We start from the raw sequence: 115,343 nt of genomic DNA, 5'->3' as shown, positions 1-115,343 counted from the left end.
TTTCAACTCTATAATCAAATTGGCAACCAAAGCTGTCCAACCGGTTTGGTGAGAAGCTCCTAGTCCTTTACCTGAATCACCATCAAAAAACTCATAAAAGAAATGCTCATTCTTAAAATGCTCATTTTTGGTAAACATCTTATTTGCATCCTCTGAATGGTATTGATATTTACCGTCTTTATTAGGTTGAAATAATTTTATCAGCCTTTTTGAAAGCTCATTGGCAATTTCATTTAAATTTAATTTAGTGCCAGAACCTGTCGGAAATTCATAAACATATTTATCGCCATAGAACAAGAAATATTTTCTTAGCGATTGAATAATCATATAATTCAACGGCATCCAAATAGGTCCACGCCAGTTAGAGTTACCCCCGAACATATTTGAACGACTCTCACCAGATTCATATTGAATTTGGTGATGCCCTTTATGTTGAAATACAAAAGGGTGTTCTTCATGGTATTTTGACAGAGAACGAATTCCATAATCGGATAGAAATTCATCCTCATCTAATAAACGTTCAAGCAATTTCTCTAACCTAAATCCCCGCATTATCGAAAACAGGTAATTACCATCAGTATTGAATTCTTCAATATTGGAAACCAGTGAAGCTAGATCCGGTCGTGTTCGTACAATATCAGCTGCCCTTTGTTTAAAATGTTTTAATTCTTCAAATAAATCTTTATGAATAATCTCTACTGCAAACAATGGTATAATACCTACTAACGAACGTACTTTCAAACGATCTGTCGTGCCATTTGACATTTCAACTACATCGTAGTAAAAATTATCCTCATCGTCCCACAATGAAATTTCCTTCTGACCTATATGGTGCATAGCCCAAGCAATATTCAAAAAATGCTTGAAAAATTTCGCAACGCTATCTTCATATATAGGGTTGATTTTAGCCAACTCTATGGTCATTCGAAACATATTCAAGGTAAACATGGCCATCCAGCTTGTAGCATCTGCTTGCTGCATACGTGTTATACCCTCTGGCATATGATTACGGTCGAAAACGCCGATATTATCAAGTCCTAAGAATCCACCTTCAAAAAGGTTCGTTCCACTTTTATCTTTTTGGTTGACCCACCACGTAAAGTTTACAAGCAACTTTTGATATGCTTTTTCTAAAAATATGGTATCCCCTTTTCCTGTACGTAGCTTGTCTTTTTCATAAACATTCCAAACTGCCCAGGAATGCACTGGCGGATTTACATCACTGAAATTCCATTCGTATGCAGGTATTTGCCCGTTAGGGTGCATGTAGCCTTCCCGCAAAACCAAAAGCAATTGTTCTTTTGCAAAATAAGGGTCTATCTCTACAAAAGAAGCCATATGAAATGCAAGATCCCAAGCCGCATACCATGGGTATTCCCACTTGTCTGGCATTGAAATAACATGGCGATTCGTAAGGTGCTTCCAATGTATATTACGTGAATCGGCACGATAAGGTTTAGCCTCGTCTGGCCCACCGAACAGCCATTTATGAACATCATAGTAATAGAACTGCTTTGTCCACAACAAACCAGAAAAAGCTTTTTTAGCTATTTCTTGCTGGTCTTTTGGTAAATCTTTCTCTAATATATTACCATAAAACTCTTCACATTCTTCAATTCTTTTATCAAAAATAGCATCGTAAGTACTCCAAGGGTCAGCTAATTTCTTTTTGCTCAGTCGAACTTTAATTGTCTTTTCCTCACCCGCCTTAAGACGTAATTTATGCCAAATCGCAAGTTTAGAACCTTTCTTGGCAGGATTAACGGTATCTAATCCATTAACTACGTGATCATTGATGCCATCTTTCACATAATCTACTTCGTTAGGAACATCATAAATACGTTTATTATTGGTCTCATTCTCACAGAATAGTTGTTCGCCTCCTTCGTGGTAAAAATAATATCTGCCATTTCTGGTACTTCTACTTTGTATTGAAGAAGTCGAAATAGATTTCATTTCTGGACGATCAAAACGGTCATTATGCTTCCAAAAATTTCTAAACCAAAGGTGTGGCAATACGTGAATATTAGCTACTCTTGGCCCTCTGTTAATTACAGTTACTTTCATCAGAATATCACCAATATCTTCTTTGGCATACTCTATAAAACAATCGAAATACGTATTGTTGGCAAAGGCTTTGGTATCCAGCAATTCATATTCAGAATCTTCTCTACCCCTTTCCTTATTCTTCTTAAGTATTTCGGCATAGGGGAATTTTTTTTGCGGGTACTTATATAAATACTTGGCATACGAATGTGTTGGGGTAGAAACTTGATGAAAATAAAGTTCCTTTACGTCTTCACCATGATTACCCTCGTCATTAGTTAACCCGAACAAACGTTCTTTTAAGATTGGATCTTTACCGTTCCAAAAGGCAGGTGCCAAACAAAGTATTTCCCTTGAATCGCAAAAACCACCAATACCTTCTTCTCCCCATCTATAGGCATTACTACGGGCTTTGTCATGATCGACAAAATCCCAAGCATGACCATTTTCACTATAATCTTCTCTTACGGTTCCCCATTGTCTTTCTGCCAAATACGGGCCCCATCTCTTCCAATTTTTATAATTATCCTCAACAGCTAGTCTTTCTTCCTCAGCATTTTTATGGATCATACAGTCTTTAATAAATTATATCTTTTACCCTTTTTCAATATCGATTCCTGTAAACGATTATGTTTTAGGAACTTAAAAAGTTGGCCAAATTATTATTTCTTGTCGGAAATAACAATAAAAATACCACTTGTTACAACATTTGATTGACTAACGCTCTAAGCAAATGAATAGTATTGCCTAATCGCTAGAAATAAGATTAATAAATTATAAACTTTTGAAAATTTAACGGTAATTCTATTAAACCAGCAACAGTATACGATTATAAAAACCCTTATAAAATAACATTTTGTTATAATTATAATTCGCTTATACCTTCGAATAATGTAACACAAGCTTTGACTTCAGGTGTTTATCCATAAACTATTATAAAATTGATGTAATTACGATAGATATTAACGGTATTCTTTACCTTTTTTATTCTTGATAAAATCTTATATTTAAGCTATGATTTTATCGAAAAGACTTTTAATTCTTCTGTGCATTTGCATGATGAATCTATCATATTCACAAGAAGAAAAATCTCCAAACTTTATTCAAACTATTGGGGGTTCAGAATTAGTAATTGACATGGTGGGCATACCTTCTGGAAGCTTTTCTATGGGAAGTGCTACATCCGAAGAAAAAAGAGGTGATGATGAAGGTCCCACGCACACTGTAAAATTAAATTCGTTTTGGATATCCAAATATGAAATAACGTGGGAACTCTACAATCTATTCGTGAATAGAGCAATAGACAATATTGAAACCAACAATAAAGCCAGTGATTTAGATATTGAGATTGATGCAATTTCGGGCGCAACTATACCCTATGTTGATATGAGCTTGGGTATGGGAACGAGTAAAGGTTTACCTGTAGGCAATGTAACACATTATGCAGCCTCTCAATTTTGCAAATGGCTATCGGCAAAAACCGGACATTTTTACCGTCTACCCACTGAAGCGGAATGGGAATACAGTGCTCGTGCTGGCACAAATACCGCTTACCACTTCGGAGATGACCCAAATATGCTTGAGGAATATGCTTGGTCTTATGAGAATAGTGAAGACACGTATCACCCAGTTGGACAAAAAAAACCGAACGCATGGGGATTATATGATATGCACGGTAATGTGGCAGAATGGACATTAGACCAATACCTTCCAAAAGGATATGAAGCTAGAAGCACAACGACTGAATCACCCTTAGCCATAGCCCAAGAAACCTATCCGCGTTCCGTGCGTGGTGGTTCTTATTATGATGATGCCGAGTATTTAAGAAGTGCAGCCCGCTTAGGTTCTAATGAGAATTGGAAAATGAGAGATCCTCAATTTCCAAAGAGCAAATGGTGGAATACCGATGCACCTTTTGTCGGCTTTAGAATCGTAAGAGACCCAACGGTACCAAAAGAAACTGAAATCAACAACTATTGGGGCGAATAGTCCCCTACAACATTTAAAACCAATGAACATGAAGAACTCAAACAACAAAACCAATGTAAAATCGGAAAACTCACGCCGAGACTTCTGTAAAAACACAGCCCTCGTTGGTGCAGGAATGTTATTACCGGGATTAGAAATGAGTGCCATGGCAAACGTTTTTAATGACAAGAAATTAAAAATCGCAGTTGTAGGATGTGGTGGCCGTGGTAGTGGTGCAGCCAACCAAGCTCTAAAGGCAGATGAAAATGTAGAATTGGTCGCAATGGCCGATGCCTTTCAAGACCAATTAGATAAAAGTCTTCTGAATTTGCAAAAAGAATTTGAAGGCACTAAAAAAGTAAACGTAAAAGATGCTCATAAATATGTTGGGCTCGATGCTTATAAAAAAGCAATAGACCAAGCCGATGTAGTTATTTTAGCTACTCCACCAGGTTTTAGACCTTATCATTTTGAATATGCCATTAATGCCGGAAAACATGTATTTATGGAAAAACCAGTAGCTACAGACGCCCCTGGTATTCGTAAGGTTTTAGAAATGGCAAAAATTGCCAAAGAGAAAAAACTAAATGTAGTTGTAGGACTACAACGCCATTACCAAAATAATTATATCGCTATTGCAGATAGAATTAAGCAAGGTGATGTAGGTAAAATAGTATCAGGACAAGTGTATTGGAATAGTGCAGGCGTTTGGGTACGACCAAGAAAAGAAGGCCAATCAGAATTAGAATATCAAATGAGAAATTGGTACTACTTCAATTGGTTATGCGGGGATCATATTTTAGAACAACATATTCATAATATAGATGTTGCCAACTGGTTTATTGGCGAATATCCGATTTCTGCACAAGGCATGGGTGGCAGATTAGTACGAACAGGAAAAGACCATGGCGAGATTTTTGACCATCACTTTGTGGAATTTACCTACCCAAGCGGTGCCGTAATTGCAAGCCAATGTCGTCACCAACCAGGTACTTGGTCTAAAGTTGGCGAAAACTTTCAAGGAACCAAAGGGAGTATTGATATGAACGATGCCGGTGCAGCCAGTATTATTGGTTTAGACGGAGAAAAAATATTCGATTACCGTAATCGTAACGACCCTAATCCTTATCAAGTAGAGCACAACAGATTGTTTGCTTCTATTCGTAATAATGAGGTTATAAGTGATGCCGAAAACGGCGCTATGAGTACCATGACAGCTATAATGGGACGTATGGCAACCTATTCTGGAAAAGTAATTACGTGGGAAGATGCTATGGCTTCTGAAAAATTATTGATGCCCAGCGAACTTACTTGGGATTCTACACCACCAAGTGTACCTGGCCCAGATGGTATGTATCCGATTCCAACCCCTGGTGTTACCAATGTTTTGAGTTAGGAAAACTATTTACTTATTTATTTTAGTGACAGCTATCTTGATAGCTGTCACTTTTTATTTTCTTCAAAATTAAAAATGTCATGTAATTGCCATGATGTTCATTTTCAACATATTGCTATTCAACTGTACTTATTCTTTCCAATTTTTGAGTTGGTCGAGATATAAATATGATTCCACAAATTTTCGATGTTCGAGACTAGTCATTTTTTCTACTAAATTCAATGCCGTAATGTAGCTAACTAGATTTCCGTTCGAAGAACTAAATTTCCCATCTTCTACAAAAGATATTTTAGCATCATCTTGAACCTTTAAGTTCGGATAATCCTCCTGTAATTGTTCGCCACCACCGATCCAGGTCACGATTTTGTGTCCATCAGCAATTCCGGATTTTCCGATTAGTTGCGCTCCTGCACAGTTGCTTACTATATATTCTGTTTCCTTATTTTTCTCTCGTATAAAATTCACGATTTTGTCATTGTGAACTTGAGCGTACATATCGTATGCGCTTGGTACAAACAGCGCTGTCAATTTTGGGCAGTTATCAAACGTATAATCAGGAACAAATCTCATTCCCTCTTCTGTAGTAATAGGGTTTTCTGTTTCTGCAATTGTGATTACATTGAAAAGCTGTTTACCATCTTCAGTCGGTTTTGCAAATACATCAGATGTTGCTATCACCTCGCTTTGCAAAACTCCATTATACATTAAAAGTCCGATTGTCGGTAATTCAGTTTTGAAAGGTTTCAGATGCTTTGTCAGCGTGTCTCTTTTCTTGTCGGTGTCAGAGATTGCTTGATTTTCGGTTTTAGTTTTTGACTTGTCGAAATCACAACTAATAATTAAGAGACCTATTATACAGAATATGAGTGTGTTTTTCATTTTAAATTATTTTATCACAAATGTATATACTCATGAAAAACTTAATCAAGATTAAGAAAGAAATTGTATATTTTTCACTTCAGTTCTTTGTTTGCAACTAGCTTTATTTAATTCAAATATTTAATCATTCTAATCATTCCTTTTAATTCTTCTTTAAAATATGGAATGTCCAAAATCGTTTTACTATGAAATTTAAAGCCTAGTTTTTCATAAAATGCAATTGCATTTTCATTTGTGTCAATTACACATAAAATGATACTTTCTTTTCCTATATTTTTCGTCTTCTGAATTATATCGGTTAAAGCCATTTTTCCAATTCCCATTCCTATACATTCAGGTAGAACATATATTTTCTCTAATTCCACAGAATTATCAATAAAGTCAGTAGACGAATGAATTTTAGTTTTTATAAATCCAACTTGTTTTTCTTGATGTTCAATAAAATAGTATTCAGTATTAGTATCAGTCAAATCTAAAGCAAGTCTTTTGTCGCTGAATTCGTTGTCTAAATACCATTCTAATCCGCCGTCATTCCAATGATTATGAAAATTCAAAGAATATGCATCAATGCAAATCTTTTTTAATTTTATAATATCTTCTAAAAAGGCTTTTCTTAACTCCATATTTTAATTTGAGTTCGATCTTCCGATTATTGCTAAGCGTCGTTGGTTGTTAGACTTTACATATTAAGCTTTTCCATTTCGTATAAATCTAGGCCTTCGCCCCAATAATTTTTTTCTATTCGAGTATTACTGTAACCAAATTTTTCAAAAAACTTATAGGCTAATTGAGAGGTCGTTACTATGAATTTTTCGACTCTTTTATCTTTACTCAATACATTTAAACAGTAATCCACAGATTGTTTTCCGAGTCCTTGCCCTGAATAATTTGGGTCAAAAAAAACCCAAGTGATTCGTCCAGATTTATCCTCTTCATTTACATAATATCCAGTACCACCTACAATTGTATTATCCACTTCAACAGTTAAATAGGTTTCTGCTTTTTGCTCTAGATATTCTTCAAAATCTTTTATTTCATTTTTATCAAAAGATTTTGGAACGTTAAGATTAAATACTTTTAGTAAATGCTCTTTATCAGTTTGTTTGTATGGTCTAATCATAATTAATAATAGTGTATTGTTAAACCTCTTGCTCCGTTTCATTCAAATAGTAACTTGTTAAAAGAAAGTGTTGTTTTAATAGCCGTGATAGATGGTTTTTCTAAGTTCGAATATGCGACACAGCTTTATTCGCTCGAGTATTTCTTTAATACTCTAATAATTTCATTTTCGTCATCTTGTATTTCTGCAGTGTCTGTAGTATTCCCAAATAGAATGTAGCCTATTAAATTTTCTTTATCAAAATATGCATAAGTAGAAGTTCCTGCGTGTTCACCACTATGGCCAATAGATTTAGAATCTACTTCCCAAAATATTCCTGATTCAAATTCTGCGTTAATTTGTTGAGTCATCATTTCTTTGTAACTCTCCGCATTTAAAATGTTAGTTTTTCCAGAATATCCACTGATCATTGTTGATAGATAATTACCAAAATCAATAACATTCGTAGTAAAACTACCATCAGGATATGTAATGTCATGCATTTCGGGCATAGGAATGTCATTTGCATATAGTGTTGATACATCCTTGAATTTTGAATCTTCAAAAACCCAATTAGAACTTGTCATTTTTAAAGGTTTTGTGATGTGATTTTTAATGAAATAGCTATACTTTTCTCCAGACACTCGTTCAATAATATGCGCAGTAATGGTTGTATTGTTATTGGTATAATGATATTTAGTTCCAGTAGGTTCTAATAAAAAATGTCTCTTTTTATACCAATTTCCTTGTGAGCTATAAATATTTTCAATAAAATCTATCATCGGAATATCTTTGTTGTCTTCACATTTTCTACACCAATTATTTGAAAGATATTTTTTAGTTTTTTTTGGTAAACTATAAAAGTCTTTAACAATCATTGTCTTTGAATAATTACGGGAATCCTTCAAGCCAGAAGAGTGAGTAGCAAGATTTCTAATAGTTATTTTGCTACTTGGAAAATAAGGATTGACAATTTTAAATGGTAAGTATTTATTTATGTCATCATCAAGATTTAGTAATCCCATTTCTTGTGCTTTCATTAAAGCAACACCTGATAATGTTTTAGAAATAGAAGCTATTGACTGTACCGTATTTTTTGTGTAAAGTATCTTTTTTTCTTTGTTAGAATAGCCAAAACCTTTTGCGTATAATATTCTATTTTGATTAACAATTGCGACTGAAAATCCGACAATTGAATTTTTGTTAGATAATTCAGTTAATTCCTTTGTTAGTGAATCAGTCAGAAACTTTTCATTCGTTTGAGCAATCGTGATGTTTGTAAAAAGTAAGAATGTCCAAATAAATAATTTCATTTTAATGATATGTTCAGTTAATTGCCAATAGTCTGGTATAAGTTTAATGCATGGTTTTAACACAGAATTCAGCAAATACAAACCGAATTGAAAATCCATTAAGTTTTTTTTGTAAACAGGCTCTTTCCAAGCAATTACACCAAATGAGTTAAGAAATTTGGCAAAGAGCCTACTCTCCTAACTCGGTTATCTTTTTCTCGTATAAGTTTTTAGTTAGTTTTTTTCATTGCCTCAATTGAAAGGTTTATTGAATTATCCAAAACTTTTTTAAGTACATCACATTGTTCAGATTCAGTTAAGGTTGTCAAATAAGCTTTTATTATTGCATTAATTACTAAACTTGGATTGTCACGAAATATATAGTGTGTACTGCCATAAGCAGGAATATTCAAGACATTAGATTTAGAATCGCCCATTTTTTTGTGAAGTTCAACCCATCGATTGGTGTAATATTCGGAAACATCGGAAAACGGATTCTCCGAGTAAATATTTAGAATTGGAGTTTTAGAAGGATATTCAATGTCTTTCATTATTTTGACAGTTTCCTTATAATTTTTAACTAAATAGTACATTCCTAAATCATTAGGGTAATCTTCTTTAAGAACAGGTTTTTTATGATAAACTTCAAGTAATTTTTTATTCCAAAATGTATTGGTTGCAGCGTCGACCAAAACTATTGATTTGACCAGATTCGGATGTCTTGATACATATAGAGAATTATAAAAAGCTCCATAAGAATGAGATACTAAGATTATACCCTTGTTATAGCCTAGAATTTCTAAACTTTTTTCAAGCTCTTTGATTCCGTTAAGGATACCAAATTTTGAATCTTCATTTAATTTTGGATTAACTTCACTTTTTCCAAATCCTGATCTATCATATGTAATCAATGTAGTTCCAGTTACTTTATAAGTTTTTTCTAAAATATCGTTCCAAACTGAACCGTCATTGCCTGAACCTGATTCAAAAAGAATTGGTATACCACTGCCTTCTATTATATTAAAGTGCATTTTGTATCCTCCGACATCAACTAAAGTATCTTTACTTTGAGCACTTAGGGTTTCAAACAAAATGAAAACGATTAATAGAATAGAATACGAGTATTTCATTTTTTTATCATTGTTTATAACACATAGATATATGCAATTGTGCTCTTAATTAAGAAAGGTACAATTTTAAGCTAAAACAAATAGTCATAGGCAATTCCAAAGAAAAGGCTAATTGAACATGAAATATATTAAACCATTTTCATTTGGCTTGATATCTATTTTTATCATTAATCATTTAAGGCAATTATTATACCTGAAAACTAGAATAAACATGTTTAGTTAAACAACTAAAACATCTAATACTTGTAATGAACACTACAAGTATTAGATGTTCCATAAAATAGTGATTATACCAAATGAGTTAAGAAATTTGGCAAAGAGCCTACTCTCCTAACTCGGTTATCTTTTTCTCGTATAATTTTTTACTCTCTACCACCGCTACATTCAATTCTTGCATAATACCATCTACGCGACCTTCTATGCTTTTCATTTGGTCGTTAATATTATCAAATGAATTAAGGGCTGCAGCTACTTCTAATGCTTTTACTACCTCTACGGCATCGCCATGCAATAATTTTAGTTTGTCTATTGCCTTTGAAGTATTGGTAAGGGTACCATTGTATTTTGTACGTGCTTTTTCAATAGCCCCTAAGAGTGTTTTTTTACTTTTTTCGTCACTTAGGCTATTAGTCTGCTTTTCCATTGCAGTAAACAGATTTGAAGCTTTTTCCTTTAAGTCGTCGTACTCCTTATTCAAGTTTTTTACGCGACGGTCTACTTTCTCCCAATCACCATATACTTTAGCAAATTCTTTATCCTCATTTTTAGTATCCTCCAAAGCACTTTTTAAAGCATTTAAAGATTCTAGACCTTTGTTCACATTTTTATTGGCGGTCTCTTTCTTATTCTCAAAAGCGTTTACTTGAGATTTAAATTTATCTTTTAAACGAATAAGGTCTTCAGGGCTTTTATCTTTCCAACAAGAAGTTAGTGTAAGCGCAATTAGGGCAACAAATAGTGTTCTTTTAAACATGTAATATCATCTTTAGTTAATGGTGCGGTAAAGATACATATTCTAAGAAGCTTTGAATTTTGAAGTGAAATTGCTGGTAATTTTAGCTGTAATTCACAAGAATATCCACCACTTTTTTTAAGTCAGATGCTACAATTTCAGTTTTTGGTGCCAATGGATAGTTTTGCTGTCCCGGTCTACTGATAAATGCTGCTCTCCACCCTGCCCAAAGAGCACCGGCAACATCCCAACCATGGGCTGCGATTAGCATACATTCCTCTGATTGTATTCCCATTTTCTTGGCTCCCCAAGCGTAAGTATCTGTAAACGGTTTAAATTTTCCCGTTTCTTCAACACTTAAGAGTTCATCAAAATATTCGGTTAAGCCAGCACTTTCAAATTGCTTTTTAAGTCCGTCTTTAGATGAGTTGGTAAAAGCTACCAATTTGTATCCGGAATTTCTTAATTCCTTTAATGCCTCTTTTACTTCTGGGTGTGCTGGTAAATTTCCCATAGACTCAGAAATAATAGTACGAGCTTCATTTTCAGTAATGGTAATATCTTGATTAGCCGCTACCATTTGTAATGCAGCAGCACCAATATGTCCAAATGGTTTGTATTGACCACTCGCAGAAGTTACTAATGAATACTGTAGCATGGTCGTGAACCAAAGTGGAAGCAAATCTTCCCTACCACCTAATGCTTTACCTACCTGTTTTTTAACTACGGTAAGGTCTAAAAGCGTTTCGTTTACATCAAAGAACAACACTTTAGGGCGAATTTTATTTGAAACTTTATCTTCCCGAGTATTGTTCATAGCAGTATTCTTTTTTTTATTTTTAAAATATGTTATTTATATCCTTTTACTAAAGATATAAGAAACTACCAATGAAACCAAAGCAATGACAGCTGCCATTTGCTCCCCATCACTTACCATAATATGAGCAAAAAATGCTAATGTAACTGCAAAGAAAAATGCAGAATAAGCCCACTCTTTTACGATGTGAAATTTAGGATTCCAAATAGCGAACAAACCAACCAACTTTACCGTAGCATATGGGTAAATTAGATATGTTGGGTAGCCTAATTTTACGAAAGCCGTTTTAATATATTCATGATTAAAAAAGTACATACCTGCCGAAAACAGTATTACTAATGTAAAAATACCTGTGAAAATGTAATAAATGATTTTATTCTTATTCATGATTATAACTATTGGTGGCTAAATTGATTTCGACTACTTTCTTCTATAGCTTATTTAAAGCATTTAGTATTTCTGATGCCTCTGCCCTTTCTCTATAATCAGCGTCTAAAAAGGCATATGTTATAACTGCATCTGTATTGATAACATACGTCGCCGCTAAAGGTAATTCATTACTTTCATCACCATTCTTTTCATGTAAACCAAAGCCTGCTTCATAAATGGAAGCTACGTCATCTGTTAGCGTAAATACCACTCCATATTCTTTACCAATGGTATTACCCACATCACTTAAAACAGTAAATTCTAAATTGTTTTTCTCTGAAGTACTTAGCGAGTTATCAGGTAATTCAGGTGTTAAAGCCAATAATGTGGCTCCAGCATTTTTAAATTCAGGAAGTTTTTCTTGTAAATAGTGTAGGGTGATATTACAATATGGACACCAACCACCTCGGTACCAAGTAAGTACTACTGGTCCTTTTTCAAGTTCACTTAACAAAGAAACAGGTTCATTTAATGCGTTCTTCAAAGTGAAGTTGGGCGCTTTGTCCCCAACATTCAACGCATGCTCAAGTATACCTGAGTTTGCCACACTTGTAATACCATCTGCATAAATCCGCTTTTTCTCTTCAGTAAATTTTGATGCACCTTCTTGACGCTTTGCATCTAATAATACATTTAACTCGCCTTTTTTATTGTTTGAATCCATGACGTCTAATTTTAAAATTCCTATTCAGAAATCAACTCAGAAAGCACTTGTTTTAATGTATCTACGGGTTGTGCCCCGGTTATCGCACTTTTCATATTAAACACAATGGTGGGCACAGAATTTACGCCCATATTTTTCCATTTCCCTTGTTTATTTCTGACTTCGTATCGCGCTTCTTCATTATCTAGTTTTGACAGTGCTTCTTCAGCATTTAAACCAACATCTAGCAAAGCTTGTTTTAAAATAGCCTTATCAGAAACATCTTTACGCTCACTAAAAAAAGAAGACATCAATCGCATGTTCAAATCGGTTTGCTTTCCAAATTCTTTCGCATATTCTAATAAAACATGTGCATCAAAGGTGTTTACCATTCTCATATCCTCAAAATAGTCGAATTTAAAACCTAATTCTTCTCCAATATCCGTCATACGTTGTTGTGAATCTTTCTGTTGCTCAATGGTAGAACCGTATTTTTCTGTTATATGTTCCGTAACGTTTTGGCCTTGTGGCAGCATATGCGGATTTAACTCAAAAGGTTGCCATTCAATCTCTACTTGGTCATCTAACCCTAGTTCTGAAATGGCTTTTTCTAAGCGTTTGTATCCAATTATACACCAAGGGCATACTACATCAGATACAATATCTATTTTTAATTTCTTAGTCATTTTTTCCAATTATACATTCAATTGAACTTTTCTATCAGTGCCTTTTTACTTACACCATGCAATACTATCAACTATGTACTTATCATAGTTGTGTTCAAAAATATTTCTTCGTTAAGTTCATCTTTATCAGGTCTGTTTTTCGGTAACATATTAAGAACCATTGAGTTTACTATTCTACTCTTACTCAAGTCTTGTTTTACAATAACAGCCTTATGGTATATACCTAAGGTTTAAAGAGATGACTTTGGGTTGCTATTATTTATTAAAACAATAGAATATCTATCATTAAAATTTGATTTTAATTTTGTAGTATAAGGCGCTAGTAATGACTCGTCCTCTTTAAATATCGGAGTGAAATTTTCAAGATAATCTTTTGGTGCAGTGTTGCTTTCATTCGCATATCTATAATAGTCTGCTATATGCAACTCACTTTCTATTTCACTTGGTTCATATCCCAACATTAAAAAAGATTGGTCCCCGGCATTATCTACGTGAAAAGGTGTGCTCACTTGCTGATCAAAACGCACCAACCAATGATAGCTTAATTTTTTGTCAAATTCAACAGTAGTAAACTTTGATAATTCTTTCTTTAGATCGACCATTATAGATCTAAATTGATAGGGAGTTAAATTTTTACCTAAATCAAAACGTATAAAACCAGCTTCCTTCGTATCGGTCCTAAAAACTTTATTGGTGCAATACCGAGCTATCTTTTTTAAATTGATGTCTTGTATTTCCATGCTAATTTAATCAGTTCAGTATACACTGGTAAATTTAAATAATCTCACTAATTTGTACGGTCGGATGAGTGTTCGTAAAATTTGGAAGATCCGTCAAAATCTTTTCTGAATTTGCTCCAAAAGACATCTTAAATGATTCCATAGAGTCAAAAATTAGGTTAGCAATAACTAAAAATGGTGCCGGTTCATCTGGACTACCTCCTGCAATACCAAAATTAATATCGGATGAAACAATGGAATCACCCAACAATTCCTTTAATAATTGACCATGTTGATTTACATAGTAGTCCTTATCGAACGTTAAATCTGCACTATTCGGATACATTACAGTTAATTTTATCATTGTATATACTTTTATGTGATTATTAATAGAATAACAGATACCCCAATACAAATAGGGCATCTGCATGTTATTTTAAATTTATATTTCTGCCAGAATTTGACGAATCATTTGATTGGTGAACCCCCATTCATTATCATACCACGTCATCACTTTCAACAAATCGCCATCAACTACTCTTGTCATTCCTAAATCAACGGTCGATGCATGCGGATTCTTTACAATATCCGATGAAACCAATGGCTCATCTGTAGTAGACAAAACATTTTTATATCTTTTGGTAGCCGCTTCTTCCCTGAAAATTGCGTTTACCTCCTCAATAGTAACATCGCGTTCCATGACAAAAGTTAAGTCTGACATAGACCCAACCGGAATTGGTACACGTAACGCAACACCATCAAACTTACCAGCAAATTCTGGTAACGCTTTAGTAGTAGCAATTGCAGCACCTGTCGTGGTAGGAACTATATTCGCTGCACCGGCACGACCCATTCTCATGTTTTTTTGTGAAGGTGCATCAACAATTCCTTGAGATGCGGTATAGGCATGTACAGTTGTCATAATGGCTTTCTTAATACCAATTCTACGACCTAAAACTTCTACTACCGGACTAATATTATTGGTAGTACAACTAGCACAAGAAAATATATTGGTCGCTCCATCTTTTGTATTTACACCATGAACCACCGTTGGGATATCTTCACTCTTTGTAGGTGCAGAAATAATTACAGATTTTGCGCCTGCCTTAATGTGTTTTTTAGCATCTTCGCTCTTGGTAAAGAAACCGGTACTTTCAATAACGACATCAATTTTGTGTTCTGCCCAAGGCAAATCCTCAGGATTACGTTGCGAGTTGTATTGAATTTTTTTACCATCTATGATAAGGTTGTTTTCATCATGTGAAACTTCCTTTTCATAAATACCATAGACTGAATCATACTTAAGTAAATAAGCAATATTCTCTATAGATACGATATCGTTTACTGCTACTAATTCTAATTCTGGAGTATCTAAAATTACTTTTAAAGAAGCGCGACCAATACGCCCCATTCCGTTTATTGCTATTTTTTTCATTTTGATGTATTTAGTTTATTAAAATTAAATAACCTTCTGCCTTAAAGACAGAAGGCTACAATCAATCACTCAATCAACATATGGTTTCGGGGGAAAACTGAAACCTCAATTATTTAGACCATGCAAACTTTTCAAAAGCTGCATCGACAGGTGTATGCGCAATATGGTTTGTATAGTTACTGATTACTTTTTGAGATAATCCTAAGATGATTTCCAATACTTGTTGCTCACCATAACCAGCTGCATAAAAAGTATCTAAATCTTCTTGAGTTACATTACCACGGTTACGAACTATAGTTAAAGTCATAGTTCTTAGTGCTTCTAATTTTGCATCTGCTAATGGAGTTTCATTACGCAATGCTTCTGTAATAGCGTCATCTACCTTCATCATTTTTGCTATACCTGTATGTGCTGGTACACAGTAATGGCATGCATGCTCAACATTGATTGCTTGCCATACCACAGTTAACTCTTCTTCGTTAAAAGAAGTCTCTGTAAATAACTGATGTAGTGTTTGATACGCTTCTAATAATTTTGGCGATGCTGCCAATACTCCATGAAGACCAGGAATCATCCCGTATGCCTTGTTTGAACTTTCTAATAATCCCTTGCTACCTTCTGTTGCAGATTCTATGTCGTGTACTTTTAAAGTTGTCATAATCTATTTTATTTATTAATTATTATATTTATGTTAAATCTAAGCAACTGCTTAGTTATTATTCAAAAAAAATGCTAAAGGTGTAAAAATGTAATCTTAATAATGCCTTTTAATTGTTCCTCTTTAAATACTTTTGATGAAATTGACAGACCTAAAAGAGCGTTCATTAAATAGTCAGCCTGTGCTTCTATTTCTTTTACATCCCTTGAGTCGTCTTGTTTTAGATTCCTTACAAATAGTTCTCTAATAGTTGAAGAAAAACGTTTCAATGCCGCCATAATAACCGGACTCGAATCTTCTTTAATTTCGTTTACCGTATTGGTAACCAAACATCCTTTAAAAATTGGACCTTCTCTAGAAAAATCTAGAAAATCAAAAAAATAATCTTTAATACCTTCAACTCCATTATTAGATTTTTCTAAGGCATTGGTGATGGCTTTGATTTGAGTATTATAAAGCTTAATACTTTCTAAGAATACACCTTCTTTATTTTTAAAGCTGGCATAAATAGAGAACTGGTTAATACCCATTTCTTTCTCCAACATACGAACCGATGTACTTTCATAGCCATTACGCCAGAACAAGCGCATGGCCTTATCTATGACTTCAGTTTCGTTATATTGTTTTTTACGTGCCATTATTTCTAATTACAGCACAAAACTAAGCAAGTGCTTTGATATAAAAAAACTTTTAACTTTTTCTTAAAAGAATATTACAACTTAATTGAAATCTTCATAGGATAATGCAATATCCACCGTAGTAATTGTTTTAGAATTGGTGGCTGAAATAGTTTTCGCAGCATATCTAAGGGGACTACTATCTTCAATATGAAAACTAATTGAACTTGGTTGATTTTTATCTAACCACACCGCTCTTTCTGTAGCAATTTTCAATGATGGATGCTTTTCAATGTTACCACCGGAAAATTGTGTAAAAATCAAAATGGATTCCTCAAAAACATCCGTAGTTGTAATTTTTAAATTTACCGGATAAAGCTGTAATGCACCAAGGTTTAGTTCTTCTGTAGCTCCTATATTCTCATCCTTTACTACCTCCCTTATACTAGTAAAAGATATATCCTCTTTTAAAGAAATATGTAAATCATAAATCGTTCCCTTACCAGAGGTCTCAAAAGTAATTTTATAATTACCCTCACTATCTGTAATAGTAGAATCTAAATACCCCTTAAAATTATATCTCGTACTTGAAAAGGTACCTTGTCGAATACTTTCACCAATTTTTATTTTAATATTCTTAATTGGTATTTCATTTATAGTATCGTAAACTCGACCAAAAACTGTCGTCTCAATACCTGCTTCAAGAGGTTCTTCCTCGCAACTACATAATACCGACAATAAAACAAGCAATAATAATAGTTTTTTCACGCAGTAAATTATTTATTTAAATTCTACCCCTTTCTAATAATTTTATCAATATTACCGGCTAAATACATATGGTCACTAGCGGAGTTTTTGCGAAGTACATTCGTCATTAATACAACCATATACCTGCAATTATCTGGATGCTCAACAATGATAACAGAATTCATGAAATTGGTGACATTGCCCATATATTTACCACAAGCCTCACCTTTACTTCTATCGCATTTATATAATGAACCAGATTTAAAATACACTGCTGCTTCTTTTAAAGCAGGTGATTGTGCGTAGCGTATTCTACGATCGGTCATATACATTAATCGCTTCATTTCTAAACTAGAAGCTTCATCTACCACCTTACCTTGCTCTAACTGAACCAAAAATTTCATTAATCCTTGCGGAGAGCCAATACTACCGCCTTTATCACCAACATATGTATTTGCCCCTCTGGTGAAGAAACTTCCCAGTCGCCATTCATCACTTTTAATTCCTAAATCACGTAATGGTAAATTCACTACATCATTACTTAAATCTGTCAATTCCTTTTTTGGAGTTTCTTTAAAATAAGTATCGGTTTCTTCTTGGGTTAAATCAGGGTATTTTTCGCCAAAAGCTGCCATTAAAAGCACTTCTCTCCAAACAATACTTGCTGCGCCATTATTACTAACCGAGAGCATATGATCCGTCCATTCGTACAGCGTAAATAAATCATTCGCGATTACTTGGCGCTTCACCAATGTATTTTTTTCAATATTATAAATAGGAATGGTGTGCTCATCAGTCAAACCCCACACGCCTGCTTTAACAGATTTATTCTTTAAAAGCTCGGTTCTTAATTCAAACGAATCTGGATAAATCTTGGCCAACTGCGTAAAGAGTCCGTTGAGAACAGCCAATTTACCAACACTGCCTGGTTGATAGCCTGACGTTTCATTACGCTCAGCATATCGTACATTTTCAGGATCTGATATATCTAATACCGTTAACGAATAACTTTTATCTAAACCACGAAAAAGCGCACTGATTTCTTTCTGAAAATCCTCGTTCACCTGCATTAAACCCATGGCACTATCATTCTTTCTAGACAGTAAATTCAACTGAATTTCACTGTAAGATTTTAATGCGCCAGCAGGTAAAACTGTGGCATCTTTTATCTCACCGCTTTTTATTAACTCTAAACGCTTTAAACGTTTTATACCTGTACGCTCGTAACCGTCAATTGGATAGTATGTATATGTTGTAAATGCGGAAGCAGAAAAAACTACAACCAGTAACACTAAAATTTTCTTCATTATAATTTTGTACTTAAAGAGATTTCTTTCTCCGTGTTAATTTTGGGGGTAATCGACTCTAAGTATCCAGAACTTAGGGCTTTTTTATTTTCAACAAATGGGCGTATTTGAAACAACCATAATTTATCATCTTTAAAACCAAGTTCTACATCATAAGCACCTTCATAATCTGAATTGGTCGCTTCAGACAAAGTCGTACGAATAGTGTTTGCCAAAATTTTAATTTCATTTAAATTTTTCTCGTTAACCACCCTATTTTGAAAAGTGGCAACTTTCTTGCCGGTACCACCTGTTGTAGGCAAGGTATTATACTTAGCCTCACGTGCTGGTGCCAATAAACGATATCCACCAGCATCATAAATAGTATAGGTTTCTGCCGATTGTCCATCTACGGCGCCACCTGCCCCCCTACTAAATGCCACAGTTAAATCTTTTTCATTTCCAGAATTGATTCCCTTTGAAATTAAAACTCCGGAATAATCAACATCTACACTTGGTATCACCAAAATTGAAGGAAATACGTTCTCAGGATTCAACAAATACTTTTGACGCCATTTAAAGCTACGCTCCGTATATGGTGAAGCCCATACCTCTTTCACTCCATTTAAAATTTTCTCTTTATCCAATACATTAAATAAAGTCAGGTTTAGTCCCGCGCCTGTAAACTCTTTCAAATCCTCCATATTTGTATCACTACGCAAGAAGACCGGAATCTGACCAAAATCTGACCCAAGAACAGTTTTAAACTTCGTTTCTAACTGCTCCATGAAATCAGCCTTTAAAGGCATTTTCTTTATTGCAGTTCTTAAAGTTTCTAATTGTCGTAATTGATAATTCTCAACTTCTGGTTCAGAAACTCCGGTAGTTATCATCCGCTCTGCTTCTACGAACATGGCATTTAAATACGCCCAATACGAAGTATTTTGACCCGGCATTTGCTGGTCCATATGGTCTCTGAAAATTCCGAACGGAATCACCAACCCTTCTACAACCTGATCGGGAAACATTTTTTTCAACTGCCCCAAATTTGCTGCTTTTGGTCCGCATAATGCTCCCGAATCGCTCGCATCAACATCACGCATATTAAGAACATCGGTATTTTTCAATTGAATTTTTTCAATAGGCACTTCAATCTTATCTGTATTTCGTTCTTTCTTCACAAATAGACCGCGCTCTTGGTCGGTCATTTTCGATTCAGGTTTAATAATCACATTTCCTTTGTTAGATACCGCATAGAAAACACGATCACCGTCATACTTCTTTAAACTTTGTAGATTCGCGTCTGACAACGCTGCATTTGGTATTCCCAAATTACGCGCCAATAGCTGCACATGAGATACCATATTCCCTTCTGCCACCGTGGCAATACCTGCAATAGGTTTTAAATCGGATGGAGAACGTTGAAAAATATAAATCTTATCAGATGACACTTCAATATCTTCCGATGAACCATCAACCACCACTAATTCACCAAAAGCATACCCAGGATTCAATCCTCTAAACGTACTTTGATTTGAAATATCCATCACCATATTCGTCAGGGCGGATTCTTTCGCTATAAAATCACCCAATTCACCAACGCTCTTACCCAAATGCAAGGCAACAGAACCTCTAATTCTATCATCGATAAAGGCATATGATTTTGGTTCGAACGTGGTATACGCATCAACCACCTCTTGATAATTAGCTTTTACCATGGCAGCACTCCACTCTACAGCTGCTCTTGCAGTTTCTAAAACCTGAGTTAATTCTGCCAAGCTCAATTGGTCTTGACCAAACTTACTCAACGCACCAGATATTTGTTCCCATTCCCACAACTCCAAATAACCTGCACCAACCGATGCGGTTGTTAAGGCACATATTTTTTCTAATTGTCCGCTAACCGTTGTTGGTTCCCAATTTGGTGCATTTTGAAATAACAGTTCTTCTAATTTTAAAGAAATATCTAATAATTGCAAACGAGCCATCGGTCGTTTCTCAGCTACTAATCCTTCTCGTATATCTAAAAGTAATTGCGCTGTTTCATTAACAGAATATGAAGGTGTTTCATTGCCAGTTTTCCCTTGAACAAATGCCTGTACTTTATCACCTAAAGTCGTGCCTTTTACTAATTTCGACTTATTCAATAACGATTGAACATCAACTGGCTTAAAAAAAGTTTGCATGGTAGCTACCAGACCATCTAGTTTTTTATTTAAATCAGTAGTCAATAACTTCTGATTCTTAGCCTTAAAATCTATTACTTTTTGAATATCAGAAATTTCAGGCTGACTATGAATCTTGGTTCTCAAATCCATAAAAGCAACGTAATTATCAGAAATAACCTTCGATTCGCTACGCATTAACTGCGCTACATTATCATCTCCGTTATGTGGAATATCTTTTAAGGATTGTCTTATGAAGTAAAAATTATCAGTAATTACTGCATCTTTTGCTAATATCCACTTATAAAATTCAATACCCCAAGCTTCCTCATCCTCTACTTGTACTGAACCTCTATAAAACTGTCCTTTTTGATTCACCCAACCGTTATCGATTAGACGTAAATATTTATCTAACTGAAATTGCTTTAAACGTGAATGGTTGAAATCAGCATCCCATATTTCATCATTATTTGAATAGGCTAAAATTTGACCTAAAAAAATATGATTGCTAATACCTAAGGCAACTACTTCATCTTTATATCTAGCATGTTGTACGCCAGGCCCTATGTTATCAGGACAAGGGTCTTTTGGTTGCCGTACACTGCCATCGGCACAAAACCAACGAATATCTTTATAAGGTCCGCGTATGTCATTCTTATACTTCTCAACTAATGTCTCGATTTTATCGGAAGTCATCGGTGATTGTGAATAAGCAATATTGACCGCAGTAAATAAAGCGACGAATAGAATACTATAAAGGGAATATATCTTACTGTTTTTCAATTGAATGGTATTGAATTATTCGTCAAAGGTAGTATCAAATTAAATTATAATCCTATGTTGAAGTAATTTATTTTAAATCAGTAAATCAAAAATACCATACTGACTTACAGCGACTTAAGAATATAAAAATCTTTCATAATAAAATGATAAAAAAAATCGTTATTCAATTATTTAGATTTCATTTGTAACAACTTTTAAGTACGATTCTCGGACTAGAAAAAGAACAAAAAAAAATCTAAACTATAACTAATAAGCAAAAAAATGAAATCAATTTTAATCGTATTATTCGTAGCTATCTCCTCTCTAACAACCACATACGGCCAAGACACCGACAAAATGAGCGGAACATATGAAGGATACATAGATGGTATGTATGTTTTTACCGATAAAGACGGATATAAAGCAGAGTTCACCAACGTAACAAACGACGTAAGCGCAAAGTATGATTTAACTAGTCAAAAATTTGTTAGCATGCAATTTATCATCACGTTCACTGTAGATACAGAATTAGACGAAGAAGATGAAGATATACAGGTAAGTACCATTATAGATTTGGTTATGCCAGAATAAGTAATTAAAAAGGACCTAAGGTCCTTTTTTTTATACCTAAATTTTATTCAAGTTTACTTAAATACAACCCTCAATAAAAACCCACTTCAAAGAGCCGATTCTTTTTCGTTTCTTTGTATTCCTTAAGAAAAATAAAATGACTTTACTTGGTATTGATGTAGGCGGTTCTGGAATTAAAGGAGCGTTAGTTGATTCAGAAACAGGAGAAATGATTTCTGAGCGCTTTAGAATACCGACTCCTATACCTCGAACACCAGAAGCAATGACCGATGTTATTGCTAAAATTGTAGCACACTTCGATTACAAAGGTAAAGTTGGTTGTGGTTTTCCAACGATCATTAAAAATGGCACTTGCAAAGCTACTGGCAATCTAGACCCTAGCTGGTTAGGCGTGAATGTTGAGGGTTTATTAGAAAAGAAAACAGGCCTTGATTTTACCGTTATTAATGATGCAGATGCCGCGGGTTACGCTACGATGAACTACGGTATCGGAAAAGGTGAGAAGGGCCTTGTTGTTATGATAACCATTGGAACCGGTTTAGGTAGTGGCGCCTTTTTAGATGGTAGGTTGATTCCAAACTTTGAGTTAGGTCAAATACCTTATAAGAAATACAGTAAAATTGAATCGTGGGCAGCCGGGTCTGCAAAGGACAAAGAAAAACTTTCCTATAAAAAATGGGGTAAACGATTCAATACTTTTTTAGAATACGTTGAATTAATAATATCGCCAGACCTTATTATTTTAGGTGGTGGTGCATCAAAAGATTTTAACGAGTTTAAATCACAAATTAATATTGAAACTAAAGTAATTGCCGCAGAATTACAAAACCACGCTGGTATAATAGGTGCGGCAGTTGCTTCTCTATATAAGGCCAAGAAGGCATAGATAGAAATACACAAGTTATAGTATATAAAAAAATCCCAAAGTTGCCTTTGGGATTTTTTTATTTTTATAATTGCCTTATTTATTCATTTAGAATTTTGGCATCCGAAGGAACATCAAAAAAGTCTTTTGGTAGATTGTTTTCGAAAGAAACATCAGAAACATCTATTTGAGTTATATGCTCTCCAGGTTTTTCGTTTTTCGTTAACCAATGCGTTTTATAACTCGTCGGAAACAGAATACCATTTACAGTATGCTCCCCTACAACTTCCATAAACTTTTCTGGTGCATGCCCTCCATCTTTAAAGTACTCTGGATAAGAAACGATATACCGAATAGCAGCCAGTTTATGTGAATCTTTACTGAAGTATAAAATATAATAATCATCGGGTGCATCACCTGTACCAGCATCGAAGGTTACTTTGACCACATCTTGTTTTTGCTCTTTATAAGTCTTTTCAGAAAGCAACTCTAAATTCACTCCTTCACCATTCAGCACAAAAGGTTGTCCGTAAAAGTATAAAGGCGTCAATGCCCAAAATTTAGTATCATAAGCAAAGTCGGTACTATCTTTTGCTTTTACCCAAGCTTGTTCGCCAGTCCACCCAAAATGTGCAGTACTATCCGTTGCACTTGTGTGCACAGCTCTATTACTCCAAGTATCTACAGTTTGGTAGCTATCTCTAGGTGTTTTACCATTTAATGGCTGATAATTAAATCGAAAAGAGATTGGTCCGTTTGCATACCACTTTGCTAAGCCACCATGAGCTTCCATCGCATTCCAAACTATTTTACCAGCTTCAGAAGCACCCAGTTTTTCCTTAGCTTTGTTTACCCTAGCATCTACCCATGATTTAGGAATTGAAATAACATTAGTTTCTACTACTTCCTTGTCAACTAAATCTTGATCAGCTTTGGGAGTTTCTTTACACGATAAAATAAATGCGAATAGTACTAAAACTGAAAATTTGTAATGTAATCTCATAGTTATATGCCGTTAAGTTGGTTATCTAATGTAAATCATATGGCCTTGTGATCTAAACTAGTTGTTTTTAGCTCATCATATTTTTGAGCCACCCATTTATCAAATTCCGCGGGAGCTTCAAAATTCAAGCTATTTTCTTTAAGTCGCTCCTCACCTCCAAAAATTACTTGAATTTCCTTATTCAATAAACCTTGTATTGAACGTTCGGCAACATATTCTGGAGAATCCATTTTTATTCCCTTAAATTTCTGCATCATATCGGTATCAGTAGCCGTAGGAAAAGAGCAAGTTACAGAAATATTAAAAGGAGCCAATTCTCTACGCATAGAATCTGAAAACTGACGAATAGCAGCTTTTGTACTACCATAAACTGCATAAAAAGGCATCCCAATTAACCCTAACCCAGATGAGATATTCAAAATAGCCCCCTCTTCAGATGATTTTAAAAGAGGAATACAATATTTGGTCAATAAAAGTACAGCTGTAAGGTTAATTGCTACCTGATCATATACATCTTCATCTTGAATATCCTCTAAAGGACCTGCAGAAACAATACCTGCATTATTGATTAAGATATCTATATACCCCCATTTATCCTCTATCTGTGCAACAGCTTCACGTAAAACCTCAATATTAGCAATATCACCATTGATTCTTAGAAATTTTACATTTTCAAATTCTTGTGATAATTGTTTCAAGTTTTGCTTATCACGGGCGATTACAGCTATTTTGCTAACACCACCTTTAATAAGTTCTTGAATCATACATTTTCCAATACCTCTAGTACCGCCAGTAATGAGTACATTTTTTCCTTCTAGTTGCATAATTTTATACGTTTGAGTTGAGTTTAATTGAACTTTAAATTAGATATAATTCAAACTCAAAACGAAGAAAAATTGCGTTAGCTTAAATTATTAAGGAAGTAGGAAAATGTAACCTCATATTTTACGTAATTCTTAGTCAATACCCCTTAATTAATAGCATATGAGACTACTAATCGACGTTTAAATTTATTTTACAGCTTTACATTATCAACCAAAACTAGAAAAGCCACCTTAAAAAGGTGGCTTTTCTAAAAAAAAATATTCAAATAAAATCTCTTTTATAAAAGACTTTAATACTTATGCTATTTTATTTCTCTTACGTTCATTCTCCGTTAGATATATTTTACGTAGACGCAAATGTTTTGGAGTAACCTCAACATACTCATCTTTCTGAATATATTCTAAAGCTTCTTCTAATGAAAACTTAATTGCAGGTACAATCTTTGCCTTATCATCCGCTCCTGAAGAACGTACGTTAGACATCTTTTTTGTTTTTGTAATATTCACAGTCATATCATCACCACGAGAATTCTCGCCGATTACCTGACCTTCGTAAATATCTTCACCTGGATCAACGAAAAACTTACCACGATCCTGTAATTTATCGATAGAATAAGGAATTGCTTTTCCTCTTTCCATAGAAACTAATGAACCATTTTGACGTTGAGGAATATCACCTTTCATTGGTTGATATTCTAAAAAGCGGTGCGCCATAATAGCCTCACCAGCCGTTGCTGTCAATAATTGGTTACGAAGACCGATAATACCACGTGATGGAATTTGGAACTCGCATAACATACGATTACCTTTTGCTTCCATTTTGGTCATTTCACCTTTACGAATAGATACCATTTCAACTGCTCTACCAGAAACTTCTTCTGGTAAATCGATTGTTAAATGCTCGATAGGCTCACATTTAACACCGTCAATCTCTTTTATAATTACCTGTGGTTGTCCAATTTGCATTTCATATCCTTCACGTCTCATTGTTTCAATAAGTACAGAAAGGTGTAATACCCCACGACCAAATACCAAAAACTTATCAGCACTATCAGTTGGGTTAACACGTAAGGCAAGGTTTTTTTCCAACTCCTTAGCCAAACGATCCTTAATATGTCTTGAGGTTACGAATTTACCATCCTGTCCAAAAAACGGACTATCATTAATAGTAAACAACATACTCATTGTAGGTTCATCAATAGCAATAGTCTTTAATGCTTCAGGATTTTCTAAATCAGCAACAGTATCACCAATTTCAAATCCTTCAACACCTACTAATGCACAAATATCACCAGTTTCAACTTCTTGTACTTTCTTACGACCTAAACCTTCAAAAAGATATAATTCTTTAATTTTTGATTTTACAATAGAACCATCACGTTTTACCAAAGAAATTTGTTGCCCTTCTTTTAAGGTTCCTCTTTGCAATCTACCAATAGCAATTCTACCAGTAAATGAAGAGAAATCTAAAGATGTAATCAACATTTGAGTATTTCCTTCTTTCGGCTCGAATGTAGGTATATGCTCAATAACCATATCTAAAAGAGGCTCGATATTGTCAGTTTCATTTCTCCAATCCTCACTCATCCAATTATTCTTTGCAGAACCATAAACAGTAGGAAAATCTAACTGCCATTCTTCAGCACCTAGCTCGAACATTAAATCGAAAACTTTTTCATGTACTTCTTCTGGAGTACAGTTTTCTTTATCAACCTTATTAATAACCAAACAAGGCTTCAAACCTAAGTCGATTGCTTTCTGTAGTACAAAACGAGTTTGTGGCATTGGTCCTTCAAAAGCATCTACCAATAACAAGACACCGTCTGCCATGTTCAATACACGTTCAACTTCACCACCGAAATCGGCGTGACCAGGTGTATCTATAATATTTATCTTAGTGTCCTTATATATAACGGAAACGTTTTTGGAAGTAATGGTAATACCACGCTCTCGTTCCAAATCGTTATTATCCAATATTAAATCGCCTGTATTCTCGTTCTCTCGGAACAAGCTACAGTGGTACATTATTTTGTCTACCAAGGTGGTTTTACCGTGGTCAACATGCGCAATGATCGCAATATTTTTCGTAGTGGACATAAGGTCTATTTTAAGCGTGCAAAGATACTTCAATTTTTAATAGCTACACTTAATCTTAAGTATTTTTTATCTTATTGATTTTGAGAGGGTTTACTAAAGCAATACCTACTTTTTTCTACCACCTATCACCCAACCTAATCTTACATCAATTAAAATTCCGGGAGTTGTATCAAACTCATTGACAAAAATTCCTGGCCCAAAAGAAATACCCCAGTAAAAACCTTTAGGTCTAGTGCGCTGAATACCATAGACAATAACGAGATTATAATAGTAGTCTGAAGCATATTCTAAATCTCCAATAATGGGTTGACCAAATTGAAACTGATTTAAAAACCCAAGATAGTTTCCTGAATTTCCTGAAATATTCTTACCTTTTCTTAAGCGCCTTTCCATATTATTAAAGTACCTAAATTCTGCACCTAGCCCAGGATAAAGTCCAAAATTGGTTTCCCTATCAGACCCTCCATTAAGCGCAAAGCCTAAAAATCCTTCAAAATTCAACGTAGTTATAGCTCCAACTCCCAATTCGTAAGACATACCTGGTGCTAAGGCATTAAGTTTAAAAAGACCGGCTTCTACTTGTTTATTATTTTGTGAAGAAAGGGTAATGGCTGAGCATAAAAGAACAGCAAAAATTACGGTTTTTCTCATGGTAAAGTTTGATTTTTTTTATTTTAAATAAATATCAAGAATCAGGCCCAATTAATCAAAAATTGGTTTTCTAGATTTTCGTTTGGTAGCCACCCAACCAAAAGTAAAGTTGAGCAGAGGACCATAACCTGATGGTACTCCGTCGCCACGGTAGTAACCCGCACCTAATTCTGCATTAAAATTAAATCCGTTTTCATAAGTCCTTTGAATCCCATAGGTGACTCCGTAAACACCAAGATTAAAATCATCCGGACCTTCAATATTTGTAGATAATCGAAGCTGGGAGAAGAAAATGCTCCGAGCTGCTGCAATGTAATTTCCGGAATTACCAGCAACATTTTTGTTCATGGCAATCCTTCTATTAAAATTATGATAATACCTTACCCTAGTATGCAGGGTTAAACCTACCGCATACCCTTCCTTATAGGTGGCGTAACCAAGTCCTAATCCAACGGAGGTACTTACATTCTTAAAAAGTCCCAACTCATAACTGATACCCGGACTAAACAAATCGAATTTGAATTGATGCCGTTCTAGATGAACGATTCCTGAACCTTTCTCTGTTATTCCATTGATTTGAGAATAACCAAAATGAACAATGAATAGGAGAACAATTAGTGTGATTTTCTTCATGTGATTAGATTAAAGTTGCATTTAAAACTAATCGTTTAAAAAAACGTAACCATTTGATTTAAAGAAATATTATGAATTTAATATAGTATTATCGACCTACACACCATCGTTTTTCACTTACAATCCAACCAATACTTAAATTGGCAACCGGATAAATAGCACTATCAAATTGCCCCATGTAATATGCCGCACCTACATCAACAGAAAAATTGAATCCGGAATCAAAACTTCGTTGCAAACCAGTAACTACACCAGCATAACCAAAAGCACCCTTTACTATTTCATTCTCTATAGTTCGTATACCTGGAAAAAAAACAGCAGCAGCAGGCGCCACATAATTTGCCGAATTACCATAAATCTGTTTTCTATTTCGTTGCCGTTTTTCGAAGTTATAGTAATAACGATATTGACCAGCAACAGCAGGTAGAAATGCCAATTCTTCATATACATCTGGCAGTAACGGATCTAAAGCGACTTGCAAGCCTGCCTTAACATCAAAAGTAGTATTGGTGCCTAATGCCATCTCATATTCAAACCCAGGATTCATTAGGTTAATTTTCACCTGCCGTAATTCACAATTTTTACCAAACTGAGCATTGGCTTGAAAAACAAGTATGAATAGCAAAAATAGAACTGAACGATATTTAAAATACATTATTGATTTGGGTTTTGGACAATCTTATCCTTATAGAACAGCTAGCTTCTGAAAATAGTATCTTTGCTCAAAAATATTCGACGAATGAACCTATCCTTAATACCCCAAATAAAACATACTGATAGTAACAACTTCTTTCTGCTTTCAGGCCCTTGCGCGATAGAAGGTGAAGATATGGCGCTACGTATTGCAGAACACATTGTAACGGTAACTAATGATTTAAAAATACCCTATGTATTTAAGGGAAGTTTTAAAAAAGCGAACCGTAGCCGGTTAGATTCTTTTACCGGTATTGGGGATGAAAAGGCATTGAAAATATTAAGGAAAGTATCTGAAACATTCCAAATTCCGACAGTAACGGATATTCATACAGAACAAGATGCAACAATGGCTGCTGAATATGTAGATATTCTTCAAATTCCTGCTTTTTTGGCTCGCCAAACTGATTTATTAGTCGCTGCTGCCGAAACCGGAAAAACTGTCAACATCAAAAAAGGACAATTTATGAGTCCCGAAAGCATGAAACATGCTGTAAATAAAATTACAGAAACGGGGAATGAGCAGGCAATGATTACCGATCGTGGTACCATGTTCGGGTATCAAGATATGATAGTTGATTTTAGAGGTGTCCCTACCATGAAACAATATGCGCCAGTTGTATTAGATGTTACACATTCATTACAACAACCTAATCAATCGTCAGGTGTTACAGGTGGTAGACCAGCATTAATTGGCACTATGGCACGCGCAGGAATCGCTGCAGGCGTTGACGGACTATTCATTGAAACCCATTTCGATTGCGCCAATGCAAAGAGTGATGGAGCCAATATGCTAGACCTAGGTTTATTGAAAAAATTATTGACCGATTTGGTAGCGCTTAGAACTGTAGTAAATCAGTTTTAACCTAAGTCTTTTCGCTTATAGAATCCGTTTTGGCGAACTGCATAAGCATCTTTTAGCACATCAGTTAAAATGTGGTTATCTATCTCTTTTAAAGTAGTGTACCGTAACGAACGTACTACTTTTCGATTTTCGGAAATGAGTACGTTTAAATGTTTTGTAAGGTGTGCAGAATTCCAAAAGGCGAGATCAACAAACTGCTTTTTATGTGATGCATTCAAGTAGCAAATAGGCGATTTACCAATATAGAAACAAGGAATATTCCATTTATACTTTAACTCCGCCTCAGGCAACGTAGACTCAACCATCATTTGTAAATGCATGAGTATGCTCCTGTAAGGTTCTGGTTGGTTTATAATATAATTTTCTGCAGGTTTCATAAATGAAGAATGATTAAATGAATTACCATTAATACGATTAGGATTACTTCGAATAATTTCAAATATATAATTTTGCGTTTTTAAAATGATTTAATGTTCAAAAAAATAACGTTTGTTTTTAGCTTAATTAGTATAGTATTATGCAATCTACAGAGTCTTGCTCAAAATAATGGAGAAGAGGATTGGATGGTTAAAAATAGTAAAAGCCTGTCTGAACTTTGGGAACTAGGCGACGAACATAACAGAGGAACCTTTATAATTACCTCTTACAAACCTATCTATATTACCCCTGCAAAGTATTCATCGAATACCAATGAATCTCCACAGGCTGAAAATTCGAGTAAAACTTTAGATGGCCCACTAAATTTAAATGCTGTAGAAGCAAAATTTCAAATTAGTCTTAAAACTAAACTTTTCCATAATATGCTTAATGGCCATATGGATTTATGGATGGGCTATTCACAAACAGCCTACTGGCAAATATATAATACAGAACGCTCAAGACCATTTAGAGAATTAAATTACCAACCAGAAATAATAGCCAATTTCCCTATTGAATTTAAGTTTTTAGGGTTTAAAGCTAAAATGGTAGGAGCCTCTATAATTCATGAGTCAAACGGACAATCTGACCCTATTTCTAGAAGTTGGAACCGTATTGCGTTTCATGCCGGTTTTGAACGTAATAATTGGCAGGTGACACTAAAACCATGGATTCGTATCGGTAGTAAAATAGACGACAATGAAAATATTTCGGACTATATAGGAAGAGGCGAAGCAGATATCACTTATGACTGGAGAAGACAACGGTTCAGGGCCATCGCCAAACATTCTTTAAATTATGGTGACAAAAGCAGGGGAAGCATACAATTAAATTGGTCATTTCCTATTTTTGAAAACTTCAATGGTCACTTACAATTATTTGAAGGGTATGGTGAAACTCTTATCGATTATAATCACAGGCAAACTACTTTTGGAGTTGGTGTGTCATTGATAAATTAACCATAATTTAATATAGCCAATTAAATGAATATCCGTTGATATAAGTTGATTTTCATACATTTGGATAAATGTCTTTTGTATGAGAACTCAACTTCACTTTTTACTTATTTTACTGGTAACAACATTTGTTACCGCGCAAGAACACGAACATCAAAGTTCACGACCACTTTCTTTTCCAGACATTCCTGGGTATAAAAGTTTAAAGACAGATTTGCACATTCACACCGTTTTTTCTGATGGGTATGTTTGGCCTAATATTCGAGTGATGGAAGCCTTACGCGACAATTTAGATGCTATCTCCCTTACCGAACATTTAGAGTATCAACCTCATCTAGATGATATTCCACACCCAGACAGAAATAGGTCTTATATAATTGCGCTGGAAGAGGCTAAAGAACATGACTTACTAATTGTTCACGGTTCTGAAATTACTAGAAGTGCACCCATGGGACATAATAATGCTGTCTTTATAAAAGATGCAAATCCGATTCTTCAAGATAAAGCAGAAGATGCTTTTGCAGAAGCCAAAAAACAAGGAGCGTTTGTATTTTGGAACCACCCAGCATGGCATAATCAAGCACCACAGGGCAACCCAATTCTTAGCGACTTTCAAAAAGAACGCATTAAAAAAGGAGAGCTACATGGTATAGAGGTTATTAATTCAGTGGATTATGCGCAAGAATCGTTGGCATTGGCTTTAGAACATAATTTAACCATCATGGGTACTAGCGACATTCACGGACTTATTGATTGGGATTATACGGAAAAAGGAAATAATAGACCTATCACCTTGGTTTTTGCAAAAGAACGAAGTATTTCCAGTATGCAAGAAGCACTTTTTGCGGGTAGAACGGTTGCAGTTTACAATGACTTATTAATAGGCAAAGCGGAATTTTTAGTACCCCTTTTACAAGCTAGTATTGTTGTAGAAAAAGTTAGTTATGCCAAAAACACTCAGGTTCTTGAATTGGAATTAAAGAATATAACTAGTAGTGATTTGCTTTTTCAAAACGAATCAGATTACTCTTTTTATGATAGTTCTCCTGTTTTTGAAATTGGCGCCGGAAAAACAAAAAAAATATCGATAAAAACGTTGGTTATAAAAGATGAAATCATCTTAAAATTGAAAGCCTTAGGATGTTTTACAGCGCCTAAAACACAGCCTATTATTCAATGGAATATTAAGACAAAATAGAATTCAACAACGGTTTTAACAACCCTAACCATATCAAAATGATTAGGGTAGCTTTCTTTAAATGATTACCTAGTTACACCTTACCATCTACATAATCTTGCAAGTACGCATAACGCTCAGTCAATTTTCCATTCTGTGTCATGCGTGCTCTTTGCAAAACTCCGTCTTTATCATCATTAAAAAACGCAGGAATTACATTTTTAATAAATGCTTCTCCAAAACCTTCACTGGCATCTCTTGGAAGCTCACAAGGTAAATTATCAACTGCCATTACAGCAATAGCATCTTTATCTTTAAAATCTGTTTCAGATTCAGATTGTGGATCATACCCATAAATAGGGTCTGCAATAGTAGAAGGTCGTATAGTTGTTGCTACAGGACCATCAATATCGCAACTTACATCTGCTACTACCCTTATTTTAAAATCAGGATGTTTGGCATCTTCCCTCGTAAAAAGATAGGGAGAACCTTGACCAAAAAAATGACCGGCAATGTAAAAATCGGTCACCTTTGCAAATCGAAAAAAGTTAGACTTATATTCTGTAGGGTTAGCAAAGAAATCGGCTTTATTACCGCGAACTCCATCTTTTCTTTTATTGTATTCCCCTGCATCTATTTGGCAATAGACCGGTTCATTAAATGTTTCTTCAAGATACTCAGCAATAGTTACACGTCGCATACCCATACCATCCAACATTTCCCTAGCGCCATTACCTACTCTACCCCTACCGGTTAAAAGCACTTTTATACTTGGTAATCGAAGTTTTTTAAGCTCTGCGATTAACGCCTCTTGGTCGGCTAAATCATTAGCTTTTGGCAAATTGAACAATCCGAATTTGAGTCCGTAAGCTCTAAAACCATTGTAAGCGCCAACAATTCCGGCATACCTGCCAAATGCAACCACACGTTGTTCTTGCTTATTGGTAATGACTTCGTGGTCATAAAGCTCAATATTCTTATCTAAAACTGCCAGAAGCAAATCTCTATTATAAGGTTGCTTTTTAATAGTATGTGAAAAGAAAAAATATTTTTTGTTTGGAATAAGTGCATCGATAGGTACTTCTTTTACCCCTAAAAGCACATCGCAGTCGGTCATTTCATCGGCTACGATGACATCTAGTTTAGCATACATATCATCTGAATACGCACGAATTGGAGATGGTTCTACAATTATTTCTGCTTTCGAAAATGTTTTCAAGACTTTTTGACAGGCCTTTGGAGATAGTACTACACGCTTATCTGGCGGATTCTTGCGTTCTCTGATGATTCCGAACTTCATATATGGTTTGGTATAAATATTGCACTAAATTATACAATTAGAAACACTTCGGCTTTGGTCGTAATAAAAATTATAGGGGTTCGTAAACTTTTGTTAGCTTTGCTGCCCGCGTTAAGGATATAGGCGAGTACCGTGTACTGCCGAAAGCCTGACCTTTTTGCAAAAAAGGGAACGCACAAAATAAAGAGTACTAAGTTCATTTACATATTGGGGCCGACCGGTTTTGACAGCGAGACTAGTTGGAATGTAAGCATGCCGAGCGCTGAGAAACAGCTCGTAAATATCATTTTTCACACTTTTAATTGGCGAAAATAATTACGCTCTTGCCGCTTAATCCGAATTACAGTAGGATTTAGCCTCGTCCCTACTAGGTAGGGAAGCGAGATGTTCCTGAATAGCCCTTGTTGATGGCGATTCTTATAGGAGCACCAGAAAAGTCAACATAAGGATACCTGCTCGCTTTGGCAGTATCACAAAAACCTTAAGAAGATAAGTGTGTATTGGGCGGTTTCTGGTCAGGTACACATCGAAAATTAATCAGATACTACGCATGTAGAAAGCATTTTAATTACTTGTTTGGACGAGGGTTCGACTCCCTCCGGCTCCACTTTTTGACTACCAAGTCAACCCAAAAACCCTGTAATCGTATGATTTACAGGGTTTTTCATTTTTAGTGATATTGTTTGATATCAAATAATAGCATATAAAAAGTCACCTATTCGGTGAGTAAAATTTTAAGCGAAAAGTACTCACCGATTTCGCTGTAACTATTTGATTATATGTTAAATATAAAAATTTATTTTTAGTCTTTTTGTATCTTTATCGGTGTTAAAAAGTCACCAAAAATGAACACTTCATTCTCACACCTATTTTACTTAAAAAGAGATAAAACCGAAAACGGCCTGAAAGTACCGCTATATCTTCGTTTAACTGTAAATGGAAAGCGAAGTGAATTAAGCATTTCACGCAAAGTTGACCCTCAAAGATGGGATGCTCGGACGAATAAAATGCGTGGGACGAGCGCCGAAGCGCGAGAATTAAATATCTATTTAGATAAGGTTCGGAGTCGTGTAAATAAAATGCACGAGAAATTAATTGATGCAAATCAGCCTTTTACTGCGCTCGACTTAAAAAACCTCTATATCGGCAAAAAGGAAAAACCGAAAATGCTCCTCGAAGTTTTTGATGAGCACAATAAACAGATGGAGAAACTAATCAATATTGAATTTGCCCTCGGAACCTATAAACGCTATTTTACTACCAGAAATCATATTTATGGTTATGTCCAGGAAGCCTACGGAAAAGAAGATATTCCAGTTAGGGATGTAAATCTGAAATTTATCCGTGGTTTCGAATATTTCTTAAAAGAGAAAAAAGCGTGTAACCATAATTCGGCTTTAAAGTATGTCAATAACTTTAAGAAAATCATTCGTATTGCCGTGGGCAATGAATGGATTACCAAAGATCCTTTCTACAATTACAAGATTAAGTTTAAAACAGTGGAGCGTGAATTTCTTTCGAAAGAAGAATTAGATTCTTTAGCGGAACGTGACATCCATTGGGATCGATTGGCTGTTGTTCGAGATATGTTTGTATTCTGTTGTTATACTGGACTTGCATACGTTGATATCCAAAAATTGAAATCCGATAATATCGTAACCGATATTGATGGAAATCTTTGCATCCAAGCCAAACGAACCAAAACAAAAACGAAACTAGTCATTCCCCTCCTCCCTCCTGCCGTTGCTATTTTGGAACGTTACGAAGATCATCCAAAAGTTTTAAATGGTGAATGTGTATTGCCTGTGTTAAGCAATCAGAAGTCCAATGCCTATCTGAAAGAAATAGCATTGCTCTGCGGTATCAAGAAGAACCTTACTACCCATTTAGCTCGGCATACATTTGCAACCACCGTAACTCTTACGAATGGAGTTCCTTTGGAAACTGTAGGCAAAATGTTAGGGCACAAAAATTTGCGAACAACTCAGCACTATGCAAAGATCGTAGACCGCAAAGTGAATGAAGATATGAAGCTATTGCAGGAAAAAATGGCTGCCGATAAGAAAAAAGAAGATAAAAAGAATCGGGAAAAGTAACGAGGTATTTTCTTCATAGAATATGAATTCATTTGCTTCCGTTTAACTGTCCCAAATATGATACAACTTCTGTACTACTCACGGGATACTACCGTACCATTTTTTGGTCTACTACCGTCCCATTATTGGACAAGCATTGGTATCTGTAAATAAACAATACCAAACATATAAAAACACAAAAGGGCTGGCAGCCAAATATTTTATTTTTTTAAAGAGTAGTCATAACCAATTTCTATTTGAAGGTTAATTAATTAAATCAATTTTAAAGTGGTTTTTAAAAACACCAATGAACTTTTATAGCTTTGCTAAACAAGTTGTCATTGTATTAAAAACACTCGCCTAAACACCCTTAAAATCAATATTTTGCAACGCGCACAAGGCTTCATAGCATTTGGTGTGCTTTAATTTAATTTGATATTTTCAATCTTCTTATTAAACTTCGCTTTCGTTTTTCAAATCAATACCGCTTTTTTCTCCAAAATGGTTCTTGACTTCTTTCTTAAACCGTTTCTTTTCTAATAGTAGCGGTTTCTTTTTAGGTTCGTCTACCATAAAAAGAGCTTGCAACATTGCCAATGTCGGTTTTGTCTGCGTTTTTTCGATGTCTTTTATAATGGCAATTAGTGTATTGATTCTTTTCTTAAACAAATTTTCAGTTGCCTTTAAATTTGGTTTCAAATCATCCTCTGGAGAAAGTCCGTTTTCATCAAAAAATTCCAACATCAAAAGCAATGTCATTGATTGCGATTTTGAAATCGACTTGCAGTATTTTTTGAATTTCTTCGCCACAGAGCTCTTAATGCTCAGGCTTTGAAATAGCTCTTTTTCATATCCTTTATCCATTTTTTAGTAAAAAATTTATTGATTTTACTGGGCTGTCGAGGTTTTTCCGTGAAAAATAAACTGAAACCGCCTAATCGAATTTATTTAAAATACTTAGAATCAGTATTTTACTAATATGTAACATCGCGCAGCGTGTTACCCTCTTGCTATTCGATTCCTTCATTTCATTTCAGGATCTTCATACTTTTCAACAAATGCTGAATAGCTTTATTAGCCAACTTTGATTCTGCTATTTTTTAACCTTTCAATGAAGTTAAATAATTTTAATTAACTAATAATCATAGAATTAAACTAATTTAATTATCCATTTTGGATGGTCTTATTTGATGTAATTTGATTTACTATTTCTTTTAAAACCACCTACTTATTATATCTTGAGCGTTTTCCTTTTTATTTGATATTGAATTCTATGTTGCCATATAATTACTGATTTCATTTATAGCAAAATAATACAGATTAGCATTCATTACAATTTTATTCACTTACTTCCCATAGCGCTCTCGCCGTTACCTTTTCGGTAACCCACACTAAAATTATGAACGAGTAAGAACTTATAAAAGAGAGCTTGTCCTGAATACTTTGCCCTTTCTCAGTATAAATTATGTCGAATGGGCGAGCGAACGATTATGCAGTTTGTCTCGGGCAGAATTTTAAACTTTGTGGAATAAAAGGTTGGAGTATCTTTTTGCTGGGCGAACGCTGTCGCTTTTTCTGCGACTGGGTTCAAGATAGTGTAGTGAACCGCTTTTCTCGGAATGTAGCTTTTCGCGAAATGCAGAGGAATGGGGTGGAACGGGATTATTTTTTCAAAACTTCAACCAATTTCACATTTAAATAAAGATTCTCTACTCCTACTTTCTGTGATTTTAGGATTCCAATTTTTTCAAGTTCAGTTAAATATTCGGCAGCGGTTTGTCGCTTTGCAATACCGCTATCCACTAAGTATTTTACTTTACAATAGGGCTGTTCAAATAACAATTCAATTAACTCTTTGGAATAGACGCGCGTGGGTAGATTTTCTTTTGCTATCAGAATAGTTTGTTGCATTAACTGGTTGATGGAGTTTATTTTATCTAAAGTATATTGAGCAGTTTCTTCTATACCCTTTAGCATAAAGAGAATCCAAGTTTCCCAAGCTGACCTTTCTGTAACATTTCTAAGATTTGTATAATAGTCATTTTTATTCTCAATGATGTATTTGCTTAAATAGAGAATTGGAGTATCTAAAAGTCCTTTCTCGACAATATACAGCATATTGATCACTCTCCCTGTTCTACCATTACCATCAAAGAAAGGATGGATGGCTTCAAATTGGTAATGCATTATAGCCAACTTAATAAGAGAATCGATATCATCTTCTGTATGAATAAAATCTTCAAGATTCTTTAATAGATTTCGAACTACAACTTCACCTTCCGGCGGGGTATATATCGTTTTATTATTGCTAGTTATAGTAGTTCCTGGTGCATTTCTTATACTAGAACCGTTTTCCTTTATCGTCTGTACAATCTTTATAAAAGAATTGGTTGACAGGGGTCTTTTATTCAAATCATTATAACCTTCCCAAAGCGCTTGGCGATACCTTAAAACTTCCTTGGTTTGTGCATCCGTTGAAGAAATATTAGAAGAGAACGCTTTGTATAGTGTATCCTGAGTCGTCACTATATTTTCAATTTCAGAACTGTCCTTCGCCTCTTGTAATGTAATGGCATTAACAAGCATTGACTGATTGGGAATTTCATCTGCTCGTCCTTTTAGCTCTGCCAGTATTTTGTTGGAAGCTATCGCCTGTTTTAGTATTATTTTCGTTTCTACCTCAACATTTGGGGGCAATAATGGGAGTTCATTATATGGTTTTTCAGGATTGTACATAATATCGACATTTAGAAGTAACTATGTCGACGGCAACGACACACTACAAATATATGTCGAAATATTTATATTTTATCGACATACTTTATAAAAATTATTTCATCACCAAACATCTAGAAAGTAATCATACCCGATTCGATACAGTTATATAGAAAAAATAAAGTTCAATAATTATTTTGAAGATAAAAGTTCTTCAATTATATCTTTTTTAAATTTACTCATAATTCGTTTATGGTAATTTTCTTTATCTATTTCAATTCCAAATATTAAGCGGTATTTTTCCTGGTCTGACATAGCCAGGTTTCCAAAAGTTTTCTCTAGAAGAATCTGTAAATAGTTTTCTGAATATTTGTAGCGTAAATCAAGTAAATCTCTCAATTCTTTATTTGAATGTCCTTGATAAATCATTTCTAAATTAAGTGCCTCAAAAGTATACTGAGGCTTAAAAGATGCGGTAAGGTTATTCTTAAAAATTATTTTGAAATCATTTGTGGATTTAAACAAATAACTAAATTTGTAAGAATCTGTCACATTTTTATCTACATATGGGTGCAAATGTCTTCCTAAATCCATTTCTACCGAAGATTTTATTCCGTTACAGGTTCCGCAGGAAGGAATCAAGTTATAAAATGAAAGAGCAAGTAAAGGGTAGTATGACTTTGCAAACCAATGGTCCATTTGTGGAACCATTCCTTTTCCTTTCTTTTTTTTATGAACGAAGATATATTCTCTATTACAATATGTACAAGTATGCTTATCTAAAAGTTCGGCAAGTTTGTAATTCCATTTTTTAGGCAAGAACCACTGACTTGTGTAACCAGAATCTACAAAAACCTTATAAGCTTCTGTTTTGAAATCATCTTCTGAATAATGTAATGCTAAATATTGATTTTTTAATTGTTGGTTAATTTGATAGAGTTTATGTGGTTTAGAAGAAATAATCTCATTCACTAAAACAGGTGAAAAAAGATTTCTAAAATCTTGATTGACACCACTTCTTATTTTCATAAGACTATCACAAGTATTGCAGTGCTGCTTTCCACAGTGAAAGCCTTTTGGTCGAGCATTAGTTTTTCTACCCATTAATTTTACTCCGAGCCAACAAACAGTAGCCTCACTATATATACTTAATGCAGAAATTTGATCGCCTAAATATATCATATCTTTCCTGCTATGTCATCTCTACCCAACTTTCTCGCAAACGCTTTAATTTGCTCTTCAGCACTTTCTTGTTTTAGATCACTCTGGTATGCAAAGTAATACATTTCTGAAAGTTTATTTTTTAATAATGGTTCGTCAATTATTTTAATTAGAGACAAACAGTATTCTGGAGTCAAATCGATTTTAGATTCATAAAGCAATTTAAGTTCGTCGAACCTAATGGAAGAAAGTTTGTATTTCTCTTCCCTAATCCTACTGATATTCTTATAAACATTATCATTAAGTTCCTTTTCAAGGATTTTAAAATTAAGCCAATTTATAAGTTCGTCTATTTTTCCTTTAGAAAAAGTCCCCATAAATCCTTTATCAAGAAAAAAATCATCTGCCAAAATATCGTGAACATTTGCCGCGAAAGAACTAGTTTCTGAGTTGTCTATATTCCCATCTTTTAGTTTAAGAATCGAATTATTAGTAATATCTGAGAGTATAAATGGAGAATGAGTAGAAAGCAGGATATTAATACCCTTAATATTTGGGATTTTCAGGTTTTCGATTCCAATTAATAGTTCGCTAATGAATGATCTTTGGAAGTCGGGATGGTAGTACAATTCAATTTCGTCAAATACTAAATTAATATAATTATATCTAATTTTTTCAGTTGTAGAGTGAAATACTGACTCAATATTAGAAATATGATACAATATAGATTGGATCGAATGTACAAAATGTTGTTCTCCTGAACTCAATGATTGAAAATTAGTGATAGCATGATCTTTACTATCATTATTTATAAAAAGATTAGGCCTAAAGCAACCTATTGGCATTAATTCAACTAACTTTAAATCAGGGTTAGATTTTTTAACTGCTTTTATTCTTTTTATAAATGCATCTAAGTCTATAGTAAAAATGTGTTTTTTTATTTTATCAGGTCTTTTTTCAAAATCATCGGACTCTTCAAGCCACTTAAAATCTTTATCCGACTTAAGAATATTGAATCTTATGGTGTTTAATATTTGTCGAAGTTTTAATGTGATGTGACTTCTATCATCTTTTAATTTAATTAAGCTTTTAAAAATCTGAATAAAACTTGGAATCAATCTTTCTATATTCTTTGTATTAGTTCCAGCTCTGTATTCATCATAATGTGTATGTATCTTTAATATTTTTTTATAAACATACTTTACAAGTAAATTTGAATTTTCAATTTTTTCTAAATCAATTTTTGAAATCCGATTCCCTTTTGTAGTATATATGGCATTATAAACTTGGGTGATAAATTCGGCATCATCAAGGTTTAGTTTTTTACTTATTTTTTCGTAAACTGTATCAAATTCAAATACTTTAAATGTATTATATTGACTATAGTCTAATACAAACTGAATTGACTGCACAGTTTTATTATTAATAATTTTTTTGGCACTAAAATTATCATCAACAAGATTGCTTAATAGTCTCGATTGTGCCAGATGTAATTCTGAATTAACATCTATATTCCCTTGGTTTCTATAGGGGTTTATAACTAATGGAGTCTGATATCCATCATTTTTATGAAATAAGTCTCCAAGCCAAGAACTATCATTATTCGTATTGAGTCCATACAAAGAATAATTAACCGAGATTGTATAGAAGAAAAGTTTATCAAAAACAAAATCAAATTTTCTATCGGTTAATTCACCTGGATTATAAATTCCTGTTACTTCAAAATTTTTATACGAATCAGAATTTGAAATTTCACGATGTACTAATAATTGGTCATCATAATAACTTACAGAATAAAATTCTCCATCAAGTTCATAAAATATCTCAACTCGCAAATCTTTATAAAAATCTTGAATTTCGTAAATTTTCCCGAAAACTTTATTGTGATCTACACCTTTCTTGTTAATGAGATTGGATAAATCACTATGGTCTGAAATAATTCCTTTTTTTGTAGCAATAACATAGCATAAAGCATAAAGTAAATCTAGCAATGTACTTTTTCCAGATCCATTCCTACCAACTATGGAGGAAATTTGAATATTAATAGGATTATTTCCAACTGTAGTGGTTTGATATAAATTTTCAAGCTGAGATTTATTATTTTTTATATATCTAACAGTATTATCTAATGTTTTTCCATCCTTTTGAATAAACAAGTTTTCATTGTAAATTGGTCTTTCCTTTTCATCAAGGAAGTCATAATTTTTGTAGAATTTATAAATTGAACCTTTTACTAGGTTTTTACTGAATCTTTCATCACATTCATACATTGGACGTATCGCCAACAATTTAAAACAACTCATAGATTCAGTTTTTATTTTTAAAAAGTTATAATTAATTCACCTAAGACTCTAAAGTCAATTAATGATTCAGCCACTGTATTTAAGGTAAGCTTAGTTTATGTTTTTTCAGGCACCCAAGTTACCCAAGAAGACAAATCTAACCAATGCATACTATGAGCAGCATATAGAGTAAATAATACAAAAAGTATGGTAAGGACTCCATAAAGAACCCCAACTACAATACGGAGTAAACAAATTTTATTTTTTATTTTGTCAAAATCAGTTTTGAAATCAGCATAAATTTTACCGTAGCTATTTTTAATTGCTTTCTCTTCCAGTTTAACATCCTTTCTTAAACAACGCACATTGTAGGCGGTCATAGTCAAAATGAGATAAGCCACAATTGTGTAGAGTAAATAGGCAAGTAGAATTAAGAGTAGTACACCAGGTTTATCCTGAACTTTATAACTTGCAAATACACTAGCAGCAAATGTGAGTGGAAAAGCCACTACTTGTTTCCCAATAGATGAAATACTTCTGTCTATACTTTCAAAATATGATTCTCTTTCTTTTTTGAAATCTGACTTTATCTTATCGATCGCAAAGTTTGAAACATATGCTTCATAATCCTTCAGGGCAAGGTCAATGATTGAATCCAACTGACTGATGATTACGTTGAACCTATTCTTTTCATCTGCACTATGGACACTGGTTACGATTATTTCTTTAAAGAATTGGATAAATTCCTTTTTTTCAAACTCTTTTTTTAGTCGTTCAAATTTATCTGAAATATTTATGTTGTAGAAATATAAATATTCGGGTAGCGTATAACCCACGTGAAACACGCCATATTCTTTACTTACAATCGTAAAAGTTTTTGAAGTTTCGTTTTTGAATTGAGAAAGTTCCTTTGTTTCTTTAAATAGCTCGCGAAGTGATTTATAGGTAAGAAAATTTATCGCAAACTTTTCAGTGTCTGCTAAAGTTACTTGTCTTGTATTCAAAGTACCTAGTGGATTTAGAAAGACTATATACTTATCTTGATATTCTTCTATATCCAGTTTGCATCTGTTAATAAAATCGGTTTCATCATAATAATACAGTACTTCTTGCCATTTACTATCTGTCAATAAAAATGAAATCTTGTTGCCAGGTAATTCTTCGGGATTATTGAAAGCAGCCTTGATATAAGTTATTAATGGGGTGTTCGTGGACGCATCTAAAGTGCACTCACGACCATTATATTGACTAATCCCATCAAAATTTACTTTGTTGAGTTCATCTATCAATTCTTCAATTATATCATTTTTATTGCTCATCTAAAGCAGTTGCATTATTATATCTTCTTGTTAATAGCGATGCAAGTTCGGCCGACCTTATGACAATATGGTCTTCCTGTACGTCCACATCGTTTTCGTTTATTTTATCAAAATCTACATTTAGGATAATACCAGGAACTGATACTTTAATTGTTATCAAGTTTTTCCATTTTCCGCCAACCCTAAATTCTGGATCGAGTACTATGTTGTGAGCATCAGCAAAGTCTTTAATTGCGGTTGTAGCATCAGGTCCAAAAAAGTGCTCACTCATATTATAGATATTTACACGTCTACGGTTATTGGTTCTTGCATATTCATATACAGCACGCTGAAAGTCGCTTCTCGAAATTTCATTTCCATCTTCATCGGTAGGTAGATCTATTGTTTTGATGATTTTCATAAGTCTATCGGTATTAACTGTATTCTTAATCATACCAGCAGCCAATACCCACTCTTTAAAATATTCCGATACTTCGCCATCGGATTGTGTTGTTATAATAGCTAAATATTTTCGGTCATCACCCGTTTCGTTAAATATATTATAATTCAGTCTCGCTGCCATTGCTATTTTCTCGATATTGATGTTTTCTGCACCATCAAGTTTATATTCAGTTCCCTCTTTAATAATATTAATTCCTGATTTTTTCCTTAATAATACAACAGATATATAACGGTTATCATCAATAGAATAGTCAGAAAAAAGATAGTACCCACCTTTTGCAAGTGATTGTCTTTCAACCTTTGTTTTCAAAAGATCTAATGATTTACTAAATAAGACAAATTTATCATCTGTGGCATCTTCCAAATATTCATTAAGCCGGATTGTAAAAGAATTGGTTTCATCTTCTTTAAAAGAAGCATTCTTAATACTTGAATTTGTACTTATTGAATTATGGAGTTCATCAATTAATTTGGCAGCAAAATCGTCGATACTCAACATCTCGCTTGAGTAGTCAATATCTGCATCCGTTGTTCTTTCTTTTTTATCCAGATAATGAACTATTATTCTATGAATATCTAATGGCATAAAGTCTTAAATTGAAGTTGTTTTTTAAGTTGAAAAATGGGGAGAACTCAAATATATACTTTTTCCTACAAATTAGAATAAATTACATCAAACCATATTAATTGTTGCTCCTAAATGTTAAAAAGTCACCTATTCGGTGCGCACTAAATTTAGGGATGCTAGAACACCCTATTTACAGTAGATTTCAAACCATAGTTCTAGTCCCTCCGGCTCCACTTATACAACCCTGTACACTAACGTGTTCAGGGTTTTTAATTTTGCGGAAACAAAATCATTGACCAATTGGTTTGGTTAAACCTACTTCTTTTCAATTAAGTGTCTTTATAGTTTTATTTCTAATCAAGCTAGGATAATGAAAACTCATATACTTTTCAATTTCGTTGAAGAGGTCATAAATTTCTTCGAAAATCTATTTGATACCATAAGCATAATTCTTATTTACAATAATGAATGAAATAAGAATATTATTATCAGATAAAACACATATTTTTTATACATAAATAAATAATCCGTATTTTGAGATAAATTCATGAAATGAAACTTCATTTACTTGATAGATCTAGTACCGCAAATACATCGGTAACAGTATCTCAAAATAATTACAAAAACTTTTTAAAGGTTTGGCACTTTCATGAAGAGCTAGAAATAGTGTATATAATCAAGAGTACTGGCACCCGATTTGTAGGTGATAGTATTGAAAAATTTCAATCTGGCGAGGTAGTGTTAATTGGCAAAAATGTACCTCATATGTGGTTAAATGACGAGGTATATTTTGAAAAGGATTCTGAATTATTGGCCCAAGCTGTATCTGTACATTTCAAAGATAATTTTGTTGGTAAAGAATTCTTATCTCTTCCAGAAATGCAACCAATAGCGCGCCTTTTTCAAAAAGCAATGCAAGGCATCAAGTTTAGCAAAGTCACGGATAACATAAAAAAAGAATTAAAAAATCTAAATAGTCTAGACCCAGCCATCAAAATAACACGAATAATTGAAATTCTTAGCCAACTAGAAAAAGAACAAAATTATTCATTATTGTCTAGTAACGGATTCATCAATACATTTCATCAAACAGAAAGTAATAGATTAAATACCATTTATGAATATGTGTATCAAAATTTTCATACGCCCATAAGTTCTAAAGATGTTGCTAACCTAGCTAACATGAACGCCTCAGCTTTCAGTAGGTTTTTCAAATCAACACATCGAAAATCTTTTACCAGGTTTTTAAATGAAATACGAATAGGGTTTGCCTGTAAAATGTTATTTGAAAATAAGGAGAGTATCACATCGATTGCTTATGCCTGTGGATTTAGTAATATTTCTAATTTTAATCGACAATTCAAAATCATAAAAGGCGAATCACCCTCTTCCTTTTTAAGTCAACACAAAACGAATTTTAAATATTAATGCAAAAAAAGTATTGAAACCGGCATTCTTTTAGGTGGTTTAACTTTATGATTGGGTATACTTTTGGTTAAAACTAAATTAATGTCAAGTTCTATCATAATTACAGAAGTAATCGCTAGGGATATACGCTTCCCTACTAGTAAATCTTTAGATGGTTCAGATGCTATGAATCCTGATCCGGATTATAGTGCAGCCTATGTTATTTTAAAAACTAATTCAGCAGAAGGTTTCGAAGGTCATGGACTTACTTTTACTATAGGTAGGGGCAATGAACTTTGTACACAGGCTATTAAATCACTTTCCCACTTAATTATTGGCAAATCTTTAGAAAGCTTTACCGCAGATATGGGTGCTTTTTGGAAAATGATAACCGGAGATAGCCAATTACGATGGTTAGGACCAGAAAAAGGTGTTATACATTTAGCAACTGGTGCTATTGTAAACGCCGTTTGGGACTTATATGCTAAAGTAGAACAGAAACCTTTGTGGAAACTTTTAGCTGATATGACCCCTGCGGAGTTGGTTTCCTGTATTGACTTCACCTATATAACCGATGCTATTACTCCTCAAGAAGCTTTGGAATTATTAAGCAAAAAAGAGGCGACTAAGCAAGAACGTATAGCTCACTTAAAGGACAAGGGTTATCCGGCATATACCACATCTGCTGGTTGGTTAGGTTATTCTGATGACAAAATGAGACGACTATGCAGAGAAGCAAAAGACAGTGGTTTTAAGCACATGAAAATTAAGGTTGGTTCAGACCTTAAGGATGATATGAGAAGGGCAGCAATTATTCGTGAAGAAATAGGCGATGAATTAAAGCTTATGATGGATGCTAACCAAAAGTGGGATGTTGATGAAGCTATAACGAATATGGAATCGCTTAAAAAGTTCAATCCTTGGTGGATTGAAGAGCCTACAAGCCCCGATGATATTCTGGGTCATGCGAAAATTGCCAAGGCAGTAAAACCAATTGAGGTAGCCACCGGAGAACATTGTCAAAACAGAGTTATCTTTAAGCAGCTAATGCAGGCAGGTGCAATTGGTATTTGCCAAATTGATAGCTGCAGAGTGGGCGGAGTAAATGAAATTTTAGCAATCCTTTTAATGGCTGCTAAATTCAATATTCCGGTTTGTCCGCATGCTGGCGGTGTCGGTTTGTGTGAATATGTTCAACATCTTTCCATGATAGACTATATATCTTTTAGTGGTACGATGGAAAATAGAATAATAGAATATGTAGATCACTTGCACGAGCATTTTTATGAACCTGTAGTAATAAAAAATGGCGCTTATATGCCTCCTAAATTACCAGGGTATAGTATTACCATGAAAGAAGAGTCTTTAGACACATATGAATTTCCAGATGGGACATTCTGGAAAAAAGAATTACAGAAGAACTAAAAAATAGATACATGAAGTTTAACCTAAAAGGTAAAAATGTTATTATTACTGGTGGTGGTAGCGGAATAGGAAAGGCTATTTCGACAACTTTCGCCGCTCAAGGCGCTATGGTTCATATTTTAGAACTAAATGCGGAAAATGCCGAGAGCACGGTAAAATTAATTCAAGAGCAAGGTGGTACAGCTTCGGCATATAACTGTAATGTTAATGAACAAAAGCAGGTTATTAAGGTAATTGATGAAATTACATCTAAACACAATGTATCAATTCTTATTAATAATGCAGGTATTGCCCATATAGGCAATATTGAAAAGACCTCTGAAGCCGATTTAGATAGAGTTTATGAAGTAAATGTCAAGGGTCCATATAACTGCATGTATGCCTTGATTCCTAAAATGAAAGAAAATGGTGGTGTAATCATCAACATGGCATCAATTGCATCATCGGTAGGTATCGATGACCGTTTTGCATATTCCATGAGTAAAGGGGCAATGCTTACCATGACCTATTCAATAGCTAAAGATTACGTGAAGAATGGTATTCGCTGTAACAGCATTTCACCAGCAAGAATACACACACCTTTTGTTGACGGATTTATAAAAACCAATTACCCTGGTCAAGAAGACGAAATGTTCGAAAAATTATCGGCCACTCAACCTATTGGCAGAATGGGCAAACCACAAGAAGTAGCTGACCTTGCACTTTACCTTTGCTCTGATGAAGCATCATTTATTACAGGCACAGATTTCCCAATTGACGGGGGATTCATAAAACTTAACGGATAAAACTTACAGCATGAAATTAATACGATTTGGATCATCAAACAATGAGAAACCAGGAGTTATTCTAGAGAATGGGGAATGGGTAGACACCTCTAATTTTGGAGAAGACTATGATGAGTTATTTTTTGAAAACAATGGTTTAAGCAGACTAAAATCATGGCTTGATGATAATGCCGAAACTCTACCAAAAATAGACAAGAGCACTCGTTTGGCCCCTCCCATAAAAAAACCTTCTAAAATTGTTTGTGTTGGTTTAAACTACGCAAAACATGCTGCAGAAAGTGGCATGACCTTACCAAAAGAACCTGTTTTATTCTTCAAGGCAACTTCTGCAATAGTTGGACCTAACGATAATGTTATCATTCCTAAGAACAGTAAGAAAACAGATTGGGAAGTGGAGCTGGCAGTCGTTATCGGTAAGAAAGCTAGTTATGTAGAAGAAGCTGATGCTATGGACTATGTTGCGGGTTATATGTTACATAACGATTATAGTGAAAGAGAATTTCAGTTAGAAAAAGAAGGGCAATGGGTTAAAGGTAAAAGTTGCGACACCTTTGCACCAATTGGTCCATTTTTAGCTACTAAAGATGAAGTAACAGACCCTCATAACTTAGATCTTTGGCTTAAGTTAAATGGGGAGTTGTTACAGAATAGCAATACCGAAGATTTAGTTTTTAACGTTCCTCAGTTAGTAAGTTATATTAGTCATTATATGACCCTATTACCTGGAGATATTATATCTACAGGAACGCCATTCGGTGTAGGCTTAGGCTTTAACCCACCTAGATACTTAAAACCAGGTGATGTTGTTGAATTAGGAATTGAAAAATTAGGCAGTTCTAAACAAGTTGCTAAAGCGTATACAAAATGATTATTGACAGCCATCAACATTTTTGGAAGTATGATCCAGTAAGGGATAGCTGGATAGATAACACCATGAAAACTATTCAACGTGATTTCTTACCTGCTGACCTTAAACCAATACTGCTTAGCGAAAATGTTGACGGTTGTATTGCAGTACAAGCTGACCAGTCTGAACAAGAAACAAATTTTTTATTGCATTTGGCCAGTAAAAACAACTTTATAAAAGGAGTCGTGGGATGGGTAAATCTCCGTGATAGCAATGTTGAAAAACGACTAAAACACTTTTCAGAAAACAGTCTTTTTAAAGGTGTTCGTCATATTTTACAAGCAGAAAAAGATGACTTTATGTTAGACCAAGCATTTATGAATGGTATAGGGAAATTAGCCCCTTTAAATCTAACGTATGATTTATTAATTTATCCGCATCAATTAAAAAATAGCACTACCCTAGTTTCAAAATTTTCAGAGCAAAAATTTGTATTAGATCATTTAGCAAAACCACCCATTAAATCTGGAGAGATCAATAGCTGGAAAAGGGAAATTAAAGAATTGGCTAAACATCCCAATGTATACTGTAAAATTTCTGGCATGACAACGGAAGCAAGTTGGCTAAATTGGAAACCTGAAGACTTTACACCATATATAGATGTGATTTTTGAAGAATTTGGAACTCACAGAATTATGTTTGGTTCAGATTGGCCCGTCTGTCTACTATCAGGGAATTACACAGAAAGCAAGCAAATTCTAACATCATACTTAAAGCAATTATCCACAGTAGAACAAAGCCAAGTTATGGGGTTAAATGCCGCAAATTTTTATGGAATAACTACTTAATTAGTATTAGCTAAAGAAAAAACCAAAAATACCGGCCATGGATTTAAAACTACAAAATAAAGTCATTATAGTATCTGGAGGTTCCTCTGGAATTGGCAGAGGTATTAGCATTAACCTCGCTAAAGAAGGGGCAATTCCATATATTTTAGGAAGAAACAAATCAAATATAATTTCAGTAATATCAGAAATTGAAAAAAATGGAGGCCAAGCTGGCTACTCTTTTGCGGAGCTAACCGATCCTAACCAATGCAAGGAAGCTGTAGAAAATTGCGTCGCAAGATTCGGAAAAATAGACGGGTTAGTGAATAATGCAGGAGTAAATGACTCTGTAGGATTAGAAGAGGGCAATCATGATGATTTTATGAGGTCAATATCAAGAAATCTTACGCATTATTATATGATGGCACATTATGCTCTACCTCAGCTTAAAAAAAACAAAGGCGCTATTGTAAATATTGGATCTAAAACATCTGTTACCGGGCAAGGTGGTACATCTGGTTATGCTGCAGCAAATGGTGGTCGAAATGCCCTAACAAGGGAATGGGCCGTTGAATTACTTCCCTATGCAATACGTGTAAATGCAGTTATCGTGGCCGAATGTTTTACACCGTTATATGAACGTTGGATAAATTCTTTCCCCAATCCTGAAGAAAGGTTGAAAAAGGTTACAGAAAAAATTCCTTTAGAAAATAGAATGACCACTACAGACGAAATTGCCGATATGGTCGCATTCTTATTATCCGTAAAATCAAGTCACACCACAGGTCAATTAATATTTGTAGATGGTGGTTATTGTCATTTAGACCGTGCATTATAACTATAATACATATTGACAAAAGTATATCTAAACCAAAATCTTATATCATGCCTAAATCAGAAAAGCCGCCCATTGTTTCAACCAAAACCTTGTTCCCCTTTATTTTAATATCATCATTATTTGCACTTTGGGGTTTTGCCAATGCGGTTACAGACCCCATGGTTCAAGCCTTTAAAAAAGTACTGGAGTTATCCAACTCACAAGCTGCATGGGTACAAATGGCTTTTTATGGAGGTTATTTTTGCATGGCCTTACCAGCAGCGCTGTTTGTTCGGAAATATTCTTATAAAGTAGGAATTTTAATTGGCTTGGCATTATATGCAACAGGCGCTTTACTTTTTTATCCAGCGGCTATCACCGAACAATTTTGGTTTTTTTGTTTGGGTCTATATATCTTAACCTTTGGTCTGGCCTTTTTAGAAACAACGGCCAATCCATATATTTTGGCAATGGGCGACCCTAAAACTGCAACACAACGACTAAACTTAGCACAAACCTTTAATCCCGTCGGACTTCTATTGGGACTATTGGTAGCGCAACAATTTGTGCTAAAAAAATTACAATCAGACGATATTGAAAACTATAGTGCTTTATCTGAAGTTAAAAAGGCAATAATCAGAACCTCCGATTTAATGGTAATTAGAGACCCTTATGTTATTTTGGGCCTTGTTATATTGGTCATATTCGTACTGATAGCAGTAAGTAAGATGCCACAGTCTAAAGGTGATGGTACTATTCCAAGTATAGGACATACTTTTAATTCTTTAAAGAAAAACAGAAAGTATGTTTTTGGTGTAGTCGCACAAATCTTTTATGTAGGGGCACAAATAATGTCTTGGACATATATCTACCAATATGCTGAAGCGATAGGTATCGATAGTGAAACAGCGGCCAACTATCAAATTGTAGCATTTATTTTATTTTTGGTCGGCAGAGTGATAGGCACCTATCTTTTAAGATTTATTTCATCTGGTAAATTACTCATGATTTATTCCATTGCCGCCATCATTTCCTCTCTTGGAACCATGTTTTTAGTTGGCCCTATAGGACTTTATTGTCTGGTAGCATTGTCTTTTTGCATGTCTGTGATGTTCCCTACCATTTACGGTATTGCTTTAGAAAACTTAGAGGAAGAGGAATCAAAAATTGGTGCAGCTGGTTTAGTAATGGCTATTGTAGGAGGAGCACTTATGCCTAGTCTACAAGGCAAGATTATTGATATTGGCGGTTTTGGCGTTAACGACACCCAAATTATGGGCTTATCCGAGGTAAATTTTTCCTTCATCTTACCACTTTTATGCTTTATTGTAATTGCCTTTTATGGGCAAGCGACCAACAAATTCTATCAGAACTAAATGGAAAATCAAAAACATTGTTTTGCTTTAGATTTAAAGAATGATGCTGTTCTTATAAATGAATATATTACATATCATAAAAAAGTATGGCCAGAAATTATTGAAAGCATTAAAGGTTCTCATATAGAAAAACTGGAAATTTATCTGGTTGAAAATCGGCTATTCATGATTATGGAGACCAATGCATTATTCTCTTTTGGGAAGAAGCAAGAAGCAGATAAAAACAATGCAAAAGTCCAAGAATGGGAGAATTTGATGTGGAAATACCAACAAGCTATACCAAATTCCAAACCTGGAGAAAAATGGCGATTAATGAACAAAATATTTGAATTATGAGTAAAGCCAAACTTGCCATAAACAACAACTACCCTTCTGTTACCGATTTACGAAATAAAGCAAAGAAGAAAATTCCAAAATTTGCTTTTGAATATTTGGACGGTGGCTGTAATGAAGATGTAAACCTGATAAAAAATACCGCCGAAATAAGAGAGGTCGAATTATCTCCTAGTTATTTAAGTAAGCATACGGGTTCTGATATGAAAACCGAATTATTTGGTCATACATATGATGCTCCCTTTGGTATTGCACCTGTGGGCCTACAAGGTTTAATGTGGCCCAATGCCCCAGAAATTCTAGCTAAAGCTGCATTTAAACATAATGTGCCGTTTGTTTTAAGTACGGTATCTACAAGTAGCATTGAACGAATTTCTGAAATTACCGAGGGTAAAGCTTGGTTTCAATTATATCATCCTACAGAAAATAGATTACGTGATGATATGATTAATAGAGCCGCACAAGCAGAATGCCCTGTTCTCGTAATTTTATCCGATGTTCCTACTTTTGGTTTTAGACCAAGAGATATTAGAAATGGGTTGGCAATGCCTCCAAAAATGAGTGTGAAAAATATACTCCAAATTCTAGGAAAGCCAGAATGGGCAATGAAAACCCTACTACACGGTCAACCTAATTTTGAAACTCTAAAACCCTACATGCCTAAAAACCTAGATTTGAAACAACTAGGGAAATTTATGGACCAAACCTTTACCGGTAGATTAAACGAAGAAAAAATTAAACCTATTCGCGATATGTGGAAAGGTAAATTGGTATTGAAAGGTGTAGCCTCTGAGATGGATGCTGAAAAAGCTATTCGCTTAGGAATAGATGGTATCATTGTCTCTAACCATGGTGGCAGACAATTAGATGCAGGTGAATCTACAATTAGACCATTGACCAGAATAGCAGAAAAATATGGTGATCAAATTAAGGTAATGATGGATAGTGGTTTGCGCTCTGGTCCAGATATTGCCCGAACTATGGCTTCTGGAGCAGAATTCACGTTTTTAGGGCGATCATTTATGTACGGAGTTGCCGCATTAGGAAATGAAGGTGGTAACCACACGATTTCATTATTAAAGACAGAATTACAACAAGTAATGGAACAGGTGTGTTGTGAAAGAACATTGGACTTTCCCAACCATTTAATCAAGAAAATAAACTAAGAATAACAGATGATTAGCATACTGGTTATGAGCATATAAAACTCATATTGCATACTAATTATCTGTATATTTTATTGCACTAATTTTACCTGTAATGGACTATTTACTTTTTTAGCAAATTGCTTTAAATAGGTATTCCACTCTTCTTTGGTGTTGAATTGCTTGCTTTTTTTCCAGCCAAATCCGGTGTAATAAACTGCTTCACCATCAACTACTTTCAGTTGTGCGTATAAATTACTTAAATCTTTAGCATCGGTTACATATTTATCATATCCCAATAAAGTATTTGACGGAACTACAATACCTGTTCCTAATTCAGAACCAAAATATGGTTCCCAATAACTTACCCAGCCTTCTTCAACTTCTGTAGTTGTTTCCCCATCTTTCTCATGAAGTGTAAGACCTACAGACAATGTATCTGAACCTTCAACCTCTACCCTAAATTTCGTAAGATTACTTCCTCTATCTAAAGAGATAAATTTCTTTTCAAGAATTGTTTCATCTCCTGCTTTCCATGGCGCATAACTGATCCAGAAACTCGTTCTTAATGGTCCGGTCTCAATTGTTTCGTATGCTGTAAAATTTCTAGAAAATTGATATGTGGTATCTACCTTAATTGCAATACCACCTACTCCTCTACTAGTACCTACATGAAAATTATCTAAGCCTTCACCATCATCTTCATGATAAGACCCATCTGTCTCCAACTCTTTTTTGTACCAATTATTAATAATAGGATAATCTACTCTTTTTAACCATGCATCCATTCCGCTTGAAAGTGTTCCACCTGGCACACTGTCCTCTATCATTTTCTGAGCAACTGGACCATAGGTTCTAAAAGCAACCTTATCATTTTCCCACGCATAATCATCTGTACGTTCGGGAACGAATCGTGAATAACAGGTAGGAATCTCATCTGTTTGATCTTCGATAACTTTAAGACCAACAGTGAAATACTTACTTGAATTCGCGTCAATTGTAGGTTGAAACAATAACACATCTGCAGTACCATCCCCGTCAGTATCACTTACCTGCGAAATCAATTCCGCGGTACTACCCACTTCACTGATTTTATACGTTTTTCCAGCTGTAAGTTTTAACGTTTCATGTGATTTCAAAAGATCTAAATCAATTTCAACGGTCTCAAAAGAACGGTCAATATCTAAACTATTACTTATCTGAAATTGTAGCGGTGTTTCATTTGTACAACCCACCATTAACATGGTTACAATGGCTGCACAGTACTTTAGAGGATTCTGATTCATCATAGTTTTAATTTTCGTTACTTGGTTTTCCTATGGTTGCCAAAATACCACCATCAACATATAATATATGTCCATTTACAAAATCGCTTGCTCTTGAGGACAAAAATATAGCCGCTCCCGCTAGGTCATCTGGGTCACCCCATTTTGCAGCTGGTGTACGATTTAAAATAAACTCGTTAAACGGGTGACCATCTACACGTATTGGAGCAGTTTGGCTAGTTGCAAAATAACCCGGTCCAATACCATTTACTTGAATGTTATGTTTTGCCCATTCTGTAGCCATGTTTTGCGTCAACATTTTTAAACCTCCCTTTGCTGCCGCATATGCGCCAACGGTATTTCTACCCAACTCACTCATCATAGAGCAAATATTGATAATCTTACCTTGTTTCTTTGCTATCATAGTTTTCACCACATGTTTTGATACAATGAAAGGACTAACCAAATCAACATTGACAACCTCTTTAAAATCTTCAACTTCCATATCCTCTAAAGGGGTTCTTTTAATGATACCAGCATTGTTTACAAGTATATCAATTGAACCAACCAAACTCTGAATGTCATTTACAGCTTTAATTACCTCCTCTTCATTGGTGACATTGAATTTAAAACCATAGGCATCTATGCCCAATGACTTATAAAATTCTACAGCATCATCTATTTTAGATTGTGATGAATTACCATTTACTACCAATTTAGCACCTGCCAAACCTAGGCCCTTGGCCATAGCCATACCCAAACCATGTGTACTACCGGTTACTAAAGCGACTTTACCTTTTAAATTAAATAATTCAGTAGACATATTTTTACTTTAAATCTGTTATTGCTGCTACATCCATATCGCTGTAGTCTAAATTTTCACCTGCCATACCCCATATAAAAGTATAGTTAGACGTACCTGAACCACAATGAATAGACCACGGTGGAGAAATTACGGCTTGGTGATTATGCATCCAAATATGACGCGTTTCTTGCGGTTGTCCCATAAAATGACATACTGCTTGACCTTCTGGTACATCTAAATAAAAATAGACCTCCATTCTACGGTCATGAACATGAGCCGGCATCGTGTTCCAAACACTACCTGTTTTCAATTTCGTCATACCCATTTGTAATTGGCATGTAGTAACTACCCCGCCAATTATCATTTGACTTACCGTTCTGTGGTTTGCTGTTTCTAAAGAACCTAATTCTAACTTGTTAGCCTCTTCTAAACTTACCTTTTTGGTTGGATACGTTGTATGTGCAGGAGCCGAATTGATGTAGAACTTAGCAGGCTTTTTAGCATCATCGCTCTTGAAAACGACGTCTTTAGCTCCCATACCAATATATAAGGCATCTTTGTGCCCTAAACTGTAACTTTTACCATCTACCTCAACAGAACCGCTTTCACCAACGTTGATGATTCCCATTTCTCTTCTTTCCAAGAAAAATTCCGCTTTTAGAGGATCAATACTTTCTAGTTTCAAAGCGGTTTCAGGAACTGCTGAACCAGCAATATATCGATCGTAATGCGTATAAGTAAGATTGATTTCTCCTTTTTTCATCAGGTTGTCAATCAAAAATTCATCCCTTAGGGCTGTAGTATCATATTGTTTAACTGCCTCTGGACTAGAAGCATATCTTGTTTGATAGGTTGTAGACATTTAATTATATTTTTTATTATTGTTTTAATCTATACACTTTAAAATTATCAATGGTCATATGGTTATTGACCGTTCTAAATCCAAAATGACCACTAGTATACGGATTGTCGTCATAAAGGTCAATCATTTTAACTCCGTTTCTATAATATTGAATTACGTTGTTGTAGGCAATAATTCTAATATGATAATTTTTATTCGCCTCTAAAAGATACTTGTTTTTAGTAAAATCATGCTCTTCTAGTAATGGTCTTTCTCCATTACCAACATACCGTCTAAATCTAGTTTTTGTATTATCATGACCACCTACACCCATGTAATACAGGCGTAAACTATCATAATTCGAAAACTTCCCCTGTCTTGATGCTGAATTTGCGAACAAATTTTCTGGGCTCTCAACATCTATTGCCATCCAAAAACAATTCATATCAGAAACTCGGTCATTAGCACCTCCTTCATCTATGATATACGTATCATACTCAATCATAATCGGTCCAGACAGCTCTTTTTTATACCAAATTGTACAACCAGTAACATCATCTATTTCTAGCTTACTATCTTTTAAAATAGTACTGCCTCCGTCCATTTGCTCAACTTGCCAGTCATCTAAGGCAGCATCAAAATTTTCTTCGTAAAGTAACTTCGCCTTGACCTCTAAAGAATCATTTAACGCAAATACTTTGGAAGATGGAGCACAACTATAATTAAAAAGTACAGTGAGCAACAGAAATATTGATAATTTTAAATAGTGACTGTTCATTAGACTCATGACCCTTTTTTATGATTAACTCAGATACTATGCAATATGGGATTTTAGCTTTCATTTATTTATAACTCATAGTTCATTATCGATAAATTATGAATCAAGATGAAATTAAATACTAATAATCAATCATTTAGACTATTCTAATTTTTCCACACTAACAAAATATGCTCCCAAGGTTTCTTGATCATCTAATGAAAACCAAGTTTGAAGTTCCGTATCTCCTTTGGTTAATTCTACTGTAAACTCAGCATATTCTTGAGTAGGATCTACGTCGATTTCTTTATCTACCTGTTGCACTTTTAATCTTGCCTTTGTAATGGGTAAAGATTTACCCGGCTTACTTGCAGACACACTTGTACCTTCTTTCGCTGGTCTTATTGCCGCTTCAGCATTTAATGCCAAATGTGATTCTTCTGGCCATCTTCTAAGTTTAACGGAATATGTACCTGCCTCCACCACTTTTAAAGCCCAATATCCATTATCCATATATCCCGTACGAATATGTCTTTGATGCCACGGACTATCACCATCTGTATGCCAATCATGACAATATAACTTCGTAGGGTTTTCTTTTTCATGACCAACATAAATTCTAGGTAAGTCATCATAACCTGGAAGCAAATCTTGCCACCAACCATTATAAGCTTCTTTGAACTCCGCAATTTTTTCTGGATGATCTTGGGCAATATTTTTCCGCTGCTCTGGGTCTGTAGCCAAATTATACAACTCAGTACTATCTACCAATCGCCATTTTCCTTGCATTAAAGAAGTTCTGCGCCATGGTTCTGGAATCTCGGTACGTTGAGAATTGGTGATGACAATTCTATCTTCAAAGTCGTTGGCTTCTTCATTAATGAGCGGAAGTAAACTTTTACCATCGAAGTTAATATCTGAATCTACTTTAAGATTACACATTTCTACCAAGGTAGGTAGCACATCAAAATGCGCAGTTAACTCATCAATATCTTTACCTACGGTTATACCTCCATTCTTCCAATGAATGAATAATGGAACTCGGTGTCCACCTTCATACTTACTTGCCTTGACCCCACGCATACCTGCATTAAATCCTTTTTTAATAAAACCATCTAGTCTATGACCATCTGTTTTGGCTCCTTGAGCTGTACCGTTATCCGTTGTAAAAATCAAAATGGTATTATCCATGAGTTCTGACTTTTCCAGATAAGTAACAAGCTTGCCTACATTCTCATCAATATTCGCAATCATACCATAAAAAGCAGGCAAAGGAATGCTATCATTATTTTTATAAGGCTCAATATATTTATCCGCTACAAAATAAGGTGAGTGAGCTGTATTTGTTGGTAGATAGCAAAAAAATGGTTGGTCCTTATTTTTTTCGATATGCTTAATAGCTTCATTAAACCAAATATCTGTGCTATAACCCTCAAACCTTTTAAGCTCACCATTATGAACATACATATCGTCAAAATAGTCGTTATCCCAATAGTCCATTGTTTGCTCCATACCGCCACCACCGTGAGATAAAACTTCTTCAAAACCTTTGTCCTGTGGTCTAAACGGATAATTATCTCCTAAATGCCATTTCCCGAACATGGAGGTAGAATATCCATTATCCTTAAAAATTTGAGCCATAGTCGTTTCAGTTTCCAATAACATGGACCTGCCATTAATGGTATGCCAAACACCTGCCCTATTTGCATTATGACCTGTTAATAGTGCAGCTCTCGTTGGTGCACAAGTGGGATTTACATGATAATCTGTAAATCGTGCACTTTGTGAATGAAGCTTGTCTAAATTGGGTGTTTTAATATATGGGTTACCTAATGCGGCAATGTCACCATAACCCTGATCATCTACCAATATTAATATGACATTGGGTTTCGTTTCCTTATCAGTTTTGGTTTGCTTCTTTTCTTGGCATGATAACAACAGAAATGTCATTACAACAAGAAGTGATGCTGAGAAATGGTTGAGGTTTTTGAATGCTGATTTTTTTGATTTTAAAAACATAGGTTTATGGTTTTTTTATTCATTTTACGGTTGTTCATTAAAGTGATTTATGCTACACTTTTGTTTATTTTTTTGAAAATATAAATGCCTTATCTGCCGTTTTACTCAATAGTAAAGTTCTTAGCTGTTGGATAATTTTAGGATTACGTTCTGCAATATTCAATTGTTCTGCCAATGGAGTCTGGTGATCATACAATTCTACCGCACCATTTTTATGCTGTGTAAACCTGTATTGATCAGTTCTAATTGTGGTAGCATCTGAAATAAAAGCTACAGCTTCATGCCCTTGCGTATCTGCATTGTCTAATAATGGTTTTAAGGAAATACCTTCTGTAAAATTTGGTATTGGCAGAGTAGTCATATCGCATAAAGTAGGAAACACATCTACCGATTCAACAATGGCATTACTCATTTGCCCTTTGTTATCCATACTAGGGTCGTATATAATTAACGGTGACCTCAGCGACTCTTCAAACAAGCTATGCTTTCCCCAAATGGCGTGTTCTCCCAGATGCCAACCATGGTCACCCCAAAGTACTATTATGGTGTTTTTATCGGCACCGGTTTTCTTTAGCTTTTGAATAATATCTCCCACATGCTTATCAGCATAGCTTACACATGCTGCATAGTACTTTTTGAGCTCTAGCTCGAATTTCTTGTCCTCACGTGGGTCTTTATCCCATCGGTTATAATTCATAAATTCTCCTGAGCCGTGCCATGTAGTCTTTCCTTTAGGTTTTTCGGAATGTAGCGCTGGGGGAATTTGTATATTTTCATACCGGTCTAAATACTTTTTTGGAACTCCGAATGGTAAATGTGGTTTTATAAGTCCAATTGCTAAAAAGAAAGGTTTGTCCCCTTTTGCCAGTTCCCCTAATTGTCTCAGACCTTCTTCGGCGATATGACCATCAGGATAGCTATTGTCATTTCCGTCAACAACCTCTATAATATTCCTATTATCTGGTGTTCTCACCTTCCCGTATGCCAGCCCATGCATTGCGCCTTTTGGACTCTCCCATTCGGCAACAGGCATTATATGTTTATCCCATGCATTTGGCATTTCTAAAATATTGCTATCATTCCAATTGTCACCACCTTTTCCCCCCGGATGGTGGGATACTTTACCTACCGATACTGTTGTATAACCATTATTGCGGAACCATTCTGGCATACTGGGTGCTATACTCACATTTTCATCATTTACGCCTTCTGCTCTTTTGAATAAAGATTGATTGGATTCTCCTCTATATTCCAATCCATATTGTCCTGTTAGAAAAGCATATCGTGAAGGTCCACAGCTGGGTGCGTTTACATAATGCCTATTAAAGCCTCGTCCTCTTGCATTAAGACTATCAATATTTGGAGAATGAATATAATTAGCTCCAAATGAATTTAATTCAGGTCTTAGGTCATCAACAAAAATAATCAGTACATTTTTTTTCTGTGCAAACGATAAATTTCCACCACATACCAAGGCAATAAAAATGGTTATTAAGGATTTACACATTGATTATAATTTTACTTTTTTGAACCGTATGTTTTATTTCTACCAATCTACTTACTCTGACTTCTGCCATACATGGCTGCCTTCTAAAAGTGCACTATATTCTTTTTCTAGAAGCTTTTTCATTTCAGAAAACAATTCTGGCTTTTGGTCTACAAGGCTTACAGTTTCAGCTTGATCTTCCATTAAGTTATATAATTCAAAGTCTGTTAATTGACTTGACTTCACCAATGTTTCATTGCCTTCGTAAACATTCATTATCTGAGGCAAATATTCGCCTTTGTTCTTGAGACGTGCCAATATCTTATAATCTCCATGACGCATTACAACCTTGTGCTCGTTAAGGGCATTATAGAAACCCCATAATAATGGTTTAGATCTTTTAAACTCTCCTGTTTGCAATAATGGAAGAAAAGACTCACCATCTAATTCTCTATTAGGTAATTGTGCTCCGGTAATTTCTGCAAGTGTCGGTAAAAAATCTAAAGCTGATACTACGGCATCCGTTGTTCCAGTGAACATTGGTTTTCCTATCCAATTTACAATTCCTGGTACGCGAATACCAGCTTCGGTTGTCCAAAGTTTTCTTCCCTTTAATCCTCCTGTTTGACCAAAGGTTCGTTTAGCACCAGGGTAGCGCGTAAATGTTTCCGGACCATTGTCCGAAGTAAAAATTACAATCGTATTATCATCTCCATTTTCTTCAATGAATTTTAGTAACCTACCAACAGCTTTATCTACATTGGCAACATTGGCAAAAAATTCTGCTTCTGCCAGTCCGTTGGAATATGGTAAATATTGATCAACCAAATTTTTTGGGGAAGCTACTGGCTCATGCGGTTCATGAAAAGTTACTTGAAGATAAAAAGGGTTATCCCCTTTTTTGTCTTTTAACCAATTAATAGCTTCATCTACAACAATCTGGCAACTAAATCCATCAATTTCCCCGACTTTTTCGCCATTTCTTACAAAATTAGCCGGATTTTCATGTGTTGGTCTTGCGTTGTTATGTGTTGCAAACCAGTGGTCAAATCCAAAATAATCTGGTTGTGGTTGTGCTGGATTATTAAACAAAGAGCTACAGTGCCATTTGCCTACCAATGCGGTTTCATAACCTACCGTTTTTAACATTGCAGGTAATGTTTCCTCCCCTTTTTGCAAATGAACCTGATTACGTAAATCCTCACTTTTTTTAGGACTCGGAATAAAATCATATACTCCGGCTCTATTTGGACTACGCCCAGTAAGCAACCCTACACGGGAAGGTGAACATACCGGCGCTGCAGAATAAAAATTCGTCATTTTTATTCCGGTTTCGGCAAGCTTATCTATGTTTGGCGTTTTTATAAATGGATGTCCATAAGAGGATAAATCCCCATACCCTAAATCATCACATAGAAATATAATGATATTAGGCTGCTCGGTTGTTTTCGCCTGTTGCGCAAAGCCATTTATTACGTTCAAAAAAAGAATCGTGAAAATTGATACTCTAAGTATATTCCTTTCTTTCATAATGTATTCTTATTCTGTTTGTTGATTCCACAATCTAAATGGATCCTCATAGGTTTCCATTTCTTCTAAAAGCAACTCCTCCATTTCTGCCAGCTTATCCGCGTACTTTGGGTTTTCAGCTAGATCATTAAGCATTTCTGAAGATTGACCATGTTGAGATATGTATTCATTTGGGTTTTCGGCTACATTGAACAATTGAGTTTCTTGCACCTTCCCGTCCAACACATCATACTTGATCAACTTCCAATCTCCTTTTTTAACTGTACGGATACCTGGAGTAGAGCCACCTGCATAAACACCATACATTACCTCTCTCAAACTTTCTTGTTCACCCATTAACACAGGCTTAAAGCTTTTGCCCTGCACAGTTTCAGGAATCTCTATACCAGCAAGATCACAAAGTGTAGGTAATACATCAGACAAGTAAATATTTCCTTTTACACGCTGATTTGCTTTTATTCCCGGACCTTTAACTATTAATGGTACTCTCCATGAATGCTCGTACAAATTCTGCTTGCCCATTAAGCCGTGGCGTCCTACAGCAATACCGTGATCAGATGTATAAATAACATAAGTATTATCCAATTCGCCCATTGCCTCTAGCTTACTCAAAACTTTGTTTAGCTGAGTATCTATATTTTCTGAACAGGCATACTCTCTGCCTAACTCGTTTCTTACCGTATTTTCATCTCTATTTTTCCAGACTCCACTTACATTTTCTTCATCACGTAATTCTAAGTGACCATGATGAAAAGGGTGTTTATTTAAATAATTATCCGGTAATGGCGGTTGCTTTTCATTAGCTGGCGGAAGACTATATTTATCGGTATGGTTTGTTGCTCCATATTTCTCCAATAATTCTGGAGTACCGTTTCTAATATCATGCGGATGAGAAAATCCGAAGTAAATAAAGAACGGATTTTCTTCTTTGACAGCACTTCTATCATCTAAATAAGAAAGCACTTGTTCTGCATGCCATGCGCTACCTGATTCTTCTGTTCCGCCCCTTTTTGTAGCATCTTTAACAACTGTAAACTGTTTATTTGCTGCAGGATACGAATTACCAACCTTACACGTACGCATGGTATTATACCCTGCCCTATTAAAGACAGCGCCTATAGTATTATCTTCTAAGTTTTCTGGTGCCGTAGGGTTCACATAACCTTGCATAGATGGTAAGCTCCAAACCGTTCTGCCACTCATAATCATATGCCTAGACGGTGTACAGACCGCACCCACCATAGCTCCCATATGTCTTGCGCTTTCTACTACCATACCATCATTAGCCAACTTGGCAATTGTTGGTGCATCTAAGGTTGAAGTGGAATCATAAAATTTGAAGTCGAACGGCGATTGGTCATCAACTAATACAAATAAAAAGTTGGGACGCTTTTGTTCTTTTGGTTCTTCTATTTTCTTATCCTGTTTGCAACTAAATAATGCTAACACTATCAAACTACCTAGAAATATGTTTTTTTTTCTCATGATTTAGTTTATTGAAATTATCCTTAGATCACCTACTTTAAATTCTTGTTCTTTATTATTCTGGGTTATGGTCACCGCAACCTCGTTATGTAACCATAATTCGCCATTTTTTTCCTTTAGTACTATATTCCCTAATTCATTAGCCGAAACACTAAATCCTTTAGCAGAAACTTCCTTACCATTTCCTATAAATATCACCCAATCTCCGTTCTTTTCATTGGCAACTAGCGTATAAGTAGCATCGCTAGACATCTCTTTATAGTTTACTTTTTGATGATTAGCCGATGAAAAAACGAAATCTTCACGACCTGACTTATGTGTAATGTTTAGCCCAACAAATTCAGTATTACCGTTGTTGTCATCAAAGCTTGAAATAGCTGCTATACTTTTTCCTTCTGCGGAAGTGAAGGGTTCGTAAACCGATACAAAAGGTTTTTCCCATGCAGCTCCGTGCTGTCTTGCCGCGAAGGTTAAATAAGGCTCCTTATCAACTTTGTATGGTATACCATGGTTTCCTCTAAATGCTTTGTTAGGTGGTGATTTTATGGAAAAAACCTCACGCCCCTCAGTGCCCTTCATCCATAGATTCATAAATACATCATCTTCCCCTTCGGGCATATCAATCTTCCATTCTGCTTGGTAGTCCTCTTCTAACTTAACCGATTTTTTATCCCACATATAATCCAATGCATATAGATGACCACCTGCAAATGCCATTTCTTCACTAGGCATTAATTTTAACGGTTTACCATCGGTATTCATTATACTCATAGTTTGACCTAAATTATGATAGTAATAATCATGAAATTTATCTCCTGCTCGTTGTTTCTTCGAGCGGAAAACATCTATATAGTACCCTGTTGTTTCACCTGTTTTTACGATACTTACTAAACGAGATTGATCACTACGGGTTTCCGGTTCCAAAAAGTAAACATCTGAATAGGTGATATCTGAATAAAAACCTTCTTTCTGTTCTGATTTAGGGTATTCGTCCAAAACATCAAAAGCATGGTAACTCAACATTTCGGTGTACGATGAAGCTCCATCTACCATAACTGTATTATGTGCAGGAAACTGAGAGTAGTATTCCAAATAAATTGGCTCAAGATAATTGGCGCCCTTACCTGGGTCTGCACCTTGAACAAAGCCTTTTCCGTACAATTCCATATTTATACCATTGGCATGCATATGGTTACCTAAAGAGCCGTTTAAAGAGACCATCATACCATCTTTACCGGTTCCCATACGCTGTACATGCCAACTTACATTTGGGGCATTAAAGGTTTGTGTGATGTAATCCTTTAGTTCATGCTTTTTATATTTTTGATTCAATTCCAACGGTTTGCTTGCGAAAAAAGAAGAGATACTCTTTGACTTTGTACCTCTATCTTTCCCCGACTGTACTGCATCATCTGCAAATAAGCGGTATAAGCCGGTAAATTCATTTTCTAAATCATCGTCCCCATTCTTTTGAGCAATCCTGATCATATCTCCTATTGCTTCTGTACTTATTGGTCCATAGTAAGAATCGCCAAATGCAACTATTTGATTATTAGGAAACAGGTACTGTGGCATCATTTTCACAGCCTTGCTCATCACTGGAGTGTACGGCAGAATGTTGTGATCAAAAGTATTGTCAAAGTCTCTAATGAAATGGGTAAGACTACTAGTTACACCAAGGGAATAGCTTGGGCATTCATTCCAAACCCCATTGCTTTTATCATAACCGTAATCTATAAACTTAGATAACGACCATTGCCTTGCCGAGGTAACGTTTAATATGTAATTGATGTAATACTCGCGTCCTTTTTTATCTTCATAATTTTCATCGTCTTGCAAGACCATTGCCGCTTTTAATATGATGTTTGCTTGATGAAGGTTCCAATTGTTTTGAGGCACTCCGTTTTTAATCACTTGATCTGTCCATCTTTTAATGGTCTTATCATACATCGCTATATTTTCCGGATGATTTGCTTCTATATATCCATGTAAAAAATCATACAAAATGGATACCTCTCTTAAAGCTCTTTCATGTATCACTTGAAAATGTGTGAAACCTACAAGGGTTTGTATATGACCATTCAATAAATCTATAGGTTCGCTACGGTAAGACATACCCTCCATATAGGTGTGGAAAATATCATATGCGAATTTCGAAAAACGTTCATCATTTTCTAACCAGTACAGAAATGCCGCATCTCTAGCAAGACCAATTATATCTTCATTAATAGAAACAATTATATTTCCCGTTTTAGAAGGCTCTGCCCACTCGAATGGATGCCCTTCTTTTGTTTTATTCGGCAAATACAATCCTCTAGGGTCATCCATATAGGGTTTTATATCTTCTAATTTAGGTTTACCGTAAGGTGTAGCAGAATTACGCGAACCTGTAAACCTAACAGTAGGTACAGGTGCTTCTCCATCTGCATGGGAATAATCCACACCATTTACATATACATTTGTTGCTTTGGTTTTCCAATACATCTGTAAACGGGAAACCATCCATTCAGAATCTGAAACGTGGCGTTCCACATGATTATCAACTTTGTCATGAAGACCTTCTAAAACTTCTTTTGCCCAAGCTTCTTTTTTTATGGTTTTCTGTAAATCCTTTTTTTCTGAATTGGTGATATATATCCTCGGATATCCTTGCTCCAAATTTTCTGGCAATGGTATTTCTGAAGTGTTTTGAGCGAACATATTAATAGTAAACAAACAGAAAAAAACTACAAAACTGAATGTTCTAGTAATAATCCCTGAATTAATGTTAGTTCTTGTAACCATCTTAGTCTCTAGGTGTATATTTTTAATCATTTATAATGGTGTATACGTAATCGTTAACTTCCCTTTTTTAATTTGTTTATCAGCATCAATTCCTATTCTATAAGCAGGTGCGCCTTCCCTTAAATGCTTAACAGGAACAACTTCATCCTTTATTTTAAAAGTAAAACCTTCACTCTTAATTTCTGCTTCTACTTTGCGATTCTCAGATTTTAGAATAACAGTAGTATCATCTATAACTTCATAAGTGTTCAGTGTCATTATAGAGGAACCAAAACTAACTGGTTCCGTTGCAATAAACTGATCTTCAATTGTGATACTACCCAAACCAGATTTATCATTTGTTATGGTTCTGGTCAAAGTCTGTAGCATAGATAATTCGTAAGCTGGTAAAATATTCATTACCACCTTGTCCTTATGCTCTGTAAATTCCGTTTCGGTAATGGTGCCTTTAAACTCAATACCATTAGATTGTAATTTATCATTAATCATTGGCACAGGATGACCCCATGAACTTCTGGCTTTATTATCTGGTGAAAATGCGCCCGCTCTGTAAGATGGCGCTCCTATATCACCGGTTATCATATCGGTATTTAAGAAAATTTCATAAGTACCTACATCACTATGATTATGGTTCTCTGCGTTATGACCAGCCTTTACTGCTATGGAGAATGGTGTTTCTTGTTTTCCTCTGGATATCACCATACCAAATTCATTAAAATAGGTATGATCAGGCATTTCGGAAATCATACTATTATTGCTGACTTCAAACATTTTAGGATGTTGCCAAGCTATTAATTGTTCAGCAGCTTCCTCCATTCTAATTTCAGTGGGCATCATAGCTCCGTAGTAATTTGCAGATAAAACATTGGCAAAGTTGCTCCCTTTACTTGAGATTGAAGAAACCCCATCAGCAAAAGGCGCACAGGTTCCGTTCTGAATTTCAAAGCTTTGAGGAAAGTTCCCCACATTCTTCATTTTCTCCGCATTATTGAATGCGAACAAATCAATTCTTCCTTCTGTATAATCGTATAAAATTTGAGCCAAATACAAATAATGACCAAAGCCATATCCCCAATACCCTAAACCTTCTGAACAGTACCCATCTTCTCCAAACCCACTTAAGTAATGATTCATACTATTTAAAGCGGAACCAACTACTGCAAGTCTATCATCATAACTTTTAGAGTTTGTTATGGTCGCTAAAATGGCTCCACTGGTACAAACAGAGTTCCAGTTACTGGTACTTTTAATCCATTTGTTATTCTCGTCTAAATATTTTGTACTATGTAAATAGGAATCTGTAATTCGTTTTTGAAGTTGCCCGTTAATTTCTTCCTTTAATTCCTTTGGTAATTTATCTTCTAATAGATAATTAGCCAATGCCAATACAGACCCAAACTTACGTGCCCCTAAATCTATTGAAACTCGCCTACCTTCTAACACACCATTATTTTCATCATCGTGATTTGGATGTAACCACGACTTCATGTTCAATATGGCATTGCTATAGGTTTCTATTTGAGTTAAAAACCTCCCTTGGCCCTCCAAACATTCTGCTAAAATAAAATGTTCTAAACGATCCATAGTCCTGTAATACCGTGGTTTATAAATACCTCTATTACCTTCCCTATTCGCTAATCTATAAATGCTATCTGAAATAGGAACTTCTGGTTTTTTATCCAATAACGCATTCGCTTTTATCAGATAATCCTTTCCTGATTTGGTTTGCCCAATATTGTTCCAATACGCTCTATCTGAAATCTTGGGAGCGGGTTGAAATGCTTCTTTAGGCATCACCTTTTTAAGCATTTCTATTTGTTCAGAAGATGGGTAGATGGTATCGCTATCTGCAAGTTTTAGATAAATCGACATATCTAAATATGCAGAAGAAGTTTGCCCTATAATATTTTGGTTGAGAACAAGTATCGCCATAAAGCAATATATAAATTGAAGTGTTTTTTTCATCATATAGAATTAAGTATTGTCCCATGTCTAAGAAGACAAACTATAATATTGTCGATGGTTTTAATAAAAAAGCCAAGAATCAATCGCATTACAATGTTATCGGTTCTTGGCTAAATAGGATATAATATAGTGTGCAGCTCGTATAAATTATGTTCCAATACCAAGTATATAGCATTAAAACACTCATTTTATATACCATTGCTGCTCATTTATCATTTTCAGTAAGTTGTATACCTCAATTGTTTTTATACCCTATTACTATTATTTTTTCTTTAGGGCTTTAGTGATAGCTTCTTTTACCAATGGTTCCATTAACAAGTATCCTCGCTCATTGGGGTGAACCGTGTCTCTGCCTAATTCTTTTTTCAACCCTTTTTCTTTATTAACCATAGGCGTATAATAATCTAGATAAAGGACATTATTTTCACTAGCATATACTTTAATGAGTTTATTTAATTCAATAATTTTATCTGCTGGTTCTACAGAAGGACTCCAAGAATAGCTTGACGCTGGTAATACAGAAGCTAAAACAACTTTTATCTTATTTGCCTTGGCTAACTCTACCATTGAAAAAATATTTCCAGCAATGCGCTTAATGCCTATAGCTCCTCTATTACCGGCAATATCATTTGTACCGGCTGAGATAACTACTACTTTTGGCTTTAACTCGATAACATCTGGTCTAAACCTTAAAAGCATTTGTGCACTTGTTTGACCACTAATACCTCTATTTACATAAGATGGATTAGCTTCAAAAAATTGACCGTGATCTCTAGTCCAATTGTCTGTTATAGAATTACCTATAAACACTACTCTTTGTTCTTTTTTGGCAGGAGCTTTTAATTGGGTATTTGCCTGCCTATAACGGTTTAGGTTTGCCCAATCTTCAGTAGGTGTTAATACAATTTTCACAATAGTGGCGATTTCATTTGGCGCTTCATTAGGTAAAAAAACAATTAAATTACCATCGGTTAATTGCGTTTTTAATTTTTTCTCCCCATAATCTAAGTAAGCTGTTCTTACTTTCATATCCCTATCGATAATCAGCTTTCCATCAGATGGCCAATCATACACATGGGCATATACAATATCATCCTTTTTGGTATATATACCCCAATTGGGTTTTTCAAATGGATTCTCTAAAGTATCATTAAAAGCTTCTTCATTTACCTTTTTCCATTCGGTGAGCTTTTCATTGTCTGACTTTTGGGCTTCTATATTTTCCTGAGAATAAATAGTACTTAGGTTTACTATTGCAAATGCTATAATCAGTATTAATTTGTTCACTATTTTCATTTTCAATATTTTCAATATTTTCAAATTGTTTCACTATCAAAAAAACATTATGGTTCGCCGAAAGGTTACCACAATGTTTTTAAGACTTATACAATCACATTAATTTACCTAGAAAACGCTCTATTTAGCCAATTCTATTTTAACAACAGAAACAGTAGCATCTGGAGCTTGCATCGGCACATCTATTAATACCTCTCTAGAGGTTGCTAATACTTTTAATTCTGTATTAGAATTTGCTAATAAAGTTGCTTTTTTTACTTTTAAATCTTTGTGAAGCTTTAATTTCCCATCTTCTGGCCAGTCAAAAACATGGGCATAAATAACTCCGTCTTTGGTCGTATATCTACCCCATTCTGGCATATCGAACGGACTTGCTTTAGCGCCATAAACTGACTCGCCATTAACATCGGTCCACTCACCTATCGCCTTTAATCTTCTTATACTTTGTGCCGGAAATCTACCAAAACCATCTGGACCAATATTCAATAAAAAGTTTCCTCCTTTAGAAACGATATCCACTAGCTTTTGTATTAAGTCTTCGCTGCTTTTCCATTTAGTGTCGTCTGGCTTATAACCCCAAGTACCGTTCATGGTCATACATGCCTCCCAATCTTCGGCTATACCAGTTGCAGGTATTTCTTGCTCTGGTGTACCAAAATCACCGGCAAAATTCCCTTCCATATCCATGCCTTCCATTCCTTTTCTTCCTTTATCCACACGGTTATTTATAATAGTATTAGGTTGCATTTCTCTAATGAAACTATACATTTCCTTACCCATTTCTGATGTATAATCGGCAATCCAATCCCCATCGAACCAAACAACATCAATATCTCCGTAATTGGTCAATAACTCTTTAACCTGTGGTTTTAGATAGTTTTTATAATATTGAGGAAATTCAGGATTTACTACACTTTGGTCTTTTTGACCTGCATTATAATTAGGGAATAAATTACCCTGTGCCTGTGGATGATGCCAATCTACAATGGAGTGATAAACTCCAAATTTTATTCCTTGCTTTCTTGAAGCTTCCGCTAATTCTCTAATAATATCACGTTTGAAAGGAGCGGCATCCATAATATCATAATCTGATACTTGTGAATCCCAAAGGGCAAAACCATCATGGTGTTTTGATGTTATTACAATATATTTCATACCTGCATCTTTAGCCATCTTCACCCAGTCATCTGCATTGAATAATTCTGGATTGAACATTGCCGGAAACTTCTCGTAATCCTCAATGGTATAATCCAATTTATCCATTGCCCATTCTGCACCACCGCCAGCTATTTTTTCTCCTCTTTCTCCGCCTATTATAGAGTATACACCCCAGTGAATGAACATACCGAATTTGGCATCGCGCCACCACTCCATTCGATCATCATCTGATAATTGTACCGCTTTCTTAGTTTGGGCACACCCCATATTCAAACTTGCAATTAGCACAAGTACTGATAGTGTTTTTGTTAGTTTATTCATTTCGTTGTTATTTACTTAGCTTGATTTATATTTTGTTTTAATAGATAGTATTTTCTCAACTTGATTGCGCATTACCACTACTTCTGGTTTTTCTTCTTTTTGAAGATTTTGGTCGATGATAAAAAAGTAATTTACATTTTTAAGTGACCTGCCGCTGCCATAGGTATTACAACACCTTTTTTTAATCCGTTGTTTTCCACTGCCGGACTTTTGTTCCAAATCCCAAGAACTATCACGCCGGATTTACAAATAGTGCCATTGACTTATTTTCCGATACACCTGAAAACATCAGAAACATCATTAACGAAATGAGTATACATTTATTCATAAATATGCCCTATTATAAAGTGGGTTCACCTTTTATATAACCCAGTGATGATAAAAATTTATCAACCTCACGTGTTGTTATCATATAATACTCATCTGTGTCTACCCTTATATTAAAAAAGCCATGACCTTGACCCTCATAAATTAGCACTTCACATCTACTACCAACGGCATCCATTCTTGCCTTATAATCATCCGCTACAGAAACCGGAATTAAATGGTCTTTATCGCCCAGAATAAACATTGTTGGCGGTGCTCCTTTCTTAATATTATGAATGGGAGAAATGGTCAAGTACGCTTCGCCCATTCTTTCGTGTTGAAATCCACCAGGTCCAGGACCATTATCAACTACAGAATTATACAATACCAAGGCGCTTACCTTTGTGTTGATCGAAACATCGTCTGTACTTTCATTAACACCTGGCAATAATGCTACCGCCGCAGCTAAATGACCACCTGCAGATCCACCTGAGGCTACCATTTTCTTTTTATCTATATGTAATTCTTTTGCATGTGCTTTTAAATATCTTATAGCCGATTTAGCATCTTTCACAGATTCATATGGTGTAGAACCATGTCTACTTTTTACCCTATAATCTACTAATACGGTAACCATACCACGAGATGCAAAATACCCTGCTTGATCTCTAAATTGGTCAACTGTACCGCCGTTCCATCCACCACCGTAGTAAAAAACAATTGTTGGGTACTTTTTGTTCTTCTTTAAATTGTCAGGAAAATAAAGTTCCATTTTTAGGGTATCGGCATCAACAATCTTATAGATTAGTTCCTTTACCTCTTTTCCTGGAATAATGCTGCTAAACTTTTTTTGCCCATATACAGAGACGCATAGAAACATAACCAATAAGAACATGTTCCACTTTGTGAAATAGTTTTGTTTTCTATTCTTCATTTTTAATGTCTCTAATTTTAACTATTGCTTTTGTATAACCTTTAGATAATCTAAATTCTAATTGCTTATCATTTGTCCAACTTTTCAAGCCTTTTCTAGTGTCAATTAATTTTTCACCTTCATAGACGAATAATATGGCTTCTTTGCCTACTTCTGGTTGTGGTATATTGAAAACTATAGGGTTGTTGTTTTGTATTGTGATTTCTTCTTTGGTAATTTCAAATGAGACCGTAACCGGTTCACCTGATGCCAAAACACCCCAATTGTCCTGTTCAAATTTGTACATACCCGATAGAAAAATGAAAGAAGGATTATTCTTTTTATTTCTTACAATAGACAAAAATCCATTTTGATATAAGCCGTCTTCCTGTAAAATAGCTCCATCAGAATCGTTTACAGCAAACCTATCTTTAGTAACACCATCTGCAAATGTTACCTCTACAAATTGTGTGCTTGCATTTTGTTCCGATTTTGAAAACTGAACATTGAATATTGGGTTAGACCCGTCTTTTGGAGTAGGATTATACACCATCGCAAATGGATTTTTCCATGCTTCTGCATTACGTTGCACAATTAAAGTTGGTAAAGGTTTATCTACCAAAAAATTTGGTGCCGTACCACTGGTAATAGCTTTAGATTTTGGTGCCATTGCTGTATACACCGATTGATCAGCACTACCCTTAACCCAAACTTCCATTAGGTTTGCAGAAGTTTCTCCATTATTAAAGTTGAAATTTGCAGTGAAATCTTTTGTTGTTTCAACCTTCTTTTTTTCCTTTAAGTAATCATAAGCTGTTAAGTCTCCCTGATGACTGCCTAAATCATTAGTGCTTTCTAAAGCTAAAGTGTTTTGATTGATTTCTAATGTTAGCTCTGTACCAAGATTATGGTAAAAATAGTCATGTCGCTGTACTCCTTCATTTTGTTTTTTAGACCTAAAAATATCCAATACATAACCTTGACCAGACGGTCCTAAAATAGTAGATGTAAACCGTTGTTGCTTGGCTTTTGTTTTAGGTTCTAAAAATGAAACATTTGAAAAAGTAACTTTCTCGAAAGTAGAAGATTCACCTGATAATGGAAAACTATTTTCCAAACTAAATGCATGATAACTGCGCATAGCTTCATAATCTGAAATACCATCTACTACTACCGTATTATGGGCAGGCATTCTAGAATAGTATTGCCTATGATCATCATGCCAATAACTAGAACCCTTACCCATATCTGGACCTAGAACATAGCCATTTGCATATAATTCAATTGACACTCCATTTGCATGTGTATGGTTACCGTAAGAGCCGGTTGTAGCCACCATCATAGCATTTTCACCACTACCCAATCTTTGGTTAAACCAACTAACGTTTGGAGCGTAAAATGTAGGTGTTGTCAATTGTATTTCTGACTCATTATTAGCCTTATCGACGTCTAGAGAATCAACATAGAAGAATAATTGAAAAAGGTCTTTTGCCTTTCTTTCATAATCCCCATCTGCGATCATTTCATTTAGCAAACTAGATATAACTTGTAATTTATCTTTCTGACTGTATTTATTGTAATTGGTAATCAATAATTCAAAGTTTTCTGCTGGCAGTTTTTTGTGGTTCGAATCGCCGAAACCTATGGTATATCCTGACGGAAAAAGATATTGAAATGATGATAAGGCTGCTTTCTCAACTACAGGAAAATTTGATAGTTCATTGATATTGGTAGCATTATCTAAAAGGGTAATGATATTTAAAAGAGTGGTAATAACATGAACCGAATATGAAGCAGATTCTGGCCATATTCCGTTTGCTTGATCATATACCAATAAAGATTCTTTAAGAGAGGTTTGTCTATCAGTTGATGTATTAAACGTATGATCTAAAAAATATTCTCTGCCCTTTCCGTTTTTATAGTTTTTATTTGGCTCTAAGACCAGTGCTACGTAGGTAAGAAACCTTGCTTGAAAAAAATTCCAATTATTATTAGGTATGCCGTTTTTTATAATTTGATCTCCCCATTTTTGAAACACAGCTTCACTTTGGGATATATCTAGTTTATTATCCTTAAAATGGTCATATAAAAAGTCATAGGTTGTTACTAGATTGACCAATACTTTTTCATGGATTACCTCAAAAGTTGCTAAGCCAGAAATATACTGTTGATTTGAATTACTTAAATCTATTGGTGCATTTCTATGATACATTCCTTCTACATAGGTCATATAAACAGGTGTAGCAAAATCTGCATAAACCTTATCGCCAGTAACCCAATATAGAAACGCGGCATCTTCTACCAGTGCCATAACCTTACGATTAATACCTTCTATTGTATGACCTGCTTCTTTTGGATGAACCCATTCTTTTTTACCTGTTTTTTTGTGCTCTAAATATAAACCTCTAGGGTCATCTAAATAAGGCTCAACGGTTTCTAAAGAAGGTGTTTTATATTCTGTAGCCCAATCTCTTGTTCCTGAAAAACGAACCGTGGGTACAGGAGCACTACCTTCTGAATGCGAAAAATCTCCTTCTTTTAAAAAGACTTTATCATGCTTGGTCTTCCAATTCATTTGTAATCTAGAAACCAACCATTCAGGATTTTTTTGCCACAGCTGAATATACTTTTGTAATCGTTCTTTTTTCTCCTCTATCAATTCCTTTTTCCATTCTACAGCTTCAATGGATTCTAAGAAGGACGCTTTTTTCTGGTCTGTTATATAAATTCTAGGGTGTATTGTCTCTTGAGCAAGAACTGTTGAACCGCTAATTATTGTAACCAATAACAATAGATAAAATCTTTTGTTTTTCAATATTTGAGATTGTAAATTCACTATTCCTATTATTCTGATTTGTTGAAGAAATCATTAAAAAACAACAATTGATACTTAATAGAATTTCTCCAATAATCGGTATTATGCTTACCAGGTCTTTCCGTGTAATCATGCGGAATTTTTCTTTCTATTAATTTCTCATGCAATCTCTTATTATCCGGATAGAAGAAATCTTCTGTTCCGCAATCTATCTGAAAGGTTAACTTTTTATCGCTAATTAGATGTATTAAATTGATGACACTATTTTCCTCCCAATACTCTGGATGCTCAGTTATACTTCCCAAACGTTTTTGTATTTCCCATCGTAAACCATACGGTCTTAAATCAACACCTCCGCTCATACTAGCCGCAGCACCCCAAATATCCGTATGTCTAAAAGCCAAGTATAATGCACCATGCCCACCCATGCTTAAACCAGAAATTGCTCTACCTTTTGCCTCTTTAACGGTATTATACTTTTTATCGACAGTGGCAATGAGTTCTTTTGAAACATAAGTTTCATACTTATAAGTAGAGTCTATTGGGCTATCTAAGTACCAACTCGTTCTTTCACCATCAGGACATACAATTATAACATTATAAAAATCTGAGTATTCCTTTAATTTAGGTGCTACTTTTAACCACGTTTTATAATCTCCACCTGCACCATGCAATAAATAAACAACTGAATAGGCGCTATCTTTTTTTGCATACCCTTCTGGCGTAATAACTACATTTTTAATGTCCTTATTCATTGCATTACTATGCACAATTAGTGTATCTACATCTCCTGCGAAAACAAAAATGGTGACATGAAAAAATAGAAATATTAAGCTCAATACTTTCTTACTCATATTATAATTATTTATTATTCAACATTAATTCCTCTAACTCTTCAAGAGTTTTGCCTTTTGTTTCCGGCATCATAAAAGCTACAAAAAGTAATTGCAAAACCATCATTGCAGCAAAAAAGAGAAATACCACTCCTGCCCCTATTGTGGGGTGACTAAATAAATAAGGAATTAATGACGGAATTAAAGCCGCTAATATCCAATGCGTTGTACTACCGAATGATTGACCCGATGCCCTTAAGTGATTAGGGAATATTTCAGAGATAAATACCCAGATTACAGCCCCTTGACCAATGGCATGAGCTGCTATAAAAAGGAATAAAAAAATGGGAACTGCCATACCTGTCCAATTTAGAAAGAAAGCCGTTGCAACCAAACTCAATGAAATAATGTAGCCAACAGACCCAAAATACATTAGGGTTTTTCTCCCTAATTTATCTATTAAAAAGACTCCTAAAAGTGTAAAAACTAAATTTGTAACTCCAATTCCAATACTACTTAAAAGTGCCGTACTTTCCCCCAATCCTGCTTCTTCAAAAATTCTTGGTGCATAATACAAAAAGGCGTTTATTCCTGAAAATTGATTAAAAAAAGCAATTAAAAAGGCTAAAGTTAGCGGAAAACGGTATTTTTTGATGAAAATGGTTTCTGATGTATCTGGTTTTTTATCTCCTCCGTCAATAGCTTTAAGCTGTTGTTCAACATCAATATCCGGGTTTATTATTGCCAATACTTTCTTAGCTTCTTCTATTCTATTTTTTGACAATAACCATCTTGGACTTTTGGGTATCTTTAACGCGAAAAGTATATATAATACAGCAGGTATCGCTTCCACACCCAACATCCAGCGCCAATCGTTTTCACCACTACCACTCAATAAATAATTAGATAGAAATGCTATTAAAATACCAAAAACGATATTGAATTGATACATAGCCACTAACTTTCCTCGTTCGTTCGCTGGTGAAATTTCAGAAATATAAGCGGGTGCCGCAATGGTAGAAGCTCCTACCCCTATACCACCAATAAATCTAAAAAGTGCAAAAATATAAGGGTCGTTCGCCAATGCCGAACCTATGGCTGAAAATGCGAATAGCACTCCAATAGCTATTAAGGTATTTTTTCTACCATAAGTATTGGTAGGCTTACCTCCAAAGATAGCACCAACTACCGTACCCCATAGCGCCATACCCATAACCACCCAACCATGAAAAGAATCTGATGATAGCCATAATTCTTGTAATTTCTTATCAGCGCCCGAAATAACGACTACATCAAAACCAAATAGAAATCCTGCTAATGCAGCGGTTATAGACCATAAAAGTATTTTTTTATTCATGTTTAAGTTGATCTTGTTTGAGTTAAAAATGCCTTAAAACATCGGAGCCTATTATCATTAATAATATATTGACCTACAGTGTTTTGTAGGCAAAACATCACTATAAAACTCAAAGTATTTTAGAAACGTAATCTTAAAATTTTAATTTAAGATTTAGTTAATTCAGATGAATTTTCTTCATCCATTTTCTGTAATCTTAATAATGCTTCCATATAATAATAATCAGCATATATAATAGGTATATCAATTTCTGATTCATGAGGTAAATGCCCTGTTGAATGTAGTAAAAGTGCCTGATTGGTATCTCCACTATAATATGGTGCCTCTGATAATAAATTTATCATTCTTCTTGCAGCCTTCATGTATTTTTTAGATTGTTCTTCGCTTGCTACATACTTCGATAATTCTAACAATCCACACGCGGCTATAGCAGCTGCAGAAGCATCTTTTGGAACATTAGGAATATTTACATCATCAAAATCCCAATATGGAATACCATCTTCTGGCAGTCTATTTAAATAATGTTCAGAAACTTTTATGGCCGTATCTAAAAACTCCTTTCTATGAGTTTCCCTATAAGCAACACTAAAACCATATATACCCCACGCTTGACCCCTAGCCCACATAGATTCATCTGCATACCCTTGATGCGTTTGCCCTTTTAAAAATTCGCCCGTAGTTTCATCAAAAGAACCTACATGATATATAGCACTATCTTTTCTAACTAAATATTTCATAGTTACCAAGGCATGGCTTTCTGCTATATCATATAATTCTTTTTTACCGCCATTTTTTGCTGCCCAAAACAAAAGTTCTAGGTTCATCATATTATCTATTATAGTATTATGTCTAAACTGGGTTTGTGATGGCCATGATAATATAGAACCTACTTTAGGATTATAAAGAGTAGCTAAAGTGTCTGCAGCTGCCAATAGAACATTCTTATATTCTTCATTCTTGGTTAACCTATACCCATTACCAAAACTGGTATATAGCATAAAACCAATGTCATGGTTTTCTGCCGGACTATAAGCTATGCCTTTCAGAGGCTCTGTAAATTTTTCTGCCTGTAATCTAAGCTGTTCATCACCTGAAGCTTCATATCCATACCAGATAACGCCAGGCCAAAAACCACTGCACCAATCTTTTACACCTACCAATTCCCAATTAGTTTGCTCCTTAGGAATATTTCTTGCAAACCCTTGGTCTGGTGTTAATTCCTTTAGCGTCTCTTTGGTTTTTTCTACGTTTTGCGATAATATCTTTTCGATATTAACTGTACTCTCCTCTTTATTATCGGTACAATTAGTTAATGCTACAGCGAATAGTAATAGGAATAATCGATTCATATTTTTCTTAATAATTAGGCAAGTTGATGCCATAGTTTGTAAATGTTTAATTCAGTAAAATGATTTGGAAAGGAAAATTTCACTGATGAAATTGCTGATGAATTACTGTCAAACAAGTTTATTAAGAATGTCTTTTGAAGGAGATAAACTATCATTCAAACACTATAAAATAGTGTCCAAATCAACTAAAAATTAACACGAATATTTGGTTTACAATGATACCGCCTCCTTTTTCCTTAAAAAATCAAATCTGAACCACATAAATTAAAAATTTAGCTTTCACTGGTATGAAGGTTAATACTGAGGATATTCATTTTAGTAAGGATACAAACTCTATTCAGGTGAACGCATATTATAACAACACTAATGAATAATATATAAAACCCTTAATAACAGATTATTAAACGCCATATCTAATAAAACTAAATAGGTAATCATATAATAGGAATAGAAAATATATTAAATAATATAGCTGATACTATAAAATTAAAGACTCGTCAAATTAATGTTAAAAAAGTACCTATCAACTAAAAAAAAGGGGTTCAATAAATGAATTTACCGCTAGTAATAGCAAAAAGAAATATAATTTATAACCATTGAGTAATAATTTATAATCGATTGTGTCAATTATAATTAACATTGGCTTAACAATTAACAACATGATATTTTATGTATCAGGAAACTCATTAATCAACATCAATTAACTAATTAAATTAACAATCTTATGATTAAACTAAACAAACTATCTAAATGGAAATTGCGGACCATGATACCTTTATTGGTAGGGTTTGCAATTTTGTTTGCAGATCAGGCATATGCAATCACGACCAGCACATCACTTAAAAGTGAAGCACCTCTTTTAAAAGTGAAACAACAATCTACAATTACAGGTTCAGTAATTAGTAGTGATGACGGCATGGGGCTACCAGGTGTTACTATTATTGTAAAGGGAACTACTATAGGAGCCCAAACAGATTTTGATGGTAATTATTCAATATCAGTACCATCATCGAATAGTGTTCTTGTATTTTCTTATATAGGTTTTACAAAACAGGAACTGCCTATAGGTACAAACAGTGTTATTAATATAACATTAGAACCTGATACAACTGCCTTAGAAGAAGTAGTAGTTGTAGGGTATGGTACTGCCAGAAAAGAAACTCTAACAGGTGCCGTAGAACAAGTTAAGGCAGAGGCTTTTGAAGATTTGGCCGTAGGTAGTCCTGCATTAGCACTTCAAGGTAGAACTCCTGGTTTGGTAGTCACCCGTACCTCATCAAGACCTGGTGATGAAGATGTTAATTTCCTTATTAGAGGAGCTTCTTCAATTAATGGTATAGAACCTCTAATTGTTATTGATGGTATCCCTTCAATAAATTCTTCATCATTTAATGACATGAATCCAAATGATATTGAAAGCATAAGCGTATTAAAAGGTGGGTCTGCATCTGTATATGGTTCGCGTGCAGCTGGTGGTGTCATTTTAGTTACAACAAAAAAAGGAAAAGGAAAGATTTCAATAGACATCAGTACCGTTTCCAGAGTTGGTACTATAGGTATACGCCCACCGACACCTACAATGTCACAATATGGTCAATTATATGCTGCAGCAGCTCGTGAAGATATAGCTTCTGGAAAACCACCTAGATATTTCTTTTGGAACAATCTTGAAACTGTAGATCGAATTGCTTCTGGTGATGAAGGCTATTATGATTTACCTATAAATGGAAACATTTGGTTGGGTAATGCGCCAAGATTTGATGAAATGTTCGGTAATTCTTATTCTAGCCAACATAATATTAGTTTATCTGGAGGTACAGAAAAAAGTAATTTCCGTATTTCTGCAGGGTATGATAACAATGTTGGTGGACTAAAGGTTGCAGATGATAGTTCTGATAGATATAATTTTTCCATGAACTATGGTGTAGATATTAGCGATAGACTAAATATAAATACAAATGTTACATATTATAATAATAACTTTTCAGGACCCTCTGGAGGTTTAGGTAGAGAAGCAGCAACATGGGATGCTCCTCTTTTTCCAACCTATAATGCAGACGGACAATACTATGCAAACTTTGGAGGTGACCTTATTACAGGTGACAGAAATGGTGTTGCACAAGTAATAGATGGTGGCCGTGAGAATAAAACCGTTGAACAGTTTAAAATATCTGCCTTAGCGACATATAAATTAACCGACCATTTAGATTTTAGTGGTTCTTACGCTATTAGTCGACAAAATAGTGAATATCAAACATACAATGTATCGGTACCACTGTATAGTTGGGGAGGTGGTTTTTCAAATAATATAAATAATACGACATCTATTCAAGAAGGAACTGGTCCTGATAAAAATGATGGTAATATTACCTATAAGAATTACAAAGGTGCTTTTAATTATTCAAATCAGTTTGGCGATCATAACCTATCTGGACTTTTAGCAATAGAGGCTGAAAAAAATGAAGTCAACGAATATAACATTAAAAGAAATGGCTTTGTTGATTACGGGGTTTATGATATCAATATAGGAGCCACGGATCAATTAGTAACAACTTCTGGCGGTGGAACTTCTTGGGGATTCTTTGGTTATATTGGTCGTATAAACTATGATTACAAAAATAAGTACTTATTAGAAGTACAAGGAAGACGAGATGGTTCATCAAGATTTTCTGAAGGTTCAAAATGGTCAAATTACGGTAGTATTTCTGGTGGTTGGGTCATTAGCTCTGAAAACTTCCTTAAAGAAAGTAACCTTATTACATTTTTGAAATTAAGAGGTGGTTATGGTGAATTAGGTAGTACATCTGGCATTGGTGATTTTGGTTATTTATCTACTGTTAATTTTGGTACTACTGTATTCGGAGTAACAAATGCAGGACAACAAGCAACCTCTAGAGCAAGTAGCTTATTTAGTAACAGCACTACTTGGGAAAGAATTGTTAACAAAGAAATCGGCGTTGATTTTAGATTGTTCAACAGTAAAGTATTCGGTTCTTTTGACCTTTATCAAAAAGATAATGTTGGTATGTTGGTTAGAGGTATTGAAACAGATGTATTGGGTACCTCAACTCCGTTTACCAATATTGGTACTTTAGAGACTAACGGATGGGAAGCCGTGTTAGGTTATCAAGGTAAAATAGGTGAAGTAGATTTTACAGTAAGTGCGAATATGAGTGATTCTAGAAACGAAATCACTGAATATGATGGTGCTCAAACTATTTTTGAAAACCTTAATGCTGCTGAAGATTCTAGAAACATTTTAAATAGACCAATAAACTCATTCTTCTTATGGGAAACAGATGGTTATTTTGATTCTCAAGCCGAAGTTGACTCTTATTATGCTAGCTTAAACGAAGGTGGAATTTTACCTTCTCAAAGCTCTAACGATGCTTTGCGTCCAGGTGATATGAAAGTAATAGATTCTAACGGAGATGGCACCCTTGACAACGAAGACTTAACGTATAGTGGTGATGCTGCACAACATTATGTTTACGGATTTAATTTTGATGTAAAATATAAGAATTTTGATATCAGTGCATTTTTTCAAGGCGCTCTTGATCATAATATTTATAGAACCGGATATTTTGCACAACCTTTTCAAGCGGAATGGCAAAACCAATCTAACACATGGTTGGGCAGAACATGGACAGAAGATAATAGAAATGCGGAGTTTCCAAGGTTAACTACACAAAGAGGTTTATCTGCATGGAACTATAGGAGTAAAGATCACATCTTACAGAACAATAAATATATGAGATTAAAGTCTCTAATTATAGGATATAATTTTAAGGATTTACAGATAGGAAATACACCCATCGATAACTTACGTATCTATTTTTCAGGAAATGATCTGTTTGAGTTAACAAGTGTAAAAGATGGTTATGACCCTGAATTTCAAGCGAGTTCTAATAATAGTGCCTATCCATTTATGCGTACTTGGGCATTGGGCTTAAAAGTATCTCTTTAAGACAAATAATAAGTAGTTAACACATCATAAAATAATATACAGATGAAAAAAATAATATATATAATAGTACCATGCCTAATGGTGTTCTTCACCTCATGTGAAGACGAATTTATAGACTTAGATCCGCCAGCAGAAATTACAGACCAAGTCTATTACACTGAAGCTGATCATTTTTTAACTGGATCTAACAGGTTTTACACAAACTTAATGACCTGGAGATTCGACCAAGGTATATATGCCGATCACGGTTCTGATTTAGTTGGTTATACCGAAGATAGTGGTATGCAAGAATATAGTAGAGGTGATACTCGAGCACCAGAATCGGATGATTACTATTCAGATCCTTATGCAGCTATTAGAGACATGAATCTTTTACTAGAACGTGCAGAAGCTTATGAAGGAGACGAAAGCATTGTAGCCTATGTTGCAGCCACTAAATTTCATAGAGCTTATCAATATTTCAATTTAGTACAACGTTTTGGCGGTGTTACTTTGGTAACAAGATCTTTAGATGTTGGTGATGAAGAACTAAACGCACCTCGTAATAGCAGATATGAAGTTGTTGCACAGATTTTAGCCGATTTAGATGAAGCAATTGCAGGGCTACCTACAGAACAAGAGATTTCCTCTGAAGACAAAGGTAAAATTAGCAAATGGGCCGCTATGGCATTTAAAGCAGATGTTTTATTACATGAGGCTACTTGGATGAAATACGTAGGCACTACTACAGATGGTGATGGTGTCGGTAGTGGAGCCGGTAGTGAGGGCTTTAATGCCTCTAATATAAATCCTTATTTACAAGAAGTTGTAACGCTTTCAAAAACTATAATGGACCAAGGTGGTTTTGAGCTATGGAACTACAACGATGTTCTAGATAACTTAAGTTCTAATTTCCTTTTTAATTTAGAAGATGGCGGTTCTAACCCAGCAGGATTAGATAAGGCTACCAATAAAGAATTTATTTTTTACAATAAATACGATTTTACATTTAGGCAAGCTGGAGACTTACTAAGTCATGTTTATGAAGGTAGAGTTAAGCCAAGTAGAAAAATGATGGACCTTTTCTTAAGTACCGATGGTTTACCTATAGATCAGTCTCCATTATTTCAAGGTTATGCAAATACACCTGACGAGTTTCAAGACAGAGATTACAGAATGACGGCTTATTTTACTTACCATAAAAATCTTGGTGAAATACCTCAAAATGGAGATGTAAAATTAAATGGCACCAACAATTTCGGCTATTTCAATTCAAAATTCATGAGTTGGAAATGGGGTACGGATGAAGCATACAGAGCAACAAAAACTGAAGCTTATGACATGCCTTTTATTCGCTTGGCTGAAGTTTATTTGATGTATGCGGAAGCTTTGTACGAGCTAAACGGTAGTCTTACAGATGCTGAAATGAACGAATCTATCAACTTGGTAAAAGCTAGAGCTGGATTACCGGCAATCTCTAATTCCTTTTTAGCTGCCAATAATATGGATTTAGAGACAGAAATTAGAAGAGAGCGTACTATTGAGCTTTATGCAGAAGGCGCAACCCGGTTTAATGATTTAAAAAGATGGGGTATTGCAGAAGAAGAATTGGGTGAAACCAAATTTGGCGCTGTAATTGAAGGCACCGTTTACGAAGGTAATCCTGATTTATATAGTCCTGAAGGTTATGGTTTTGGTGAAGCGACTGCCACTACGGCTGTAGGTGAAAGAAGTACGCTTGTTGTAGAACCATCATCTATCCGTAATTTCTCTCGGGATAATTATTTATTTCCAATACCTACATCTCAAATAGGTTTAAATGATAATATAAACCAGAATCCTGGTTATTAAAATGTTTGTTTTGAGTTAGTTTAAAAGGCAGTTATAGTTAATCTATAGCTGCCTTTTTATTTACCTCAATCCAGAAGGGCAATGGTGTTAAAGTTCTTCTCCTTCTTGCTTACCTATAAATTCTGTAGGGGTTACATTAAAAAGCTCTCTGAACGTTTTACTGAAATAAGCTGTAGAATTAAAGCCTGTCATGTATGATATCTCTTTAATGGAATATCTATTCTCTTTTAATAATTCGGCAGCATGTCTTAACCTTACTGTCCGCATGTAATGACTAGGGTTATTACCCGTCAACGAGTTTATTTTCCTATATAATTGTGACCGTCCGACCCCTAATTCTTTAAGAAGATCTTCTTGCTTAAAATCCATATCAGCAACATTTTTCAAAATCGTTTTTGTAACTCGATCTAAGAAAACCTCATCTATACTATTCGTAGTCACCTCACTTGCCGGAAAAATTCCGCCAATCTCTGAAAATCGCTGTCTTAAACGTTTTTTAGTTTCAAGTAAGTTATTAATACGGGCTATTAGCACCCTAGTCACAAAAGGTTTTGATAAATATGCATCAGCACCACTATGATAACCTTCTACTCTATCGTCATCTAAACTCTTTGCTGTCAAGAGTAATACTGGGATATGACAAGTCTCAAACTCGCTCTTAATTTTTTTACATAATTCAAAGCCGTCCATTACTGGCATCATTACATCACTTATAATTACATCTGGAAAATGCTTTTTTGCCGCCCGAAGGCCTTTTTCGCCATTTGCTGCCTGCCTTACCTGATAAAATTCACTTAGATCATTAGTTAAATGTGTACGTAATTCTTTATTATCTTCAATTATAAGAATCGTAGGCCGTTCTTTGTTATTCGCTGTCGTAACATCATCTTTGTATGTCACCAACTCGTTAGTAGTTAGCATATCATATTCTACAGCTTTCATAGAATTTATACGAAACTCATTCTTAATACTCTCTGTTTCAGTAGCTTCTTTATCAAGGTTCAAAGGCATACGCACAATAAATTTACTACCTACTTTCGCTTGACTTTCTACAGAAATATCACCCCCATGCATCTCAATCAAAGCTTTGGTGAAATTTAGTCCAATGCCTGTACCAGTTTTAGATAGATCCAAATTATAAAATCTAGAAAAAACATTTTTCAACTGTGTTTTATCAAGTCCTTTACCACTGTCTTTAACTACTAACTCGACATAATCGCCCATTTTTTCTTTATACATAAAAAATGAATCGTAGGTTTTAACTTTTTTAGAGACTTTATGAATTGAAACTTCAATTCTTCCTTCTGGTGGTGTAAATTTTATGGCGTTTGATATAAGATTGGTAATAATTTTTTCAACTTTATCTAAATCGAAATGGGCCAGTATTTTCTTCGAATCGCTTGTAAATTTATAGTCCAATTCTTTCTGCTCTGCCAAGCCTTTAAAAAGCATAAAAATATCCTCAGAAAACTCAACTATATTGCCTTTTTCAAGCTGTAAAGGCATCATACCCACATCCATTTTTCTATAATCTAGCAACTGGTTTACTAAATGCAATAGTCGTCTAGCACTTCGTTGAATTGTCTGTGCCGATGTCATCATTGGGCTAGACTCATTTATACTTGAAAGTATTTTATCTACCGGATTTAGTATTAGTGTCAAAGGTGTTCTAAATTCATGCGAAACATTCACAAAAAACTGTAGCTTCATTTGATCTAATTCATGCTCTTGGCCTTCCTTTACTTTTTGAGTATAGTAGCGCATAACCAAATAGAATACCAGTATTCCGAATAAGGTATAAAATAAATAAGCCCACCATGTTTTCCATGGTGGTGAAAGAACTTCGAAATTCACAATCGCTGCTTCAGCTTTATCCCAGTTACCATCTAATGATGCCTTTACTTCAAAAACATATTTGCCAGGGTCAAGATTAGAATAGGTGATTTCTCTCTTAGAACCAATGGTTTCAAAATCATTATCTAATCCAAACAATTTATAAGCATACTGAACTCTTTCTGGGTTTTCAAAATGTAGCGCTAAAAAGTCAAAGGCTACATAATTCTCATCATAGTTCAATTTAAGTTTTTCTATTTCAGTTATTCTATCTGTCAATAAAACTCGATTATTAACAGTATCACCAACAACCACTGGCTTATTATTAAGTGTAAATTGGGTTATTATAGGACTAATATTTGCTGATGGTCGTAATGTAATATCATCAGGATGAAAAATATTAAAACCATTTATACCGCCAATCAATATTCGGCCATCACTGGTCTTATCTATTGATTTACTTTGGTATTCAGGACCTTGAAGACCATCATGAATATTAAAGTTTTTTATTTGATTAGTTTCTGGGTTTAAAAATGATAGTCCACTTTTGGAAGTAACCCAAAAATTATGGTTGTCATCTTCTTCAATGCCCACCACTAAGTTGTTTGGTAAACCTTCTTTAGATGAATACGATTTCAACAAATTAGATTCAGGGTCTAATTTATATATACCTGTATCTGACCCTACCCATATATTCCCTAAATAATCTTCAGTTATATAGTTTACAAGATTGTCTTCAATGCCAGGTATTTTAATTTCCTTAAAAGTTAAGGCTTCCGGTATTCTACTTTCGAGCTGATTAAGGTCTAGATAATTTAGACCTAATGATGTACCCACAAACAACCTATTTCTAGAATCAACGAATAAAAAAAATACAAAATTACTGGCCAAGCCATTCTCTTTTCCTGCTATGTTTTTAAAGTTGTAAAATTTTTCACTATCGGGATCAAATAAACTTAACCCTTCTGTTCTAAGTCCGAACCATAGTCTATTATCATTGTCCTCAACACCAGACCAAACAGAGTTTTGCCCAATTGAAAACACATCGGATTCTTTATGTAAAAATCTTTTTACTTTATAATTGTCCGGGTTAAATCTACTTAACCCGCCATCTAAGGTACAAACCCATATTTGACCATCATTAGATTCAAACGTATATAATATCTTGTCTGAGCTTATACTGTTAACATTATTTGGGTCATGCAGAAAGTGTTTGAATGTGTTAGTATCTTTATCGAAAAGATTCAAACCTCCATTATAGGCACTTATCCATATTCGTTCTTTTGAATCTTCAAGAACAGATTGAACAATTTTCTCATTAAGTCCATCTGGGTTTCCTGGTTGGTAATAATAATGCCCAAATGCATACTGCGAAGGGTCTAATTTACTTACACCTTTATCATAACTTCCTATCCAAAGAATACCGCTTTTATCTTCATATATTTTAGATGGTTTGTTATTTGGTAAGGAGAAAGAATCTGAAAAATTACTGACCAGATGCTGAATTACTTGATTCTTAGTTTTATTTAATAAGAATAGTCCATGACCATCTGTCGATGCCCAAATATTACCATCTTTATCAAGATGCATATCTCTTACGGCAATATCTTTTTCAGAAGTAAATGTTTTATGGGAAAAAATATTATTAGCTCTATCCCAAAAGATCATGTTAGATAAATTATTGCCTATCCAAAAATCATTATCTGCATCGACAAAAACATTCTTAGGTATATGATTAAGTTCGTAATCATTTTTATTTTCTATTAAAACTCTATCAAAGTTATCACGCTCCTTATCATATTTATTTAAATACGCACCATTCGTACCCACCCAAATAACATCGTCTTGATCTTTAAAAATCACATTAACAATATTATTATCTAATGAGTTTAAGCTCGAATCATCATTTAAATAATAGTAAAACTTTAAATCTGATACATCCCTTTCAAACTCATCAACAATAATTTTAATGACACCATTGTTCGTAGCTACCCATAATACATTATTCGCATTATCAAAAAATAGATCGTTTATAAATTTACGTGGATTGTTCGCTAGAGATAATTGTTGGTAGAGGTCTACGCGTAGAAATCTTTTAGTTTTTTTATCGAAATAGTTAAGACCATTATTTGTACCAATCCATAAATTGCCACTCGTATCCTCAACTATTGCATTAATTCTATTATTACTTATAGAACTGGGGTCATTTAAAATTGATTTATAAACCTCAAACTCATAACCATTATATTTATTTAAGCCATCTATAGTACCAAACCATAAAAAACCTTCAGAATCTTGAAATATAGTTAAACAAGTACTACTAGATAAACCGTCTACTGTATCTAAATTTTCAAACTTGAAGTTATTGAATTGACCTCTAGAATAAAAATTGATTAGGCAACATAGGACAAGTAAAAATATCCTTAAATTCATAATAATCTGATTTCCAATATTAACCATTAGACAACTATTGCATCTACCAATAAAGTCAAAAAATATTCAATAATCAAAATAGGAAAATTTATGCTAAATACTATTAGTTATTCGATAAATTAAGGGATTGCACGCTTTTAGCAAAGTGAAGACAGAAGATGATTCTAAATAATAATTTATCAATTCAAAAGACTAACCTCCGTACTAAACTAAAAAAACCACGCCAAAAGGTGTGGTTTTCTTATTCTTAATTTTTAACATCTCTAACTTTTGCTAGTACATATTTTATATACTTATTCTTTTACTAATTAAAATCTTTGAATCGGCTCAAGTTTTTAATGCCCATTGCCGCCCATAATTCCTCAGTATTCATATTCTTACCTTCTAGTGTTACATAAAATCGGTTGTCATATAAAAACCTGAGTTCTGAACGAAAGTCCGACTTTGTATCTTCATCTCTATCGGTGCCAAAGGTCAATACTCCATTTCGTTCTTTTTTTGAATATCTTATGGTGTTATTATACTCTGAAGTTATCTTATTTAGATGTAACATTTTTAAAGGGATTATAGCTCCCATAACATTTTTACCAGCAGCATCTAAAATTTCCATTCGTACCGTGTTATCTCCAAAACTGCCAACAGCAGTCTCATCTGAACTAATTCTAGGTTCTTGTGAGTCTAAGCTTAGGTTGCTCAATTTTTTCGGGAATGCCTCTAGTAATTGTTCATTGGTTAGCAGCGTTTTAGTGCTCAATTCCTTTAGTAGGAGATCATATTTTTCATTTATATCTTCATTCTTGCCAGTTACTTCATCCAATATCCCTTCCATAATCTTAGATCCATTCGAATCTGATTTTGGAGTTTCATTACAAGCCACCAAGAGTGCTATAATTAGGGTTAAATTTAATATATTTTTCATACTCTTTGTTTTTATATTTTTCCAATAATAAGCTTCGAAACTTCAATAGCTTTTTCTTTATTTTCAATGCCGTTATTTGAGACTTTAACATGCACATGAAACATATATTTATTTGAAAGAAAGGTTAATTGCGATATCCTCGCATCCCAAACTGCCATAGTCCCCATATTAGAAATTTCCTCCGGTTGTTTATATATCGATGTAGATTTCTTGAACATATCTTCATTTGCTTTTTTCACCATAACAATTAAAACTTCACTAGGTCTGGTAGATTTAATTTCTTGACCTCCAAATGAAACCGAGGTAATAATCTTACCATCTTCCCATTTAAAAATACAGGTAGGATATGTGTAAATAACATCTTTCATGTCTATAGGGTATTCTGTTATTTCAAACATACTTTTCACTTCTTCCTTTGAAATGACATCGCAAGGGGAGTTAATAGCAGACGATTTTTCGGTTTTCGCACTTTTATCCGCTATTTTATTTTGTGGTGCATTCGTTTTGTTTTCTTTGCTATTACATGCAAATAGCAGTGCAGTAAACAAGACAATCAGTAAATTGGTTTTTATATTTTTCATTTTATTTGTTCTTCAATAATTAGTTTTGCCAATGCAATGGTTTTTTCTTTATCAGAGATATCATCAAAGGAAATATCGACCTGAAGGGTAAATGAAACTCCCCTATAATACACCTCTAAATTGTTCTTTTTCGGATTCCAGTAGGCCGCTTCGCCAACGTCATTTATTTTGTATAATTCTGGATATTTTTCTAGATCAACAAAGTCTAGAAAAGATTCCATATCGGCCTCACCGTCAATCCATTTTATTTGTACAATATCAGACCGTGAATAGGTCTCTCTTTTTCGGTTCGTAGTAGATTTTTCTTTTATTACTTCTCTACCATTTTCCCAATAGTAGCGGAGTATTTCAGCAAACATACCTTTCATCGTATGCATTTTATTAGCTTTTGAAGCTTCAAATCCAGTTATTCTCGATGCCAGTTCCAGAGTCAATAAATCGTTATAATCGCCACTAAACACATAATCACTTTCAAGAATTGGTGTCGTTGTTTCAGGATTAGGATTGTCATTTTTTGAGTCTGGGTCGGTAGCCTGCCCATTTCCTTTACAAGAAATAATCATAAGCATACACATAGCTAAGTATTGATATTTTTTCATACTGTATTTAGTTTAAAATTATTCTACGTTAACTGAAAACCATTGCACATCTGTAGGAAGCTCAGGGATACAAGTTATCTCTATGGTAGAGGGAGTTGTTTTACCATTTGAATCTGTAAAAATTTCTGCAATTGTATATTTGATTATGTTCCATCCTTTTTGAAGATTTAGATTTGTGATTGTTATATGATTATAATTTTCTTCTCCAACACCTGTATAAGTAGGTATTGCACATTCTCCTTTTGCAGTTGCCCCGTCTTCAACAAAAAACCATTGCAGATAATACCCTTTTACGGCATTATCTTGCCCATACGAAAAAAGCCAATTGGCTACTTCAGGCTGGTTTACAGCATATAATACACTAACAATATTTCCATCTTTATCAGTAAGATTAGGATCTGGTATGCCCGTAATTATGGCCTCACCATTTTCAAATTCTATTTCATTCTTTTTAGTTGACCCAGAATACGTGATTTTTTCTGTGCCATCATCAAGATATTCTATGTTTTCGTTATTAAAATCACACAGAAAGGTTTTGGCAACCGTTTTAAACTCAATTTGCCAATTATTAGATGCGTTTTCTTGCGCTTTTTTTGCTTTTTCTTTAATGATGGTTAAATAATTTTCATCTAATGGAATATTAAATTTTCCGTCTTTATCTATTTCCCCTAAAACTATTTTTTCTCTTGTAACCATATCAAAAGACATTATTGAACCCTCACCTTTATTGTTATTTGTGATGGTTCCTGTAATGGAATTTTGCGCTTTACAACCTACAATTGTAAAAGCACTCATAACGAGTACTATTATACTATTTTTTAGTGTTTTCATTTATATTGATTTAATTTTATAAGATTTTCAAAATCGATATAAGACCATAATGTATCAACATTATCAGATCCTAGTAGTGATATTTTAAATCGATTATTATAGATAAAAGAAATTTGATTTCTTTTGATTTTTGGCTGTAAAAAAGCAATGGTTTGGTAGCCGTCTCGATCTTGATAAACATATTCCGTTTCTTCCGGACCTTGGTTCTTAAACTTGAAGCTGTCAAAAAAGTTTCGAACTATAGCCCTTGAACCTGAACCATCTTCAATCCAAAAATTATAAGGACTATCATAAGAACCATACGTACCATTGGCCATTTGATTACTAGCCTCGAATCTATGTTCTCCTATTTTTTTATTACCGTTAATATGTTCGGGTATTATGGGTAATAATTGTTCACTCGTTAAAGGAGTTTTCTTTTTTAAAGCTTTGTATAAAGTTTTTTGACTTTCCGCATCCAGAAAAGGATTGGTTAACACCTCTTCCTCCCCATTTTCAACGGTAGAATTAATTGTCTGTTTTTCTAATGTTTGCTTTTCTTCGTTACTATTTTCTTTACAAGAAATTATAAGCAATAAAAGGCTCAGTATATAAAGTTGATTTTTCATATTGCTTTTATTTAACTTCTGTGAAATATTCTGTAATTGTTTTTGTTGGGCGACCGTCTTTGTACACAAAAGTTGCTTTCATAATACCAGTAGCAATAGGGTTTTCATATCGCGGTTCCTTAAAGGGGATACTATATTTAATATAAAAGGTTCTATTGGCTAAGTTGTCAGAACTATGCACTGTCATGTGGTAACAATGACCATAGTCTTTACAGTTCTGATCCTTTTTAGGAACTTGACCCCAAAACAACCAAAGTCGGGTACCCGTACTTGTTCTATCGTATAAAGATGTCCTAGTTTTGCTAACTATAATTTTCGGGAAGTTTCCCTTAATATCCTTATTTTTTAAGATAATTTGGGCATTGACACCCAAGGTAAAAAGTAAGAAAACCAACATTGAGATTATTTGCTTTTTCATTTTGAATGTGTTTTAGTTAATAAATGAGGGTATTGAAAAAACTTGCGCATTGGGTACTATTATCTGTTGTTCTTCATAGTAATAATGTATGTCTGCCCCGCGTTCAACTAAAGATTCTAGTCTTTTTTGATTATCAAAAGTGATGGTAAGCCTTCCGTCATAAATAAAAACTGTTTTTTCAGAACCGATATCGCCACTAATCTTTTTCGCTTTTGGCTCTTTTTCTAGCATTGAAATAGTAATTTCTGCTGCAAAGGCGGGTATTTTGTGCATTACCGACCCTTTGTTCATTTTTAAGCCTGCGAAATCCATATCTATTGGAGCAAGTTGCGCTACGGCGCCAAACATTTGTAATAACTTGGTTTTCATCCATCCTTTGCCCGGAATGTTCATATAGATATAGCCTTCCTCATCTGAATACAAGGTTTGGCTTTCTGCTGGATGAGTCATTTTAAGGGCGTAATTGTCCACATCAAAAAACATATTTATGGCTCCGTCTGGTGACTTCATAACAATTCGCATATCGGAGCTTCCTGTAATTACATGAATCATTTGATAGCCATAATTTTCTTCACTAAAATGAAAAAGGGCTTCTAGTTTTACCGAACTAGTCTTTTTCAGGTCTTTTTTCAGGTCTACGGACTTAAAAGTGACCAAGGTGGTTTTTTCATTTTTACCTGCTTTTACCTCTATATCATCATCATGATCGGTATCAGGTAAAAAGGAAACATGATCAAGCACCGTAGTACCATCAACTTTTAAAGAAAAACTCATGTCTTTTTCTTCCATTTCTTGCACGGTGTAACCCAGAAATTCTAAAGTAAAACTAGCCTCTTCGGGTTGGTCGTCTTCCAAAATGCCTTCGAAGGGGTACACTGTGTCTGCTTGTAATTCCTTCTTAGTTTTTTCATCTATAAAACTTATGGGTTCAATGATGTGCATAGCAGTGCCTTTGGTAGCCATTTTTAAATAGTTATACGTCTGTTCCGTATCGCCACTTGCTCTTTTATTTTTAAAGTATGGAATATTATTTTTTAGGGAATCGGGCATGTTTTTAAATGCTGTTGGTGCAGATTCCCCATATTGAAGCATCCTATCGTACAAATTGTGAAAGGCTTTGTAGGAGTCTAGGACATTAGTTATATTTTGCCAATAAAAGAGTTGCCCATTTCGCATAATATTATCAAATGTGATTTGTATGTCGCCCTGCTGGCCTAATTCACATGCGCTAAATATAAATAGCTTGTTGTTTACTTTAGGGTAAGCGTCTGAAAAGAACTTTGGTATAAAAAACAATTCGCCGTACTCCAATGAAATACCTCTAACGTTTTTACTTTTAATTAAATCGATTAATTCTTGTCGATCCTTTTTTTCATATTTAATCCCTGATGAAATGTATGTTCGACATTTATTGGATGGCTGTATATCCTCTTCTTCGAATTCACAAGTTTTACTAGCATGAGAACTTAAATGTACCACATCAAAATTGTTAAAAGACAAATAATCCTCAAACGAAATCTGCTGTTCGTTTTTTGTTTTATTCTCCTTATAGGTTACCCTATCTTTATAATTTCTATTGTTGGGCAACTTATTAAATGGAATTAAGATATCATCAACGTGCCCAAATTCCCAGGCATAAGGAGCCAATAACAAAGCTTTTTTATTTTGTCGATTTTCACCCCGTTGTGCGCCTACTACATTCGCATTGTTTTCGTCGGCATTGGTATTGTTCAGAGCCATGATTGGAGGTGTTGCCATACTTGCAGTACCTCCTTTTGTTTCGGATGAAAACTCTTTGAGCTTAATCAACATAGTAGGCCCGTTTTTTAGCCTAAAACTTAACAATTCGTCTCCTACGCCAATTTCTTGTAGTTCTGGAATTCCCTGAAGCTCTTTAACCAATTCCTTTACCGGCTTTAGTTGAATGGTGTCGAGAATGGCAAAACCTTTTTGGATGACTGAATCTGGCATTTTTGAAAAATCTTCCAAAATACCATCAACAAAGCCATCTTTTTCTTTCTTGCTATCGTTACATGAGAACAAAAAGAGAGAAACAACAAATAGGAATAGGAGACGCATAGTTTTTTAATTTATTCGATTGTAAAATTCATAGTAGCGGGGCTAATGCTCCCCTTAACATTTTGCCCTTCTGATGGTACAAATTGGAATATGATTTCAAATGATTTAGCCCCTTTAAGTGGAAGGTTCGTATTTCCATTTGCTGTAAGTTTTTGTAAAGCTGGAATCGCATCAAAAGCCTCTATTGGCACAAACATATCTCCCGGTAGCCAAGGCCATCCTTTACGTGATGTCTCTGAAATAGTTTTGCCATTGTGCTTAACAGTAGTTTTCATATCAAAAAGCACAATACCTTCAGATTCTATATTGGTTGACTTAAAATTGAAATTTATGCTATAAACCCCATCTTTAAATGCTTTAAATAATTCTACTGGTGTATTTTGTTTGATGGTTTTGCTATTCATCATTCCTTTGATGGAGAGTTTACCTTCAACCGATTGTGAAAAGGATAAAGTAGTTGTTAATATGAAGGCTAATGCTACTAATGTAATTTTTGTTGTTTTCATAATTATTTGTTTTAAGTTATTTTAATATTTTGTTCCCGATGATATCAAACTTTCCACAATCCACATAAGTGTCTGGACTTATATTTGATTTTAAATCTCACCTACTTTAATCCTTTTTTTTTAGACAGGGGTCTGCGATTTGTCACTCTTTTACCATTCCAATTTTCTGCTTGCCAATCATCCCTCCCTAGGGGCATATAATAGCCTTCAAAAGCTTGTTGTTGACTATTTACCATCACAAATCTGAAAGCTCCAGATTTGCCCATTTTCATTCCCGTTTTGTCCATTTTAACATTGGTTCTCGTATAAGTGCCTATTATATCTCCATACTGATACTTTCCGACTAAAGTTCCATTAGGAAAAGTTCCGGTATAACTTCCATCGCTCTTCTTTGTGATGTTTACTTCCCAATTGTTCCCTAAAAGTGTTGTTTCCCATTTTCCAGTCCAATCATGTATTTGTGCTTGTATTGAAAAAGACATAAAGAATAGAATACCAAGAGTTGTTAAAATTTTAATTGAATTTTTCATGATTATTTATTTTTAATTTTTGTTTAAATGTTGTTTAATTTTTAGCTACAAAAACACTATTAACTTGCGCTGAAGAAGTACCGTCGGTCAATTTAATTGGTTCACCATTTTTCCATATGGTTGCAATTTCACCATCACTGCCACCAACATATACATTGTTTTCTAGCACAAAAACCGAAGTTGCCGTAGCATCGATTCCTTTTGTGGACATAGGTTCTACAGGAAAATTATTTTTCCAAAGGGTAGCCATCCTGTTCTGTTCAGAGTCATTGACCGAACCCACAACATATATATCATCATTTGAGACATAAATAGCATTAGCCGATCCGTCAGTAGTACCGTTCGATAGCTGAGTTGCAACACCATTTTTCCAGATATAGGCCACGTTTTTCCCATTTTTGAATTGTGAACCAGTGACATATACATCATTCCCCGAAACAAGTATATTCTCGGCTCTTGAACCTAAAAGATTATCTGTTAAGGAGGTTGCAACACCATTTTTCCAAATTGTGGCTACAAAAAATTTAGTTGTAGGATCTTCTACATACCCTGCAACATAAACATCGTTTGCTTGTACATATACAGATGTAGCCCATGAATGGTTTTTTCCTTCGCTCAAAATCGTTGCTTTGCCGTTAATCCACAGGGTGGCAACGTATAGTTCTCCATTAATAATTGGATAAACCTCCATCCCAACCGCATAAACTACATCTCCTGAAACGAAAACAGATGAAAGAAACGCTACCCTTGACCCATCACTTTGTGGTATTTTAATTCCGTTTTTCCAAATGGCAGCAATATTGGTTGTTCCATTATCTTCATAACCACCTATAAAAACATCTTCACCAGCTACAAAAACAGAGGTTGCATTAGCATTATTCGCTCCATTGGTTAATGGGGTAGCGATTCCGTTTTTCCATATTTTGGCAATGTTCTTTGCACCATCCGATTCTATGCCAACAGCATAAACATCGATTATAGGTTCTGGATCAGGCAGGGGCTCTTCTTCAGGCTTAGGCTGAGTTTCTTCTATAACAATGAGTTCTGGTTGGCTATCATCATTTTTACTGCATGAAAAATTAAAACTTAAAAGAATAGATAGGATTGAGATCTTTAATATCGTTTTCATAATTGGTAGATTTTACATATTCTTAACCCACTCTTTATATTTTTCTCCTAAAAAAGGCACTGGACTTTCTTTTTCATTAATGGCATTCATAAAACCTATTACCCACATATAGAGAAGCACGAAAATGCCGAGGATATTTATGATCCAACCCAAAAAGGGAATCATACCAATAACCAGTAATGCTAAACCTGTAATTGCTAAACCTAATGACTGTTTAATATGGTATGTGGCAAAAGAATCTTCCTTATCCTTATTCATTACAAATGCGATGATGAGTCCAATAAATGTTATATATGCTATTGTGGCAATTTTTTTACCTTCGCTAGCAATTGCGATATTGTTTTCTGTTGTTTCCATTTTATAAGTTTTAAAAATTAATTAGCGCAATTAGTACTGTTGATTTCTGCCTTCAGTTCTTTTATATCTTGATTATATTCTGACAGATTTACTGTGGGAACACAATTTATTACTCCTTCTAAAGCATTTACATAATTCAATCCTTCCGTTTTTAAATTATTGCAATTTGTAACCGAGGGGTCATTACTATAAATCGCAGATGCATTTGAATATGCTTTTGATTGCGAAAGAAAATTTTCTGACCAATTTTCACAAGAATTTGAGTTTATGCCGTCATCATTGTTACAGCTCAAAAGCCCTGTAGATATGACTATGATATTGGCTATTAATACTATTCTTATTTTGTATTTGAATGGGTTTTCCTTTGATGTTTTCATCTTGATATATTTATATCAGTGTTATTTAATTTTTTAAAGTTTTATAAATTCAACTCTTCTATTATTTGCCCTACCTTTTTCGGTTGTATTATCATCTAAAGCTTCAGATTCACCTTTACCCATAAATTGCAACCTGTCTTCACGGATTCCAAATTCCTCAACAAGTAGCTGTTTTACGGCAGACGCTCTATTTTCTGAAAGTGTTTGGTTATAATTTTCTTCCCCTTTATTATCGGTATGCCCAACTATTTGTAGGTTGATATCTAAATTATCGCGAAGCATATTGGCGATGTCTAATAATATGCCGTAAGATTCTTTTTTTACGGTTGCTGCAGCGGTATCGAAGTAGATGCCTGTAGTACTGAATTTCCCATTTTTCAGCAGTAGTGAACGTAAGTCTTCAGTAGACTCGGCAATTTTGAAATTAGATATACCTACAAAGTGTCCATTTTCTGGTAATATATCACTCGCTTGGATAAGAAAATAGTTGCCAATATTTGCCTGTAATAAATTGGGAGAATCGATTATTTTCTCTTCGTTTACCCACATACGTAACCTTTTTTTGTTGACAGCGATAGAGATATGTACCGTGGTGTTCAGATGTTGGGGCATAACCCTATTGATAAAATCTCCTATTTTCACTTTAACTTCACCTCCAAAATTCGATACGTTTCTTACATTCAAACCATTGTCTGAAAGTAAAAGCTCCACATTTGCCGATGTACCTCCAGATCCAATACCATATGCCTTCTTAGTTAAGAATGCTAAGAATAATTTGCTGCTAGATTTTCCTGGGTCATATCCATTGTTAGAAAAATCAAATTCCATAGTGTAATTTTCTGGAAGTGTGTTTTCCATGGTAGGCATGTAACCAGACCGTCTGACAATAGAAAGCCATTTGTCTTTAGAGTCACTAATAGTAACTACTTCACCAGATCCGCCTGTTTCCCAGTGTGCTGGAAAATCACCTATAGCATCCGCAGCAAAATCATCATAAAACAAAAGCTTGTTTCCTGGTATGAAGGTAAAGTTGCTATAAATTCCAAATTCATTTTCCGATGTGCTACTGTTAGTAGTTTCATCCTCTTCATAAATACCATCGGGTTCGCTATTATCATTTTTAGATGATCGTTTATTCTTCTTTTTCCCGCCCTTTTTCCCATCTAAAATGGTGTCCATGGTTTTCTCTGTTTCTCGATTTACCTTCTGTTCGGTTTTTCGTATAACTGCTTCCTTCGCAGCATCTTCTGCTCGTTGGCCAAGTTTTTTAAAGAATTGAGCTTCTGCTAGATGTACGTTTCCTATTAGAGCTAATAAGAAAAGTAATGTGATTGCTAATTTTCGCATGATTTATATGTTTTTCATTTATCTTTAGTCAGGGCAAAAATTACATTGTTAACATTTTTAATTAAAAATTAACTTTGATTGTAATTTCACCTAAAGCTTTCCAAAAAAGCAGATGGAAGAAAAGCATATAAAAGCATTAAAAACTGGTGACCCATTAGAAGTAAGCAAGCTTTATAATAGCCATAGAAATGCCTTTCTGAATTTTGGCAAAAAGTATGGCCTTTCTTATGATGACCTCTGCGACATTTATCAAGAGGCTTTTATAGCACTGCGAAAAAATGCTTTAAATAATAAATTAGATTCTGTAAATAGTTCTTTAAAAACATACCTATTCGGTATTGGAAAGTATAAGATTTTTGATTTGCTGAAAGAGAAAAAATCAACTACATCATACGACACCACCAAACTTGGAATATTTGATAGTACTGAAATGGTTATCACCGAAAATGATGATGAAGACCTTAGTCATGAACAAGGACTATTACGAACAAATTTTAAAAAATTAGGTAAAAAGTGTCAAGAAGTGTTAACCTTATTCTATTCTAGAGGACTAAGTATTGATGAAATTGTGGAACATTCAGATTATTCGGACGGCAGCGTGGTACGAAGTCAGAAATCTAGATGTTTAAAAACCCTGAAAGACATGATTAAATCATAGCCTATGACAAAGCAAGAAGATTTAATTGAAAAATATATTTTGAACAAACTTTCTTCAGAGGAAGCCTTGATGGTTGAAGAGCTGCTCAAAAATGATGCTAAGTTTAAAAAGGAGCTAAACTATCACTCTAATTTAAAAAAGGCCATTATAAAAGAAGATGATGATACCTTTAGAAGTTTAATTTCAGAAATAGAATCGCAGGCTAAAATTAAAAATTCAGTTCCTAGGCGTTCTTATGTAATGTGGTTGGCAGCAGCTAGTATTGTTCTTTTATTTGGTTTGAGCTACTTTTTTACTTTGGATAAAAAAGCTTCTACAGATGAACTTTTTGTAAGCTATTTTGAGCCTTATCGCAATGTAGTTCAACCGTTAGAGCGCGGGTCTGACCAACAAGATGAAAAATCCTTGGCTTTCATGGCCTACGAGAAAGGTGACTATGACCAAGCAATTTCTTTATTTTCTAATCTTTACAGCACTACCAAAGAGCCCTATTATTTATTTTACAAAGCCAACGCTTTACTAAAACAAGAAAAGGCAAATGAGGCTATTCCATTATTGTTACAACACCTTAAGACTAATGATACCCTATCTGAAAAAACGAACTGGTATCTGGCGCTTGCATATTTAAAGCTAAATGATAAAAAAAATGCTAGAATTACCTTAGAAAAGGTAATTGCAGATGGAAAATATAAGACTACAGAAGCTGAAAAACTAATTAAGGCGTTTAAGTAATATTTTATAAACTAGCCAAAACAATAGTAGGCCTACAAGCGAAATAATTAACCATACGATATAGTTTGTGGTCTGTAACGGCATCGTATTTCCTGTAATCACAATACCAGACCAATAATACGGATGTCTTAATAAGGCATCATCATTTACGTTTAAGTAGGTTAGTTTTGCTTGTCGTAATGCTTCTTTCTTACTTAAACCTTCACTTAGGTTTTCATAAAATAATTTCATTATCTCTGAAGTACTCTGATCGTTTATCTTCCATAAAGAAGTAACTAATGAAGGAACCCCTGCATAATTAAAACTGCGTGCTAGACTTAGCATACCCTCCCCTTTTTGCAATTTTCCAAATCCGGTTTGGCAGGCGCTTAAGGTTACCAAATCTGCATTAATTTGATAATTGTACAAATCTTTAACGTAAAGAAGATTATTGTGCTCATCATTATCCTCAAAAGCCAAATATGAATAATCAGGAAATTCATCATTTGCAGAGGCATGCGTAGCAAAGTGAATTAAATTATACCCTGCTAAATCGTTCTTAAAGTTGGTAATACTTGCCTTATTTCCATCATAGATTTTTCCTTTAAAATAAGCGGAAATATTCTTAGCCTCTATTCCATTATAAAGTAAAGGCCCCATATCAAATCTTTCTTGACTACGATTTTCACTGGTTGCCGTTTCTCTAAAATTAGGGGCAAAGACCATTAATTTATTGCTGTTTTTTACTTTCGTTTTGTTTTGCTCCAAGTATAAGGTGGCCGAACCGGCATAGCTCACACTATACTTAGATAGTACATATGATTCCTCTTTTTGTTCATCTGTCTGTAGCACATCAAACGGAATATAATTGAGAACATCATCGGCAAGAATTATAATATCTGTAGCACTGCAGTTCTCTAATGCATTTTTTAAAATTGTATTATATATAAGATAACCAGTACTATGGTATGCCATTCTATCCTCAATAGTAGGCTTCGAAAGCTGCCTATGATAATCGGTGATGGCCTTTTTGAGTGATTCATTAAAAGGCAACTCATAAAATTCAACCGTCTTCTTAGAGATTACAGTAAGGTATAATGAATTCTCTGTAGCCAAGTAGCTTAATACTGCTTCATTACCATTTAATTCTTTTTTTAATTCCTGTACCGATACCACACCAGATTTATATTTCAATGCATGGTATTTTGGAAAGTCTTCTTCAATCTTTGCGATATAGTTGTAGTAGTTACTTTTGGTTTGAAATAAAGAATCAATCAGGGCTGATTTTTCGTTTGTATTCGTGTTGAAAATTTGTTCGTCCCAATAGGCTATTTTAGCCCTGAAAATTTGCTCCTCACTAATAATATGTTCAGGAATACCGCCATATTTTGTTGCTTCTGCATTTCTATGCGCTTCTAATAAGGCGATGCTTTTACTCTTTTCAATAAAATAAAAGGCATCATCAACATATATTTTTTCTTTGGTTAGTTTATACAGTTCATATGAAATTTTCACCATGGTTTGTATTGCAGGGTATGTTTCGGTAACCAAGAATTCTTTATCTAATTTACTTTCAAATTCTGGGCGTAAAACATCTAACGTTTTAATGATGGCTTTAGAAGTATTGTTCGCCCTTTTCAAATACGTTATGTCATTCGTTATAGTATATGCTTCAAAAAAAGCATTGAGTTTTTCTTTCAGAATAGTGATTAACACCGGTTTAGAAAGTACTTTTCCTGGATCAGGATTTGAATTAGTATCTAGGTCTTTAAAATCCTTTTCTAACTGAATAAGTGCGAGTTGATAGTACTTTAAGCTTTCATCTATTTTTTGCTGCTTTAGATACACCTTACCTAATTTTGCATAGGCCACGGCAATATCTTGATGCTTTTTATTATCACGATACTTGGTAATTTTCAAAATTCCATCTTGATAATATGTAGTAGCTTTTTCATAGTCCAACAACCCTAAATAAGCATCACCATAAATAAGATCTACTTCTCTAGAAAAAGGATTTTCTTCTAAATATATTTGAGAGCCTTCATTTAAGGTCGAAATAGCTAATTCAAATTGATTTTGCTTAATATAATTCTTAGCTAGTAGAATATATGTAGAGAGAATTCTATTTTTAAAACTTGGATCTTTTATGTGTACTTTGTAATATGTTAAAGCTTCGTTTAGCAGCAAATTTGCAGCCTTAAAATCCTTTTTATCCTCATACACCTGAGATAATAATTTCTTAGAATTCATACGTGTAGTCTCCCAATCCTCAAGACTATCGCTATAAGTGGTTACTAAGGCTATATCTTTTTTTAAATTATACTCGGCTAATTCATATTTCCCCGTGTGTTTATAAATTACTCCCAGAAAACTATAAAGGCTAGATAGGGTAGCTAGATCATTTTGATCACGTTTAATTTCAGGTTTGGCCATAAGCTTTGTAAAAAGCTCTTGAAAATATTTTTTAGAAGAGGTGTAATCTTTTATTTTATAGTGGTAATTACCTTTATCAAAAAGCAAATAATCTGTATAGTAATTGATGTTTGCTAAACTTTTAAAACGGGGGTCATAATGTAAAAGACTATCCTCTTTTTTTAAATTTTTTTGATAATTTTCTAAATCATAATAGTGCCCGTTAGCGTTCATTAAATAAATGTATGCACTTAAAATATACTCTAATTCATTCTGCTCATCGGCCAAACGTATGGTTTTTTCATAATAGTAATAGGCACTGTCTTTATTTATGTAATGATGAGCAAAAGCGTTGTTGTATACACGCTCCAGTTCAGCCGTCTGTGCCTTTACATTATGAATGTAAGGAACCATAAAAATGAAGAAAACAATGAGATACCTCATAAAAAAAGCCCTCCTTTTTTGGAGAGCTTAAATATACTGATTTCAAGCAATTTACAGACTAACTACAGGGGTGGGAATAGTAATCTCACCTACGTCTTTAATTTTTAGTGTGGTGTACATCACGCCTTCTCCTTTTAAGCTTGTTTTTAATTGCAAGGCATTTTGACCAAATTGATCTTCTACGGGCTGAAATGCTGTATCAACCGAATCGTTCCTGTTATTTTTTACAATAACATGGGTAACCATTAATTCTTTACCTAATACTATTACAGTTTTTGTGGATAGATTTTGTAGCGGAACGCAATTACTTCTATTATCTATAAAGCAAGGTTTTGGTGGCATTGGGCCTTTCGCTCCAATAGGTTTTTTAATGAAGCGTAAAGATTCATTAAATCTTTTCAATTTTTCAATCTCCTCTTGTATATTTTCTATTTGTTCCACAACTCCCTTATTGCCGTTTTCAAATTCGGCTGCAAGTTTCGTCTTTTGTAGTGCTAACCTTTTAATCTCGATTTCAGCACTTGAATAATAGATTTCAATTCCGTAGAGATAGTCATTCTCTTGAATGGCTTCTGTTTTAGCCGCTACAGCGATTAGGTCTTCTTGCAATGTTTTATCCTCATTACTACAGGAAAGCAGAATAAAAGAACTCATTACGAATGTAAATAATGTCATTTTTTTCATTTTATGTGTGATTAGTTTATCCTTTGTCACATAAAGCTATTAAATGTTAACACATAAATGGCAGAAAATTTATTAACCGTATAAAAATTGATACCACAATTACGACCTATAGCGTAGAAATAGCCAATTTCTTTAAAATAAAAGATTGCCAGACAGATTTAATTTTCATCCTTTATGATTCCATTTTGAAATATAGATGCAAGCTTCGACTCTATTAAAGGTTTTGAGATAAAATCTCGTACAAAATCATAACTTTTCCCTTTTTCTATTTCTTGCAAATCAAATTGTGAACTTACAATATATACCTTGGGCTTATTCGTAAACGATAATTTATTAAACTCATCTAAAAACTCCCAACCATTCATTACTGGCATATTCAAATCTAAAAAGATAATCTCGGGTAGGGGTTGCCCTGTATTTAATAATGAAGTAAGATTTACCAACGCCTCATAACCATCTTCATACACTAGTATATTAGAACCCACAAAATTGTTGTGGTTCAATAATACTTTAGTTCCGTAGACACATATGGGGTCATCATCAATAATACAAACTGTGTCAATTTTCATAAGCCTATAATTTCCTTTTTCAATTTTTTTACTAAGCAATCAAGTATGTTAATATTTTTAACAATATAAAACTTACAAAAATTTTTCCAAAGTAAACAATTATATATGTATAATCTAGCTAAAATTCCAAGAAATAAGTTAAACGGTGCATATTGATAATTTTTAGCTTAACAAATTGATAAATATATACTTATGACATCCCTGTTATAAATTTATAAAAATGAAACTTTTGCTATTCGCCTTCAAGAGAGGAGTAATATGTGAATCAATTCGATTAAAATCAATTGTTTGGCACAAAAAAATAACCGATACATCATAAAATGTATCGGTTATCAACTTATTAAATCTAACACTAGACTATTGGCAAAGATGTGCCAAAATGCTTGTATAGCGTTTAATAAAAAATCAAGGCTATTTTAAATCGAACGGTTTCGCCGGCATTTTTTTAGTGTCTATTTTCATGTTCAGTGTCTTTAAAACCGTTGGTGCGATTTGAGAAGTATATAACTGTTCATTGCTTGCTTCACCTGTAGCATTTACATTTGGTCCTAAAATAGCCATCCACGTTTGTTCGGCACCAGCAACATTAAGACCATGACTGGTCCATTTAGAAGCTTTTTCTACACCTTCACCTCTACCATGATCGGTAGTGATAATTACATAAGTGTTGTCTTTATAGAACGAGTCATTTTGTACGTACTTCCATAAATCTTCAATCAACGAATCTGTATTTTGTAATGATTGTATGTAAAAATCAAAACTACCATCATGGGCAAAATCATCAGTTTCACCATAAGAAATGTATACTAATTTCGGATGATTCTTTTTCATGTATTCTTTTGCATAATGATGCGTAAAAACATCTAAACGCACACTCTCCCAAATAACAGGCGCCTGGCGTTGCATCTCGTTCAAAAACTTTTCACGATCGTTTAAATCTTCGGTAGCATTCATATATCCTGCATTCACAGGTACTCCGCTTCTCTTATCATTAATGATAAACGGAAAAACATCCCAACTTCCAAAACCGGCGACTTTACCCTTATATGCTTCAGAGTTGTTCGCCATTTCTAAAAAGGTAACATTCTCGTTATATATTTTGTCATTACTATCAATGTTTATATCATCTGCCATACCCGTTAGAATCTCGTTATAACCAGGGTATGAAAACATCATTTTATTGGTAAGATTCACTTTGCTCCCTTTATTTCGATTACCATGCAACTGACCTTCTTTAGCGATTGTATTCCAAAAGAAAGGCATAAGTAATGCTCTATTTTCTTCAGGGGATGTACCAACATATTTTTCGGTCAACACATCCTTATCCTTGGTGTAGTCACTATGCAACAAATTAGTGTCGATGCCCGTAAAAACATCTTGCCAACGAACTCCATCTAGCGTTATCACAATAACATTCGGGTTCTTGTCTTGTTGCGCTTGCATTGATAGCGATGCAAGTAAAACCATAAATAGTGATTTTTTTAATAGTGTTTTCATAGGTAGTTTAATTTTTAGTATTAAATAGTTGTTTTCAGACCAATTATATCAGTTTAGCTGTTAATCATGTTATAGTATTCTCCAAAAATAAGTAGTTTTTGACTGTAATCTTTATGATGCCTCATGAGACAATCAATTTCTTTTTAAATATCTTCTCGGTGGTATTAGTTGTTGGCTGTTCCCTGTTGATTAAAAGTAAATTTCTGAAATTTTCAGTTATTAATAATTATAAATACGATGTGAGTTGGTCGATACTCTTAAGAAGCTCAATTTTTGAAGTAACTCCCATAAAATACAACACATTACTTTTTAGATAAAATAACTACTAGTACTACCGGATTATGGTTAATATAATTTTTCATATAGAAACTAGCATTGTCTACGAAATACTATTTTAAAAAAATATACCTTAGAGACTTCCGAAATACTTACTCCCTTAAAAACAATCCAATAAATTGAAGTATATAGTACTTATTTTCTTTAACATCCCTAAGATTCTCTAAATTATCTGCATTGGTAAAGGCATCGAGATTGTAAATATAATAGTTGGATACCTATTCAAAAATCCTCTATTTACGTGTGCACCTTTAAAACCTGAAATAATGATAGAAATACTATCATTTTCAATAATCATTAGATATTGTTTCAAAACATTAACGATTACATCAAGGGTAATATAAGCATCGGACATTACATCTATTAATAGTTGTATAGATTTCATTCTTAATCTGCCCTAGCGCTATAATTTCTTTTAATGGCTCTAGGTATAACCGTTGCAATGTTCTATTCTCATTTACTTCAGTTAATTCATTTGCTACCAACAGTTTAGCATCTTGCAAAAAAACGTCCACCTCAATTGATTGTACCTCAGCAGCAAAAGCAATTCAAAAGTGAATATTCTGCACATAATATTTATGGGAATGCACTTTTAATTCTTGAGCTAGTCAAGAACATATTCTTAAAACAAAAAGATATGTAGGGAGAAGTGTTTTTATATTCATAGTAACAAAAGTTTGAAATAATATTTTACTTTTCAAAACCTAATAGCAAACTTGTAACCTCCAAATTTCAAAGAAAAAAATCATATTTGTTTTAAGCTAAGGCCAAGGAAAGATTATGTTTTTGGAATTTTGATGATATCTATCCATAGAAGTAGGTTTGTCGAACCTCTTTTTTATTTACTTTTGACCACGACCATTACCAACCATGACCGAAAATATAAAACAAATGTTCAGTAAAATGAACGACGAAACTCGCCAAGAAGCCCTAGAATGCTTAATGACAGAGTTTAACCAAGAAAGTACTAAACAGATTAGGAAAAACTGGATTATAGGTGGTCGTATTCCTGAAGAACATCAAGAACGTATAGTTCAAATTTTTCAGAATTTTCTACGCACTCAGCTGTTTAAAATCAATGAGATCAAGGTTAATTTCTAAAACGTGAGCCTTTAAATTTATTTCAAAGACATCTTTCGTTTAATTATCTTTTTTGTTTTCAAGAAAATCCTCGATTTCAATCTTTAGACCTACACCGCTAAGGTTTATAACGAAAGACCTTTCAATAAAATGCTTCAATAAAGCGGATGCTTGTTTATCACTTAAACCATCTGAATGAATATTAGAAATACAATTTCGGCGTTCATCGGCAAACCCTAATTCTGGTCGGTAGATTGTATAAATACCCATAATTTCTGGTGATGAAAGGCCAGGCCGCTCCCCAATAAATACAGCTACAAAATCTACTTGGCATAGCTCTGCAACAGCATTCCCAATAGCAACCTTACCTTGTTCCACTAATGCAATGCCAATAAAGTCGATTGATTTAAACCGGCCGGTAAACCATCTAAAACTATAAAGGCATTTTTATTTACCGCAGTAGCGGATAAGCCATCTGTAATTACGAATACAATATTTACTTTTTTAATGGCGTGAATACCGTTTGAGCTTGCCAATTTGCGCCTAAATCAAATATCAAAGTAGTGATATTACTAATCACCAATATGAAAAGACCAAAAATAAACCGACACATTATGAAGATGCATCGGTTACTCAACTAACTCAAACTATTTCTAAACTCACTACAAAGATGAGTTCATTTATTAAATTCAAGTTTACCTAAACATCAAGGTAACTTTAAATTCGACAATTATTTATTAGCTAAGAATTCTTCTTTGCGTAAGGACCTAATTAGTGTAGCTGTAGCTATTTATAAGTTACACAAATCAATATCAACGCAAAATTGGGTTTGACAATACATTCTAGCAACTCTTCATTTAACGAAGTATTACACATAAAATATAAATCAATACTCTTCCGTAATTACGGATTAAAGTTATTAACAATCGTTAGTAATAACTTTAATAGTGCATTTCATCGAATAAAACAAACTTTTCGTCGTTGATGAATAAAGTTTAAATATTTTCGGAATGCGTTAATTTTTCAGCCACACAATTATATTAGTATTTACATGAAATTGAAATTATCTAAAACCTTTTTTGCCCCCTTAGCAGCCATAATTTTTCTTTTAAGTTTATCTTCTTGTGGAAAGGATTATGACCTAGTTTCAGAATACGTAGTACGTGATGCTAATAAACAAATTCAATTAAACAATATTCAAGACAACAAAAATGTGAACGTTTCCGTCGTGAATGATTTTACTATCACCGAAATTAAAAAAAAGTAGGAAATACAAGTGTTACCACTAATGTAACAGGGCAATTTCTTCAATCATACTTCCACTCAACACCGCAAACTAAATCAGCTATTACTTTTTCGCTCAGGCTTTGAAGGTGTACAAGTATCTAAAAGAAATACGATTACCAATACATCAACAGTTTTGATATAGTAACAGGATTTACATTGCCTATTGGATGAAAAGCGATGATATTTCACTAAAAGGAAACTTTCTTCGGCGTACCTTCTGGGAATATAAAACTAAGAATTGCGCTTCTTATAAATATTGCTTTAGTATTATAGCTTTTATGGGTATCGATGTTAGAGGTGTGCTTTATTGGCAATTTTAAGGTGATATTGGACCAAGACGATCTGTTTGACGCATAGAAAATCACACCTTAAACATGTTTATTTAACCTTATGTTCTTTACCTCTACTCATTTCATCATCCCTTGCATTATCAGAAATATTTTTCTTTGATGATAAAGCCTTAAATTTTTCGCTTCTAATTTGAGCAATATTCTGATTCCGGGTTTTTAAAACAGATTTTGTTCTGCTCGAATCATCTTTATTCACAAATTGTATAACGCGCTCTTCTCTTTTTTTACTTAAAGAAATGCTTTCGGTATCTCCTTCAGTTTTTAAAAACCCATATACTTTTGATTTTGAAATCTCAACAACCATCTCTTCTTACTTAAACTCTTCAAAGACACTTAAATAGGGTAAAAGATAGAGTACACAACCAAACGATACGACAACAATTAAATTTAAATTTATCGGTAAATTAATCGTAAAATAGGTTATTATAATTAGCGTAAGATTACTTGCCAAAAGAAATAAAGTAGCTTGTTTGTGATTGAGTCCAAGACGTAATAACCTATGATGAATATGGTTGTGATCAGCCACGAAAGGACTTTTCTTCTGAATCATGCGAACTATAAAAACTCTTAGTAAATCGAACAATGGATAGGACAAAATAGCTAATAATAATATGGAAGAATTTTCTGAGTTATAAAACTGAACATTTTCAGGATTAATATTCATGAACTTAATTCCTTGATAGGCCAATAGAAAACCTACAATCAAAGAGCCACCATCTCCCATAAATATTTTGCTATCGGCAGATAAATTATATTTCAAAAAACCCATTAAAGACCCTATTAGAATCGCAGACATCAACGTCATTACATAATTGTCAGCCATATAAAACATAATCCCAAAACCAAGGCTTGCTAAAATTGAAATAGAGGCAGCTAAGCCATCAATACCATCAATTAAGTTAACGGCATTTATCACCAATACAAAAACGAAAATTGAAAAAGCTATAGACGCAAAATATGGAAGCTCCTCTATTCCCAATAATCCATGGAAATCAGAGATTCTTACATCTTGTAGAATACAGACCATAGAAACGGCAATTATCTGAATTACTATCTTCTTTTTTGAGGTCATTAGCACGATATTATTCTTAATCCCTAAAAACAATAAAATAATAGTTGCAGACAGCATAGAGAGCAAGTGACTCAATTCTAAAACTGTATTTTTCAAAAAAGGAACAAATAGTAAAAGTGTCAGCGAAAATGTGATAAACAAACCCATGCCTCCGAGGTTCGGTACTTTATCAGTACGAACCCTTTTATCATCAGGTTCATCCATTAAGTTTTTTGTTTTTGAAATATTAATTATAACAGGATAAAGGTTAAGCCTTGTAGCCATTACATATGCAAGAATTGCCGAAGTAATAGTTAAGAAAGGTAAACTATACAGTATCTCTTGGATTGAATCCATTTAATATTTAATTGCCTTTCATAAAAATCACCATTGAGATTTTTATGAAATTGGTTTATGTTGGTTCTAATTTTTTGGATTAATGACTACGTAAAATTTGGGGAAAAAAAGATAAATTTTCTTTTCTCACGATAAAACTAGGGCCTAAGTTTATCAAGTTTAGGATCTCTCGATATGATGCAGGCAAAATCGTTGTTCGGCACAATCCCTTATTTCATTTTGTTTATCGCTGAACAACCATCTAAAAAGAAACTTTTAAGCTCTTTTAAGTAATGTAAATTAAATCTTACAACTACTTCAAACGCCGATGTAAACACTAAAGAATTTACCCCTAAAACGATGTAATTCATATGTATCTTTGAAATCTTTATTTTTATAAATAGGATTTATAATTTTATCCTAGACAGGATGTCTTACATAAATTACACCACCTGTTTACCAAACTTGATAAACACTGAAATAATCTATCTAATTCGCTAACTTTACCTACCTAAATTATTTTATAGTACTTGTATACCATTATAGACATAGAAACTACCGGAAACGGCGTAAAAGGAAATAAGATAACCGAGATATCAATCTTTAAATATGATGGTCATGAGGTTATAGGTGAGTACACTTCATTGGTAAATCCGCAATGTGAAATATCTTCTTTTATTACCAGTCTTACAGGAATTGATAATAATATGGTGCGAAATGCACCCCTTTTAGAAGAAATTATTCCGGAGATCGAAGCAATTACCAAGGACACCATTTTCGTTGCACATAGTGTGAACTTTGATTATAACGTCATCAAAAATGAATTTAAGCAACTCGGTCATAATTTCTCAAGAAAAAAGCTTTGCACTGTACGTCTTTCAAGAAAATTATTACCAGGCTATAACTCATACAGTCTAGGTAAATTAACAGCAGCTTTAGGTATCCCTTTAACTGACCGACATAGGGCAAGAGGTGACGCCCATGCTACAGTATTACTATTTCATAAACTCTTACGGGCAGAAAATGCAGAAACTGTTTTCAAGTTATTCTTAAATTCGAAATCGCAAGAAGCTACCCTACCACCTGCCCTACCTAAAGAGGAATATGATAAACTACCCAGCACGCCCGGTGTATACTATTTTAAAGATGAAAAAGGAAAAATTATTTATGTAGGTAAGGCCATAAACATTAAGAAGAGAGTTCTTGGTCACTTTTACGATAAAAAAACAAAAGAGATTACACTTTGCTTGGAAACAACATCTTTAGATTTTGAAGAAACTGGAAACGAATTAATCGCTTTATTAAAGGAATCTGCTGATATAAAACACCTTTACCCTAAATATAATAGTGCACAAAAAAGGTCGATACAGCAATATGGAATTTTTAGTTATGAAGATCGTAACGGTATTGTTCATTTAGCATTCAATAAAATAAAAATGACTCCTAACCCACTGGCTATATGCTATAGCCCGACCGAAGCTAGACAGTATTTAGAAGCGTTGTGCAACACATTTGAGCTCTGCCCCAAATATTGTCACCTACAGGAAAATGTTACGAGCTGCTCTCATTATAAGATTAAACAATGCAATGGTATATGCTCTGATTTAGACCTAGTTGATGATTACAATGAAAGAGTACAAGAGGCCTTAAAAAGCTTAAAAGAGATTCAATCAGATTTAGTTATAAAAACTAACGGCCGAAATGCCGAAGAGAATGCCTTTGTTATTATTCAAGAAAACAGTTACGCTGGTTACGGATTCGTACCCAAAGAAACTGCTATAGAACATATGGAAGATTTAGAGACCTTTATCATTCCTCAGAAAAATACATTAGAGACACAACGTATTGTAGAAAGCTATATACGGAAAAATCCCAATGCTATTTTTTTGTTTTAATAAGTAAAAAACACCTGCATTACTCCTTCATTTTTTTATACATCATAATAACAAAAAGCAACCACACCATAAACACTATGGATATTATTATTGAATAAATGAGAACGAACTCCACTACTTTTTATATTTGAGATAATTCATAAAACCTAGAATAGTTGGTGCCCAAAATGCAATAAAAATAGCATCCAATTTCCTTCCCGATAAAAAAAGAACTTCAGATACGATAATGATTGATAGTACTACCAAAAGCATTATAACATTCATTATTCCAATACGATCAATAAAATTTTTAAACATCACTATAATTCAAATCCTCCTTAAAGGCATTAATTAATATTATTTCTCTTAATACATATAATTGTATTAAACCATCTCAACGTTTTAATTAATTTATTTTATAACGTTGTGGGGCAAACATAATCTGTTGTACGGACACCTTCTTTCTTCAGTGCTCCAAAGCCACCTTTCACATCTATTAAGTTATGTATACCACGGCTTTTCAAAATAGAAGATGCAATTACTGATCTATAGCCACCAGCACAATGGACTAAAAAATTCGTTTTTTCTGGAAATTCAGTCAAATGCTTATTTAATTCACTTAATGGGGTGCTTTTAGCCTCCAAAACATGTTCACTTTTAAACTCCGCCTTTTTTCGAACATCAAAGACCCCAATATCATTACTGTCCATCATATTTTTAGCTTCGGCCGCACTTATAGAGGTGATTTCATCAATCTCCTTACCTGCAGATTTCCATGCCTCAATACCTCCTTTTAAATACCCAATGGATGCATCAAAACCTACTCTAGACAACCTTGTTATCGCTTCTTCTTCCATACCATTTGGAACCACAAGTAACAATGGTTGTTTTGTATCGGCAATTAAAGCACCTACCCACGGTGCAAAATCACCATTTAGACCAATGAATATTGATCTAGGAATGTGACCTTTCACAAACTCGTCTTGATGCCTAACATCCAATACTAGTGCTTCAGTTTCATTCGCCACCAATTCAAATTCTTCAGGTGCTAGACCTCTAGTACCACGATCCAAAACTGTTTCAATATCTTCATAGCCCTCCTTATTCATTTTTACATTCAAAGGAAAATATTTTGGCGGTGGTAATAAACCGTCTGTAACTTCTTTAACAAACTCTTCTTTGGTCATATCGGCCCTAAGAGCATAATTCATCTTCTTTTGATTACCCAATGTATCGACCGTCTCTTTCATCATGTTTTTACCACAAGCAGACCCTGCCCCGTGTGCAGGATAAACAATAACATCATCTGACAAGGGCATAATTTTATTTCTTAAACTTTCAAATAAAGTACCTGCCAGTTGTTCTTGGGTCATATCGTCAGCTTTCTGTGCCAAATCGGGTCTACCTACATCACCTAAAAACAAGGTGTCGCCAGAAAAAATAGCGTGGTCTTTACCATTCTCATCTTTTAATAAATAGGTAGTGCTTTCCATAGTATGACCAGGAGTATGCAACACTTTAAAAGTAATTTTACCCAACTTAAACTCTTGACCATCTTTGGCGATAATAGCTTTAAAAGAAGGATTAGCAGTTGGCCCATAAATTATAGGCGCGCCCGTTTCTTTCGAAAGTGTAACATGGCCACTAACAAAATCAGCATGAAAATGAGTTTCAAAAATATATTTGATCTTTGCTTTGTCGTTTTTCGCTCTTTTCAAATAGGGTGTAACTTCACGCAAAGGATCTATAATAGCTACTTCTCCATCACTTTCTATATAATAAGCTCCTTGAGCTAAACAACCTGTATATATTTGTTCTATGTTCATACGTCACTACTTTTAATCAATTTCAAAATACTACCTGACCTTTAAGGTACAAGATTTTATTCAACTCGGCTATCGTTTTATTTTAGCCATTCTACTATTTTCATAAGCTACTTTGGCTGCCAGTAACGAAATCTCATTAGGGTTATCATAAAAGTCTACCGCCTCTTTTGTTTTTACGAATAAAAACTCTCGTTGTAATTCTTTAATAATACCTGTATTGAAAATAATATCTCGTGTTGGCCCAATTGCACCAGCAATATAAAATTGAATACCTCTTTCACGAATATCATGAATAAGTTTAGTCAACATATCTGCTGCGGTGGCATCTATATAATTTATAGATTCTGCATTAAGAATAATTCCCTTTAAATTAGGGCCTTTTGCTCTCATATGTTTTAAAAGCTCCTTTTTAAAAAATCCGGAGTTCCCAAAATATAATTGTGAATCGAACCTAACAATCAACAAATCATCTCTAACTACAACTTCATCGGCAAATCGAATCACATTTTTATAATAGTCGGAATTTCCAATATTGCCGATCTCAACAAAATGCGGTTTAGATGTTCTATATACCATAAGTAATAGTGAACATAAGACACCGATTAAAATACCTTGGGTAATTCCCATAAACAAGGTTATAAAGAACGTAATTAGCAATACGAAAAACTCATCTTTTCTATTAAACCACAGATGTTTACAGTATTTAACATCAACAAGCTTTACCACTGAAACCATAATGATACTTGATAATATAGCATTAGGCAAGTACTGAAATAATGGCGTTAAAAATAGCAATGTAAGTACTACTAAGACCACACTGAATATAGCAGACAAATTCGTTTTTGTACCCGCATCATAACTTATCGCAGACCTCGAAAAACTAGCAGTTACTGGATAGCCTTGAAATAGCGAACCCACAATATTAGAAGTACCCAATGCTATTAATTCTTGATTAGCCTTAATCGTATCTTCTCCCGTCTTATCCTCAATGGCCTTACCGATTGAAATTGCTTCCAAATAGCCTACAAGAGCCAAGGCAATCGCTATAGGCCATAATTGCCGTATATCATCCAAATTCAAAGTAGGAATAACAATTGTGGGCAATCCACTTGGTACGCTTCCAACCAATTTAACTCCATAGGTTTCCATTTGAAATAAGTAAACCGCTAAAATTCCTAATACCACGATTATCAAAATACCGGGTATATTCTTATTCCATTTTTTAAAAGCTAATAATAAACCAATACCCACGATACCAATTCCGAAATCGAACCAATT

99 protein-coding genes and 1 other RNA gene (2 of these 100 only partly in view) are annotated in these 115,343 nt (G+C 34.3%); 25 read left to right on the top strand and 75 right to left on the bottom strand.

The window, feature by feature from the left end; genetic code table 11:
• On the bottom strand, positions 1-2,616 hold the 5' portion of the coding sequence (locus tag AAC084_RS08205; protein WP_339839347.1) for a glucosidase. It extends 12 nt beyond the left edge of the window; only the first 2,616 of its 2,628 coding nucleotides appear in the window; its start codon is at positions 2,614-2,616; its stop codon lies off the left edge, out of view.
• 486 nt (positions 2,617-3,102) lie between these two features.
• Between AAC084_RS08205 and AAC084_RS08200 the strand changes: the two genes are divergently transcribed.
• Both AAC084_RS08200 and AAC084_RS08195 read left to right on the top strand, forming a co-directional pair.
• Entirely contained in the window at positions 3,103-4,035 is a 933-nt protein-coding gene (locus AAC084_RS08200; RefSeq protein WP_339839344.1) for a formylglycine-generating enzyme family protein, read from the top strand.
• Positions 4,036-4,063: 28 nt separating this feature from the next.
• On the top strand, positions 4,064-5,410 hold the full coding sequence (locus tag AAC084_RS08195; RefSeq protein WP_339839341.1) for a Gfo/Idh/MocA family oxidoreductase: 1,347 nt from the start codon (positions 4,064-4,066) through the stop codon (positions 5,408-5,410).
• A 129-nt stretch (positions 5,411-5,539) separates the two neighbouring features.
• Here AAC084_RS08195 and AAC084_RS08190 read toward each other — a convergent pair whose 3' ends face one another.
• The 18 genes from AAC084_RS08190 to AAC084_RS08105 form a co-directional block, all read right to left on the bottom strand.
• Complete coding sequence (locus AAC084_RS08190) at positions 5,540-6,289, bottom strand: DJ-1/PfpI family protein (RefSeq protein ID WP_339839339.1); 750 nt, start codon at positions 6,287-6,289, stop codon at positions 5,540-5,542.
• A gap of 107 nt (positions 6,290-6,396) precedes the next feature.
• Positions 6,397-6,912 carry a GNAT family N-acetyltransferase gene (locus tag AAC084_RS08185; RefSeq protein WP_339839337.1) on the bottom strand — a complete coding sequence of 172 codons (516 nt, stop codon included), beginning with the start codon at positions 6,910-6,912 and terminating at the stop codon, positions 6,397-6,399.
• A gap of 56 nt (positions 6,913-6,968) precedes the next feature.
• Entirely contained in the window at positions 6,969-7,409 is a 441-nt protein-coding gene (locus AAC084_RS08180) for a GNAT family N-acetyltransferase (protein ID WP_339839335.1), read from the bottom strand.
• 125 nt (positions 7,410-7,534) lie between these two features.
• Positions 7,535-8,800 (bottom strand): serine hydrolase domain-containing protein, encoded by a 1,266-nt coding sequence (locus AAC084_RS08175; RefSeq protein ID WP_339839332.1) that lies wholly within the window; start codon positions 8,798-8,800, stop codon positions 7,535-7,537.
• A 110-nt stretch (positions 8,801-8,910) separates the two neighbouring features.
• Positions 8,911-9,810: an alpha/beta fold hydrolase gene (locus tag AAC084_RS08170; RefSeq protein WP_339839330.1), complete on the bottom strand. Its 900-nt coding sequence runs from the start codon at positions 9,808-9,810 to the stop codon at positions 8,911-8,913.
• Between the two features lie 322 nt (positions 9,811-10,132).
• On the bottom strand, positions 10,133-10,783 hold the full coding sequence (locus AAC084_RS08165) for a hypothetical protein (RefSeq protein ID WP_339839329.1): 651 nt from the start codon (positions 10,781-10,783) through the stop codon (positions 10,133-10,135).
• A gap of 82 nt (positions 10,784-10,865) precedes the next feature.
• Complete coding sequence (locus AAC084_RS08160) at positions 10,866-11,579, bottom strand: haloacid dehalogenase type II (protein WP_339839327.1); 714 nt, start codon at positions 11,577-11,579, stop codon at positions 10,866-10,868.
• 36 nt (positions 11,580-11,615) lie between these two features.
• Positions 11,616-11,966 (bottom strand): DoxX family protein, encoded by a 351-nt coding sequence (locus AAC084_RS08155; RefSeq protein WP_339839325.1) that lies wholly within the window; start codon positions 11,964-11,966, stop codon positions 11,616-11,618.
• A 43-nt stretch (positions 11,967-12,009) separates the two neighbouring features.
• Positions 12,010-12,672, bottom strand: coding sequence for a peroxiredoxin-like family protein (locus AAC084_RS08150; protein ID WP_339839322.1), 663 nt, complete (start codon positions 12,670-12,672; stop codon positions 12,010-12,012).
• Between the two features lie 20 nt (positions 12,673-12,692).
• A complete protein-coding gene (locus AAC084_RS08145) occupies positions 12,693-13,337 on the bottom strand; it encodes a DsbA family oxidoreductase (protein ID WP_339839320.1) in 645 nt (214 codons plus the stop codon).
• Between the two features lie 230 nt (positions 13,338-13,567).
• Complete coding sequence (locus AAC084_RS08140) at positions 13,568-14,077, bottom strand: hypothetical protein (RefSeq protein WP_339839318.1); 510 nt, start codon at positions 14,075-14,077, stop codon at positions 13,568-13,570.
• 34 nt (positions 14,078-14,111) lie between these two features.
• Entirely contained in the window at positions 14,112-14,420 is a 309-nt protein-coding gene (locus AAC084_RS08135) for an EthD family reductase (RefSeq protein WP_339839317.1), read from the bottom strand.
• A 78-nt stretch (positions 14,421-14,498) separates the two neighbouring features.
• Positions 14,499-15,491, bottom strand: coding sequence for a type I glyceraldehyde-3-phosphate dehydrogenase (gene gap / locus AAC084_RS08130; RefSeq protein WP_339839314.1), 993 nt, complete (start codon positions 15,489-15,491; stop codon positions 14,499-14,501).
• Between the two features lie 109 nt (positions 15,492-15,600).
• Positions 15,601-16,149, bottom strand: a complete 549-nt coding sequence (locus AAC084_RS08125; protein WP_339839311.1) for a carboxymuconolactone decarboxylase family protein — start codon at positions 16,147-16,149, stop codon at positions 15,601-15,603.
• A gap of 74 nt (positions 16,150-16,223) precedes the next feature.
• Positions 16,224-16,787, bottom strand: a complete 564-nt coding sequence (locus tag AAC084_RS08120) for a TetR/AcrR family transcriptional regulator (RefSeq protein WP_339839308.1) — start codon at positions 16,785-16,787, stop codon at positions 16,224-16,226.
• 81 nt (positions 16,788-16,868) lie between these two features.
• The gene (locus tag AAC084_RS08115) at positions 16,869-17,534 is read right to left on the bottom strand and encodes a hypothetical protein (RefSeq protein WP_339839305.1); all 666 of its coding nucleotides are present in this window, start codon (positions 17,532-17,534) and stop codon (positions 16,869-16,871) included.
• A gap of 23 nt (positions 17,535-17,557) precedes the next feature.
• On the bottom strand, positions 17,558-18,820 hold the full coding sequence (locus tag AAC084_RS08110) for a serine hydrolase (protein WP_339839303.1): 1,263 nt from the start codon (positions 18,818-18,820) through the stop codon (positions 17,558-17,560).
• A complete protein-coding gene (locus tag AAC084_RS08105; RefSeq protein WP_339839301.1) occupies positions 18,820-21,747 on the bottom strand; it encodes a PEP/pyruvate-binding domain-containing protein in 2,928 nt (975 codons plus the stop codon). The genes AAC084_RS08110 and AAC084_RS08105 overlap by 1 nt, the downstream gene beginning before the upstream one ends.
• 261 nt (positions 21,748-22,008) lie before the next feature.
• Here AAC084_RS08105 and AAC084_RS08100 point away from each other — a divergent pair, with 261 nt between their 5' ends.
• Positions 22,009-22,317 (top strand): hypothetical protein, encoded by a 309-nt coding sequence (locus AAC084_RS08100; RefSeq protein ID WP_339839300.1) that lies wholly within the window; start codon positions 22,009-22,011, stop codon positions 22,315-22,317.
• 136 nt (positions 22,318-22,453) lie between these two features.
• Entirely contained in the window at positions 22,454-23,203 is a 750-nt protein-coding gene (locus AAC084_RS08095) for an ROK family protein (RefSeq protein WP_339839298.1), read from the top strand.
• A 79-nt stretch (positions 23,204-23,282) separates the two neighbouring features.
• Here AAC084_RS08095 and AAC084_RS08090 read toward each other — a convergent pair whose 3' ends face one another.
• The 6 genes from AAC084_RS08090 to AAC084_RS08065 all read right to left on the bottom strand — a co-directional run bounded on the left by AAC084_RS08090 (position 23,283) and on the right by AAC084_RS08065 (position 28,937).
• On the bottom strand, positions 23,283-24,185 hold the full coding sequence (locus tag AAC084_RS08090; RefSeq protein WP_339839295.1) for a DUF6503 family protein: 903 nt from the start codon (positions 24,183-24,185) through the stop codon (positions 23,283-23,285).
• 35 nt (positions 24,186-24,220) lie between these two features.
• Positions 24,221-25,009, bottom strand: a complete 789-nt coding sequence (locus AAC084_RS08085; RefSeq protein WP_339839293.1) for an SDR family oxidoreductase — start codon at positions 25,007-25,009, stop codon at positions 24,221-24,223.
• Between the two features lie 297 nt (positions 25,010-25,306).
• Entirely contained in the window at positions 25,307-27,106 is a 1,800-nt protein-coding gene (gene typA, locus AAC084_RS08080; RefSeq protein ID WP_339839291.1) for a translational GTPase TypA, read from the bottom strand.
• A gap of 105 nt (positions 27,107-27,211) precedes the next feature.
• Positions 27,212-27,757, bottom strand: a complete 546-nt coding sequence (locus AAC084_RS08075) for a hypothetical protein (protein WP_339839286.1) — start codon at positions 27,755-27,757, stop codon at positions 27,212-27,214.
• A gap of 51 nt (positions 27,758-27,808) precedes the next feature.
• Positions 27,809-28,390, bottom strand: a complete 582-nt coding sequence (locus AAC084_RS08070; RefSeq protein WP_339839283.1) for a hypothetical protein — start codon at positions 28,388-28,390, stop codon at positions 27,809-27,811.
• A gap of 88 nt (positions 28,391-28,478) precedes the next feature.
• A complete protein-coding gene (locus AAC084_RS08065) occupies positions 28,479-28,937 on the bottom strand; it encodes a hypothetical protein (protein WP_339839281.1) in 459 nt (152 codons plus the stop codon).
• A gap of 192 nt (positions 28,938-29,129) precedes the next feature.
• Between AAC084_RS08065 and kdsA the strand changes: the two genes are divergently transcribed.
• A complete protein-coding gene (kdsA, locus tag AAC084_RS08060; protein ID WP_339839279.1) occupies positions 29,130-29,948 on the top strand; it encodes a 3-deoxy-8-phosphooctulonate synthase in 819 nt (272 codons plus the stop codon).
• Here kdsA and AAC084_RS08055 read toward each other — a convergent pair.
• Positions 29,945-30,325: a DUF1801 domain-containing protein gene (locus AAC084_RS08055; RefSeq protein WP_339839276.1), complete on the bottom strand. Its 381-nt coding sequence runs from the start codon at positions 30,323-30,325 to the stop codon at positions 29,945-29,947. The two genes, kdsA and AAC084_RS08055, sit on opposite strands and share 4 nt — an antisense overlap.
• A gap of 93 nt (positions 30,326-30,418) precedes the next feature.
• On the opposite strand from AAC084_RS08055, the gene AAC084_RS08050 reads away from it, so the two are divergent.
• Both AAC084_RS08050 and AAC084_RS08045 read left to right on the top strand, forming a co-directional pair.
• The gene (locus tag AAC084_RS08050) at positions 30,419-31,324 is read left to right on the top strand and encodes a phospholipase A (protein WP_339839273.1); all 906 of its coding nucleotides are present in this window, start codon (positions 30,419-30,421) and stop codon (positions 31,322-31,324) included.
• 79 nt (positions 31,325-31,403) lie between these two features.
• Positions 31,404-32,519 carry an Sb-PDE family phosphodiesterase gene (locus AAC084_RS08045; RefSeq protein WP_339839270.1) on the top strand — a complete coding sequence of 372 codons (1,116 nt, stop codon included), beginning with the start codon at positions 31,404-31,406 and terminating at the stop codon, positions 32,517-32,519.
• Positions 32,520-32,592: 73 nt separating this feature from the next.
• On the opposite strand, the gene AAC084_RS08040 is transcribed toward AAC084_RS08045, so the two are convergent.
• Positions 32,593-33,798 carry an NAD(P)-dependent oxidoreductase gene (locus tag AAC084_RS08040; protein WP_339839267.1) on the bottom strand — a complete coding sequence of 402 codons (1,206 nt, stop codon included), beginning with the start codon at positions 33,796-33,798 and terminating at the stop codon, positions 32,593-32,595.
• A 209-nt stretch (positions 33,799-34,007) separates the two neighbouring features.
• Here AAC084_RS08040 and ssrA point away from each other — a divergent pair.
• Positions 34,008-34,408: a transfer-messenger RNA gene (ssrA, locus tag AAC084_RS08035) on the top strand.
• Between the two features lie 235 nt (positions 34,409-34,643).
• Positions 34,644-35,894 carry a site-specific integrase gene (locus AAC084_RS08030; RefSeq protein ID WP_339839265.1) on the top strand — a complete coding sequence of 417 codons (1,251 nt, stop codon included), beginning with the start codon at positions 34,644-34,646 and terminating at the stop codon, positions 35,892-35,894.
• A 432-nt stretch (positions 35,895-36,326) separates the two neighbouring features.
• Here the strand turns inward: AAC084_RS08030 and AAC084_RS08025 are convergent, their stop codons facing one another.
• The 6 genes from AAC084_RS08025 to AAC084_RS08000 form a co-directional block, all read right to left on the bottom strand.
• On the bottom strand, positions 36,327-36,737 hold the full coding sequence (locus AAC084_RS08025) for a BfmA/BtgA family mobilization protein (protein ID WP_339839262.1): 411 nt from the start codon (positions 36,735-36,737) through the stop codon (positions 36,327-36,329).
• 798 nt (positions 36,738-37,535) lie between these two features.
• Complete coding sequence (locus AAC084_RS08020; RefSeq protein ID WP_339839259.1) at positions 37,536-38,609, bottom strand: Fic family protein; 1,074 nt, start codon at positions 38,607-38,609, stop codon at positions 37,536-37,538.
• A 171-nt stretch (positions 38,610-38,780) separates the two neighbouring features.
• Positions 38,781-39,770: a hypothetical protein gene (locus AAC084_RS08015; RefSeq protein ID WP_339839256.1), complete on the bottom strand. Its 990-nt coding sequence runs from the start codon at positions 39,768-39,770 to the stop codon at positions 38,781-38,783.
• Complete coding sequence (locus tag AAC084_RS08010) at positions 39,767-42,052, bottom strand: hypothetical protein (protein ID WP_339839253.1); 2,286 nt, start codon at positions 42,050-42,052, stop codon at positions 39,767-39,769. The genes AAC084_RS08015 and AAC084_RS08010 overlap by 4 nt, the downstream gene beginning before the upstream one ends.
• A 95-nt stretch (positions 42,053-42,147) precedes the next feature.
• A complete protein-coding gene (locus AAC084_RS08005) occupies positions 42,148-43,350 on the bottom strand; it encodes a hypothetical protein (protein ID WP_339839250.1) in 1,203 nt (400 codons plus the stop codon).
• The gene (locus AAC084_RS08000) at positions 43,340-44,377 is read right to left on the bottom strand and encodes a nucleoid-associated protein (protein WP_339839247.1); all 1,038 of its coding nucleotides are present in this window, start codon (positions 44,375-44,377) and stop codon (positions 43,340-43,342) included. Before AAC084_RS08000 ends, AAC084_RS08005 begins: the two co-directional genes overlap by 11 nt.
• 534 nt (positions 44,378-44,911) lie before the next feature.
• On the opposite strand from AAC084_RS08000, the gene AAC084_RS07995 reads away from it, so the two are divergent.
• The 9 genes from AAC084_RS07995 to AAC084_RS07955 all read left to right on the top strand — a co-directional run bounded on the left by AAC084_RS07995 (position 44,912) and on the right by AAC084_RS07955 (position 53,342).
• Entirely contained in the window at positions 44,912-45,787 is an 876-nt protein-coding gene (locus AAC084_RS07995; RefSeq protein WP_339839244.1) for an AraC family transcriptional regulator, read from the top strand.
• Positions 45,788-45,868: 81 nt separating this feature from the next.
• On the top strand, positions 45,869-47,191 hold the full coding sequence (locus AAC084_RS07990) for an L-fuconate dehydratase (protein WP_339839241.1): 1,323 nt from the start codon (positions 45,869-45,871) through the stop codon (positions 47,189-47,191).
• Positions 47,192-47,202: 11 nt separating this feature from the next.
• The gene (locus AAC084_RS07985; RefSeq protein WP_339839238.1) at positions 47,203-47,976 is read left to right on the top strand and encodes a glucose 1-dehydrogenase; all 774 of its coding nucleotides are present in this window, start codon (positions 47,203-47,205) and stop codon (positions 47,974-47,976) included.
• Positions 47,977-47,986: 10 nt separating this feature from the next.
• A complete protein-coding gene (locus AAC084_RS07980; protein ID WP_339839235.1) occupies positions 47,987-48,844 on the top strand; it encodes a fumarylacetoacetate hydrolase family protein in 858 nt (285 codons plus the stop codon).
• Positions 48,841-49,671, top strand: a complete 831-nt coding sequence (locus tag AAC084_RS07975) for an amidohydrolase family protein (RefSeq protein WP_339839232.1) — start codon at positions 48,841-48,843, stop codon at positions 49,669-49,671. Before AAC084_RS07980 ends, AAC084_RS07975 begins: the two co-directional genes overlap by 4 nt.
• Positions 49,672-49,708: 37 nt before the next feature.
• Positions 49,709-50,488, top strand: coding sequence for an SDR family oxidoreductase (locus AAC084_RS07970; protein WP_339839229.1), 780 nt, complete (start codon positions 49,709-49,711; stop codon positions 50,486-50,488).
• A 47-nt stretch (positions 50,489-50,535) separates the two neighbouring features.
• Positions 50,536-51,843, top strand: a complete 1,308-nt coding sequence (fucP, locus tag AAC084_RS07965) for an L-fucose:H+ symporter permease (protein ID WP_339839227.1) — start codon at positions 50,536-50,538, stop codon at positions 51,841-51,843.
• Positions 51,844-52,179 (top strand): L-rhamnose mutarotase, encoded by a 336-nt coding sequence (locus AAC084_RS07960; RefSeq protein WP_339839225.1) that lies wholly within the window; start codon positions 51,844-51,846, stop codon positions 52,177-52,179. It abuts the gene before it with no gap.
• The gene (locus AAC084_RS07955; protein WP_339839222.1) at positions 52,176-53,342 is read left to right on the top strand and encodes an alpha-hydroxy acid oxidase; all 1,167 of its coding nucleotides are present in this window, start codon (positions 52,176-52,178) and stop codon (positions 53,340-53,342) included. Before AAC084_RS07960 ends, AAC084_RS07955 begins: the two co-directional genes overlap by 4 nt.
• Positions 53,343-53,413: 71 nt before the next feature.
• Here AAC084_RS07955 and AAC084_RS07950 read toward each other — a convergent pair whose 3' ends face one another.
• From AAC084_RS07950 to AAC084_RS07870, 17 genes are all read right to left on the bottom strand, one after another.
• Positions 53,414-54,610: a DUF4861 family protein gene (locus AAC084_RS07950; protein WP_339839219.1), complete on the bottom strand. Its 1,197-nt coding sequence runs from the start codon at positions 54,608-54,610 to the stop codon at positions 53,414-53,416.
• A 4-nt stretch (positions 54,611-54,614) separates the two neighbouring features.
• The gene (locus tag AAC084_RS07945; RefSeq protein WP_339839217.1) at positions 54,615-55,409 is read right to left on the bottom strand and encodes a gluconate 5-dehydrogenase; all 795 of its coding nucleotides are present in this window, start codon (positions 55,407-55,409) and stop codon (positions 54,615-54,617) included.
• Between the two features lie 4 nt (positions 55,410-55,413).
• Positions 55,414-56,253 carry a 5-dehydro-4-deoxy-D-glucuronate isomerase gene (gene kduI / locus AAC084_RS07940; RefSeq protein ID WP_339839214.1) on the bottom strand — a complete coding sequence of 280 codons (840 nt, stop codon included), beginning with the start codon at positions 56,251-56,253 and terminating at the stop codon, positions 55,414-55,416.
• 16 nt (positions 56,254-56,269) lie between these two features.
• Complete coding sequence (locus AAC084_RS07935; protein WP_339839211.1) at positions 56,270-57,010, bottom strand: DUF6250 domain-containing protein; 741 nt, start codon at positions 57,008-57,010, stop codon at positions 56,270-56,272.
• A 141-nt stretch (positions 57,011-57,151) separates the two neighbouring features.
• Positions 57,152-59,008, bottom strand: a complete 1,857-nt coding sequence (locus tag AAC084_RS07930) for an arylsulfatase (protein ID WP_339839208.1) — start codon at positions 59,006-59,008, stop codon at positions 57,152-57,154.
• A 64-nt stretch (positions 59,009-59,072) separates the two neighbouring features.
• Positions 59,073-60,515: a sulfatase gene (locus tag AAC084_RS07925; protein WP_339839205.1), complete on the bottom strand. Its 1,443-nt coding sequence runs from the start codon at positions 60,513-60,515 to the stop codon at positions 59,073-59,075.
• A gap of 51 nt (positions 60,516-60,566) precedes the next feature.
• Positions 60,567-62,024 carry a sulfatase-like hydrolase/transferase gene (locus AAC084_RS07920; protein WP_339839203.1) on the bottom strand — a complete coding sequence of 486 codons (1,458 nt, stop codon included), beginning with the start codon at positions 62,022-62,024 and terminating at the stop codon, positions 60,567-60,569.
• Between the two features lie 9 nt (positions 62,025-62,033).
• Positions 62,034-63,509 carry a sulfatase-like hydrolase/transferase gene (locus tag AAC084_RS07915; protein WP_339839201.1) on the bottom strand — a complete coding sequence of 492 codons (1,476 nt, stop codon included), beginning with the start codon at positions 63,507-63,509 and terminating at the stop codon, positions 62,034-62,036.
• Between the two features lie 3 nt (positions 63,510-63,512).
• A complete protein-coding gene (locus AAC084_RS07910; RefSeq protein ID WP_339839197.1) occupies positions 63,513-66,323 on the bottom strand; it encodes a six-hairpin glycosidase in 2,811 nt (936 codons plus the stop codon).
• Positions 66,324-68,225, bottom strand: coding sequence for a heparinase II/III family protein (locus tag AAC084_RS07905; protein WP_339839195.1), 1,902 nt, complete (start codon positions 68,223-68,225; stop codon positions 66,324-66,326). It abuts the gene before it with no gap.
• Between the two features lie 294 nt (positions 68,226-68,519).
• The gene (locus AAC084_RS07900; RefSeq protein ID WP_339839192.1) at positions 68,520-69,554 is read right to left on the bottom strand and encodes a GDSL-type esterase/lipase family protein; all 1,035 of its coding nucleotides are present in this window, start codon (positions 69,552-69,554) and stop codon (positions 68,520-68,522) included.
• A 120-nt stretch (positions 69,555-69,674) separates the two neighbouring features.
• Complete coding sequence (locus AAC084_RS07895) at positions 69,675-71,033, bottom strand: alpha-L-fucosidase (RefSeq protein ID WP_339839188.1); 1,359 nt, start codon at positions 71,031-71,033, stop codon at positions 69,675-69,677.
• Between the two features lie 340 nt (positions 71,034-71,373).
• The gene (locus tag AAC084_RS07890) at positions 71,374-72,273 is read right to left on the bottom strand and encodes an alpha/beta hydrolase (RefSeq protein WP_339839185.1); all 900 of its coding nucleotides are present in this window, start codon (positions 72,271-72,273) and stop codon (positions 71,374-71,376) included.
• Positions 72,263-75,067, bottom strand: coding sequence for a heparinase II/III family protein (locus AAC084_RS07885; protein ID WP_339839182.1), 2,805 nt, complete (start codon positions 75,065-75,067; stop codon positions 72,263-72,265). Before AAC084_RS07885 ends, AAC084_RS07890 begins: the two co-directional genes overlap by 11 nt.
• 29 nt (positions 75,068-75,096) lie before the next feature.
• The gene (locus AAC084_RS07880; RefSeq protein WP_339839180.1) at positions 75,097-75,921 is read right to left on the bottom strand and encodes an alpha/beta hydrolase family protein; all 825 of its coding nucleotides are present in this window, start codon (positions 75,919-75,921) and stop codon (positions 75,097-75,099) included.
• Between the two features lie 7 nt (positions 75,922-75,928).
• Positions 75,929-77,257, bottom strand: coding sequence for a sugar porter family MFS transporter (locus tag AAC084_RS07875; protein ID WP_339839177.1), 1,329 nt, complete (start codon positions 77,255-77,257; stop codon positions 75,929-75,931).
• Positions 77,258-77,403: 146 nt separating this feature from the next.
• Positions 77,404-78,639, bottom strand: a complete 1,236-nt coding sequence (locus AAC084_RS07870; RefSeq protein ID WP_339839175.1) for a glycoside hydrolase family 88 protein — start codon at positions 78,637-78,639, stop codon at positions 77,404-77,406.
• A gap of 691 nt (positions 78,640-79,330) precedes the next feature.
• On the opposite strand from AAC084_RS07870, the gene AAC084_RS07865 reads away from it, so the two are divergent.
• A complete protein-coding gene (locus tag AAC084_RS07865) occupies positions 79,331-82,573 on the top strand; it encodes a TonB-dependent receptor (protein WP_339839172.1) in 3,243 nt (1,080 codons plus the stop codon).
• Positions 82,574-82,615: 42 nt separating this feature from the next.
• Positions 82,616-84,403: a RagB/SusD family nutrient uptake outer membrane protein gene (locus AAC084_RS07860; protein WP_339839170.1), complete on the top strand. Its 1,788-nt coding sequence runs from the start codon at positions 82,616-82,618 to the stop codon at positions 84,401-84,403.
• Positions 84,404-84,490: 87 nt separating this feature from the next.
• Here AAC084_RS07860 and AAC084_RS07855 read toward each other — a convergent pair whose 3' ends face one another.
• From AAC084_RS07855 to AAC084_RS07790, 14 genes are all read right to left on the bottom strand, one after another.
• Positions 84,491-88,669 carry a two-component regulator propeller domain-containing protein gene (locus tag AAC084_RS07855; protein WP_339839167.1) on the bottom strand — a complete coding sequence of 1,393 codons (4,179 nt, stop codon included), beginning with the start codon at positions 88,667-88,669 and terminating at the stop codon, positions 84,491-84,493.
• Positions 88,670-88,973: 304 nt separating this feature from the next.
• Positions 88,974-89,588, bottom strand: coding sequence for a hypothetical protein (locus AAC084_RS07850; protein WP_339839164.1), 615 nt, complete (start codon positions 89,586-89,588; stop codon positions 88,974-88,976).
• Between the two features lie 11 nt (positions 89,589-89,599).
• Positions 89,600-90,169 (bottom strand): hypothetical protein, encoded by a 570-nt coding sequence (locus AAC084_RS07845; RefSeq protein ID WP_339839161.1) that lies wholly within the window; start codon positions 90,167-90,169, stop codon positions 89,600-89,602.
• Entirely contained in the window at positions 90,166-90,768 is a 603-nt protein-coding gene (locus AAC084_RS07840) for a hypothetical protein (protein WP_339839158.1), read from the bottom strand. Before AAC084_RS07840 ends, AAC084_RS07845 begins: the two co-directional genes overlap by 4 nt.
• An 18-nt stretch (positions 90,769-90,786) precedes the next feature.
• On the bottom strand, positions 90,787-91,599 hold the full coding sequence (locus AAC084_RS07835) for a hypothetical protein (RefSeq protein ID WP_339839156.1): 813 nt from the start codon (positions 91,597-91,599) through the stop codon (positions 90,787-90,789).
• A complete protein-coding gene (locus tag AAC084_RS07830; RefSeq protein WP_339839153.1) occupies positions 91,596-92,207 on the bottom strand; it encodes a hypothetical protein in 612 nt (203 codons plus the stop codon). Before AAC084_RS07830 ends, AAC084_RS07835 begins: the two co-directional genes overlap by 4 nt.
• Positions 92,208-92,214: 7 nt before the next feature.
• The gene (locus tag AAC084_RS07825; protein WP_339839151.1) at positions 92,215-92,625 is read right to left on the bottom strand and encodes a hypothetical protein; all 411 of its coding nucleotides are present in this window, start codon (positions 92,623-92,625) and stop codon (positions 92,215-92,217) included.
• Positions 92,626-92,637: 12 nt separating this feature from the next.
• Entirely contained in the window at positions 92,638-94,704 is a 2,067-nt protein-coding gene (locus tag AAC084_RS07820; RefSeq protein ID WP_339839149.1) for a hypothetical protein, read from the bottom strand.
• A gap of 11 nt (positions 94,705-94,715) precedes the next feature.
• Positions 94,716-95,210 carry a hypothetical protein gene (locus AAC084_RS07815; protein WP_339839147.1) on the bottom strand — a complete coding sequence of 165 codons (495 nt, stop codon included), beginning with the start codon at positions 95,208-95,210 and terminating at the stop codon, positions 94,716-94,718.
• A gap of 101 nt (positions 95,211-95,311) precedes the next feature.
• Positions 95,312-95,740, bottom strand: a complete 429-nt coding sequence (locus AAC084_RS07810) for a hypothetical protein (protein WP_339839144.1) — start codon at positions 95,738-95,740, stop codon at positions 95,312-95,314.
• A gap of 34 nt (positions 95,741-95,774) precedes the next feature.
• Positions 95,775-96,869 carry a hypothetical protein gene (locus AAC084_RS07805; RefSeq protein ID WP_339839141.1) on the bottom strand — a complete coding sequence of 365 codons (1,095 nt, stop codon included), beginning with the start codon at positions 96,867-96,869 and terminating at the stop codon, positions 95,775-95,777.
• Positions 96,870-96,881: 12 nt separating this feature from the next.
• Positions 96,882-97,226: a hypothetical protein gene (locus tag AAC084_RS07800; RefSeq protein ID WP_339839138.1), complete on the bottom strand. Its 345-nt coding sequence runs from the start codon at positions 97,224-97,226 to the stop codon at positions 96,882-96,884.
• Positions 97,227-97,243: 17 nt separating this feature from the next.
• Positions 97,244-97,603 carry a hypothetical protein gene (locus AAC084_RS07795; protein WP_339839135.1) on the bottom strand — a complete coding sequence of 120 codons (360 nt, stop codon included), beginning with the start codon at positions 97,601-97,603 and terminating at the stop codon, positions 97,244-97,246.
• 33 nt (positions 97,604-97,636) lie between these two features.
• Entirely contained in the window at positions 97,637-98,950 is a 1,314-nt protein-coding gene (locus AAC084_RS07790; protein WP_339839132.1) for an OmpA family protein, read from the bottom strand.
• Between the two features lie 112 nt (positions 98,951-99,062).
• Between AAC084_RS07790 and AAC084_RS07785 the strand changes: the two genes are divergently transcribed.
• Both AAC084_RS07785 and AAC084_RS07780 read left to right on the top strand, forming a co-directional pair.
• Complete coding sequence (locus AAC084_RS07785; RefSeq protein WP_339839129.1) at positions 99,063-99,608, top strand: sigma-70 family RNA polymerase sigma factor; 546 nt, start codon at positions 99,063-99,065, stop codon at positions 99,606-99,608.
• Positions 99,609-99,611: 3 nt separating this feature from the next.
• The gene (locus tag AAC084_RS07780; RefSeq protein WP_339839126.1) at positions 99,612-100,340 is read left to right on the top strand and encodes a CDC27 family protein; all 729 of its coding nucleotides are present in this window, start codon (positions 99,612-99,614) and stop codon (positions 100,338-100,340) included.
• Here AAC084_RS07780 and AAC084_RS07775 read toward each other — a convergent pair.
• The 5 genes from AAC084_RS07775 to AAC084_RS07755 form a co-directional block, all read right to left on the bottom strand.
• On the bottom strand, positions 100,320-103,175 hold the full coding sequence (locus AAC084_RS07775; RefSeq protein ID WP_339839124.1) for a CHAT domain-containing protein: 2,856 nt from the start codon (positions 103,173-103,175) through the stop codon (positions 100,320-100,322). The two genes, AAC084_RS07780 and AAC084_RS07775, sit on opposite strands and share 21 nt — an antisense overlap.
• A gap of 51 nt (positions 103,176-103,226) precedes the next feature.
• Entirely contained in the window at positions 103,227-103,850 is a 624-nt protein-coding gene (locus tag AAC084_RS07770) for a hypothetical protein (protein WP_339839122.1), read from the bottom strand.
• A gap of 167 nt (positions 103,851-104,017) precedes the next feature.
• Positions 104,018-104,428 carry a response regulator gene (locus AAC084_RS07765; RefSeq protein ID WP_339839120.1) on the bottom strand — a complete coding sequence of 137 codons (411 nt, stop codon included), beginning with the start codon at positions 104,426-104,428 and terminating at the stop codon, positions 104,018-104,020.
• Positions 104,429-104,839: 411 nt separating this feature from the next.
• Positions 104,840-105,925 carry a sulfatase-like hydrolase/transferase gene (locus AAC084_RS07760; RefSeq protein ID WP_339839117.1) on the bottom strand — a complete coding sequence of 362 codons (1,086 nt, stop codon included), beginning with the start codon at positions 105,923-105,925 and terminating at the stop codon, positions 104,840-104,842.
• A gap of 499 nt (positions 105,926-106,424) precedes the next feature.
• A complete protein-coding gene (locus AAC084_RS07755; protein ID WP_339839115.1) occupies positions 106,425-106,646 on the bottom strand; it encodes a hypothetical protein in 222 nt (73 codons plus the stop codon).
• A 485-nt stretch (positions 106,647-107,131) separates the two neighbouring features.
• Between AAC084_RS07755 and AAC084_RS07750 the strand changes: the two genes are divergently transcribed.
• Positions 107,132-107,362 carry a hypothetical protein gene (locus AAC084_RS07750; protein WP_339839112.1) on the top strand — a complete coding sequence of 77 codons (231 nt, stop codon included), beginning with the start codon at positions 107,132-107,134 and terminating at the stop codon, positions 107,360-107,362.
• A 39-nt stretch (positions 107,363-107,401) separates the two neighbouring features.
• Here AAC084_RS07750 and AAC084_RS07745 read toward each other — a convergent pair whose 3' ends face one another.
• Both AAC084_RS07745 and AAC084_RS07740 read right to left on the bottom strand, forming a co-directional pair.
• Positions 107,402-107,719: an ethanolamine ammonia-lyase light chain EutC gene (locus AAC084_RS07745; RefSeq protein WP_339839110.1), complete on the bottom strand. Its 318-nt coding sequence runs from the start codon at positions 107,717-107,719 to the stop codon at positions 107,402-107,404.
• Positions 107,719-107,877 (bottom strand): hypothetical protein, encoded by a 159-nt coding sequence (locus tag AAC084_RS07740; RefSeq protein WP_339839107.1) that lies wholly within the window; start codon positions 107,875-107,877, stop codon positions 107,719-107,721. The genes AAC084_RS07745 and AAC084_RS07740 overlap by 1 nt, the downstream gene beginning before the upstream one ends.
• Before the next feature lie 515 nt (positions 107,878-108,392).
• Between AAC084_RS07740 and AAC084_RS07735 the strand changes: the two genes are divergently transcribed.
• Entirely contained in the window at positions 108,393-108,608 is a 216-nt protein-coding gene (locus tag AAC084_RS07735; RefSeq protein ID WP_339839104.1) for a hypothetical protein, read from the top strand.
• A gap of 398 nt (positions 108,609-109,006) precedes the next feature.
• On the opposite strand, the gene AAC084_RS07730 is transcribed toward AAC084_RS07735, so the two are convergent.
• Positions 109,007-109,282, bottom strand: coding sequence for a hypothetical protein (locus AAC084_RS07730; protein ID WP_339839102.1), 276 nt, complete (start codon positions 109,280-109,282; stop codon positions 109,007-109,009).
• Between the two features lie 6 nt (positions 109,283-109,288).
• Positions 109,289-110,386, bottom strand: a complete 1,098-nt coding sequence (locus AAC084_RS07725) for an MraY family glycosyltransferase (protein WP_339839099.1) — start codon at positions 110,384-110,386, stop codon at positions 109,289-109,291.
• A gap of 509 nt (positions 110,387-110,895) precedes the next feature.
• Between AAC084_RS07725 and AAC084_RS07720 the strand changes: the two genes are divergently transcribed.
• Positions 110,896-112,260 (top strand): exonuclease domain-containing protein, encoded by a 1,365-nt coding sequence (locus AAC084_RS07720; RefSeq protein ID WP_339839096.1) that lies wholly within the window; start codon positions 110,896-110,898, stop codon positions 112,258-112,260.
• 395 nt (positions 112,261-112,655) lie between these two features.
• Here AAC084_RS07720 and AAC084_RS07715 read toward each other — a convergent pair whose 3' ends face one another.
• Positions 112,656-114,065, bottom strand: a complete 1,410-nt coding sequence (locus AAC084_RS07715; protein WP_339839094.1) for an MBL fold metallo-hydrolase — start codon at positions 114,063-114,065, stop codon at positions 112,656-112,658.
• A 69-nt stretch (positions 114,066-114,134) separates the two neighbouring features.
• Positions 114,135-115,343, bottom strand: partial view of a sulfate permease gene (gene sulP / locus AAC084_RS07710; protein ID WP_339839091.1) — the 3' portion only. Its footprint extends 531 nt past the window's final position; only the last 1,209 of its 1,740 coding nucleotides appear in the window; its start codon lies beyond the right edge, outside the window; it ends in the stop codon at positions 114,135-114,137.

This window comes from uncultured Maribacter sp. (genome assembly GCF_963977385.1).
In the GTDB taxonomy this organism is placed as follows: Bacteria; Bacteroidota; Bacteroidia; order Flavobacteriales; family Flavobacteriaceae; genus Maribacter.
This window is presented reverse-complemented; position numbering and strand designations above follow the sequence as displayed.

Excerpts from the sequence above, each read along its gene's own strand:
- AAC084_RS08200 (WP_339839344.1), top strand. The coding sequence starts at position 3,103 with ATGATGAATCTATCATATTCACAAGAAGAAAAATCTCCAAACTTTATT.
- AAC084_RS08195 (WP_339839341.1), top strand. The coding sequence starts at position 4,064 with ATGAAGAACTCAAACAACAAAACCAATGTAAAATCGGAAAACTCACGC.
- AAC084_RS08190 (WP_339839339.1), bottom strand. The coding sequence starts at position 6,289 with ATGAAAAACACACTCATATTCTGTATAATAGGTCTCTTAATTATTAGT.
- AAC084_RS08185 (WP_339839337.1), bottom strand. The coding sequence starts at position 6,912 with ATGGAGTTAAGAAAAGCCTTTTTAGAAGATATTATAAAATTAAAAAAG.
- AAC084_RS08180 (WP_339839335.1), bottom strand. The coding sequence starts at position 7,409 with ATGATTAGACCATACAAACAAACTGATAAAGAGCATTTACTAAAAGTA.
- AAC084_RS08175 (WP_339839332.1), bottom strand. The coding sequence starts at position 8,800 with ATGGATTTTCAATTCGGTTTGTATTTGCTGAATTCTGTGTTAAAACCA.
- AAC084_RS08170 (WP_339839330.1), bottom strand. The coding sequence starts at position 9,810 with ATGAAATACTCGTATTCTATTCTATTAATCGTTTTCATTTTGTTTGAA.
- AAC084_RS08165 (WP_339839329.1), bottom strand. The coding sequence starts at position 10,783 with ATGTTTAAAAGAACACTATTTGTTGCCCTAATTGCGCTTACACTAACT.
- AAC084_RS08160 (WP_339839327.1), bottom strand. The coding sequence starts at position 11,579 with ATGAACAATACTCGGGAAGATAAAGTTTCAAATAAAATTCGCCCTAAA.
- AAC084_RS08155 (WP_339839325.1), bottom strand. The coding sequence starts at position 11,966 with ATGAATAAGAATAAAATCATTTATTACATTTTCACAGGTATTTTTACA.
- AAC084_RS08150 (WP_339839322.1), bottom strand. The coding sequence starts at position 12,672 with ATGGATTCAAACAATAAAAAAGGCGAGTTAAATGTATTATTAGATGCA.
- AAC084_RS08145 (WP_339839320.1), bottom strand. The coding sequence starts at position 13,337 with ATGACTAAGAAATTAAAAATAGATATTGTATCTGATGTAGTATGCCCT.
- AAC084_RS08140 (WP_339839318.1), bottom strand. The coding sequence starts at position 14,077 with ATGGAAATACAAGACATCAATTTAAAAAAGATAGCTCGGTATTGCACC.
- AAC084_RS08135 (WP_339839317.1), bottom strand. The coding sequence starts at position 14,420 with ATGATAAAATTAACTGTAATGTATCCGAATAGTGCAGATTTAACGTTC.
- gap (WP_339839314.1), bottom strand. The coding sequence starts at position 15,491 with ATGAAAAAAATAGCAATAAACGGAATGGGGCGTATTGGTCGCGCTTCT.
- AAC084_RS08125 (WP_339839311.1), bottom strand. The coding sequence starts at position 16,149 with ATGACAACTTTAAAAGTACACGACATAGAATCTGCAACAGAAGGTAGC.
- AAC084_RS08120 (WP_339839308.1), bottom strand. The coding sequence starts at position 16,787 with ATGGCACGTAAAAAACAATATAACGAAACTGAAGTCATAGATAAGGCC.
- AAC084_RS08110 (WP_339839303.1), bottom strand. The coding sequence starts at position 18,820 with ATGAAGAAAATTTTAGTGTTACTGGTTGTAGTTTTTTCTGCTTCCGCA.
- AAC084_RS08100 (WP_339839300.1), top strand. The coding sequence starts at position 22,009 with ATGAAATCAATTTTAATCGTATTATTCGTAGCTATCTCCTCTCTAACA.
- AAC084_RS08095 (WP_339839298.1), top strand. The coding sequence starts at position 22,454 with ATGACTTTACTTGGTATTGATGTAGGCGGTTCTGGAATTAAAGGAGCG.
- AAC084_RS08090 (WP_339839295.1), bottom strand. The coding sequence starts at position 24,185 with ATGAGATTACATTACAAATTTTCAGTTTTAGTACTATTCGCATTTATT.
- AAC084_RS08085 (WP_339839293.1), bottom strand. The coding sequence starts at position 25,009 with ATGCAACTAGAAGGAAAAAATGTACTCATTACTGGCGGTACTAGAGGT.
- typA (WP_339839291.1), bottom strand. The coding sequence starts at position 27,106 with ATGTCCACTACGAAAAATATTGCGATCATTGCGCATGTTGACCACGGT.
- AAC084_RS08075 (WP_339839286.1), bottom strand. The coding sequence starts at position 27,757 with ATGAGAAAAACCGTAATTTTTGCTGTTCTTTTATGCTCAGCCATTACC.
- AAC084_RS08070 (WP_339839283.1), bottom strand. The coding sequence starts at position 28,390 with ATGAAGAAAATCACACTAATTGTTCTCCTATTCATTGTTCATTTTGGT.
- AAC084_RS08065 (WP_339839281.1), bottom strand. The coding sequence starts at position 28,937 with ATGAATCCTGGGTTTGAATATGAGATGGCATTAGGCACCAATACTACT.
- kdsA (WP_339839279.1), top strand. The coding sequence starts at position 29,130 with ATGAACCTATCCTTAATACCCCAAATAAAACATACTGATAGTAACAAC.
- AAC084_RS08055 (WP_339839276.1), bottom strand. The coding sequence starts at position 30,325 with ATGAAACCTGCAGAAAATTATATTATAAACCAACCAGAACCTTACAGG.
- AAC084_RS08050 (WP_339839273.1), top strand. The coding sequence starts at position 30,419 with ATGTTCAAAAAAATAACGTTTGTTTTTAGCTTAATTAGTATAGTATTA.
- AAC084_RS08045 (WP_339839270.1), top strand. The coding sequence starts at position 31,404 with ATGAGAACTCAACTTCACTTTTTACTTATTTTACTGGTAACAACATTT.
- AAC084_RS08040 (WP_339839267.1), bottom strand. The coding sequence starts at position 33,798 with ATGAAGTTCGGAATCATCAGAGAACGCAAGAATCCGCCAGATAAGCGT.
- AAC084_RS08030 (WP_339839265.1), top strand. The coding sequence starts at position 34,644 with ATGAACACTTCATTCTCACACCTATTTTACTTAAAAAGAGATAAAACC.
- AAC084_RS08025 (WP_339839262.1), bottom strand. The coding sequence starts at position 36,737 with ATGGATAAAGGATATGAAAAAGAGCTATTTCAAAGCCTGAGCATTAAG.
- AAC084_RS08020 (WP_339839259.1), bottom strand. The coding sequence starts at position 38,609 with ATGTACAATCCTGAAAAACCATATAATGAACTCCCATTATTGCCCCCA.
- AAC084_RS08015 (WP_339839256.1), bottom strand. The coding sequence starts at position 39,770 with ATGATATATTTAGGCGATCAAATTTCTGCATTAAGTATATATAGTGAG.
- AAC084_RS08010 (WP_339839253.1), bottom strand. The coding sequence starts at position 42,052 with ATGAGTTGTTTTAAATTGTTGGCGATACGTCCAATGTATGAATGTGAT.
- AAC084_RS08005 (WP_339839250.1), bottom strand. The coding sequence starts at position 43,350 with ATGAGCAATAAAAATGATATAATTGAAGAATTGATAGATGAACTCAAC.
- AAC084_RS08000 (WP_339839247.1), bottom strand. The coding sequence starts at position 44,377 with ATGCCATTAGATATTCATAGAATAATAGTTCATTATCTGGATAAAAAA.
- AAC084_RS07995 (WP_339839244.1), top strand. The coding sequence starts at position 44,912 with ATGAAACTTCATTTACTTGATAGATCTAGTACCGCAAATACATCGGTA.
- AAC084_RS07990 (WP_339839241.1), top strand. The coding sequence starts at position 45,869 with ATGTCAAGTTCTATCATAATTACAGAAGTAATCGCTAGGGATATACGC.
- AAC084_RS07985 (WP_339839238.1), top strand. The coding sequence starts at position 47,203 with ATGAAGTTTAACCTAAAAGGTAAAAATGTTATTATTACTGGTGGTGGT.
- AAC084_RS07980 (WP_339839235.1), top strand. The coding sequence starts at position 47,987 with ATGAAATTAATACGATTTGGATCATCAAACAATGAGAAACCAGGAGTT.
- AAC084_RS07975 (WP_339839232.1), top strand. The coding sequence starts at position 48,841 with ATGATTATTGACAGCCATCAACATTTTTGGAAGTATGATCCAGTAAGG.
- AAC084_RS07970 (WP_339839229.1), top strand. The coding sequence starts at position 49,709 with ATGGATTTAAAACTACAAAATAAAGTCATTATAGTATCTGGAGGTTCC.
- fucP (WP_339839227.1), top strand. The coding sequence starts at position 50,536 with ATGCCTAAATCAGAAAAGCCGCCCATTGTTTCAACCAAAACCTTGTTC.
- AAC084_RS07960 (WP_339839225.1), top strand. The coding sequence starts at position 51,844 with ATGGAAAATCAAAAACATTGTTTTGCTTTAGATTTAAAGAATGATGCT.
- AAC084_RS07955 (WP_339839222.1), top strand. The coding sequence starts at position 52,176 with ATGAGTAAAGCCAAACTTGCCATAAACAACAACTACCCTTCTGTTACC.
- AAC084_RS07950 (WP_339839219.1), bottom strand. The coding sequence starts at position 54,610 with ATGATGAATCAGAATCCTCTAAAGTACTGTGCAGCCATTGTAACCATG.
- AAC084_RS07945 (WP_339839217.1), bottom strand. The coding sequence starts at position 55,409 with ATGTCTACTGAATTATTTAATTTAAAAGGTAAAGTCGCTTTAGTAACC.
- kduI (WP_339839214.1), bottom strand. The coding sequence starts at position 56,253 with ATGTCTACAACCTATCAAACAAGATATGCTTCTAGTCCAGAGGCAGTT.
- AAC084_RS07935 (WP_339839211.1), bottom strand. The coding sequence starts at position 57,010 with ATGAACAGTCACTATTTAAAATTATCAATATTTCTGTTGCTCACTGTA.
- AAC084_RS07930 (WP_339839208.1), bottom strand. The coding sequence starts at position 59,008 with ATGTTTTTAAAATCAAAAAAATCAGCATTCAAAAACCTCAACCATTTC.
- AAC084_RS07925 (WP_339839205.1), bottom strand. The coding sequence starts at position 60,515 with ATGTGTAAATCCTTAATAACCATTTTTATTGCCTTGGTATGTGGTGGA.
- AAC084_RS07920 (WP_339839203.1), bottom strand. The coding sequence starts at position 62,024 with ATGAAAGAAAGGAATATACTTAGAGTATCAATTTTCACGATTCTTTTT.
- AAC084_RS07915 (WP_339839201.1), bottom strand. The coding sequence starts at position 63,509 with ATGAGAAAAAAAAACATATTTCTAGGTAGTTTGATAGTGTTAGCATTA.
- AAC084_RS07910 (WP_339839197.1), bottom strand. The coding sequence starts at position 66,323 with ATGATTAAAAATATACACCTAGAGACTAAGATGGTTACAAGAACTAAC.
- AAC084_RS07905 (WP_339839195.1), bottom strand. The coding sequence starts at position 68,225 with ATGGCGATACTTGTTCTCAACCAAAATATTATAGGGCAAACTTCTTCT.
- AAC084_RS07900 (WP_339839192.1), bottom strand. The coding sequence starts at position 69,554 with ATGAAAATAGTGAACAAATTAATACTGATTATAGCATTTGCAATAGTA.
- AAC084_RS07895 (WP_339839188.1), bottom strand. The coding sequence starts at position 71,033 with ATGAATAAACTAACAAAAACACTATCAGTACTTGTGCTAATTGCAAGT.
- AAC084_RS07890 (WP_339839185.1), bottom strand. The coding sequence starts at position 72,273 with ATGAAGAATAGAAAACAAAACTATTTCACAAAGTGGAACATGTTCTTA.
- AAC084_RS07880 (WP_339839180.1), bottom strand. The coding sequence starts at position 75,921 with ATGAGTAAGAAAGTATTGAGCTTAATATTTCTATTTTTTCATGTCACC.
- AAC084_RS07875 (WP_339839177.1), bottom strand. The coding sequence starts at position 77,257 with ATGAATAAAAAAATACTTTTATGGTCTATAACCGCTGCATTAGCAGGA.
- AAC084_RS07870 (WP_339839175.1), bottom strand. The coding sequence starts at position 78,639 with ATGGCATCAACTTGCCTAATTATTAAGAAAAATATGAATCGATTATTC.
- AAC084_RS07865 (WP_339839172.1), top strand. The coding sequence starts at position 79,331 with ATGATTAAACTAAACAAACTATCTAAATGGAAATTGCGGACCATGATA.
- AAC084_RS07860 (WP_339839170.1), top strand. The coding sequence starts at position 82,616 with ATGAAAAAAATAATATATATAATAGTACCATGCCTAATGGTGTTCTTC.
- AAC084_RS07855 (WP_339839167.1), bottom strand. The coding sequence starts at position 88,669 with ATGAATTTAAGGATATTTTTACTTGTCCTATGTTGCCTAATCAATTTT.
- AAC084_RS07850 (WP_339839164.1), bottom strand. The coding sequence starts at position 89,588 with ATGAAAAATATATTAAATTTAACCCTAATTATAGCACTCTTGGTGGCT.
- AAC084_RS07845 (WP_339839161.1), bottom strand. The coding sequence starts at position 90,169 with ATGAAAAATATAAAAACCAATTTACTGATTGTCTTGTTTACTGCACTG.
- AAC084_RS07840 (WP_339839158.1), bottom strand. The coding sequence starts at position 90,768 with ATGAAAAAATATCAATACTTAGCTATGTGTATGCTTATGATTATTTCT.
- AAC084_RS07835 (WP_339839156.1), bottom strand. The coding sequence starts at position 91,599 with ATGAAAACACTAAAAAATAGTATAATAGTACTCGTTATGAGTGCTTTT.
- AAC084_RS07830 (WP_339839153.1), bottom strand. The coding sequence starts at position 92,207 with ATGAAAAATCAACTTTATATACTGAGCCTTTTATTGCTTATAATTTCT.
- AAC084_RS07825 (WP_339839151.1), bottom strand. The coding sequence starts at position 92,625 with ATGAAAAAGCAAATAATCTCAATGTTGGTTTTCTTACTTTTTACCTTG.
- AAC084_RS07820 (WP_339839149.1), bottom strand. The coding sequence starts at position 94,704 with ATGCGTCTCCTATTCCTATTTGTTGTTTCTCTCTTTTTGTTCTCATGT.
- AAC084_RS07815 (WP_339839147.1), bottom strand. The coding sequence starts at position 95,210 with ATGAAAACAACAAAAATTACATTAGTAGCATTAGCCTTCATATTAACA.
- AAC084_RS07810 (WP_339839144.1), bottom strand. The coding sequence starts at position 95,740 with ATGAAAAATTCAATTAAAATTTTAACAACTCTTGGTATTCTATTCTTT.
- AAC084_RS07805 (WP_339839141.1), bottom strand. The coding sequence starts at position 96,869 with ATGAAAACGATATTAAAGATCTCAATCCTATCTATTCTTTTAAGTTTT.
- AAC084_RS07800 (WP_339839138.1), bottom strand. The coding sequence starts at position 97,226 with ATGGAAACAACAGAAAACAATATCGCAATTGCTAGCGAAGGTAAAAAA.
- AAC084_RS07795 (WP_339839135.1), bottom strand. The coding sequence starts at position 97,603 with ATGAAAACATCAAAGGAAAACCCATTCAAATACAAAATAAGAATAGTA.
- AAC084_RS07790 (WP_339839132.1), bottom strand. The coding sequence starts at position 98,950 with ATGCGAAAATTAGCAATCACATTACTTTTCTTATTAGCTCTAATAGGA.
- AAC084_RS07785 (WP_339839129.1), top strand. The coding sequence starts at position 99,063 with ATGGAAGAAAAGCATATAAAAGCATTAAAAACTGGTGACCCATTAGAA.
- AAC084_RS07780 (WP_339839126.1), top strand. The coding sequence starts at position 99,612 with ATGACAAAGCAAGAAGATTTAATTGAAAAATATATTTTGAACAAACTT.
- AAC084_RS07775 (WP_339839124.1), bottom strand. The coding sequence starts at position 103,175 with ATGAGGTATCTCATTGTTTTCTTCATTTTTATGGTTCCTTACATTCAT.
- AAC084_RS07770 (WP_339839122.1), bottom strand. The coding sequence starts at position 103,850 with ATGACATTATTTACATTCGTAATGAGTTCTTTTATTCTGCTTTCCTGT.
- AAC084_RS07765 (WP_339839120.1), bottom strand. The coding sequence starts at position 104,428 with ATGAAAATTGACACAGTTTGTATTATTGATGATGACCCCATATGTGTC.
- AAC084_RS07760 (WP_339839117.1), bottom strand. The coding sequence starts at position 105,925 with ATGAAAACACTATTAAAAAAATCACTATTTATGGTTTTACTTGCATCG.
- AAC084_RS07755 (WP_339839115.1), bottom strand. The coding sequence starts at position 106,646 with ATGAAATCTATACAACTATTAATAGATGTAATGTCCGATGCTTATATT.
- AAC084_RS07750 (WP_339839112.1), top strand. The coding sequence starts at position 107,132 with ATGACCGAAAATATAAAACAAATGTTCAGTAAAATGAACGACGAAACT.
- AAC084_RS07735 (WP_339839104.1), top strand. The coding sequence starts at position 108,393 with ATGAAATTGAAATTATCTAAAACCTTTTTTGCCCCCTTAGCAGCCATA.
- AAC084_RS07730 (WP_339839102.1), bottom strand. The coding sequence starts at position 109,282 with ATGGTTGTTGAGATTTCAAAATCAAAAGTATATGGGTTTTTAAAAACT.
- AAC084_RS07725 (WP_339839099.1), bottom strand. The coding sequence starts at position 110,386 with ATGGATTCAATCCAAGAGATACTGTATAGTTTACCTTTCTTAACTATT.
- AAC084_RS07715 (WP_339839094.1), bottom strand. The coding sequence starts at position 114,065 with ATGAACATAGAACAAATATATACAGGTTGTTTAGCTCAAGGAGCTTAT.